Genomic DNA, 115,343 nt, shown 5'->3' with positions numbered 1-115,343 from the left:
GTCTACGGCGACCGGAACAACTGGTGGGCCGCGTACGCGCTGTGGGTCTTCTCCCTGTTCGGGCACCCCGACGTGCGACTGCTCGACGGCGGGCGCTCGAAGTGGATCGCCGAGGGGCGCGAGACGACCACCGAGACCCCCACCCCGGCGCGGGCCGACTACCCGGTCGTCGAGCGGGACGACACCGGGATCCGCGCGTTCAAGGAGGACGTGCTGGCCCATCTCGGCAAGCCGATGGTCGACGTCCGTTCCCCGCAGGAGTACACCGGCGAGAAGCTGCACATGCCCGACTACCCGCAGGAGGGGGCGGTCCGCGGCGGTCACATCCCGGGTGCGGCGAGCGTGCCGTGGGCCCGGGCCGCCGCCGAGGACGGCTCGTTCCGCTCGCGCGCCGAGCTGGCCGCGATCTACGAGCAGGAGCAGGGCCTGAAGGCCTCCGACGACGTCATCGCCTACTGCCGGATCGGCGAGCGCTCCAGCCACACCTGGTTCGTCCTGACCTACCTGCTGGGCTTCGACCGGGTCCGCAACTACGACGGCAGCTGGACCGAGTGGGGCAACGCCGTGCGCGTGCCGATCGTCCAGGGCGAGGAGCGCGGGTGAGCCTCCCACCGGCGCTCGCCGAGCTGGTCGACGACTTCGCCGCGCTCGGCCCCAAGGACCGGCTGCAGCTGCTGCTGGAGCTCTCCCGGGAGCTGCCCGAGCTGCCCGACCGGTACGCCGACGCCGCGGACTCGATGGAGCAGGTGCACGAGTGCCAGTCACCGCTGTTCCTGGCCGTCGAGGTCGGCGACGGCGGTGACCGTCCGGTGCACCTCTACTTCTCGGCGCCGCCGGAGGCGCCGACCACCCGCGGGTTCGCGTCGATCATGCACACCGGGCTGGACGGCGAGCCGGCCGAGGCCGTGCTGGCCGTGCCGGACGACTTCTACACCGATCTCGGCCTGGCCGATGCGGTGAGCCCGCTACGGCTGCGCGGGATCGCGGCGATGCTCGCCCGGATCAAGCGGCAGGTACGAGCAGCGACAGCCTGACGCATTTCCGGTCTGGTCCGAACGGCGGAGCCCGGCCGGGCGGGGCTGCGCCGTTCGCTCCGGCGAACCTCAAGTCTCTGTGAAATCCGGCGAGCCACCTCGTGAGCGGGCGCACACTGCTTCGAACGACGAAGCGCGCGGACCTGCACGGGGAGGTCGGAATGGGTACGAACCTGACCGGCGAGACCTGGGGTGTCAGCGCCGCCACCTTCCTCGTGGTCTACCTGCTGCTGGCCGTCGTCGTGACGGTGCTGGCCTGCTGGTACCGCGCCCGCATCGTCGCCGGTGACCCGGCCGGGGTCCGGGCGGTCGAGGGCCGCCCGGAGGACGTCGCCCATCTCCACGGCGGTCCGCGCCTCGCGGTCTACGCGGCGCTGTCGGCGATGCACGTCGACGGCACCGTCGTCACGTCCTGCCGCACCCCGGGCCAGGTCCGGGCGGGCGGCCCGCTGACCCGATCGGCGACCGGGCTGCAGCGGGCGATCCATCGCTGCGCCCATCGGCTCATCCCGTGCCGCAGCCTGGGCACGCACGCCGCGGTCGCCGCCGAGCTGCACCGGATCGCCCGGCGGCTCGAAGCGGCCGGCCTGGTGCTGGGCCCGTCCGACCGGGACCGGTTGCGCTCGGCGGCGGTCCTGCCCGGGCTGGTGGCCGCCCTCGGGCTGGTCCGGGTCCTGGCCGGTGCGGCGTACGCACGTCCGGTCGGCGCGCTGCTGGTCGTGACCCTGGCCATGATCGCGGTGACCGTCCTGCTCGGCACGCGGGTGCCGGTGCGCACCCGGGCCGGCGACGAGGCGCTGCGCCGGGTACGGGAGCAGAACCCTGAGCTGTCGCCGTCGATGCACCCGGACTGGGCGGTGATCGGCCCCGCCGCGGCGGCGCTGAGCGTCGGCGCGTTCGGGCTCGGCGCGATGTTCGCCGCGGAACCGGCGTTCGCCGAGGAACTGGCCGCACAGCGGGTCGTCGCCCTCGGGCGCGGCTGACCGCGGCATCGAACTGCCCCGGGGGTCGGGGTTCGACGGTCCCCGCAACTCCACCACTGGGGGGTGTGGAGTTGCGGGGACGGTCCTGGTTCCCGACCGCACACGGACGGAGCAGTGCGTGGTCCCACTCACCTCTGGACCGATCACGACGAGGTCAGGGACGACCCCCGCCCGGGGCGAGTTGCCTTCGCCACAGCCCTCACAGGGAACGATCCGGTGTCGGGCTCTTACACTCGCCGGTAACCCAGCGCCGGAGCACCGGGACGGCGCCTGCGACCGGAGGAGTTCGAACCGTGCCCGCACTGCGCAAGGTGCTCGTCGCCAATCGGGGCGAGATCGCCGTTCGTGTGATCCGAGCCGCGAAGGACGCGGGTCTGGCGAGCGTCGCCGTCTACGCCGACCCGGACCGGGACGCCATGTTCGTCCGGCTCGCCGACGAGGCCTTCGCACTGGGTGGGTCGACCGCCGCCGAGTCCTACCTCGACATCGACAAGGTGATCGGTGCCGCGAAGCAGGCCGGTGCGGACGCCATCCACCCCGGCTACGGCTTCCTCTCCGAGAACGCCGACTTCGCCCAGGCCGTGATCGACGCCGGCATCACCTGGATCGGGCCGTCCCCGCAGTCGATCCGCGACCTCGGTGACAAGGTCACCGCCCGGCACATCGCCACCCGTGCCGGGGCGCCGCTGGTCCCCGGCACCAAGGACCCGGTCGCGAACGCCGACGAGGTGCTCGCCTTCGCCGACGAGCACGGCCTCCCGGTCGCGATCAAGGCCGCGTTCGGCGGCGGCGGCCGCGGGATGAAGGTGGCCCGTGAGCGCTCCGAGGTCGCCGAGCTCTACGAGTCCGCGGTCCGCGAGGCGACGTCGGCGTTCGGGCGCGGTGAGTGCTTCGTCGAGCGCTACCTGGACCGGCCCCGGCACGTGGAGACCCAGGTGCTGGCCGACCAGCACGGCAACGTGGTCGTTGTCGGCACCCGCGACTGCTCGTTGCAGCGCCGGTTCCAGAAGCTCGTGGAGGAGGCCCCCGCGCCGTTCCTCACCGACGAGCAGCGCCGGACGCTCTACGACGCGTCCAAGGCCATCTGCAAGGAGGCCGGTTACTACGGCGCGGGCACCGTCGAGTTCCTGATCGGTGAGGACGGGATGATCACCTTCCTGGAGGTGAACACCCGGCTGCAGGTCGAGCACCCGGTCTCCGAGGAGACCACCGGGATCGACCTGGTCCGGCAGATGTTCCGGATCGCCGAGGGCAAGGAGCTGGAGATCACCGACGACCCGGCGCCGCGCGGGCACGCGATCGAGTTCCGGATCAACGGCGAGGACGCCGGGCGCAACTTCCTCCCGGCCCCGGGCACCGTCGAGCGGATCTGGTACCCGGCGGGCCCCGGCGTGCGGGTGGACGCGGGCGTGGAGGACGGCTCGGTGATCGGCGGGCAGTTCGACTCGCTGCTGGCGAAGCTGATCGTCACCGGCACCGACCGCAGGCAGGCCCTGGAGCGGGCCCGCCGCGCGCTGGACGAGTTCCGGGTCGAGGGCATGGCGACCGTGCTGGAGTTCCACCGGCTGGTCGCCGCCGATCCCGCCTTCACCGCCGAGTCCGCCGAGGACTTCGCCGTGCACACCCGCTGGATCGAGACCGAGTGGAACAACACGGTGCCCCCCTTCGAGGGCGGCGCCGGGGCCGACGAGGACGGTGCCGAGCGGCAGAAGGTCGTCGTCGAGGTCGGCGGCCGCCGGCTGGAGGTCTCGCTGCCCGGTGATCTCGCACTCGGCGGTGGCGGCGGGCCCGCCGGGCGCAAGGCGGCGCCGCGCAAGCGGGTGGGCAAGGGCGGCGGTGCGAAGGGCTCCGGTGACGCCGTCACCGCGCCGATGCAGGGCACGATCATCAAGGTCGCGGTCTCCGACGGTGACACCGTCTCCGCGGGTGACCTGATCGTCGTGCTGGAGGCGATGAAGATGGAGAACCCGGTCACCGCCACGAAGGACGGCACGGTCACCGGACTCACCGCCGAACAGGGTGCCTCGGTGTCCCAGGGGACCGTGATCTGCGAGATCAAGGACTGAGAGAAGCTTGCGGAACGAAGAATCGGCGCTGAGAGAAGCCTGCGGAACGAAGATCGGCGCTGAGAGAAGCGTGCGGAACGAAGAATCGGCCCTGAGAAGCGTGCGGAACGAAGATTGGGACTGACGCCGTTGTCGCTCGATCCGGTCGAGATCAACGCCGGGTCCTGGTATCTGCGCGGCCTGCGGCACGACGACCGGGTGGACGACCGCCCGGCCGTCGCCGCGTCCGCGCGGGACCCGGAGATCCGGCGCTGGCGCAACCGCCCCGACCCGGCGTCCCCGGGCTTCGACGACGCCGTGACCGCGCACGTCGCGGACCGGATCGACGGCTGGGCCCGCGGTTCGCGCTACGCCTGGGCCGTCGCCGAGCCGACCACCGGTGAGATGCTCGGCGAGGTCACGCTGGAGCAGCTCGACCCGGTGCACGGCACCGCCGAGGTGCGCTGCTGGACGCTGCCCGCCGCCCGCGGGCGGGGACTGGCCCGCACGGCCGTCGGTGCGGTCGTCCGGTTCGGGTTCGGCGGACTCGGCCTGCACCGGGTCACCTACCTCCACGCCGAGCCGAACCGCGCCTCCGCCGCCCTCGCCGCCGCGCTGGGCTTCGTCCACGAGGGACGGATGCGCGAGGCGTGGGAGGTCGACGGCGCCCGGGTCGACGTGATCGTCCTGGGCCGGCTGCGCACCGATCCCGCTCCCTGGGACACGCATTGACCGGACGCCCGACGCAGCCCTAGCGTCGTTGCGCCGCGCACACCGGACAGGTGCCCGCGGTTCGACCGAACACCGTCCAACTGCATACCGCACAACTCCACAGCCGAACCCGTGTGCCCGATCCACGGGGCCCGGACACCCCGCCACGCGGAGTACCGCGCCGCGGATCCGCTCACCACGCAGGCCTGTGCCGCGCCGTGAGCCGTCACCAGCTCCAACGACGCACAGGATCCGTCATGCCCCTCGCATCATCGGCGTCGCCACACGTGACGACGCACGTCCACACCGACGGCCCGATCCCGGGCCCGCACTCCCTGCTCACCCTGACCTCGACCGCGTACGGCGCGGGCGGGGTCGTGGTCGGCACCTTCTCCGCGAACCTCCGCGAACTGCCGGGGGCCACCCTGCACCCGGTCGCGTTGGAGAACTGGCGCAGCCGGGCCGAGGACTGGCTCCTCACCCGCCGGGCCGCCCGCCCGCCGGGGCAGGTCGCGAACGCGTACGCCGCCTGGGTGGACGACCTCGGCGGTTCTCCGCAGTTCGTCGTCGACCCGGCGGAGCCGGACCACCTGTTCGTGTTCTGGTACCTCCAGAGGTTCGCCGGCCGCTGGCCGTTCGCGGGGCTCGCCCCCGCGTCCGCCACGACCTCCTGGGCTCCGGCACCGTGCCCGCTCAGCGGGTGCCGACCCGCCGACACCGGCGACCGCGACGCGGTCGCCGCGGCATAGCGACAGACGCACACCCCCGTACGTACCGGATCGCGACCGGTACGTGCGGGGGTGTCGTCGTGCGCGACCGGAGCGGCGGTCATCCCCGTCGCACGTGCACCCGCTCGCCCTGGCGTCCGACCAGGCTCAGGTACTCCACGGGGCCGCTCGAGGTCGCGCCGAACCAGTGCGGTGTGCGCGTGTCGAACTCCACCGCCTCCCCCGCCTGCAGGAGCAGGTCCTGGTCGCCGAGCACCAGGCGCAGGGTGCCGTTGAGGACGTAGGCCCAGTCGTGGCCCTCGTGCGAGCGCGGATCGGGCAGCGTGTCGTCGCTGCCGGTGGGGAGCACGAACTTGTAGGCCTGGACACCTCGGGGGCGGCGGGTCAGCCCGATGACGACCGCCCCGTCTCGCCGCACGCCGTCGGGCGCAGGTCGACCCGCGGGTCGGCGGTGCGGGGGGCGTCGACCAGGGAGTCGATGGTGACGCCGTAGTAGCGGGCCAGCGGCAGCAGCTGCTCCAGTGTCGGGCGGCGGATCCCGGCCTCCAACCGGGACAGGGTGCTGGCCGAGATCCCGGTCTCCCCGGCGAGCCGGGTGAGGGTGACCTCGCGGTGCAGCCGCAGCTGCTTCAGACGCGGGCCGACGGTGTCGAGGGTCTGCCGGGGAGACTCGTTCACCCGGCGAGTTTGCCATTCGGCAAGAAGGTTTGCCGATCTCGCGGGGCGGTGCCGATCCTGGCCCCGGCGCCGAGGGCGCGCCACGGGACCGGAGGATGCGCGATGCACACGTTCGACAAGGCCTACTGGGAGCGGCACTGGACGCCGTCCGCCGACGGCGGCGGGCGCGACCTGCCGGTGAACCCCTACCTCCCGGCCGAGACCACCCACCTGCGTACCGGCACCGCGCTGGACGCCGGGTGCGGCACCGGGGCCGAGGCGATCTGGCTGGCCTCCCGGGGCTGGCAGGTCACCGGTGCCGACATCTCGTCCGCGGCGCTGTCCGCCGCCGCCGGCCGGGCCGGCCTGGCCGACCGGGTGGACTGGGTCGAGGCCGATCTGACCGGCTGGGAGCCGGGCCGGACCTGGGATCTGGTGGTCACCAGCTACGCCCACACCGAGACCGGACAGTACGCGCTCTACCGCAGGATCGGCTCCTGGGTCGCCCCCGGAGGCACCCTGCTCGTCGTCGGGCACCTGCACGGCGGCCACGACGACCACCCCGAGCGGGCCACCGCCGACCGGACCCGGATCGCGGCGCTGTTCACCGCACCGGAGTGGCGGATCGACGCCGCCTACGAGACGACCCGGACCGTCCGCCCCCGTGGGCGGGCGGTGGAGCTGCACGACGTGGTCGTGCGTGCCCGCCGCACCGGCTGACACCGGCCGCACCGGTGGGAACGCGCGGGCCCGGCGACGGGATCGCCCGTTCGCGATGGTGACCGGCCGAGCGCGGATCCGGCGTGCCCGTCGACGGCGGTGGCTAGCGTGCCGCCGTCACCGCCCCAGCCGCCCGGAGGTCAACCGTGCCCGCCCCCCGCCCGGATCTGCGGATCGACCCGTCGACGCCGCCCACCGTGGTCGCGGCGCTGGACCGCGCTGCGGACCGGCTCGCGACCGTCCTCGACCGGCTCGACGCCGACGCCCGCCGCGTCCGGCCCTGGCTGGGTGACCCGGTGAGCGCGCAGGCCGCCGCCCGGTACGCCGGGCACGCCGCGGACGGGGCCGACGCGGCCATCGAACGGATCCGTGCGCTGCGCACCGAGCTCGTCCGCGCCCGGGACGCCGTCGCGCGCTCCGGTCGGGCGTACACCGCTACCGAGGCCGCCGTCGCCGGGACACTGCGGTGACCGCTCCGCGTTGGGCCGGGATGAGCCACGCCGAGCTGCACGCGATGGTCACCTCGGGTCCCGGCCCCGAGGCCTCGGCGGCAGCCGAGCAGGCGTGGCGGGCCACCGGTGAGGCCCTCGACGAGGTGCACCGCGAGCTCGCGGAGCGGGTCCGGGCGCTCCCGGGCGGTTGGGCCGGCGGTGCCGCGGACGCTGCCGCCGCGGCGCTCGACGCCCTCGCCGGCTGGGCCGGCGCCGCGGTCGGCGAGGTGGTACGGACCGCCGACGCGCTCGCCGCGCAGGCCGCACTGGCCGCCGAACTGCGCAGCCGGATGTCCGCACCGCCCGCCGGCTCCCCGCCGGAGATCGCACCGGCCGGCGCGGCGGTCCTGACCGACTGGGCCGCAGCGGACGCCGAGGCCGGGAACGCGGCGGCACGCGCCGCCGAGCTGATGCAGCGCTACGCCGACGACAGCCGGGCAGTCGGGACCGGCTGGAGCGGTTGGTCCGCTCCGCCCGCCGTGACGGCGGGCGACGAGCCCTCCGGCGGGCCCGGCCGCACCGGGGGCGCGTCCACCGACTCGGCGGGTGTGGTCGTGTCGGACGGCCCCGGAGCCGGTGGCCTCTCCTCGATCGCCTCGGGGGCCGGCGGCCCGGTGGCGGCCGATCCGGGATCCGGGCTGGGCGGTGGCCCGGGATCCGGCGGTCCCGGGAGGGACCATCCCGGGACCGGCGGCCCCGGGGCTGGTGGTTCCGGGCCGGGCGGTTCCGGGGCGGGCGGCTCCGGGGCGGGCGGCTCCGGGGCGGGCGGCTCCACGGGGGTCGTCGCACCGGGGTCGGCGGGCGGTGGTGGGCCGGGGGCGGGTCCGGCGTGGGCGGCGGGTGGCGGGGCCGTCCTCGCCGCGGGTGCGGCGGTGGCCGGGTCAGCCGGCCGGGCGGTCCCTGCGGCGGGGCCCGGTACGGGTGCCGGGTGGCGGGCGCCCTCCGGTGGCGCACCGAGCCGTGTCCGGGCCTCCGGCCCGGCGGAGGGGCGAGCCCCCGGTGGTCTCCGGCCGGCTCCTCCCGTGCCGGGCGGGCCGGTGGTCGTGCCGCCGGCCGGCTCCGTCCCGGTGGGGGCGGACGTCGCGGCACGGGGCGGTTCCGCGCTCACCGGGCCGAACGACACCGCGCCGGCCGGACCGGTGCCCCCGGGCCCGCCCGTCACGACACCGGGCCCGCCCGTCACGACACCGGGCCCGCCCGTCGCGGCACCGGGCCCGCCCGTCGCGGCACCGGGCGGAGCCACACCTGCCGGGCTGCCGGGCAGCGTCGCACCGGGGGTGCCGGCGCCGACCGGGCCGCTGTCCGGCCCCGGGCCCGTCGACGCACCGGCCGCCGCGCGTCCGCAGGCCTGGCGCCTGCTCATCGACCGGCACGATCCCGGTGACCCCGGCCACCGGTCACCCGGCGTACCGGACGACGACGCGGTACTGCAGCCCGAGCAGCGCTGGCGGGATCGTGGCTGAACAGAGCCGGCCGCACCGGTTCGTCCTCACCGCCGCCGAGTTCGACGTCGTCTGGGAGCAGCTCGGCCTCGGCACCACGCCGGTTGCCCTGTGGGTGGCCTCCCCCGGCCGGAGCACCGACGAGCGGATCCGGGGCGTCACGGCCGTCCTGTCCGCCCTGCGCGGGCGCGGCCTGGCCGGGGCACGCGGCCTCGCGCCCGGACTGGTCCACCTGCTCACCCTGCTCGCCCGGCCCGAGCGGCAGCTGGAGGTCCGCGCACGGTTCGGCTCACCGCTGCGCGCCGTCACCGCCGAGAACGACGACGGTGGCGTGGTCGCGGTCCACAGCGGCGGCAGCGTGACGATCGCCGCGGCCGGTCCCCCGGCGCACGCGGCGGTGTCGGTGCTTCCGCCCGCCCCTCCGGGCCCCGGCCCCGCGACCGGGATCCCGACGGCCGAGCTGGCCCGCCTGCTCGGCGCCGACGGCGGCACCCGGCCCGGCCGGGACGTGACACCCACCGGTCCGGTGACCCGGCTGGAGTCGGTGCTGCGCGGCCCGGCCCGGTACGCGCAGGTGTGCGCGGTCCGCTTCGACCGCTGGGGCAACCCGGACCGGCCGCCCGGCCATGTCACCGTCGTCGACACGGCCCGCGGCCGCTACCGGCTGACCCGCGACACGGAACCAGCCGCCGGACCGGAGTGGGTCACCCTCGCCCCGGTCTCCGCTCGGGCGTTGCGGGCGCTGCTCGACGGGCTGTTCGGGAGTCAGTCCAGGTCGGAGTGCTGCATCAGCTGACGGCTCGCCTCGGTGATCGACCCGGAGAGCGACGGGTACACCGAGAAGGTGTGCGCCAGGTCGTCGACACCCAGGCCGTTCTGCACGGCCATCGCGATCGGCAGGATCAGCTCGCTGGCGACCGGGGCCACCACCACCCCGCCGATGACCACCCCGGACGCCGGGCGGCAGAACAGCTTCACGAAACCACGGCGCAGGCCGCGCATCTTCGCCCGCGGGTTCGTCGCCAGCGGCAGCATCACCGTGCGGGCCGGGACCTCGCCGGAGTCGATCGCGTTCTGGCTGATGCCGACGGTCGCGATCTCGGGCCTGGTGAACACGTTGGCCGCGACGGTCCGCAGCCGGATCGGGGCGACGCCCTCGCCGAGCGCGTGCCACATCGCGATCCGGCCCTGCATCGCCGCCACCGACGCGAGCATGAGCACCCCGGTGCAGTCACCGGCCGCGTAGACACCGGGCTCCGCCGTCCGGGAGACCTTGTCGACCGGGATGAACCCGCCGCGGTCGGTCTCGACCCCGATCTTCTCCAGGCCGAGTTCGGCCGTGTTCGGCACCGAGCCGACCGTCATCAGCGCGTGCGAACCCTCGACCGTGCGGCCGTCGGACAGCGTCACCAGCACCCCGGCACCGGTGTTCTCGACCTTCTCGGCACGGGCGTTCGCGAGGATCTCCACGCCGCGGTCGGCGAAGACCTCCTCCAACACCGCGGCGGCGTCGGCGTCCTCGTGCGGCAGCACCCGGTCCCGGCTGGACACCAGCGTGACCCGGCAACCCAGCTCGACGTACGCGGAACAGAACTCGGCCCCGGTGACACCGGAGCCGACCACGACGAGGTGCTCGGGCAGCTCGTCGAGGTCGTAGAGCTGGCGCCAGTCCAGTACCCGGTCACCGTCCGGACGGGCGGAGTCGAGCACCCGCGGGGTCGCGCCGGTCGCGATGAGCACGATGTCGGCGACCAGCTGCTCGGTGGAGCCGTCGGCGTGGGTGACGGTCACGTCGTGGGTCGCACGGCCCGCGCCGGGACCGTCGAAATGCGCGGTGCCCGCGACGATCCGCACGCCCTCGTTCTCCAGCCGGGCGCGGATGTCCGCGGACTGCGCCAGCGCCAGCGACTTGACCCGCTCGTTGACGGCGGGCAGATCGACCGCGGAGCTGCCCCGGTCGACGAGCACGCCCAGGTCCTCGGCCCGGTGCAGGTCCACGCGTACGGCGGCCGAGGAGATGAACGTCTTCGACGGGACGCAGTCGTAGACGACGCACGCGCCACCCATCCCGTCCCGCTCGACGACGGTCACCTCGCTGCCGTGCTGCGCCGCGACCAGCGCGGCCTCGTATCCGGCAGGTCCGCCGCCCATGATGACGATGCGGGTCACGGGTAGTCCCCCTGAGACGTCGGTGGTGGGCCGGCGGCCTCGCGCCTCCGGCGTCGACAGGGTTTCACAGTACGCGTGTCCTGTTCGGCGGGCCGGACCGGGCGGGGACCGCCCGACCGGCCTCCGACCCCGAGCCACTACGCTGCCCCCGTGCCTCTGTATGCCGCATACGGGTCGAACATGGACCCCGAGCAGATGAAGGAGCGCGCCCCGCACTCGCCGATGGCCGGGACCGGGTGGCTCCAGGGCTGGCGGTTGACGTTCGGCGGTGAGGACTACACCTGGGAGGGCGCGCTCTCCACCGTGGTGGAGGAGCCGGGCTCCCAGGTGTTCGTCGTGCTCTACGACGTCCCCGAGCACGACGAGGCGCAGCTCGACCGCTGGGAGGGCGGTGAACTCGGCCTGCACAAGAAGCTGCGGTTGCGGGTCGCCACGCTGGACGGCAGCGTGCTCGCCTGGATCTACGTGCTCAACGCCTACGAGGGCGGCGAGCCGTCGGCCCGGTACCTCGGGGTGATCGCCGACGCCGCCGAGATGGCCGGCGCCCCCGCCGACTACGTCAACGACCTGCGCAGCCGCCCGAGCCGGAAGTCCTCCGCGGGCGGCTGAACGGGCCGGTCAGGCGGCGTTCGCCAGCGCCGCGAGGGCGGCGTGCACGAGCACCCGGGACCCGAACGGCAGCGCCCGCTCGTCCAGGTCGAACGTCGGCTGGTGGATGTCCCGCTGGGGGCCGGTGCCCGGCCACACGCCGAGCCGGGCCATCGCGCCCGGGGAGTGCTCCAGGTACCAGGCGAAGTCCTCACCGCCGGAGGACTGCTCGGTGCTCGCGTCGGCCGGCTCCCCGCCGACGGTCACCGCCGCGTCGCGCAGCAGCTCGGTGGAGATCTCGTCGTTGACCACCGGCGGGACCCCGCGCACATGGTCCAGGACGTACCCGACACCGGTCGGAGCCAGCACCGCGGCGACCAGCGCGCGCAGCGTGTCCTCCAGCTCCGTCCAGGTCGCGTGGTCGGCGGTGCGCAGCGTGCCGCGGACCATCCCGGACTGCGGGATCGCGTTGGCCGCATCGCCCGCCTGCACAGCGCCCCAGGTGAGCACGGTGCCCGAGCGCGGATCGACGTGCCGGGTGAGCAGCAACGGGACCTGGGTGGCCAACAGGCCGAGCGCCTGGATCAGGTCGGCGGTCAGGTGCGGGCGCGAGGTGTGCCCGCCGGGCGAGGTCAGCCGGACCTCGATCAGGTCGCAGGCCGAGGTGATCGGCCCGACCCGGGTGCCCAGCCGTCCGACCTCCAGGCGCGGGTCGCAGTGCAGCGCGAAGATCCGCGCCACGTCCGACATCACGCCCTGGGCGATGACGTCCAGCGCGCCACCGGGCTGCACCTCCTCGGCCGGCTGGAACACGACCCGGACCCGGCCCGGCAGCGACGGCGCCGAGTTCAGCGCCAGCGCCGCGCCGAGCAGCATCGCGGTGTGCCCGTCGTGCCCGCAGGCGTGCATCACACCGGGCGCCGTCGAGGCGAACGGCAGGCCGCTCTGCTCCTGCAGCGGAAGTGCGTCCATGTCGGCGCGCAGCGCCACGAGCGGGCCGCCGTGGCCGATGTCGCAGACGACACCGGTTCCCCCGGCCAGCGTGCGCGGCTCGAGGCCCGCGCGCAGCAACGTCTCGGAGACGCGCGCCGTCGTGCGGTGCTCGCGGCGGGCCAGCTCCGGCTGGGCGTGGATGGCGCGGCGCCATCCGACGATCTCACCCTTGTGCGCCCGCATCCACGATTCCAGCCAGGCCGGACCCGTGCCGACACCGAGGTCGTCGACCGGGAGGTCGCCCACCTCGGGAAGCTCGGTGCGGGTCTGCAGCGCAGTCACCTTGTCCTCCTCGTCCGGGATGTCGGGAGTCCACACGTCGTCCTGTCACGGCGCCGCGTCGTGCCCGACCACGACTCATGGTGCTCACCCGTCCGGCGGTGTTCCAGTCGAAATCGGCTGTTCGCGGGTCGGCGCGGCGAGGGGTCGGCGAGCTGCTGCCAACGGGTTCGCCCACTGTGACGAGCGGGCGGGCGGGGACACGACGAACGGCCGTTTCCGCCGTTCACCGGTGGTCCCCGACCGCGTTGCGCCGGTGCGCGGCCGCACCCCGACCGCGCACCGGCCACATCGCAGCCACATCGCGGCCACACCGTCACCGGGCCGTGACGGTGCGGCGCCCGCCCCTCGGGTTGCGCCGTCCGGCGACCGGGACCACCCCCGTTGGTGACACACCGTCACTGCCCGGAACCAGCTGTCACGGCCGGTGTCCAGGCGGAGCGCCCGCGGGTCGATGGAACAATCGCGGGCGTGACCGTTCCCGAGGGCGATGTCCAGCGCCGCCAGATCGCCGGGCGGTACCGCGTCGACGGACCGCTCGGCAGCGGCGCGATGGGCACCGTGTGGTCCGGTTTCGACGACGTGCTGCAGCGCCGGGTGGCGCTCAAGGAACTGAAGATCCCGGACGGGATCCCGGACGCCGAGAAGCTCGAGCTGCGTGAGCGGATCATGCGGGAGGCCAGGGCGCTGGCCGGTCTCTCGCACCCGAACGTCGTCACCGTGTTCGACGTACTGGACTCCGGCGGCGACGAGCCGTTGGTGATCATGGAGCTGGTGCCGTCGAAGAACCTCGCGGCGGCGATCTCCGAGGCCGGGCGGCTCGACCGGGCCCAGGCCGGGGTCGTCGGGTACGGCACCGCCGCCGCGCTGCGGGCGGCGCACCGGGCCGGGATCACGCACCGCGACGTCAAGCCCGGCAACGTACTGATCTCCGACGACGGGCGGATCAAGCTCACCGACTTCGGCATCGCCCGCAACGAGTCCGACGCCCCGATGACCTCGGCCGGCCTCGTGCTGGGCTCCCCCGCCTACATCGCGCCGGAGGTCGCGGCAGGCCAGCCGGTCACACCGGCCGCGGACCTGTGGGGGCTGGGCGCCACGCTGTTCGCCGCCGTCGAGGGCAGGCCGCCCTACGACGTCGACGGCGACCCCGTGCGCACCATCACCGAGGTCGTCGACGGGCCGGTGCCGGTGCCGACCGTGGGCGGCCCGGTCGCCGAGGTGATCTCCGGGCTGATGGTCAAGGAGCCGGCCGCGCGGATGCCGCTGGACGAGGTCCGGGCACGGCTGCGACCGTTGCTCGCCGATCCGGAGGACCCGATCTTCCCGGGTTCGCCGGACGTCCCGACCGTGATGGCCCGGGTCCCGGCGCCGACCGGTTCGCCCGCGTCGGGCCCCCAGGTTCCGCACCGCGCCCCGGCACCGGCCGCCACCGGCACGCACGTCCGGGGCGGTGCCCCCGTGGCCGGCCCGGCCGCACCGCCCGTACCTGTGCCTGCGCCGGCCCCGGCGCCCGAGCCCCGGTCCGCGCCCCGCCCGTCGCGCCCGGCCGGGCGGGCCGGTGCGGCCCCGGCCGCCCGGGCGGCGACCGGTGGCGCCGGGTTCGCCGGCGTCCTCGGGGGGCTCCCGCTGGTGCTCGGCGGCGCGCTGCTGGTGCTGCTGGGTGCGTTCGCCGGCTTCACCGGGGTCAGGACACTGGCCGGACAGGAACCGCTGAGCACGATCACCGTCGCCACCGAGCGCACCCCGCGGATCGCGCACCCGGACCCGCTCGGGTTCTCGGTGGCCGTCCCGCAGGACTGGACCCAGTACCGCTCACCGGCCGGGGACGGTTCGGCGGTGGTCCGGTTCGTCAGCCCGGACGGCAGGCAGGAGCTGTCCGTGCGGGCCGCGTCCTCGACCGCCGCGGTGGCCGAGGCGCTCACCCCGGAGGCGCTCGGCGTGGACGACGTCGACGCGGGCCCGGTGGTGCCGCAGCCGGACGGGACCGACCAGATCGAGATGACCACCACCAGCGGCCCGCAGCAGCGCAGCACGCTGCTGCGGATCATCCCCGGCCGCGGGCCGGACGGGGTGTGGGTGCTGCAGCTGACCTCGCCCGCGGGCCAGGCCGAGGACGCCGCCGCCGGGTTGTTCGACGCGGTCGCCGCCGGCTTCCGCAGCACCGGGGGCTGATCCGGCCCGGAGTCTAGGGTGACGCGCATGTCCGCCCCCGCGAACGCCGCCCAGCAGGCCGCCGTCGAGCTGGCCCGCCGCACCGGAACCGATCGACACGACGTCGCGGTCGTGCTCGGCTCCGGTTGGCGACCGGCCGCCGACGTGCTCGGCACCACCGGCGTGGAGCTGTCGATGGCCGAGCTGCCCGGGTTCGCCCTGCCCTCCGCGGTCGGACACGGCGGCACCGTGCGTTCGCTGAGCATCGGGGACCGCCGGGTCCTCGTGCTGCTCGGTCGCACCCACCTCTACGAGGGCCACGGCGTCGAGGCGGTGGTGCACGGGGTGCGGACGGCGGCCGCGGCCGGCGTGTCGGCGGTGGTGCTCACCAACGCCGCGGGCGGGATCACCGAGGGGCTCTCGGTCGGGCAGCCGGTGCTGATCTCCGACCATCTCAACCTGCTCGCCCGTTCGCCGTTGGTCGGCGCCGACTTCGTCGACCTCACCGACGCCTACTCGCCGCGGCTGCGCGCCGCCGCCCGCGAGCTCGATCCCTCGCTGGTCGAGGGTGTGTACGCCGGGCTCCCCGGCCCGCACTTCGAGACCCCCGCCGAGATCCGGATGCTGCGCGGCCTCGGTGCCGACCTGGTCGGGATGTCCACGGTGCTCGAGACGATCGCGGCCCGCGCCGTCGGCCTGGAGGTCTGCGGCGTCTCGCTGGTCACCAACCTGGCCGCCGGATTGTCCGGGCAACCGCTGGACCACCGGGAGGTGCTCGCGGCCGGAGCGGCCGCGGCGACCCGGATGGGCGAGCTGCTGGGCGAGCTCGTCACCCGCGTCTGATGGGGCTCGCGCCGCAGCTGCGGGACGGTGCGCTGCGCTGGATCGCCGACGATCCCGATCCCGGCACCCGGGCCGAGCTGGCGCAGCTGCTGGTGACCGCGCTGGCCGGCGGTCCCCCGGCGGCCGACGCCGTCGCCGGGATCACCGACCGGATGTCCGGTCCGTTGCGGTTCGGCACGGCGGGCCTGCGCGGGCCGGTCCGGGCCGGACCGGCCGGGATGAACGTCGCCGTGGTCACCCGCACGACGGCCGGGCTCGCCGCCTGGCTGCGCGCCGGCGGCCGCAACGGCACCGTCGTGGTGGGACGCGACGCCCGGCACGGTTCGGCCGCGTTCGCCGAGGCGGCGGCCAGGGTGCTGACCGGTGCCGGGTTCACGGTGGCCCTGCTCGACCCCCCGGTACCGACCCCGCTGGTGGCGTTCGCCGTGCGGCGGCTCGGTGCGGTCGCCGGGATCGCGGTCACCGCCTCGCACAATCCGCCCACCGACAACGGCTACAAGGTGTACCTCGGGGACGGCGCCCAGCTCGTCCCGCCCGACGACGTCGCCATCGAGGCCGCCGTGACCGCCGCCCCCGCCGCGATCACGGTCCCGCTGGGGCCGCTGCCCGCCGTCACCGACGTCACCGAGGACTACCTCGACCGGGTGGCGACGCTGCCCCGCACCCCGCGCGGCGCCGCGCCGCGGATCGCGCTGACCCCGATGCACGGCGTCGGCGGGCCGCTCGCGACGGCGGCGCTCGCCCGTACCGGTGTGCACGACGTCCGCGTCGTCGCCGCCCAGGCGCGGCCCGATCCGGACTTCCCGACGGTGGCGTTCCCCAACCCGGAGGAGCCGGGGGCCACCGACCTGCTGCTGGAACTGGCGGCGGCGAGCCGTGCGGCCCTGGCGATCGCGCTGGACCCGGACGCCGACCGGTGCGCGATCGGCGTCCCGTTCGACGCCGGCTGGCGGATGCTCTCCGGCGACGAGACCGGTGTGCTGCTGGCCGACCACCTGCTGCGGGCCCGGGGCGCACCGGGCTCACCGGGACCGGAGGGACCGGAGAGCGCGACACCGCTGGTCGCGACGACCCTGGTGTCGTCGTCGATGCTGGCGCGGGTCGCGGCCGGGCACGGCGCCCGGTTCGCCGAGACCCTGACCGGGTTCAAGTGGATCGTCCGGGCAGGCGAGGGGCTGGTCTTCGGGTACGAGGAGGCGATCGGGCTGTGCGTCGACCCGGACGCGGTCCGGGACAAGGACGGCATCTCCGCCGCGGTGCTGGCGGCCGACCTGGTGCGCGGGCTGGCCGCGGCCGGGTCGTCGGTGCCGGAGCGCCTCGACGAGCTGGCCGCCGCGTTCGGCGTGCACCTGACCTCGGGTGTCTCGATCCGGATGGCCCCCGCCGAGCGGGACCTGGCGGTGCAGCGGCTGCGCGACGCGCCGCCGCCGGACTGGGCCGCCGACCGGCCGGCGGCCGACGTGCTGCGGCTGCGCCGCGACGACGCCCGTGTGGTGGTCCGGCCGTCCGGGACCGAACCGAAGCTCAAGGCCTACCTGGAGGTCGTCGAACCGGCGACCGGTGACCCGGCGCTGGTCCCGGCCTCCCGGGAGCGGGCGCAGCGGCGGCTCGCCGCGCTGCGGACCGAGGTGGACGGGATGCTGGGCCGATGAGCGCGGCCCGGCTGCTGATCGTGCACCACACACCGTCCCCGGCGACCGCGGAGCTGCTCGCGCAGGTGCGCGCGGGCGCCGCCGACCCGGAGATCGCCGGGGTGCGGACCGTCGCCAGGGCGGCGCTCGCGGCGACCGCCTCGGACCTGCTGGCCGCGGACGCCGTGCTGCTGGGCACCCCGGCCAACATCGGTTACATGTCGGGGGCGCTCAAGCACTTCTTCGACCAGGTCTACTACGTGTGCGGCGAGGACACCCGCGGCCTGCCGTACGGGCTGTGGGTGCACGGCGGGTCGGACACCTCCGGTGCGACGCGATCGGTCACCACGATCGCCGAGGGTATGGGCTGGGTCGCCGCCGCCGCTCCGGTCCAGGTGACCGGGCCCCCGGACACCGCCGCCCGCGGGGCCTGCCGCGAGCTGGGCGCCGTGCTGGCCGCCGGGGTGATGCCGGACTAGCCCGGCCCACCCGCGGGTGCAGGCGCCACCGCTCAGACCGATCCGAACTGGCGGTCCCCCGCGTCACCGAGCCCCGGGACGATGAACGCGGAGTCGTTGAGCCGCTCGTCGATGCTCGCGGTGACCATCCGCAGCGGCAGGCCCGACTCGCGCAGCCGCTGCACTCCCTCCGGGGCGGCCAGCGCGCAGACCACGGTCACGTCGTCGGCACCGCGCCGGGTCAGCAGCTCGACGGTGTGCAGCATCGATCCGCCGGTGGCGAGCATCGGGTCGAGCACGAAGACCGGCCGCCCGACCAGCGAGTCGGGCAGCGACTCCATGTAGGGCACCGGATCGTGGGTCCGCTCGTCCCGCGCCATTCCCACGAAGCCCATCTGGGCCTCCGGGATCAGGTTCAGCGCCGCCTCGGCCATCCCCAGGCCGGCCCGGAGCACCGGCACCAGCACCGGGGGCGCCGCGAGCCGGTGGCCGACGGTGCGCGAGACCGGGGTGTGGATCTGCTCCTCGGCCAGCGGGGCGCCGCGGGTCGCCTCGTAGACGAGCATGAGGGTCAGCTCGCGCAGGGCTGCCCGGAAGGTCGCGTTGTCGTTGCGGGCGTCCCGCATGTTGCTGAGCCGGGCCCGCGCCAGCGGGTGGTCGACGACGATCGTGTCCACGGCCGGAGAGCCTACGTGCCGCGGCGCCACCGTGGCCGGCACGGACGGTTCCGCTGCGGCACAGCAGGACCGGCCACGACGTCGACACGGACGCGTGTCATGGTTCACGAAGAGTGAACGGGTTCGATCCACCGACGGGTGATATCAACTCGCTTGCTGCTCTGGTCGTCGTCCGCCCGGGTGAGGTCCGCGACACGGCCACAGACCTTGCGTGACAGTCGATCCCCGAACGGTCCGGCAGTGACCATCAGTGCTCGCGGCGACACGCCGGGCTCCCCTCATCGCGTGATCGCGCGCGCTGAGTGCCACTATCGGCACACGCCGTCGCCGATCTCGGGAATCACCTGACCCGAACGGGTGGTATGGCCGAAACGGTGTCACACCGGAGCCCCCGCCGACGCTGTACTAGATGACGAGGAGGTGATCCGATGCCGGAGAACACGACTTCCGAAGAGCAGACGTTGATCGCTGCTGCGGAAAAGCTCACGCAGTGCGACGGATACGTCGTTCTGGCGGTGGACCCGCAGACCGGGGAGGTGGACGCGCACGGCCCGTTCGACGGGATGACGGCGACCATCAAGGCGGACCAGCTGAGGCGCGACTTCGACCGGGGTGGTCTCGAGGACGTGTCCATCGGCGTGGTCCGTCTGCACAGCCAGGCCTGACCCGCCGGGGCCTCCCGACGGCCCTGACGTCCCGACGGCGCTGACGTCCCGACGGCGCTGACGCTCCATCCACCGTGCGGACACCGGGCGCGACACCCCGCCGGTCGGCCCGGCGTCGCGGCCGACCCGAGATAGGGTCGGCAGCGTGGCAAGCGACATCGTCCCGATCCGGCTCGCTCTCACCCGGGGCGACGTGGTCACCCTCTGGGCTCCCCCCTGGCGGGAGGACGGCGAGGAGTGGGAGGCCTTCCTCGGCGACGACGAGCACGTGTTCGTCTTCGACGAGGTCGCGGGCCTCGCCGCCTTCGTCCGGACCGCGTCCGGGCACGATCTCGAGGACCACCCCGCCTGGTCGGTGGTCCCCGGCCTGTCCGTCGGCGAGCTGACGCCCGACGATGCGCACCGGTACGACCTGGTCGGGCTGCCCGAGCTCGCCGCGGAGGACCCGGACGCCTGGACCGTCCAGGAGCTGCACGAAACCGTCTCGATGGTGCGCTCGCTCGCCGACGTCTGCGACCTGGAGAACGTCGTGGCCGCGCTGGACGGCGAGCCCACCTTCGCGCTGCTCCGTGACGGGGCCACCGCGTTCGCCGGCCGGGACGGCGCCAGGCGCTGGACCGCCCTGTCCGAGGCCATCGCCCGGCACTGGGACGAGATCGTCGACACCGTCGACGATCTGGTCGCCACGCCCGGCATCGACTCCGGGGCGCTGGAGAAGGCCCGCGCCGAGGCGTCCGAGTGGGAGGCCGCCCGGGCCACGGTGCTCGCCGGCAGCACCGGTGAGGACACCGAGCACACCGAGGACACCACCGGGGTGGCCGACGACGAGGAGACCCCCGACGACGTCGACGAGGCGCCGGCCGGCTTCTGGGCGGAGGTCGGCATCGACCCGATCCGGATCCAGAGCGGCGACACCTCCGTGGTGACGCTGCGCTGCTACCTCGACGACAAGCCGGTCTTCCTCGGCTCGGAGGGGTGGATCGACGTGTTCGGCTCGGAGCAGGAACTGGTCTCGGCGCTGGCCGACCCCGAACATCCCGCCGTGGTGGACACCGACCTCGCGGCGGCGGTCACCTTCACCGAGGTCCTCGACGCCGCGAAGGCCGGCGACCTCGACGCCACGGTCGAGGACATGAACACCTACGTGCTCACCGGCATCGGCCCGGACCTGGCCGACGGCGTCCTCGACCTGGACCCGGTCCAGCTCGACCTCGCCTCCGAGCTGCTGACCGACGTCGGCGAGTGGGCGGGCGACCCCGAGCCCGCGGAGTCCCTCGCCGAGTCGAGCAGCCTGGGCTGGCTGGTGTCGTTCGTGGTCCGGCCGGACCCGACCCGGATGGCGCCGAGCCCCCCGTTCACCCGGGAGGCGCAGGCCTGGAGCGAGCTGGTCGCCGGGCTGGAGGCCCGGCTGCGCCGCCGGTGAGCGCCTCGTAGCCGGGCCGGATGACGTCCCGGATGAGCGCCACCCGCTCGTCGAACCCGATGAACGACGACTTCATCGCGTTCACGGTGAACCACTCCAGGGTGTCCCAGCCGTAGCCGAACACCTCGGCCAGGTCGGAGAGTTCGCTGGTCATCGTGCAGCCCGACATCAGCCGGTTGTCGGTGTTGACGGTGACCCGGAACCGCAGCGCGGTCAGCAGCCCGATCGGGTGCTCCGCCAGCGAGGCCGCGGCGCCGGTGTGCACGTTCGACGTCGGGCACATCTCCAGCGGGATCCGCATGTCCCGGATGTAGGCGGCGAGCCTGCCGATGTGGTGCTCCGGCCCATCGGCGCCGGGGGTCGTGGTGATGTCGTCGACGATCCGCACGCCGTGCCCGAGCCGGTCCGCCCCGCACCACTGGATGGCCTCCCAGATCGACGGGAGCCCGAACGCCTCACCGGCGTGGATGGTGACGTGCGCGTTCTGCTGCCGGACGTAGTCGAAGGCGTCCAGGTGCCGGGTCGGCGGGAACCCCTTCTCGGCCCCGGCGATGTCGAAACCGACCACGCCCGCGTCCCGGTGCCGGACGGCGAGCTCCGCGATCTCGCGCGAGCGGGCGGCGTGCCGCATCGCGGTCAGCAGGGCGCCGATCCGGATGGTGCGCCCGCGGGCCGCGGCCCGCTCGGTGCCGATCCGGAACCCGTCCAGGACGGCGGCGATCACGGCGTCGACGTCCAGCCCGCCCTCGACGTGCAGCTCCGGCGCGAACCGGACCTCGGCGTAGACGACACCGTCGGCGGCGAGGTCCTCGGCCGCCTCGGCGGCGACCCTGGCGAGTGCCTCCCGGCTCTGCATGACGGCGACCGTGTGCCCGAAGGTCTCCAGGTAGCGGACCAGTGAGCCGGAGTGCGCCGCGCCGAGGAACCAGGCGGCGAGCTCGTCCGGATCGGTCGTCGGGAGCCGGTCGTAGCCGGTCTCGCGGGCCAGCTCGATGACCGTCCCGACGCGCAGGCCGCCGTCGAGATGGTCGTGCAGCAGCACCTTCGGGGCGCGCCGCACGGTGTCACGGGAGACCGGAACGGCCACGGGGTCGTCTGCCACCCGCGCACGGTACCGATCCGGATCGCCGGTTCGGCGTGGCGTGCGGCGCCGGGCGTCGCGGGCTGCAATGATCATGGCGATCCGGGTGCCTCGAAAAGCCCCCGGACGGCTCAACGCAACACCGTCCGTCGACCCACGAACGGCGGTCGCTACCCTCTGGGCACTCCCCACTTGGCTCAGAGGAAGCGCAGCAGGTGCCATGAGCGACACTTCGAACCTCTCGTTCGACCGGATGCGCGGCATGCTCATGCGGGCGGCCGAGATCCGCGACAGCGAACAGCAGCAGATCTTCGACTCCCTCGACGAGATCCACGCCCGGCTCGCCGCACTGGACGCCATCGGCACCGTGCGCAAGAAGCTCACCGAGATCCCCGATCGGACCGAGCTCAACGTCCTGGCCGAGCGTCTCGACGAGACCGTGACCAAGCTGGACAACCAGGAGGTCATCCTCGGCGCGATCACCCGCGCCATCGAGTCCCTCCCGGACAAGCTGGCCAAGCCGATCGCCCAGCTCGACGGCCGCCTGGACGGCATGGGAGGCCGTCTCGAGGGGGTCTCCGGCCGGATGGACGGGCTGGACGACCGGCTCGGCGGGCTGCACAAGCGCCTCGACGACCTGGACAACCGGCTCGACCGGCACGAGATGCGCCTGGACGCGATGCCCAATGCCGTCTCCTCCCCCATCAAGGAGCGCATCGAGGGCGTCGAGCGGCAGGTCCGCGAGCAGATCGACGCGGCCGTCGGTTCCTTCGAGGAGACCGGTGAGGGGCTGCGCAACCTGCTCGGTGACACCTCGGTCGGTCTGCACCGCAGGCTGGAGGAGCTGGCCCAGCGCCCGGCCGTCGACCCGACCCCCGGTTTCGAGGCGCTGACCGAGCGGCTCGAGGCGCTGTCGGCCCGCCTGGAGGAGGTCGGCAGCAGGCTGGACACCGTCGAGTCCGGTCTGGACGGCAAGCTCAGCGACCTCGACGGTTCGGTGAAGGAGCGCGTCGGCAAGCTCGGCGGCTCCCTCAAGGACCGTATCGGCGAGCTCGACGGGGCGGTCTCGGAGCGGCTCGGTGAGCTCGACGGGTCCGTGCAGAGCCGCATCGGTGAGCTCGCGTCCGGTGTCGAGGAGAAGCTCGACGGTTTCGACACCCGGCTCGAGAAGCTCTCCGGTGATGTCGACGGCCGGTTCGACAGCCTCTCCGAGGGGGTCGACGCCCGCCTGGCGAAGCTGACCGAGAGCGTCGACACCCGGTTCGACAAGCTCTCCGGCGACGTCGACGACCGGCTGTCCGGTCTCGACGCGGTGCTGCGGGACCGGCCGGACACCAGCTCGGTGACCGAGCTGGTGACCCGTGCCAACGCGGACTCGGAGCGGCGCAACGCCAGCCAGCTCGACGAGGCGATGGCGACCTTCGCGGAGCTCATCATGGGGCGGGGCGGGCAGTACGCCCAGCAGACCCCGCCGCCCCCGCCGCGGCCCGCGCAGCGCCGGTCCCGGTCGAAGGTGGCGGTGAAGAGCCAGAACGGCGCCTCGGCCGCCGACCTGGTCTCCGACGACCCGGACGACTGAACCGGGCCCGGGACGGAGGGCCGTCGCGTTCAGCGCAGCGCGACGGCCATCCGGTGCACCGCCTCGCCGATCACGTCCGGGCCGGTCGCCAGGTTCAGCCGCACGTGCCCGGCACCACCGGTCCCGAAGGGTTCACCGGCGTTGAGCGCCACCCGGCCCCGTTCCAGGAACGTCGCCGCGGGATCGGGGCCCAGCCCCAGTTCACGGCAGTCCAGCCAGGCGAGGAAGGTCGCCGGGGCGGGGCGGTAGCGGACCGGTGGCAGGTGCACCGACAGCAGCTCCGCGAGCAGCTCCCGGTTCCGGGCGACCGCGGCGACGAAACGGTCCAGCCACCGCCGGTCGGTCTCCAGCGCGGCGACGTGCGCGTGCACGGCGACGTGGCTGGCCCCCACCTCCAGCATCTCGGCCGGTAGCCGGTCCAGCGGTGCCTCCGGCCCGCCGATCGCGACCGCGGCCTTCAGCCCGGCCAGGTTCCAGCCCTTCGACGCCGACATCAGGCTGAACCCGGTCTCCGCGCCGGGCACGCTCAGCCAGGGCGTGAACGGCGACCCCGGGTCGACCAGCGGTGCGTGGATCTCGTCGGCGACGACGGTGACGTCGGTGCTGCGGGCCAGCCCGGCGACCGTCGCGAGCTCCTCGGCGGTGTGCACGGTCCCGGTCGGGTTGTGCGGTGAGCAGAGCAGGAACGCCCGCACCCGCCGCAGCCGGAACACCCGCTGCAGTGCCTCCGGGTCGAGCCGCCCGTCGGAGGTCAGCGGGGCGGCCACCGGTTCCCATCCGGCGTGCCGGAGGAACGTGAAGAACGGCGGGTACACCGGCGGTGTGACGGCGACGGCGGCGCCTGCCGGGAGCACCGTCCGCAGCACCTCCACGATCCCCTGCATCACATCCGGTACGAGCCGGGCGCGGTCGGTGTCCAGGCCGTCCCAGTCCCAGCGGTCGGCGGCGAACGCGGCGAGCGCGCGGGCGTAGGCGTCGCCCGCCGGGTAGCCGGTGTCGCCCGCCGCGACGACCCGGGTGACCGCCTCGACGACACCCGGCGGTGCCGCGACGTCGGCCTCGGCGACCCACAGCGGGAGCACGTCGGCGTCGTGGGTCCGCCACTTCATGCTGGTGCGGCGGCGCAGCTCGGTCAGCGAGCAGAACTCCAGCGGATCCGGCACGCAGCCGATCCTGACACGGATCCGCTCAGCGCCGGGCGAACCGCCGGAACACCGCGTCCAGCTCGGCGACCTTCAGCAGCCGCATCCCGGCGACGGCCAGCGGCAGCGCGACCAGGGTGCCGCCGAGCAGCAGTGTCCAGGCCTGCCCGACGACCGGCCAGCCGGCGATCGCCGGCTCCACGAGCAGCGTCAGGCCCCACGCGATCGCCGCGGCCGCACCGGACGCGAGCGTCACCTTCGCCAGGCAGCGCAGCACCTCGACGCTGCGGACCCGGCCGAGCCTGCGGCGCAGCAGCCACTGGCCGATCAGCGCGCCGCCGACGAACGACATCGAGTTCGCAGCGGCCAGCCCCAGCACCACCTGGTGCGGGGGCAGCAGCAGCGGGCACAGCAGCAGCAGCGGGATCTTCACCCCGACCATGCCGAGTTGGATCAGCGTCGGCGTCCGCGAGTCGGTCATCGCGTAGAAGACCCGCATCTGCAGCATCGTCACCGCGTAGGGCAGCAGCCCGAACGCCGACCAGGCGACGGTCTCGCCGAGCCGGGCGGCGCCCTCCCCGCTGCCCGCGCCGACCGAGAACAGCGCGGTGCCCAGCGCCGGGCCGAACGCCGTCATGACGGCCGCGATCGGGACCAGCCCGACCGTGGACAGCCGCGCGCCCAGCGACAGGTCCGTCACGACCTGGTCGGTGTCGCCGGCCGCGGCGGCCCGGCTCATCCGCGGCATCAGCGCGGTCAGCAGGGACACCCCGAGCACGCCGTAGGGGACCTGCAGGAGCAGCCAGGCGTTCATGTAGGTGGCGACCGAACCGCCGTCGGCGCCGGCCGCGACCCGGGTGGTGACGATGTAACCGGCCTGCCCGACGAGCACGTAGCCGACGATCCACACCGCCATCCCGCCGGCGAGCGAGAGCCGCGGGTCCCATCCCCACACCGGCCGGTAGGAGAACCCGATCCGCCGCATGAAGGGGATCAGCACCGCCGCCTGCACGACGATGCCCAGCGTCGTGCCCAGGCCCAGTACCAGCAGCTTCGGGTCGCCCATCCGCACCGGATCGGCCGAGATCTCACCCGGCACCAGGGCGTAGACGGCGAGCACGCCGAGCACCACGACGTTGTTGAGCACCGGTGCCCAGGCGAACGGCCCGAACACCTGCTTGGAGTTGAGGATCGCGCCGAGCAGCGCCCCGATGCCGTAGAAGAAGATCTGGGGCAGCAGCAGCCAGGCGAACGCCGTCGCCAGCTCCGGGTTGGCCTCCCCGCCGTCGCCCGAGCCGAGGTAGAGGCGGGTGAGCAGCGGGGCGGCGGCCATCGCGAGCAACGTCGCGATCAGCAGCGCCACGCCGACCACGGTCAGCAGCCTGCGGGTGAACCGCTCCCCGCCGTCGGCGTCCTCGGCCTGGGCGCGCACCAGCACGGGGATCATCACGCTGGTCAGCACGCCGCCGAGGAGCAGCTCGTAGACGATGTTGGGCAGCGTGTTGGAGACCGTGTAGGAGTCGTTGACGACCGCGAACCCGAGCACCGCGACGATCGCGAGGTTGCGCAGGAAGCCGGTCACCCGGCTCACGAGACTGGCGATCGCGATCATCCCGGAGGAACGGACCAGCGAGCCCGTGTTCTCGGTGCCGCCTCCCGAGGAGCCCCCGGCCTCCGGGACCGGCGCGATCGGGGTGGTGGGCGGGCCGTCGTCCGGCGGGCCGGGAGTTCGCCCGACCGGGCGGGTGACCTCCTCCGCGGACTCCGCGGGTGCGCGTCCGGCCCGTCCCGGCATCACCGGACGGGGTATCGGAGCCCGCCGGGGCGGTCGGTCCTCACGCATCGCGCCCATCGTGCCGGATCGGCCGCAGACGGTACGCACGACCCGGTCGTCCCCAGGCGGACGGGGCAGGGCATGATCACCGTCCCGGTGCGTCCGGCCCCGCGGCTCGCGGTCCCCGGCACCACGACGGCGATCACCCGCGCCGGACGTCCAGGATCAGGTCGCGTTCCGGCGGCGGGTCGGCGGTGATCAGCAGGGCGGCCCCGGCGAGCAGCCGCCGGGCGTCGTCGATCCGCTCCGGGGTGTCGGTGTGCAGCTCCAGCAGCGGCGTCCCGGCCCGTACCTCGTCCCCCGGGGCGACGAGCAGGCGCACGCCGGCGCCGGCCTGGACCGGGTCCTCCTTGCGTGCCCGCCCGGCACCGAGCCGCCAGGCGGCGGTCCCCACGGCGAGCGCGTCGGCCCCGGCGAAGATCCCGGACCGGTCCGCGGTGACCGTCTCGACGTGGCCCGCGACCGGCAGCGGCGCCGACGGGGCCCCGCCCTGGGCGGCGATCATCCGCTCCCACACGTCGTACGCGGCACCCGAGGACAGCACCGCGGCCGGGTCCACACCGGTGATCCCGGCGAGCGCGAGCATCTCGGTGGCGAGCGCCACGGTCAGCGCGACCACGTCGGCCGGGCCGCCGCCGCGCAACACCTCGACCGACTCGGCGACCTCCAGCGCGTTGCCCACGCACCGGCCCAGCGGGCGGGACATGTCGGTGAGCAGCGCCGTGGTCGGCAGGCCGTGGGCGGCGCCGATCGCGGTCATCGCGTCGGCGAGCTCAGCGGCCCGGGCGGTGGTCTTCATGAACGCGCCGGAGCCGACCTTGACGTCGAGCACCAGCCCGCCGGTCCCCTCCGCGAGCTTCTTGCTCATGATCGAGCTGGCGATCAGCGGGACCGACTCGACCGTCCCCGTGACGTCGCGCAGCGCGTAGAGCCGCCGGTCCGCGGGGGCGAGGGTGGGTGTCGTCGCACAGATCACCGCACCGACGTCGGCGAGCTGGGCGGCGATCTCGTCGGTGGAGCGCGACGCCCGCCAGCCGGGGATCGCCTCCAGCTTGTCCAGGGTGCCGCCGGTGTGCCCGAGCCCGCGCCCGGACAGCTGCGGGACGGCCGCGCCGCAGGCCGCGACCAGCGGCGCCAGCGGCAGCGTGATCTTGTCCCCGACGCCACCGGTGGAGTGCTTGTCGACCAGCGGCCGCCCGACGTCGCCGAAGTCCAGCACCTCGCCGGAGTCGATCATCGCCTGGGTCCAGTGCGCGGTCTCGGCCGCGTCCATGCCGTTGAGCAGGATCGCCATGGCGAGCGCGGCCATCTGCTCGTCGGCGACCTCACCGCGGGTGTAGGCGGCGACCACCCAGTCGATCTGGTCGCGGCGCAGCTCCCGGCAGTCCCGCTTGGCCGCGATGATCTCCACCGCGGTGAACGCCCGGCCGCTCACCGCGGGCTCCCGGGCAGGTCCGCCGGGCCGAACGCGTCCGGCAGCACCTCGGTGAACGGGCGCACGCCGCGCGGGGTGTCGCACAGCAGCTCCGGCCCGCCGAACTCGTACAACACCTGGCGGCAGCGCCCGCACGGCATCAGCAGCTCACCCGTCCCGGAGCGGCAGGCGACCGCGAGCAGCCGACCGCCGCCGGACAGGCGCAGCTGCCCGGCGAGGGTCACCTCGGCGCAGACACCGAGGCCGTAGGACGCGTTCTCCACGTTGCAGCCGGTCACCACGCGGCCGTCGTCGACCAGCGCCGCGGCGCCGACCCGCAACCCGGAGTAGGGCGCGTACGCCCAGGCCGCCGCGGCGACGGCGGCCGCGCGCAGCGCCTCCCAGTCGGGGACGGGCGGATCGGGTGCCGTCATGTCCGCACCGGCTCCGGACGGTCCGCCGCCTGCCATCTAGCCGCCCTCCCCCCGGCGGTACTCGTCGCCGAGCCGCGCCGGTGGTCGTAGTCGTTGGGACGCCGCGGCGAGCACGATCAGCGTGACCAGCTGCGGCGCGTAGGACGCGAACTCGCTCGGCACCGTGTCGAACGTCCAGTACAGCGCGTAGACGGCCGCTCCGGCGCCGAGCGCGACCGCGGCGGCGGTCCACATCCGGCGGATCGCCCACAGCACCGCGACGACGACGGCGACCAGTGTCGCGCCGTAGAGCAGCGCGTGCACCGCCTCGCCGCCGGCCCGCAGCTGCAGCCCGTCGACGTAGCCGAACAGCGCCGACCCGACCAGCAGCCCGGCGGGCCGCCAGTTGCCGAAGATCATCGCGGCCAGGCCGATGTAACCGCGGCCGCCGACCTGGTTCTCCAGGTAGCCGAGCTGGCCGGGGTTGAGCACCAGCGCCGCACCGCCGAGACCGGCCAGCCCGCCGGAGACCACGACCGCGACGTACTTGTGCGCGATCACGTTCACGCCCAGCGACTCGGCCGCCACCGGGGACTCACCGGAGCTGCGCAGCCGCAGCCCGAACGCGGTCCGCCAGAGGATCCAGTAGCTGACCGGCACCAGCACGAACCCCAGCACGACGATCGGGGTCAGCCCGGTGACCAGCCCGGACAGCAGTCCGGCGAGATCGGAGACGAACACCCGCTGCTGGGCCTCCAGCGCCTGCAGGCCGGGTGACAGGCCGGGCACCGAGAACTGCTCGAAGCCCTCCAGCCGCGGGGACTGGCGCGGGTTCTGCGAGACCGGGGTGAACAGCAACGTCGCCAGGTACTTGGTGAGGCCGGTGCCGAGCAGGGTGATCGCGACACCGGAGACGATGTGGTTGACGTTGAACGTGACGGTCGCGATCGCGTGCACCAGCCCGCCGAGCGCCCCGAACGCCAGGCCGCCCAGCACCGCGGCCCACGGGCCCCACTGGTAACCGACCCACGCGGCACCCCAGGTGCCGAGCACCATCATGCCCTCGAGCCCGATGTTGATGATCCCGGCGCGTTCGGCCCACAACCCGCCGAGCGCGGCGAACAGGATCGGCAGCCCGAGCCGCACGGCGGCCTCGGACGTCCCGGACGAGGCGAGCTGGGTCTGCCCGGTCAGCGTCACGGTGATCGACAGGATCAGCACCAGCCCGGCGGCGATCAGCGCGGACCGGGCCCAGCCGGGCAGCGTGCCGGCACGCTGCAGTACTGCGGTGACGGTCATACCTGCGCCCCCACCGGTTGCTGCGCCACCTCGGCGGCGACCCGGCGTTGCTCGGCGCGCCGCTCGATCCGGCGCACCACCTCGTAGGCGACGACGACCGAGAGCACGATCAGGCCCTGCATGATCAGCACGATCTCCCGGGGTATGCCGACGACGTCGAGGGCCACCGCGGACTTGTCCAGGAACGCCCAGAGCAGCGCCCCCAGGGCGATGCCGACCGGGTGGTTGCGGCCCAGCAGCGCGATCGCGATGCCGGTGAAGCCGTAGCCCTGCGGCGAGCTGAGGGTGTAGGCGTGGTCGCGCCCCAGCAGCTCGGGCAGCCCCACCAGCCCGGCGACCGCACCGGACAGCAGCAAGGCGACCAGGATCGTCCGGCGCGCGTTCACCCCGCCCGCCGCCGCGGCGGTCGTCGACTCGCCGGACGCACGGAGCTCGAAGCCGAAGCGGGTGCGGCCGAGCAGGAACCAGTAGCCGACGCCCAGCACCGCCGCGACGACGACCATCCCGAAGATCGTTCCGTTGCCCACCGGGATGCCGGGGAACCAGCCGGACTCCGGGATCGGCGGCGTGGTGATGTTGTTGCCGCGCAGCTCGCCGAAGGTCTCGGCGCGGATCAGGTAGGCGATCAGGCCGGTCGCGATCGCGTTCAGCATGATCGTCGAGATGACCTCGGAGACACCCCGGTAGGCCTTGAGCAGCGCCGGGATCGCGATCCACGCGGCCCCCGTCAGCATCGCCACCAGCATGATCAGCGCGGTGTGCAGCACCGGCGGCAGGATCACCGTGCCGCCGACGATCGCGGCGACGCAGGCGGCGACCCGGAACTGGCCCTCGACGCCGATGTTGAACAGCCGCATCTGGAAACCGATCGCGACCGCGAGGGCCGCGATGTAGTAGACGGCCGCCGAGTTGACCGTGTCCACCGCGACGGTGCCGGAGCCGAGCTGGGACACGATCGTGGTGAGCGCCGTCCACGGGGACGCACCGCTGACCAGCAGGGCGACCGCGCACAGCAGCGCGGCGACGCCGATCGCCAGCGCCGGTGCGACGACGGCGCCGCCGAGGCGCCTCACGTCCGGGCTCCGGTCATCGTCGTTCCCAGCTCCTCCGGGGTGACGGTCGCCGGATCGGCGGTGCCGACCAGCCGCCCGCCGAGGATGACGGCGAGGGTGTCCGAGAGCCCGATCAGCTCGTCGAGGTCGGCGGAGATCAGCAGCACCGCGAGACCGGCCGCGCGGGCCCGGCGCAGCTCCGCCCAGATACCGGCCTGCGCGCCCACGTCGACACCGCGGGTCGGGTGCGCCGCGATCAGCAGCACCGGGTCGCCGGAGAGCTCCCGTCCGACGACGAGCTTCTGCTGGTTCCCGCCGGACAACGCGGCGGCCGTGACGTCGATGCCGGGCGTGCGGACGTCGAACGCGTCCACGATCCGCTCGGTGTCGGCCCGGGCCGCGGCCCGGTCGATCAGGCCGCGCCGCCCGATCGGCGGGCGGGACTGGAAACCGAGGATCCGGTTCGCCCACAGCGGCTGCTCGCCGAGCAGCGCGTGCCGGGAGCGGTCCTCCGGGATGTAGCCGACGCCGCGCTCGCGGCGGGCCATCGTGGACGTCCCGGACACGTCGACACCGGAGAGCAGCACCCGGCCGCGAGCGTGCGCCCGCATACCCATGATCGTCTCGACCAGCTCGGTCTGACCGTTGCCCTCGACGCCGGCCACGCCCAGCACCTCACCGGCGTGCACGACGAGATCGACGCCGTCGAGCAGGTCCCGGCCACCTGCCGGGTCGGGCAACCCGAGGCCTTCGACGCGCAGCACCTCCCGGTCGGTGACCGTCGAGTCACCGGTCTGCGGTGAGGGCAGCTCGGAGCCGACCATCATCTCGGCCAGCTGCGCGTTCGTGACCGATCCCGGATCGGCGGTGCCGACGGTGCGGCCGCGCCGGATCACGGTGATCCGGTCGGCGATCGCCCGCACCTCGTCGAGCTTGTGCGAGATGAACAGGAAGGTGTAGCCGTCGGCCTGCATGGAGCGGACGGTCGCGAACAGCTCGTCGACCTCCTGCGGCACGAGCACCGCGGTCGGCTCGTCCAGGATCACCGTGCGGGCGCCCCGGTAGAGCACCTTGAGGATCTCGATCCGCTGCCGGTCGGCGACACCGAGGTGCTCGACGAGCTGCTCGGGCCCCGCCGACAGTCCGACGGTGCGGGACAGCTCGGCGATCCGGGCACGGGCCGCCGTGCCCATGCCGTGCCGCCGCTCCGCACCGAGCAGGATGTTCTCGGCGACGGTGAGGTTGTCGGCCAGCATGAAGTGCTGGTGCACCATGCCGATCCCGGCGGCGATCGCGTCCGCCGGGGTCCGGAAGTCCACCGGCTCCCCGCCGACGGCGATCGTGCCCTCGTCGGGTGCCTGCATCCCGTAGAGGATCTTCATCAGGGTCGACTTCCCGGCGCCGTTCTCACCGCAGAGCGCGTGTACCTCGCCGGTGCGCACGGCGAGGTCCACCCGGTCGTTGGCGACGACGCCGGGGAACCGCTTGGTGATCCCGCGCAGTTCGACCGCGTGCAGCTGCTCGGTCACTTGGTGGACTGGACCTCGATCTCACCGGCGATGATCGCGGCCCGGTACGCCTCGAGCTGCGGCACGATGTCGTCCACGAAACCGCCGGAGGTGGAGTAGCCCACGCCGTCGTTGGCGAGGTCGAACCGCTCGGGGAGCGCGTCGACGGTGTTCCCGGCGACCGCGTTGACGTAGTCGAACACCGCCACGTCCACCCGTTTGATCATCGACGTCATGATCACGTCGCGGACGGCGGCCAGCTGCGGCGAGTTGTACTGGTCGGAGTCGACCCCGATCGCCCGCTGCCCGGCGGTCTGCGCGGCGGCGAACACGCCCTGGTTCGACTGGCCCGCGGCGGCGAAGGCGATGTCGGCACCGCCGTCGTACTGCCCGGCGGCGATCTCGGTGCCACGGGTGGCGTCGTTGAACCCGGTGAAGTCGCCGGCCGGGGAGATGTAGGCGGAGTCGATCTGGATGTCCGGTGCGACGGTGGTGGCGCCCTGCTCGTAGCCGGCGTCGAACTTCTGGATCAGCGGGCTGTCCACGCCGCCGACGAAACCGACCCGGCAGGTCTCGGTCTTCAGCGCGGCCGCGACGCCGACCAGGAACGAGCCCTGCTCCTCGGCGAACACCAGCGGGGTGACGTTCGGCAGGTCGACGGTGTCGTCGTCGACGATGGCGAACCGGGTCTCGGGGAACTCGGTGGCGACGGTCCGCACACCGTTGGCGTAGTTGAAGCCGACCGCGATCACCGGGTCGAACCCGCCCTGGGCGAGCTGGCGCAGCCGGGTCGTCCCGGCGTCCTCGCTCTCGCCCGGCTGGGCGGTGGCCTCCCGGGTGTTCTCCCGGACCAGGCCGAGCTCGGCCACGGCGCGGTCCAGACCGGCGGCGGCGGCGTCGTTGAACGACGCGTCGCCGCGCCCGCCGATGTCGTAGGCCAGGCCGACCCGCAGTGCGCTCGCGTCGGCGGGTGCCGCCTCGGGTGCCGGCTGCGCGCTCGCCGCGGGGACCGACGGTGGCGCGACCCGCTCGCACTCACCCTGCGCGGCTCCCCCGCCGCCGGTGTCCCTGGCACAGCCCGACAGGGCGAGTGCCGCGACGGCTCCGACGGCGATCGCGGTCGCGAACCTGCCCCGCCGTCCGATGCGCTGGTTGTTCCGCACGAACGTCCCCCCGTTCCCGCGCCACCGGACGGGCGGCGCACGTTGCGCGGGACGGTACCGCTCACCGCGCCGGACGGCAGGGGTCGCAACAGCGCTGTGACCGGACGGTCGACGGGCGGTCGGGAAGCGGGCGGGCGGTAGTCTCCGCGCGCCCGGAGCGATCTCCCCGGGCCGGTCGTGTCGAGGGAGGCGGTGGCTGTGGATCGAGCCGAACTGACCGTGCAGGCCCCACCGGAGCGGGTGTGGGCCCTGGTCTCCGACATCACCCGGGCCGGCGAGTGGAGCCCGGAGGCCACCGGCGGCCGCTGGCGGGGTGGCGCCACCGGGCCCGCCGTGGGTGCGCGGTTCGTCGGGTTCAACCGTCGCGGCGTGATCCGCTGGGCGACCCACTGCCGGGTCACCGAGTGCGAACCGGGCCACCGGTTCACCTTCGTGGTGTCCGAGTCGAGGACCGCATGGGGCTGGGTGCTCACCCCCGTCGACGACGGCGCGGGCACCCACCTCGTCGCCTGGCGAGAAGGGGTGGGCACCCCCGCTCTGCCGGTCCGGCTGCTCCAGCGCAGCGGGCTGCTGGGCAAGGGCCGGGAGGCCCTGATGCGCGACGGGCTGGCCCGGAGCCTGCAGCGGGTGCGGACGATCGTGGAGGGCACGGACCGGTAGGGCATGCTTCCCGGGTGCCCAGCGCCCCGGGACTGCTCGTGCTGCTGTCGGTCTCGCTGATGCTCGTCGGTGGGGCGGCGGCTCCGGCTGCGGGGATCGCCGCCGCCCGGCAGCCGGTCGCCGGCCCCGCTGCGGCCCCACCGCTCGTCGGCGGCTCCGCCTCGGCCCCGCCGCCGGTCGCCGGTCCCGCCGCGGCCTCGTCGCCGGTGTCCGGGGTCTGCCCGGGCCAGGAGATTCCACCCGGGCCGCCCGCCGCCGAGGAGACGGAGCCGGTGACGCCGCTGGCGGTGCCCGATCCGCCGGTCGGCGGGCTCGCCGGGTGCGCCGACGAGCACGCCGGGCCGGTCCCGCCGCCGCTGGTGGGCACCGCGTCGTACCTGGTCGCCGACCTGGACTCGGGTGCGGTGCTCGCCGCCAGGGCGCCGCACGCCCGGCACCGCCCCGCGTCGACGGTCAAGCTGCTGCTCGCGCTCGTCGTCGACGACATCCTGCCGCCGGACCGGGTCGTCACCGGCACCGTCGAGGACGCGAACATCGAGGGCAGCCGGGCCGGGATCGGCCCCGGGGGCCGCTACACCGTGGAGCAACTGCTGCACGGCCTGCTGCTGGCCTCGGGCAACGACGCCGCGAACGCGCTGTCCCGGGAGCTCGGGGGCACCCCCGCGACACTGGCCGCGATGCGCGACACCGCCCGCGGTCTCGGCGCGCTGGACACCCGGCCCGCCACGCCGTCCGGCCTGGACGGCCCGGGCATGTCCTCGTCGGCCTACGATCTCGCGCTGATCCTGCGCGAGGCGCTGGACCGGCCGCGGATCGCGGCGGTGCTGAGAGCGCCGGGCATCCCGTTCCCCGGGTTCGCCGACCGGCCGGGCTTCGAGCTGGGCAACCGCGACCGCTTGTTCGGCACACCCGGTTTCCTGGGTGGCAAGAACGGGTTCACCGACGCGGCGCGGCACACCTACGTCGGCGCCGTCGAGCGGGACGGGCGCAGGCTGGTGGTGGCGCTGGTGCGCGGTGAGCCGCAACCGATGCGGATGGTCGACCAGGCCCGCGCGCTGCTCGACTGGGGGTTCGGGGTGACCGCGGACGGGATCGGGACACTGGTGGCGGCTGCCCCCGCCGCACCGGAGGGCGCCGGGTCACCGGAGGGCGCCGGGTCACCGGAGGGCGCCGGGCCGTCCGGCGAGCACGGGCCGTCCGGGGGTGCACCCGAAGCCGATTCCGCTGGGGTCGACCCGGCCGCGGCGATCGTCGTCGGAGGGGCGGCGGCCGTGGTCGGCGTGGTCGCGGCGGCGGTGGCAGTGCTGCGGCGCCGGCAGCGGGGCTGAGCCCGGATCCGCCCCGATGGTCCGGTAGGCGTCGTCGCTCCCGTCACCGCTGACCAGCAGGCGTGGCGGTCGGGCACGGGCTTCGGTTGCCCGGCGGAACGAGGTCGGGCCGGACCTCGATCGTCCCGCGGATCGCGGGCGCCACCTCGCTGTGCCCCATATGGATCTCGCTGGACTCGCTTCTAGAGAGCGCGGCCCGCGCTCCGGTAGACTCGAACACATGTTCGATATAGATGGTGCGTTGCTCAGCCCGGAGGCGGTCGCGGCCGATCCGTGCCCGCACGGCATGACCCGCGAGCTGTGCGGGCTGCTGTGCGGGGATGGGGATCCGGTCGCGGTGGTCGATCCGGGGCGGCCGGTGGGTTTCGCGTTGGCGCTGGACTGTCAGCTCGCCGGTGACAGCGCGGAGCTGCTCGGCGATGCCCAGCTGCTGGATGTGGTCGAGGGCGCCGAGCGGTTGGAGCGGTGGGCCTCGGCGTTGCGTACCCGGATGCTGGCGGCGTTCGCCGATCGGCATCCGCCGGGTGGCAGCGCGCCGGCGCCGGGTGCGGATCCGGGTGCGGCGGCGCCGGTGGGGCGGTGGTTGCCCGATGAGGTGGCGCTGACGTTGCGGGTGTCGTTGGAGGAGGCCCGGTGCATGCTGGCGGGTGCGGTGCGGTTCGCGCAGGTACTTCCGGCGACGTTGGCGGAGTGGGAGGCGGGCCGGATCGACGAGCGCAAGGCCGAGGCGATCGCGCACGCCACGAGCGTCCTGACCGATGAGCTGGCTCGCGAGGTCGAGGCACGGGTGTTGCCCGGCGCGGCCACGGCATCCCGCAGGCTGCTGCAGGATCGGCTGCGTCGCGCGGTGGCACGGGTGGATCCGCAGGGGGCGGCGCGGCGGCACGAGCGGGCGAGGGCCGACCGGCGGATGTCGATCAGCCGGTCCGATGACGGGATGGCCTCGTTGTGGTTCTCGGCTGCTGCGGATCAGACCGAGGCGTCGTGGCGATCGGTGGACCGGTTGGCCAGGTCGCTCGGTGCTGATGATCCGCGGACGCTGGATCAGCGGCGGGTCGACCTGGCGCATCAGTTGTTGCAGGGCACAGTGTCGATCACCGATCTCGCGGCGGTCCGGGACGCCGTCTGCCGGGTCCTCGCAGCCGATGCAGGGGCCGCAGGTGGCGGGGGCGGCGCGGCCGGGCCGGCCGGTGCCGGACTGGTCGATCGTGCCGGATCGGTTGACGGTGCGGCCGCCTTCGGGGCTCGCGAGGCCGCCGATACTGCTGCGTCAGCAGGCTCGTCAGCGAGTCTGTCGGCGAGTCTGTCGGCGGAGGTGCTGGCCGAGGTGGTGGCCCAGGTGCTGGCGGCCAGGGCGGATCCGGTGCCGGCGATCGGGCGTAAGCCGCTGGTCCAGGTCGTGGTCTCGCTCGACACGCTGCTCGGCGGTGACCGTCCGGGCGAGCTGGTCGGGCACGGGCCGGTCCCGGCGACGACGGCGCGGGCGTTGGCCGCGGGTGGGGTGTGGAAGAGGTTGGTGGTCGATCCGCTCTCGGGGGAGGTGCGTGATCGTGGGCGCAGTACCTACGTTCCGCCCGAGGAGATGGCCGATCTGGTGCGGGCGCGTGACGGTGTGTGCCGGGGGCCGTTGTGCAGCAGGCCGATCCGCGATCTGGATCATCTCGTTCCGTGGGCTGAGGGGGGCACCACCGATGTCGCGAACCTGCACGGCCTGTGCGTGCACCATCACAAGCTCAAGGACGCACCGGGCTGGCAGGTCCTTGCCGGGGTGGACGGTGCGCTGACCTGGATCAGCCCGTGCGGGCGGCGGGAGACCACCCGGCCGCACGACTACCGACCCCACCTCGGGTGCCCGGACGCACCTCCACCCTCCGGCAACTCGGCGGCTGCGACCACGGATCGAGGCGACGACGACGCCCCGCCGTTCTGACCGGCCGGGGAGGGAGATGGCTCCGGGCTCAGCGGCGGCGGCGGCCGAGTGCCCGCACTCCGAGCGCACCGCCGATCAGCCCGGCGGCGACCAGGCCGGCCGAGGCGAGCGGACCGGGGCCCTCCCGCACCACGTAGTGCGGGCGGATCACGGCCGGGCCGGGGATGTCCCGCGGCCCCTGGTCGTTCTCCTCGGCGCTCGCGGCCCAGGCCGTCACGAACAGCAGGAACCGGGAGGTGAAGAAGATGAAGATCAGCAGACCGAGGATGGAGCCGAACGCCGCCCCGGCCGGCGACTGGCCGATCGTGCCCAGGTACACGACCATCACCCGCTGCAGGATCGCGAACCCGACGGCGCCGATCAGCGCCGCCTTCGCCGCGCTGGCGAAGGTGACCGGCTCGCGGGGCAGCCGGGCGATCACCCAGAGGAACACCAGCCAGTTGCCGAGCAGGCCGACCAGGAACCCGACGACGTTCAGCAGCACGATCGCCCAGCCCACCTCACCGAGCCCGACCAGTCCGAGCAGGGTGCGGCCGAGCGAACCGGTGACCGAGGCGATCGCGAACGACAGCACCAGCGCGAGGCCGAGGCCGACCAGTGCCAGCAGGTCGAACGCCAACCGCTTGATCATCGGCGGGGCCTCGTCGCGCTGCCCCCACTGCTCGGTGAGCGCCTCGCGCAGGTTGCTCATCCAGCCGATCCCGGAGTAGAGCGCGCCGATCAGACCGATCAGCCCGATGGCCCCCGCCCGGTTGATGGCCGTGTCGACCACGCCGTCGAGGGTCTGCCCGAGGTCACCGGGCACCGCCGAGGTGATGCCCTCACGCAGCTGGTCGACCAGGTCGGGATTGCCCCGCAGCACGAACCCCGCGACGGCGAACGCGACCATCAGCAGCGGCACCAACGCCAGGATCGAGAAGTAGGTGATCGCCGCGGCGTAGTGGTCGCCGTGGTTCTCGGTGTAGCGCCCCCCGGCCCGGACCAGGTGGTCGAGCCAGGGGTACTTCTCGCGCTGACGCTCGAGGAAGGTCGGACCCTCCTCCTCGTCGTCGTCGAACCGGTGCGCCGTCGTCGTCGGACGGTTGTCGGCCATCGTTCCCCCGGGGTCGGTCGTGCTCGCCCCGCCCGGGGGCCCGTCAGCCTGCGGGCGGGAGGAAGCCGATCCTCTCGTGAACGGCGGCCAGTGTCTCGCCGGACACCTCGCGCGCCCGGGTGGCGCCCGCCGCCAGTACCCGGTCCAGCTCCGCCGGGTCGGCGAGGTAGCCGCGGACCCGCTCGGCGAACGGCTCCGCGAAGGCCGCGACGATCTCGCCGAGATCCTTCTTGAGGTCGCCGTAACCCCGCCCCTGGTACTCGGCCTCGACCTCGGAGACCTTCCGGTCGGTCATCGCGGCGTTGATCGTCAGGAGGTTCGCGATGCCCGGCTTGGCCTCCGGGTCGTAGCGGATCTCCCGCTCGTTGTCGGTGACCGCCGAGCGGATCTTCTTCGCCGACGTCGTCGGCGGGTCCAGCAACTCCACGATCCCGGACGGCGACGACGCCGACTTGCTCATCTTCGCCGTCGGGTCCTGCAGGTCGAAGATCTTCGCCGTGGCCTGCGGGATGTGCGGCTCCGGCACCCGGAACGTCGCGCCGAAGCGGTGGTTGAACCGCTGCGCCAGGTTGCGGGTCAGCTCCAGGTGCTGGCGCTGGTCCTCGCCGACGGGAACCTGGTCGGCCTGGTAGAGCAGGATGTCGGCGGCCTGCAGCACCGGGTAGGTGAACAGCCCGACGGTGGTGCGGTCCGCGCCGTGCCGGGCGGACTTGTCCTTGAACTGGGTCATCCGGCCGGCCTCGCCGAATCCGGTGATGCACTCCAGCACCCAGCTCAGCCGGGCGTGCTCGGGCACGTGCGACTGGACGAACAGCGTGCACCGCTGCGGGTCCAGCCCGAGGCCGAGCAGCTGCGCCGCGGCCACCCGCGTCCGTTGCGCCAGCTCCGCCGGGTCGTGCTCGACGGTGATCGCGTGCAGGTCGACCACGCAGTAGAAGGCCTCGTGGCTGTCCTGCAGGGCCACCCACTGCCGCAGCGCGCCCAGGTAGTTGCCGAGGTGGAACGAGTCGGCGGTGGGCTGGATCCCGGAGAGCACGCGGGGACGGCGGTCGGTCATGGTCGGCATCTTCGCAGCCCCGCACGGGCGCGGTCAGCTCGGTTCCACCGGCGAGACCGATCCCCGGGCGAACGCCACCCCGCACCGGTCGCAGACCAGCCGGACCCGCAGCGCCGCGCCGCAGGCCCGGTGCCGGATCGTGAGATCGACCGGCGCACCGTCGACCTCGGCGTGCCAGCGGTGCGACCAGTCGACCAGGCAGGCGAAGATCGGGAACGCGGCGATCCCCTTCGCGGTGAGCCGGTAGGCCCGGTCGCCGTCCCGCCGCAGCACCCCCAGTTCGACGAACCGGCGCAACCGGTCGGAGAGCACCTCGGGTGAGATGCCCAGTGCGCCGGTGATCGCGTTGAACGAGCAGAGCCCGGTCAGCACGGCACCGAGCACGGTGGCCCCCCATCGGTCGCCGATGATCTCCATGGCGCCCGGGAGCAGCGACATCGGGTCCTCCGGGAGCCGGCCGCGGGTGCGCCTCGGGTGCTGGCGGGCGAGCTGTTCCAGTCCGGGCGAACCGGGCGTCCGGTGCACCTCGGTGTCCCGTGGCCCGACCCCTCCACCGCAGGCCGCACAGCAGGTCAGCACCCCGGCAGGGGCGCCGCAGTCCCGGTGCACGATCTCGGGCAGCGGCACCTCACGCGGCACCCAGGTCTTCTCCCAGTGCCAGGTGGTGATCAGCAGCTTCCAGACGTCGGCGCCGCGATCGGTCAGCGCGTACTCGCGCCGCTCCCGGCCCCCTTCCCGGTAGGGCCTGGTCTGCAGCAGCCCGGCGTCGACCAGGGACCGCAACCGCGCGGACAGCGTCGCGTCGGAGATGTTGAGGGTGTCCCGCCATCCGGCGTACCGGCGGACACCGAGCGCCGCCCGCTGCAGGATCAACAGCGTCCAGGTGTCCGCGAGCAGGCCGAGGCCGCGCCCGACGGCGCCCAGCTTCTGCGGCCGCACCTGTCCGCCTCCCTTGACCTGCCCCGATCATGATCGTACTGTGGAGCCCTGACTCTGCCGATCGAAGCTGGCTGTGCACCCCGGGGAGCGCCGGCGGACGAGGTGGGGTGTGGATCGGGCTCGGGGGGTCCGATCCACCCGGACGGCCGGTCCGGGCCCGCGGCGGCGCTGAGGGGGAGGTCGCCACGGTCCGGCCGGTCGTGCGTGCGGCCTCCGAGGAGGGACGGCGCGCTGGTCAGTCGCCGTCCGGCTCCGCCGCCCCGCTCCCGGGACCGGCGGCCGGTTCCATCGTCACGACGCCCTTGTCCAGGTCGATCGGACCCAGCCGCCACTGCTCCCCGCCCTGCGCGGCGTCCGAGTCCTCGTGGATCCGCTTCCGCGGGAACATCTCTCCGAGCACGCTCATGCCACCACCGTACGGCGCTCGCGCCGCACGGTGGTGGCTGTTCAGGCCGGGGTGAGCGGCAGCATGGTCGGGCCCGGGCGTGCGGCCGGGACCAGCCGCGCCGGCTCGCCGCGGTAGGTGGTGGTCCGCTGCCGCACCGGACGCCCGGCCGAGCGGGCGATCGCGGTCAGCTCCTCCACCGAGCGCTCCGATCCGTTCTCCGAACCGGCCATCCGGGAGATCGTCTCCTCCATCAAGGTGCCGCCCATGTCGTCCGCGCCACCGGCGAGCACCTCCGCGGCGAGGTCGTCGCCCAGCTTCACCCAGGACACCTGGACGTGGTCGATCCGCCCGTGCAGCGCGAGCCGGGCGAAGGCGTGCACCGCCCGGTTGTCCCGTTCGGTCGGGCCCGGCCGGGCCAGACCCGCCAGGTAGATCGGCGCGTTGTGGTGCACGAAGGGCAACGGCACGAACTCGGTGAACGCCGCGGCACCCGCCGCCAGGGACCGGTCCTGGACCGAGGCCAGCGTCCGCAGGTGCCCGAGCCAGTGCCGGGGCTCGTCGACGTGGCCGTACATCATCGTCGACGACGACGCGATCCCCAGCTCGTGCGCGGTCGACACCACCTCGATCCACTGCGCCGCCGGGAGCTTGCCCTTGGTCAGCACCCAACGGACCTCGTCGTCGAGGATCTCCGCGGCGGTGCCGGGGATCGAGCCCAGCCCGGCGGCCTTGAGCTCGGTCAGCCACTCCCGGATCGAGACCCCTGCCTTCGCCGCAGCCGACACGATCTCCATCGGGGAGAACGCGTGCACGTGCATCCCCGGCACCGCCGCACGCACCGCGCGCACCAGGTCGGCGTAGAACGAGACCGGCAGCTGCGGGTCGATCCCACCCTGCACGCACACCTCGGTCGCACCGTCCCGTGCGGCCTCCACCGCCCGCGACGCCACCTCGTCCAGCGAGAGCCGGAACGCGTCGGCGTCGCGCTCCCGCTGCGCGAACGCGCAGAACCGGCAGCCCACGTAGCACACATTCGAGAAGTTGATGTTGCGGTTGACCACGTAGGTGACCTCGTCACCGTTCACCGACCGCCGCACGTCGTCGGCCAGCCGCACCAGGGTCTGCAGAGCCGGGCCGTCGGCGGTGAGCACCGCCATCGCGGCCGCCGCGTGTGCCGGGTCGAGCAGCGCCGCCGGGTCCGAGGCGGCCAGGTCCAGGCCCGCCCGCACGTCGCCGTCGAGCCGCTCGGGCGCCCGGGAACGCTGTTCGGCGAGCTCGGCGGCGATCTCGTCCCAGTCGCCGTAGACCGAACCGAAGTCACCACGCCGATCCTCGGTGCGCCCGCTCGTGTCGATCGTCGAGTTCAGGTCGGTGCGCCCGCTGGAGACGAACCCGCCGTCGGGCTCCTGCCAGGGCCGCCCCTGCACCACCGCGTCCGGATCGGCGAGCCCGTCCGGGGTCGCCAGCGCGGCCACGTGGGCGTGCAGACGGGTGTCGATCCACGGTGAACCGGCGCGTACGTACTTCGGGTACGCGGTCAAGCGCTCGGCCAGCACGAACCCCTCCGCCGCCGTGACCCGGGCCAGCTCCTCGACCGCCGGCCACGGCCGCTCCGGCGACACGTGATCCACCGTCACCGGCGACACACCGCCCCAGTCGTCGATGCCGGCCCGCACCATCAGCCCGAACTCCTCACCCACCAGGTTCGGCGGGGCCTGCAGCCGGATCTTCGGCCCGAGCACGACCCGGGCGACCGCGATCGTCGCGGCCAGGTCCTCGAGATCGGCGTCCGGGTCGTTCGCCATCGCGGTGTCCGGCTTGGCCCGGAAGTTCTGCACGATCACCTCCTGCACGTGGCCGTGCGCCCGGGCCGCGGCGCGGATCGCGAACAGCGACTCGGCCCGCTCGGTGCGGTCCTCCCCGATCCCGATCAGGATGCCGGTGGTGAACGGGATGCCGACCCGGCCGGCGTCGGTGAGCGCGCGGAGCCGGACCGCGGGCTCCTTGTCGGGGCTGCCGAAGTGCGGGCCGCCCTTGGCGAACAGCCGCTGCGAGGTGGTCTCCAGCATCATCCCCATGCTGGCCGCGACCGGCTTGAGCCGGGTCGCCTCCTCCCAGGACATGACACCGGGATTGAGGTGCGGCAGCAACCCGGTCTCCTCCAGCACCGCGATCGCACACGCCCGCACGTAGTCCAGTGTGGAGTCGTAGCCGCGGGCCTCCAGCCACTCCCGGGCCTGCGGCCAACGGTCCTCCGGCCGGTCACCGAGGGTGAACAGCGCCTCCTTGCACCCCTGCTCGGCGCCCTGGCGGGCGATCTCCACCACCTCGTCGCGCTCCAGGAACATCGACTCCAGCCGATGCGGCACCGTCGCGAACGTGCAGTAGTGACACCGGTCCCGGCACAACCGGGTCAACGGGATGAACACGTTGCGGGAGTAGGTCACCACGCCCGGGCGCCCTTCCTCCACCAACCCCGCGTCCCGCACCCGGCCCGCGTGGGTGAGCAGCTCGTCGAGATCCGCGCCACGCGCGGCGAGCAGCACCGCGGCCTCGGTGACGTCCAGCGTCGCCCCGTCACGCACGCGCCGTAACGCCCGCCGGATCGCGGAGGCGGACGGGGCGGCCTGGGCCGGAACGGAATCGGCAGGTGTGTCGGCCATGGACCCACACTAGGTTTCCGGGATCACCACAGCGACCATCGAGCTTCATCAGGTGCTCGACACGTGGCGTGGGTCACTCTCCGACCCGGGCCGCCGTCCCTCCGGTGACGGTGAGGAGCTCGGCGAACGTCGTCGGGAACACCGACCGCGCGATCCCGCCGGCCGCCCAGACCCGGTCGTAGTCGTCGAGCGCGACGTCGACCAGCGTGCGCAACGGCGCCGGGTGCCCGACCGGTGCCACCCCTCCGATGACCTGGCCGGTGGCCGCCCGCACCGCCTCCCGGTCGGCCCGCCCGACGCGCTGCGCCCCGACGAGCGCCGCGACCCGGCCGGTGTCCACCCGGTGCCGCCCCGAGGTGAGGACGAGCAGCGGCTCACCGTCGGCGTCGAACACCAGCGAGTTCGCGATCTGGCCGACCTCCACGTCGAGCGCGGCGGCCGCCGCCGCTGCGGTGGTCACCGCGTCCGGGAGCAGGACCAGCCCGGCGATCGAGGCCGGGTCCGCGCCCGCGGTGCGCAGCGCCTCCTTCACCGCGGCGACCCGTGGGTGGTCGGCGGGATGCTCGGCGGGGACGGTGGTGTCGGTCATGACCCCATCCTGCTGGCCGGCTCCACCGGTTTCTAGCGGGTCGCCCAGAGCAGCATCGCGACCACGGCGACCAGCAGCAACCCGGCCACCGCCAGCAGCACCCAGCGGCTCGCCCCCAGGTCGGCGCCGGCCGGGCCGGGGCGTGCGGCCCGCTCCAGCAGCGCCTGTGCACCGTCGGGGTCGATCCGTTCGGCCGGCTCGGCGGCGGTCAGGCCGGCGATCGCCCGATCCAGAGGGCCGCCGGCCGCGATCCGCGGTCCGGCCGCGTACCGCAGCACGGCACCGAGGCTCCACAGGTCGGCGGCCGGGGTGTCCCCGGCTCCGTCGCGACGCTCGGGCGGAGCGAACATCCCCGGCTCCCGGCACGCGGCACGGGCCAGACCGAGGTCGGTGACCAGCGCGGAGCCGTCCGGCGCGAGCAGCACGCAGTCCGGGTCGAGGCCGCCGTGGGTCCCGCCGCCGGCATGCACGGTGCGCAGCGCCGCGAGCACGTCCCGGCCGATCGCGGCCGTGCGCTGCGCGGTCAGCGGTACCCCGTCGACGAGCCTGCTCAGCGGCCGGGCGTCCGGGTGCTCGGTGACCAGGTACTCGCGCAGGGCACCGTCCGGGGCCCGGTCGGTGATCAGGTCGAGGACACCCACCACCCCGGGATGCTGCAGCCGCCCCGCGGCGCGCACCTCGGCGAGCAGACGTTCCCGCAGCCCGCCACCGTCCGCCGGCACGGCGATCTCGGTGATGGCCACCGTCCGCCCGGTGATCCGGTCCTCGGCCCGGCGGACCGGACCGAAACCGCGCCGGTCCAGCTCGTCGAGCAGCACGTAACGGCCGCCGAGGACACCGGCCCCGGTCACCCGGCGTCCCCCAGCCGGACCGTCACCGGCGCGTGGTCGGACCAGCGACGCTCGTGCGAGGGCGCCCGTTCGACGACGGTCCCGGTCGCGGCGGCCGCGACACCCGGCGTGCCGAGCAGGTGGTCGATCCGCCAGCCGACGTCGTTGTCGAAGGCCCGCCCTCGGTAGCTCCACCACGAGTACGGCCCGTCCACGTCGGGATGCAGCTCACGCACCAGGTCCGCCCAGCCGTGCTCCAGCAGCCCCGCGAACCACGCCCGCTCGTGCGGCAGGAAACCGGAGTTGTTGCGGTTGCCCCGCCAGTTCCGCAGGTCCAGCTCGGTCGGCGCGATGTTCCAGTCACCGGCCACGACCATCGAACGGCCGGTGGCGACGCACCGGCCGAAGGCGGCGCGCAGGTGGTCGCCGAAGCTCCTGCAGAACGCGTCCTTGGCGTCCTGCTTGTCGGTCCCGGCGAGCCCCTTGGGCAGGTACAGCGACCCGACGGTGAGGCCACCGGGCAGGTCGACCTCCAGGTAGCGGCCGTCGAGGTCGGTGGCCGGGTCACCGAACCCGATCCGCACCGCCTCCGGTTCGGCCCGGCTCAGCACGGCGACGCCGTTGCGGCCCTTCGCGGTCGCCGAGGGCGCCATCCGCAGGTGCCAGCCGTGCTCGTCGAGGGCGGCCCGGAAGGCGTCGGGCAGCTCCTCGGGGCGGGCCCGGACCTCCTGCAGGCAGACGACGTCGGCTGCGGTGCCCGCCAGCCACTCGAGCAGTCCCTTGCCGGAAGCGGCCCGGACGCCGTTGACGTTCACGGTACTCAGGACACGGACGGCAACCACGCGACTACTCTGCCGCACCGGCCGGTGCGGCCCGGAACGGGCTCAGCACACGCTCCCGGCCGTCGCGGCGACGCTGTCGGAGGGAACCCACCGCTCACCGCCGGTGAGCTTGCGGAAGCCGGTGTCGACGATCGCCTCGGCCGGGACCTCCTGTCCGCGGCGCAGGGTCTCCACCGCCTGCGCGGACGGGCTCGGTGCCGCCCGGACGGTGACCTCGGCCGCCTGGACGGTCACGGTGCACGCGTTCTCCAGGTTGCCGGTCGCGCCGCCGTAACCCAGCGCGATCGCGGTCAGCCCGACCGCGATCAGGCCGACCAGCGGCCATCCGGTCAGCAGCGACTTCCGGGAGAGCCCGAGCTTCACCTTCGCCACGCGTGTGCTCCCCTTCCCACGACCGCCGTCGCACGTACGGTAACGGCTCCGCCACGGACCGGGGAGACCACCGACCGGGGTGTCGGACGGGTTACTCCTGCGGGCGTCGCGGGGCGGGCGCGGGATAGCGTGGGCACGCAGATGCGGGTCGCCGCGCCGGGGACCCGCCCGGTCACCCCGGGCTCGTCCCCCCGCGCCACCCGTCGCAGGAGATCCGACGAGGCGAGGCAGGCCATACACGCGATGAAGCTCATCTACACGTACACCGACGAGGCGCCTGCGCTGGCGACCCATTCGTTCCTGCCGGTCATCGAGGCGTTCGCCGGGCAGGCCGGGGTCGACGTGGAGACCCGCGACATCTCGCTGGCCGGCCGGATCCTGGCCAAGTTCCCGGACCGGCTGACCGACGCCCAGCGGGTCCCGGACGCGCTGGCCGAGCTGGGCCGGCTGGCGACCACACCGGACGCCAACATCATCAAGCTGCCCAACATCAGCGCCTCGATCCCCCAGCTCAAGGCGGCCATCCGGGAACTGCAGGCCGGCGGGTACGACATCCCCGACTACCCGGACAACCCGCAGAACGACGCCGAACACGCCGCGCGGGCGGCGTACGACTCGGTCAAGGGCTCCGCGGTGAACCCGGTGCTGCGCGAGGGCAACTCCGACCGGCGCGCACCGCTGTCGGTGAAGAACTTCGCCCGCAAGCACCCGCACTCGATGGGCGCCTGGAGCCCCGACTCGAAGAGCCACGTCGCGACCATGTCCGGTGACGACTTCCGGCACACCGAGCTGTCGTTCACCGCACCGGCCGACGGTGTCCTGCGCATCGAGCACGTCGGCACCGACGGCACCGTCACCGTGCTCAAGGACGAGCTGAAGGTCCTGGCCGGTGAGGTGATCGACGGCGCGGTACTGCGCCGGGCGGCGCTGCAGGAGTTCCTCGCCGAGCAGATCGCGGACGCCAAGGAGAAGGGCGTCCTGTTCTCGGTGCACCTGAAGGCCACCATGATGAAGGTGTCCGACCCGATCATCTTCGGGCACGCGGTCCGCGCCTTCTTCGCCGACGTCTTCGCCACCTACGGCGACGATCTCGCCTCGGTCGGCGCCGACCCGGACGACGGACTCGCCTCGGTGCTGTCCGCGATCGAGAAGCTGCCCGCCGACAAGCGGGCCGCGATCGAGAAGGCGATCGACGACGCCTACGCGACCGGCCCGGCGCTGGCCCAGGTCGACTCCGCGCGCGGGATCACCAACCTGCACGTGCCGAGCGACGTCATCATCGACGCCTCGATGCCGGCCGCGATCCGCTCGTCGGGCCAGATGTGGAACGCCGAGGACAAGACCCAGGACACCAAGTTCGTCATCCCGGACTCGTCCTACGCCGAGCTCTACGACGAGACCGTCAAGCACTGCATCGCCAACGGCGCCTTCGACCCGACGACGATGGGCACCGTCCCGAACGTCGGCCTGATGGCGCAGAAGGCCGAGGAGTACGGCAGCCACGACAAGACGTTCGAGATCGCCTCGCCCGGCACCGTCCGGGTGGTCGACGCCGGTACCGGTGAGGTGCGGCTCGAGCACGAGGTCGACGAGGGCGACATCTGGCGGGCCTGCCAGACCAAGGACGCCCCGATCCGCAACTGGGTCGGCCTCGCCGTCGAGCGGGCCCGGGCGACCGGCATGCCCGCCGTGTTCTGGCTGGACGAGACCCGGGCGCACGACGCCCAGCTGATCGCCAAGGTCGAGAAGTACCTGGGCGAGCACGACACCGACGGTCTGACCATCGAGATCCGCGATGTCGCCGAGGCGACCCGCTACACCCTGGAGCGGGCCCGCAAGGGCGAGGACACCATCTCGGTCACCGGCAACGTGCTGCGCGACTACCTGACCGACCTGTTCCCCATCCTCGAGCTGGGCACCTCGGCGAAGATGCTCTCCATCGTCCCGCTGATGAACGGCGGCGGCCTGTTCGAGACCGGTGCGGGCGGCTCGGCCCCCAAGCACGTCCAGCAGCTGCAGAAGGAGAACCACCTGCGGTGGGACTCGCTCGGCGAGTTCCTGGCACTGGCCGTGTCGCTGGAGATGCTGGCGTCGAAGTCGCCGGACCCGCTGCGCGCGAAGCTGCTCGGGCAGACCCTGGACGAGGCCACCGGGAAGCTGCTGGAGAACGGGCGTACCCCCTCGCGCAAGGTCGGTGAGCTGGACAACCGGGGCAGCCACTTCTACATCGCGCTGTACTGGGCGCAGGCGCTCGCCGCGCAGACCGAGGACCCGGAGCTGGCGGCGGTGTTCGCCCCGCTCGCCGCCACCCTCGCCGAGCAGGAGGAGACGATCGTCGCCGAGCTGAACGCGGTGCAGGGCGAGCCGGTCGACCTGGGCGGCTACTACCACGTGGACCGTGCCCGGGCCGACGAGGTGATGCGCCCGAGCGCCACCTTCAACGCCGCGATCGACGGTTTCGCCGGCAAGGCCTGACCGCATCGCACGAGGGCCCGTCCTCCGGGGCGGGCCCTCGTGGCGAGCGGGTCACGCCGCGGGCGGCTCGGTCGGCACCGTCGTCGCCGCGGCCTCCGGCCGGCGGACCTCGGCCCACACCTCGTCCAGCGACAGCCCCAGCACGTCGGCGATCGCGGCGATCGTCGGGAAGGCGGGGGTGGCGACCCGGCCGGACTCGATCTTGCGGAGGGTCTCCGGCGAGACGCCGGCGGCCAGCGCGGTGTCGAGCATCGACCGTGGCCCCCTGGCCCTGCGGAGGAGACAGCCGAGGCGCCGACCGCGCTCGACCTCGGCGGGAGTGAGCGGCAGCCTGACCATGGCGCCGATGATAGTGCCGGTATAGTTTTGCCGGTATTGTTATTCGACGCCGTCGGAGGCCAACCGTGATCGAGATCCTGAACCCCGCAGAGGTCGCCCGCGCACGGTCCGCCGGCGCCCTGGTCGCCGACGTCCTGCAGCAGCTCCGCGCGCGCAGCACACCCGGCACGAACCTGCTCGACCTCGACCGGGCGGCCGCGACGCTGATCGCCGAGGGCGGCGGGAGATCCTGCTACGTCGACTACGCGCCCTCGTTCGGACGCGGGCCGTTCGGCCATCACGTCTGCACGGCCGTCAACGACGCGGTGCTGCACGGACGCCCGCACGACCGGCTGCTCGCCGACGGTGACCTGCTCACCCTCGATCTCGCCCTCACCGTCGACGGGATCGCCGCGGACTCCGCGATCAGCTTCGTGGTCGGCGAGACGGCCCCCGCGGAGAGTCTCGCCCTGATCGCCGCGACCGAACGTGCCCTGGCGGCAGGGATCGCGGCCGCCCGCCCGGGGGCGCGCACCGGTGACATCTCGCACGCCATCGGCACCGAGCTGGGCCGCGCGGGATACGCGATCAACACCCAGTTCGGCGGGCACGGCATCGGGTCGACGATGCACCAGGACCCGCACATCTCGAACACCGGACGCCCGGGGCGCGGCTACCGCCTGCGCCCCGGGTTGCTGCTGGCCCTCGAACCGTGGGCAATGGCGGACACCGCCGAGCTCGTCGTCGACGACGGTGACGGATGGACGCTGCGCAGCGCGACCGGCTGCCGGACCGCGCACAGCGAGCACACGATCGCCATCACCGACGACGGAGCCGAGATCCTCACCCTGCCGAGGCCTCCCCGCCCGTGACGTCCCCGCCCGGCAACGGATTCGCGAGCCGGTCTCCGCACGGGGGCACCACGACCCTCGACCGACCGCCTCCGTCGATCTCCACTGCGATCATCGGGTGATCACGCGGCCCCCGCAGGACGATCAACGACCCGTCCGGACGATCCCCCGTCACCGAGCGTGCGCACCCGCCGGTAGAATCGCGATAGCGATGATCATTATCAAGCCGTCGACGACCGCGCCGCCCCGGGCCTCCCGGCCGGTCCAGCCGAGCGGCACCAGCACCGGCCCCGGTCGCCCCGGCAGCAAGCGGCCCGCCGGCCCGCGGCGGCCACCGACCCGGCGCCCGGCCAGTCCCGCCACCCCGGGCGACACCCGGCGCTGAGCGGCGCCGCGACATCAGGCCCGGCCGAGGCCGGCATCCCTGGCCCGGACGATCGCCTCGGCGCGATCCGCCACGTGCAGCTTCGCGAAAATGTTCGAGACGTTGTTGCGCACGGTCTTCGGCGACAGGTACAGCGCGCCCGCGATCTGCTGGTTCGACCGCCCTGCCGCGAGCAGATCGAGCACCTCCCGCTCCCGGGCCGTGAGCTCCGGGAACACCCCGATGGCCCCCGGAGCCCCCGGAACCCCCGGAACCCCCGGAGCACTGAAGAACTCGGCGATCCGGCGGGCCAGCGCCGGGCCGAACACCACGTCCCCGCGCGCCACGCCGGTGACCGCCCGGACGATCTCCGCCTGGTTCGCCCCCTTGAGCAGGTACCCGCGGGCACCGGCCCGCATCGCGGCGAAGACGGTGGTGTCCTCCTCGCTCATCGTCAGTACGACGACCCCGATCGACGGTGACGCCGAGACGATCTCGCGGGTCGCGGCGATGCCGTCCGGGCCGGGCATCCGGACGTCCATCACGACCACGTCCGGCTGCAGGTCCGCGGCCAGCGCGATGACCTCGGTGCCGTCCCCGGCGACCCCGACGACATCGATCCCCGGCACCGAGCGCAACAGCATCGCCAGCCCGTCGCGGTAGACCGGATGGTCGTCCGCCAGCAGCACCCGGACCGGCTCCTCGCCGTCCTCGTTCGCCACGACTCACCCCTCTCCCCACGGCAGGCGGGCCCGCACCACCGTGCCGCCCCCGGCCGGTGCCAGCACCTCGCAGGTGCCGCCCAGCTCGGCGGCCCGCTCCCTGACCGACAACGTGCCGACACCGGCGGCGACGTCCGCGGCGATCCCGCACCCGTCATCGGCCACCTCCACCACCAGCCTCCCCTGCTCCCGTACCAGCTCGATCCGGACGGACCGCGCATCCGCGTGCCGCACGACGTTCGTCAGCGCCTCGGCCGCGATCCGGTAGGCGGCGACCTCGACCGCCGCAGGCAACGCCGACCCCGTACCCCGCTCGCGGACCTCGACGGCCAGCCCCGGCGGTGCAGTCCGCCGGGCCAGCTCGCGCAACGCCCCGGCCGGGCCGAGCTCGTCCAGCGCCGGTGGGCGCAGGTCGTGCACCAGGCGCCGCATGTCGGCCAGCACGGCCGCGACCTCCTCGATCGCCGCCTCCAGCATCCGGTCCGACCCCGCCGGGTCGGTGACCGCCAGGTTGCGGGCCGTCTCGATCCGCAGCGTGACCGCGCCGAGCGCGGGACCGAGCCCGTCGTGCAGGTCACGCCGCAACCGCCGGCGCTCCTCCTCGCGAGCGGTGACCAGCGCGACCCGGTGCTGCTGCAACCGGGCCGACAGCTCGTCGGCCCGGACCGCCGTCGCGGTCTGCCGGACCAGGTCCCCGAGCAGCCGCTGGTCCCGTTCGGACAGTGTCGCGGGGCACAACTCCACCCGGCCGATCTGTTCACCGCGCCACGCCACCGGCAGCGACGTGACCGGTCCCGACGGTGTGCCGTACCCGGCCGCCGCCGCCCCACCACCCGGGCGAGTCGTGACGACCCGGACGTAGGGCAACCGGAACGCCTCCGCCACCGACCGGGCGACCGTGGCGAGCTGCTGGTCGCCCTCGGCCTGCTCCAACCGCGCCGCCAGCGTGGCCAGCGCGCCGTACGGATCGTCCCGGCCGCCGCGGACCAGCCGACGGGCCGCACCCCACAACCGGGTGCGCAGCGGCGTGTACAACACGGCGACGACAGCCACCGCGAGGAAGGCCGCGTCCCGCCCGCCCAGCAGGTTCCCCGCCAGCGCCAGCACCACCAGGTCGACCAGACCGACCGACCCGAGCAGCAACACCGACACCACCGTCCCGGACAGCAAGCGGTCGATGTCGTAGAGCCGGTGCCGGGTGACCGCGACGACCACCGCACCGGCCGTGACCGCGATCGCCGACGCCAGCAGCACCGACGGGCCGGGTGGCGGGAACACCCACATCAACGACACCGCGACCGCGCTCACCAGACCGGCCCACATCAGCCAGCGCAGCTGCAGCCGCCGCTCGCCGTCCGCCGCCCGGTAGCGCGACACCACCACCGCCGCGGGGACCAGCAGGCTCAACGGGACCAGGGGGTAGGCCAGCGCCAGCACCGGCTGCCAGAACGGCATCGGCACGCTGAGCAGGTCCCGGTCCAGCAACAGCTCCGGTGCCGGCGGGGTCAGACCGCTGTAGGCCTCCACCTCCGCCGCCGGTACCAGCACCAAGGTCAGCGGGAGCACCGCTGTGGAGGCCAGGCTCACCAACGACAGCGGCCGCCACACGCGGCCGGAGGGCAACCGCCCGTCCGGGAAGAGCAGGAGCAGCAGCGGCAGGCCGAGCAGCAGCGTGGCCCCGAAACGGGTCCAGAACCACCAGGCCACCGACAGCAACGGAAGGTCCGGGTCCGCGGCCACGAACAGGCCGTACCGGGTCCAGGCACCCGCGGCGGCGTCCAGCGCCCACAGCACGCCCGACCCGGCGAGCACCCACGCCACCGGATGCCGGGGCAGCCGCGCCACGAGCAGCAGGCCGGTCACGAGCAGCACCGCGGCGACCGACACCGTCGTCCACACGGGTTCGGAACCGGCCGTCGGCGGGACCGCTCCGGCCGGCACCCGGAGCTCGATCACCGTCGCGGCCACCAGGGCGAGCAGCGCCGGTGCGCCGGCCAGCACGACCGGGAGCAGAGCCGGGCCGGGCCGGGCCGACTGCGGCGCCGGCGGAGCGGGCCGTGCAGTGGTCGCGGTCATGGCACCTCCCCTCCGCTGCGGCGCACACCTGCGTACTCGCCCGCGGAGCCATCGTCGCAACACCCGGCGTCCCCGGTCACGGGACCGCGGTCCCGACCCGGGCGGGACACCACGACGGGACCTCGACGGGGCGCAGCACCCGGGCGGCCCGGGACGCGGGCGCCGGATCGTCTCCGGCAGCACGGCAGGAGCACCCGCTCGAGCACGCCGAGCACCCACCGAGAACCCCAGGAGCACACCGTGAACGACCTGACCCACAGCCCCGCCCGGACCGACGTCGACGGGCTCGCCCCGGTCGACACCCGCCGTCCCGCGCTCCCCGTCGCCACCGCCCGCCGGATCGGCCTCGGTCTGGCGCTCGGTGCGGCCGCCTTCGGCGTCACCTTCCTCCTCGGCGATCCCCAGAGCAGCGGCACCGCGGGCGACATCACCGACGCCGGTGGCCTGGTCTTCCAGCTCGGACTGTTCGGGTTGCTGTACGCGATGCTGCGTTCCCGCGCCACCGGTGACGGCCGCTTCGGCCGCGGTCTGCTGTGGACCGTCACCGCGCTGCTGGTCCCGGCGACCGTCTGGTCGGCGCTGGCCGTGGTGGTGCCCCCGGAGAACCAGGGCACCTGGTTCTTCCTGCTCGACCTGAGCTGGCCGTTGTCGATGCTCGGGATGGCGGTGATCGGCGTGACCGTCGCGGTGGTCGGCCGCTACCGCGGCCTGCTGCGCTGGTGGCCCGCCGTCGCCGAGACCTGGGCGCTGGTCACCGTTCCCGCGCTCGGGATCCTCGGCCCGGCCGTCGGCAACCTCGTCGGTGCGGTGCACCTGTTTGCCGGCTACACCGTGCTCGGGCTGCTCATCGCGGCCCGGCCGGACCGGATCGGCGCACGCTGAACCTCCCGACGGGATCGGTACGGCCCGCGGCACCGGCCGCGGGCCGTCCGCGTTCAGCTCACCGTGAGCGAACTGCTGGTGATCGTCAGGGCGAGCAGCAGGACCGCGATGCCGAACCCGCCGTAGACCAGCGCGTCGGTGTACCGGCCGCGGATCGCGAGCAGACCCACCCGGTCCTGCGGCAGCGCGACCCGCAGGCCGGTGGCGACCAGCAACGCGACCGCGAACAGCGCGGAGCCCTCCCGCCAGTGCTCGGTCACCACCCGCTGCAGACCGACGAGGGCGATCAGGAGGACCACGAGCAGCGGCCAGTGCGTCCGCAACCGGGCCCGCAACCCGTGCCCGGTCCGACTCGTGGTCTCCACCGCGACCTCCGTGTGGCTCAGGGGATGCTCGCTCCCGACGAGCTGCGTGCCGTACCGATGCTCGCTCCCGACACGCTTCGTGCCGTACCGATGCTCACTCCCACAAGCTTCGTGCCGTACCGATGCTCACTCCGACACGCTTCGTGCCGGACCGATGCTCACTCCGACACGCTTCGTGCCGTACCGATGCTCACTCCGACAAGCTTCGTTCGGCTGCCTCGACGACGTTCGTCAGCAGCATCCCCCGCGTCATCGGCCCCACGCCACCGGGCATCGGGGCCAGCTTGCCCGCCACCTCGGCCACCTCGGGCGAGACGTCCCCGACCAGACCGAGATCGGTCCGGGTGACACCGACGTCCAGCACCGCGGCACCCGGCCTGATCTGGTCGGCGGTGATCAGCCCGGCCCTCCCGGCGGCCGCGACGACCACGTCGGCCTCCCGCAGGTGCGCCGACAGGTCCCGGGTCCCGGTGTGGCAGAGGGTGACCGTGGCGTTCTCGCTGCGGCGGGTCAGCAGCAGCCCCAGCGGACGCCCGACCGTCACACCGCGCCCGACGACGACGACCCGGGCACCGTCGAGCTCCACGTCGAACCGCCGGCACAGCTCCACGATCCCGCGCGGGGTGCACGGCAGCGGGCCCGGCTCGCCGAGCACCAGACGCCCCAGGTTGACCGGGTGCAGGCCGTCGGCGTCCTTGGCCGGGTCGATCCGCTCCAGCGCGGCACCCGCATCGAGCCCGTCGGGCAACGGCAGCTGCACGATGAACCCGGTGCACGACGGGTCGGCGTTCAGCTCGTCGATCACGTCCTCGACCTGCGCCTGACTCGCGTCGGCCGGCAGCTCGCGCTGCAGTGAGGTGATCCCCACCGTGGCGCAGTCGCGGTGCTTGCCCCGGACGTAGGCGTGCGAGCCCGGGTCGTCCCCGACCAGGACGGTACCCAGTCCCGGGACCGCCCCTGCCGCCGCGAGCTTCTCCACCCGCGCCCGCAGGTCCTCCAGCAGCTCCGCCAGCGTCGCCTTGCCGTCCATCACCCGTGCGCTCACCCGGCCATCCTCGCAGGTACCCGTACAGGTCGCCGATCCTGATCGAACGGGGTGCGCGTGCCGTGGAAGTAGTGGGGCCCCGAGCCGTGACCTGCGAGAACGTCCGCGGAACGTGCTATCGGAGAAGGGGGCGCGGTCTGGTCGTCCGGAGGGGCCGGAGACGATCTCGACGAGAGCAGAATCACACAGCCGGTGCTTGACCGGCCACAACTCGACGAGGAGTTCCCATGAGCGTGGAGAGCGAGACCGCTCCTGCGACCACCGCGGCACCACCCGCGGCGGCCGCTCCGCCGACCGCCAACCCCGCACTGCTGGGCCTGATCTGCTTCCTTCCCGCGGGAATCACACTCGGCCTGTGGTTCGTCGGCTACCTCGACACCACCGCCCTGCCCGGTGGGATGATCCCCGCCCTCACCTTCTCGGCCGGCCTGTTCATGATGATCGCCGCCATCTTCGCGCTGCGGGTCGGTGACAGCGTCTCGGCCGCGATCTTCGGGGTGTTCTCCGCGTTCTGGACCAGTTTCGGCGTGCTGCTCATGGCACTGAACAACGGCTGGATCGTCGACGCGGGCACCGGCGAGGCGCTGTCGGCCGCCCAGATCGGCTCCATCCAGTCGACCTACCTGCTGTCGTTCAGCCTGGTCTTCATCCTGCTGACGCTCGCCACCCTGCGCCTGCCGTTGATGTTCACCGTGGGGTTCGTGCTGGTCGACATCACGTTCGTGCTCGCCTACCTGGGGGTGACCGCGGGCAACGCCGGACTGTTCCCGATCGCCGGGATCACCACGTTCGCGTTCTGCGCGGTGTTCGCCTACATCCTGTTCGACGCGTTCGGGCAGACCCTCGGTGGACGTGCGATGGCGATGGGCAACCCGCTCGTCCGGGCCTGATCGGCACCGGGGCGCCCGCCCTGCACGGGCGGGCGCCTCAGCGGAAGTCACGGGACCGCACCGTGACCGCCAGCGGCATCCGCTGCAACCGGTCGGCCAGCAGGTTCAGCACCCCCTCCGGGCTGCGTTCCAGCCGGCCGCGCACCAGCAACGCGGCACTGCCCAGCGCCACCGACCGGTACCGCGCCCACAGGCCCTCCGAACAGGTCACGTTGAGCATCCCGGACTCGTCCTCCAGGTTCACGAACGTCACCCCGCCCGCCGTCGCCGGACGCTGCCGGTGTGTGACCAGACCACCGACCAGCACCCGGGGCGGCGGCGCGTCCGCCCCGTCCCGGTGCTGGTGTTCTCGGCGCCCGACGGCGTCGAGCCGGTCGATCCGGATCGCGCCGAGCGCGTCCAGCTCGGCCCGCAGGTGCTGCACCGGATGGCTGTCCGGGGACACACCGGTGGCCCAGACGTCGGAGACGGTCAGCTCGGCCTCGGTCATCCCGGGCAGCGCGGGCGCCGTCAGGCCGACCGCGGTGCCCGGCAGGTGCTCCGGGCGCACCCCTGCGACGACGCCGGCGGCCCACAGTGCCTCCCTCCGGTCCACCCCGAAGCAGCCGAACGCGCCCGCGGTCGCCAACGCCTCGGCCTGCGGACCGGTCAGCCGGACCCGGCGGGCGAGGTCCGCGAGATCGGCGAACGGTCCCGCCGCGTCCCGTTCGGCGTCGATCGCCCCGGCGAGCTCGGAGCCGACGGTGCGGATCCCGGCCAGGCCGAGCCGGACCGCCCAGCCACCCGCACTGCCCTCGTCGGGCTGGAGGATCGCGTCGGCCCGCCCCTCCCCGACGTCCGGCCGCCGGACCAGGACCCCGTGTCTGCGCGCGTCGGCGACCAGCGACTGCGGCGAGTAGAAACCCATCGGCTGGGCGTTGAGCAGCGCCGCGCAGAAGGCGGCCGGGTGGTAGCGCTTGAACCAGGCCGAGTAGTAGACGAGCGCCGCGAAACTGATCGAGTGGCTCTCCGGGAACCCGAAGTTCGCGAACGCCAGCATCTTGGCGAAGATCTTCTCGGCCAGCTCACCGGTGATCCCGTTCGCCGCCATCCCGTCGAAGAACCGGCCGCGCAACCGCTCCATCCTCTCGGTGGAGCGCTTGGCCCCCATCGCCCGGCGCAGCTCGTCGGCCTCGGCGGCGGAGAATCCGGCGACGTCGACCGCGATCTGCATCATCTGTTCCTGGAACAGCGGGATGCCCAGGGTCTTGTCCAGCGCCGGTCGCAGCAGCTCGTGGTCGTGTTCCCACTCCTCCAGGCCGTTACGGCGCCGGATGTAGGGATGCACCGAGCCGCCCTGGATCGGACCGGGGCGGATCAGCGCGACCTCGACGACCAGGTCGTAGAACTCGCGCGGACGCAACCTCGGCAGCGTCGCCATCTGGGCCCGGGACTCGACCTGGAACACCCCGACCGAGTCGGCCCGCGACAGCATCGCGTAGACCTCCGGATCGGACTCGCCGATCTCGTGCAGCTCGATCCGGACGCCCTCGTGCGCGGCCACCAGGTCCACCATCAGGTGCAGCGCGGTGAGCATCCCCAGGCCGAGCAGGTCGAACTTGACCAGACCGGCGGCGGCGCAGTCCTCCTTGTCCCACTGCACGACCGTCCGGTCCGCCATCCGCGCCCACTCCACCGGGACGACCTCGGAGACCGGGCGGTCGCAGATGACCATCCCTCCGGAGTGGATGCCCAGATGCCGCGGCGCCCCCATCAGCTGCCCGGCCAGTTCGACGAGAGGGCCCGGCATGTCCTGCGGCAGCGCCTCCGCCTCCAGTGCGTGCCAGCGCTCCACCCGTTTGCTCCACGCGTCCTGCTGACCGGGTGAGAAACCGAGCGCGCGGGCGGTGTCACGGACCGCCGAGCGCGGCCGGTAGGTGATCACGTTCGCGACCTGCGCGGCGAACAACCGGCCGTAGCGGCGGTAGACGTACTGGATGGCCTCCTCCCGGCGGCCGGACTCGATGTCCAGGTCGATGTCGGGGTAACCGTCCCGGTCCGGGGACAGGAACCGCTCGAAGAGCAGACCGTGGCGCACCGCGTCGACGTTCGTGATGCCCAGCGCGTAGCAGACCGCCGAGTTCGCCGCCGAACCCCGGCCCTGGCAGAAGATGCCCGAACGGCGGCAGAAGTCCACGATGTCGTGGACGATCAGGAAGTAGCCGGGGAAGTTCTTCCGCTCGATGATCGCCAGCTCGCGCTGCACGGTGTGCGCGGCGAACGGGTGCTCGGTCTCGCTGCCGTACCGGGTCATGACGCCGATCCGGGTCAGCTTCCGCAGCCAGGTCGCCTCGGTCTCCCCCGGCGGCACGTCGAACGGTGGAAGGTCCGGGGCCACCAGGTGCAGCTCGAACGCCAGCTCCCGGCCCAGCTCCGCGGCCCGGGCGACCGCGCCCGGGTACCGGCCCTCGAACCGCAGCGCCATCTCCGCCCCCGAGCGCAGGTGCGCGGTGCCCGCGACCGGCAGCCACGGGTCGATCTCGTCCAGGCTGCGGCGGGCCCGCACCGCGGCGACCGTGGCGGCCAGTGGTGCCCGCTCCGGCGTCGCGTAGTGCGCGGCGGTGGTCGCGACGGTGCCGACGCCGGCCGCAGCGGCCAGCGCGGCCAGTGCGTCGTTCCGCTCGGTGTCGCACGGGTCGCCGTGCGCGGTCAGCTCGACCCGGACGTGCTCCCGCCCGAACCGCTGCACCAGGCGCTCCAGCGCGGCCGCGGCGGCCTCCGGGCCGCCCCGGTCGAGTGCCCGGCGCACCGCCCCCTTGCGGCAGCCGGTGAGCGCGACGACCTCACCGGCGGTGTCGGCGACCACCTCGTCGATGTCGTAGACCGGGCGCCCCTTCTCCCCGCCGCGCATCTGGGCGGTGGAGATCGTGCGGCACAGCGCCCGGTACCCGGAGGGACCGCGGGCCAGCAGGAGCAGGTGCTCCCCCTCCGGGTCCGCGACGCCGGCCTGCGGGCCGGGCAGGCCCAGGCTCAGCTCGGCCCCGAACACCGTCCGCATGCCCAGCACCCGGGCGGCCTCGGCGAACCGGACCACGCCGTACATGCCGTCGTGGTCGGTGAGCGCGACCGCCTCCAGCCCCAGCTCGGCGGCCCGCTCGACCAGCTCCTCCGGGGAGCTCGCGCCGTCGAGGAAGCTGAAGTGCGAGTGGCAGTGCAGCTCGGCGTACGGGACCGCGCCGGGCGCGGCCGGGTGCAGCCCCTCCGGCGGCTCGTAGGGGCCGCGGTGCGCGGACCAGGCCGGGGAGTCGCCCCCGTCGCCCTCCTCCGGACCGCCGCGCAAGGACGAACCCGTGACCGTGCGCCCGGAGAGCGCGCCCTCCAGCTCGGACCACGGGACGTCCGGATTCTGCCAGCCCACCCTGCCACTGTAGTCGAACTGATGTTCGATCGCGAGAGGCCGGTGCTCACGCCCGTCTCACGGTCGTCAGCCGTCGGTCCCCGTGGCGCGGCGCCGGAACAGGACGAGGACCACCCCGGCCACCACGCTCACCAGGACCGCCCCGGTCACCGCGGCGGCCTGCAGACCGCGGGCGAAGGCGTCCCGGGCGGCCTCGGCGAGCTGCCACCCGACCTCGGGCAGCGTGCCGGCCACGGCGAGGGCACCGGCGACGCCCTCGCCCGCCGCGTCCGCGGCCTCCGCCGGCACGGCGGCCGGCAGCGTGCCCGCCAGTGCCGCTCGGTAGCCGAGGACGCCCACGGTGCCGCCGACCGCCACCCCCAGGGCCGACCCCAGCTCCCCGCCGACCTCCTGCACCGCCGCGGCGGACCCCGCACGCTCGGCCGGCGGTGTCGAGATGATCAGGTCGCTGGCCAGTGCGATCGCCAGGCCGTGTCCGAGGCCGACGAGAGCCACCGCGGCGACGACGACGGCCGCCGGTGCGCCGGTGACCAGGATCGCGACCAGCCACATCCCGGCCGCCGCGACGGCCAGGCCACCCGCGATCACCGTCACCTGCCCGAACCGGGGCACCAGTGACGGAGCGAGCAGCGCACCCGCGACGTTCACCGCGACGTAGGGGATCGTCCACAGACCGGCCTGGAGCGGCCCCAGACCGAGCACCCACTGCAGGTACTGGGTGAACAGGTAGAACACGCCGACCACCGCGACACCGGTCAGCAACACCGCCCCCACCGACGCACTGAACCGGCGGTCGGCGAACAGCGCCAGGTCCAGCAGCGGGTCCCGCTGCGTCCGCTGACGACGGACGAACGCAGCCAGCAACGCCGACCCGGCCGCCACGGCGGCCAGGTACGGAAGCACGTCGGCCGGGCCGGTGGTCTCCGCCGTCGCGGCGAGCTCCTGCAGGCCGTACACGATCAGCAGCACGGCCCCGACCGAGAGACCGGCGCCGACCAGGTCCAGCCGCCGCCCGCCGGCCTCCCGGTGCTCGGGCAGCAGTCGTCGCCCCACCGCGAGCAGGAGCAGCAGCGGTGGGACGTTGACCAGGAACACCGAACCCCACCGGAAGTGCTCCAGCAGGACGCCACCGAGGAGCGGCCCGAGCGCTCCCCCCGCGGAGAACGCGCTGAACAACACGGCGATGGCGAGGCGGCGCTGCGCCTCGTCGACGAACATGGTGCGCAACAGCGCGAAGGCCGGTGGCATCAGGGCGGCCCCGGCGACGCCGAGCAGCGCGCGCACCACGACGAGCATCTCCGGACCGGTCGAGAACGCCGCCACCACCGACAGCACGCCGAACGCCGCCGCGCCGACCAGCAGCAGCCTGCGACGGCCGATCCGATCGGCGAGCCGGCCCATCGTGATCAGGAACCCCCCGACCAGGAATCCGTACACGTGCAGGATCCACAGCATCTGCGAGGCACTGGGCTGCAGGTCGGCGGCGATCGAGGGCATCGCCAGGAACAGCACGGTCAGGTCGGAGGCCAGCACGAGCACGGGCAGCAGCAGCACGCCCAGGCCCAGCCACTCGCGGCGGGTCGCCAGGCCCTCCGGGCCTCCCGACGTCGGATGCGCGGTCACCGGCCGCCGCCTCCGCCCGCGTCCGGGTTCCCGCGCATCCGTGTCCCCTCCACCTGTGTCCCCCTCACCTGCGGATCTCTCACCTGCGGATCTCTCATCTGCAGCTCTCTTCTCTGCGGCTCTCGTCTGCGGCTCTCTCGTCCGGGACGCGGCCGGTCAGGCCGACAGCGCGTAGGGCGAGCGGTCGCGGTGGCTCCGCAGCGCCTCGGCCCACCAGCCCAGCCGGTCGAGCAGTCCGGTCATCGCCCGGCTCGCCCCGGCATCGGCGGGGTCGAACTGGAAGGGCCAGTCCTGGAAGTGGAAGCTGACGACGTCACGCACCGTCGTCGCGTGCAGCTCGGCGAACACCAGCCGCAGCGCCTCGACCGCGCGCAGCCCGCCGCCCGTCCCGCCGTAGGACACGAACCCGACCGGTTTGGCCGCCCACTCGTCGAAGAACCAGTCGACGGCGGTCTTCAGCGCGGCCGGAAAGCTGTGGTTGTACTCGGGGGTCACCACGACGAACGCGTCGGCGGCCGCCAGCCGCGGTGCCAGCGCGGCGACCGCGGGCGGGGTGGGCTCGTGCTCGTCGCCGAGGGTCTCGGGCAGCGCGGCCCGCGCCAGGTCGACGACGTCGACCTCGACGCCGCCGTGGGCGCGGGCCCGGTCGACGACCCAGTCGGCCACCGTGGGCGCGAACCGACCCCGCCGGGTGCTCCCGACGAGGACCACGAGTCGGATCGGACGCTGTCGCTGTGCCATGTCCACCTCACAGGTTTCGTTACGTATAGCCTCGTAACGTAATAGGGAGGCAGTGTCGTGTCCACCACCGGCTCGGACACGAACTGCCTCGCGGAGCCCGCTGCGCGAGCCCCCTCCCCCTCGGTGACCAGCGATTTTCCTGCCGATCGTTACAATGTGGCTCGGAACGAAAACGGAGGAGCTCCGGCATGCCCCCGAGAAGCCCGGCCACGACATGAGGGCCGCACCCAGGTCCGGCGGACGGCCCCGCGACCCGCACATCGACAGCGCCGTGCTGGAGGCGACCGTCGCGCTGCTCGACGAGTCCGGGTACACCGGGTTGTCGCTCGAGGAGGTCGCCCGCCGGGCCGGCACCACGCGCCCGGCCATCTACCGGCGCTGGAGCGGCCGGGCCCGGCTCGCCCTGGCCGCCATCGCCGCCCGCCTCGACGTGCCGGCGTCACCGGACACCGGATGCACGCTGTGCGACTTCGGCGAGGGCCTGCTGGTGTTCCTCGCCGAGTTCCGGGCCATCCGGCCCGACGTGCTCGGCTCGCTGTTCGCCGACTGTGCGGGCGACCCCGAGCTGCGCGCGCAGTACATGCAGATCGTGTTCGCCCCGCCCCGGGCGGCCGTCGGCGCCATGCTCGACCGCGCGATCGCCCGCGGGGACCTGCGTGCCGACACCGACCGGGACCAGATCCTCGACCTGCTCGGATCCCTGGTCTACTACCGCGCACTGTTCCAGGACACGCATCTCAGCGACGACGACGCCGAGAAGCTCGTCGAGACACTGCTCCGCGGCGCGGCGGTCGACTACGACGCCCTCGTCGCCCACAGCGAGGCCATGGAGACGCACGCGACGGCGGGCGGCAGCGGGACCCACGTCGCACACTGATCGCCGCACGCCGGCCGCCGCGCGGACTCGGCACGAGCCGGTGCCGGGCTGCCGTGCGGGGGCCGGCCGGCTGCTCCCCAGCGCCGGCCGGCCCCGCACGGCGGTTCCGAGCTCCTCCATGGCACCGGCCGCTCCCCAGCGCCGGGCCACAGGGCCACTCGGACGTCCTCGTCGGGCGTCGGCGGCCCGCTCTCGCGATCGCCGCCGATGGGCCAGAGTCCACCAGCCGAACCTGTGGAACGACTGAGATCCGGCCGTGGACAGCCCGTGGATCGCCGCCCGTGCCCGGCGGTCGCCGGCCGGGCCGGGCGCCGGGATCACGGCTACCGTGTGATGATCGCCGTTTCACGGTGTGCGTATACGCGATGCCGGCCCGTCGCCCACGACAGGTGAGCCAGGTCGGCCGTCGCGGACGGCGCGACGGGAACCGGCACCGGGCCGGACAGCGGGGGTGAGGGCCATGTGGTCGGGAGCGACGGGGTTCACAGCGACGACGGAGGCAGCCGGAGGGAGCGGGCCGCGCGCCCGGCGCAGGCTCGTCCGGCTGCTGGGCACGGGGATCGCCGTGGCCGCTCTGACGGCCTGCGCGAACGCACCTGCCGGCCCGGCAGCGGTGACCGCACTGGACCCGGGGGCACCGGAGGGCCCGGGTGCCGGGCAGGCCGATCCCGGCCTGCCGGAGCGGCTCGCCGGCGCCGTCAGCGGTGACGCCGCCTACGCCCACCTGCAGGAGCTGGAGCGGATCGCCGACGCCAACGACGGCAACCGCGCGGTCGGCACACCGGGTTACGACGCGAGCCTCGACTACGTCGTGAGCACGCTCCGCGAGGCCGGGTACGAGGTGCGGACCCCGTCGTTCGACGTCCGGACCTTCACCTCGAACGCCGCCCGGCTGACGGTCGCGGACGCACCCGTCCCGACCGAGGTGCTCAGCTTCTCCCCGGCCACACCGCCCGGCGGGCTGACCGCCCCGCTGTCCGTGCGGGCACGCACCCCGCAGGACCCGACCCCGGGCTGCGAGGCGGAGGACTACACCGGCATGCCGGCCGGTGCGATCGCCGTCGTCGAGCGGGGGGTCTGCCCGTTCGGGCAGAAGTCCCAGCTGGCCGGGGCGGCCGGAGCCGGCGCGGTGATCATCGTGAACACCGAGGACGCGGCGCTGCCCGCCACGCTCGGGGACACCCCGGAGGTGGTCCCGACGGCCTCGGTGACCAGGTCCGCGGGAGAGGACCTGCAGGACGGGCAGCAGGCCACCCTGCTGCTGGACACGACCATCGCACAGCAGACCTCGCGCAACGTGATCGCCGAGACGACCACCGGCGACCCGGACCGGGTGCTGGTGGCGGGTGCGCACCTGGACTCGGCACCGGAGGGGGCCGGGATCAACGACAACGGCAGCGGCAGCGCAGCGCTGCTGGAGGTCGCGCAGAAGCTCGGCCCGGCCCCGCCCGCCGCACAGAAGGTGCGTTTCGCCTGGTGGGGCGCCGAGGAGATCGGCCTGGTCGGCGCGACGAAGTACGTCGAGGGACTCTCCGAACAGGACCGCGCCCGGATCGGGCTCTATCTGAACTTCGACATGGTCGCCTCTCCCAACCCCGCCTACTTCGTCTACGACGGCGACGACTCCGACGGTCTCGGCGGGGAGCCCGGGCCGCCCGGTTCGGAGACCGCCGAGCGGGTCCTGACCGACGCACTCGTCGCCGCCGGGGCCCCCGGCCCGGAGGGCACCGCCTTCGACGGGCGCTCGGACTACGGGCCCTTCATCGATGCCGGGATCCCGGCGGGCGGCCTGTTCACCGGCGCCGAGGAACAGAAGACGCCGGAGCAGGCGCAGAAGTGGGGCGGCACGGCGGGCCAGTCGTTCGATCCCTGCTACCACACCCCCTGCGACCGGCTGACCAACATCGACCGCACGGCGCTGGACCGCAACCTCACCGCGATGGGGTCGGCGATCGGCAGGTTCGCGGTGGATCTGACCGGCGTCCCGATGCGGTGAGCAACCGGGCGCCGGCTCAGTCGTAGACACCGGCCACCGCCCAGCCACCGGGCCGGTGCACCAGCAACAGTGCCGCCCCGTCGGCGAGGACGACCTGCACCCGCACCACCGGCCCGGGTTCGCCGGGCACCCACCACCGGGCCCCCACCGGCCAGGGGCCGGCCCACCCGGTGATCTCCCGGTCCGGCCCGCCGCCACCGGAGATCCGGTGCGGGACACCGTCGAGCAGGTCCGGGGCGGCCGGGTGCACCTCGGCGCCGTCGGCCGCGAGCACCCGGACCGGCACCGGCTCCGGCGGCACGGTCGCCGGGGACGGTGCCGGCAACCGCCCCGGCCAGGACGGCGGTGGGTCCCTCGGGGACCTCACCGCGACGTCGCAGGCCCGTTCCTCACCCCAGGGCACCAGCCGGACCCGCTCACCGGGGTCCCGACCGCCGATCGGGACCGCGGTGAGCACCGCTTCCGGCCCGAGCAGCGCCTGCGCCCGGACCAGTGCCCGGCCGGCCCGCTCGTCGGCCTCGCCGACGTCGCCCCACAACCCGCGCTGCAAGGCCCCGGCCTGCACCGTGTCCTCCGGGGTCAGGCGCAGCGCGACCAGCGTGCCGGAGCCACCGCGACCGAGCCACGAGTCGAGCTGCCAGCGCACCCGGTCGACCGTGCCGCCCGGGGTCAGCGGCTCGGCGCACCGCCAGATCCGCAGCAGCTCCTCCCCACCGTCGGTGCGCGCGTGCACCCCGAGCCGGGTGCACGCCAGACCGTGCCCGGCGAGGGCCTCGTGCAGCCGGGTCGCCAGCCCACGAGCGGCGAACGCGGCCGCGTCCACCCGGTCCACCGGCGGGTCCAGCTCGATCGCCGCAGCCAGTTCCTCGGGCGGCACCCGGCGTGCCGGGGGCCGCGGATCGATGCCCCGGGCCAGCCGGTGCGCGATCACCGCGTCGGCTCCGAACCGGGAGGCGACGTCGGCCTCGGCCAGCGCCGCGAACGCCCCCAGCGACCGCAGGCCGAGCCTGCGCAGGAGGTCCACCAGCGCAGACCGGTCGACATCCGGATCCCGGTCCAGCTCGGCGACCTCCAGCGGGGCCAGGAACTCCGCCGACCGGCCCGCCGGGACCCCGCGCCCGCGGCGGGCCGCGAGCTCGGCGGCGAACATCCCGTCCGCGATCCCGATCTGGCACTCGGTGGCGGCCCGCAGCGCCACCTGGTCGATCAGCCGCTCCACCGCGGCCCGCTCCCCGCCGAACCAGCCGACCGGGCCGCGCGCGGGCAGCACCAGGAGCCCGGGGCGCACCACCTCGACACCGGGGGCGAGCTCCTCGACGGCAGCGACGACCGGCTCGAACAACCGTGCGTCCCGCCCGGGATCCGGTGCGAGCACCGCGAGCCCGGGGCACCGGGCCTGCGCCTCCCGCCGACGCAGGCCGCGGCGCACCCCGTGCCTGCGGGCCGTCGCCGAGCAGGCCAGCACCCGGTTGGCGTGGAACACCGCCGCCGGACGGTGCGCCGGCACGTGCGCGGCCCGGGCTGCCGCGGTGACCGGCCAGTCGGGTGACCAGACCGCGAGCACCCGGGCCGCGGCGCTCATCCGGCCACCCGCACCGCGGCGGCCGGCCCGGGCGGTGTGGCCGGTGCCGGCGGCCCGGCCGGTGCGACGGCGGTTCCGGGATCGGCCGGGGCCTCGACGACGGTCCCGCCCGGCCCCGGCAGCAGCACCTCGACACCCCGCCCCGCGGGCCCGATCCCGCGACCGTGCGCGCGCACCTCCACCCGGCGCGCCCGCAGCCGGCCCGTCCCGCGGCCGGCCCCCTCCCAGCGCGGCCGCTCGCAGTGCAACCGCAGATCCGCGCCCGGCCAGGTGCCCAGTGCCAGCAGCACCGCCCCGCGCTGCCGGGCGCGGGCCGCCAGGCGCTGCCGGTCCGCCGCGCGCAGCCCGGCCCGCTCCGGGCCCGCCACCACCACCAGGTCCAGCCCGTCGAGCAGGGCCGCGGTGACCGGCACCACGTCGACACCGGGATCCGGGACCAGCGCCAGCCGGTCCAGCCGGACACCGCTCTCGGCCGCCGCCGTGACCCCCAGGCCCGGCCGGCCGACCACCCCTGCCCAGGCCCCCTCCGCGGACGCCGCGGCCAGCAGCGCGAACAGCAGCGACCCGGCGCCCGCCCCGGCGCCGACCGCGACCGTGGATCCCCGGCGCAACCCGCCGCCGGGCAGCAGCCCGGACAGCGGGCCGGGCACCGGCAGCACCGGGCCCCCCGGCGCCTCCCCGGTGTCGGGGGACCCGGCCGGGCGCACGAACCCCGCGCAGGGACCCCCGCGCGCCCGGGACCCCTCGGGATCCGCCCGGTTCTCCATCCGGTGCAGCACCTGACGGGCGGTGGCCAACCGGTCCGCGGCCGGCGCCCCGCCCCCGGCCGAGCTCCGGGCCACCACCCGGTGCGCGGGGGCGGGCTCCCCGTCCGCCCCTGCGCACCGCGTGCCGGCACCGATCACCGGACCCGACACCTCCGCCGGATCGAACGCCGGCTCCAGGCCCCTGCCCGCACCGGCGGCCACGGCGGCCGCAGCAGCACCCGCGGCATCCCCAGCAGCACCCACGGCCCTCACCACACGACCTCCCCGCTTCCCACGCACCGTGACCGACCTGCTGACCGACACGCTGACCGGCCGGAACCCGCCCGGTACGCCGCGGGGAAGACGGCGCAGATCGAACTTACGTTCGAATCATAGGTTCCGGCCCGGCCCTTCGCAGCCCCCGGACGGGGGATGCGGCGGGCCGATGCGGAGCACCGTCGCACGGCACACCGACAATCCGCCGCCGAGCAGGCACCCGGACGCGATCCGGCCCGGGCCTCGTGGGCGACCCGGGCCGGAGACCGTGGGGAGACGGGTCAGTGGGCGAAGTGCCGGGTCCCGGTCAGGTACATCGGGACGCCCGCCTTCGCGCAGGCCGCGACGACCTGCTCGTCGCGCACCGATCCACCGGGCTGCACGACCGCGGCCACGCCGGCGTCGAGCAGTACCTCCAGCCCGTCCGGGAACGGGAAGAACGCGTCCGAGGCCGCGACCGAACCACGTGCCCGGTCACCGGCCCGCTGCACCGCGAGCCCGGCCGCGTCCACCCGGTTGACCTGCCCCATGCCGACGCCGACCGCGGCGCCGTCGCGGGCGAGCAGGATCGCGTTCGACTTCACCGCACGGCAGGCCCGCCAGGCGAACGCCAGATCGGCGAGCGTCTCCGCGTCGACCGGGTCACCGGTGACGAGCTTCCAGGACGCCGGGTCGTCGCCGTCGGCGTCGATCAGGTCGCGCTGCTGGACGAGCACCCCGCCGGAGATCGGGCGCAGCTCCACGCCGGGCCCGCCGGCCTCGCCCGGGATGCGCAGCAGTCGAACGTTCTTCTTGCCCTGCAATACCTCCAGCGCGCCGTCGGCGTACGACGGGGCGACCACCACCTCGGTGAAGACCTCCGCGATCTGTTCGGCCAGCTCGACCGTGACCTCACGGTTGACCGCGATCACACCACCGAAGGCCGAGACCGGGTCGGTGGCGTTCGCCTTGCGGTGCGCCTGTGCGACGTCGTCACCGACAGCGATGCCGCACGGGTTCGCGTGCTTGATCACCGCGGCCGTCGGCCGGTCGCCGTGGTCGTGCGCGGCCCGCCAGGCGGCGTCGGCATCGACGAAGTTGTTGTAGGACATCTCCTTGCCGTGCAGCTGCTCGGCGCCGGCCAGGCCGGCGACGCCGTCGGTGTAGAGCGCGGCGGCCTGGTGCGGGTTCTCCCCGTAGCGCAGCGACCGTGCGCGGTTCCAGGTGGCACCGATCCAGGCCGGGAACGGCCCGGCGTCCAGCTCGGGAGCCAGGTCGGCCCCCATCCAGGACGCCACCGCGACGTCGTACCCCGCGGTGTGCCGGAACGCCTCGGCCGCCAGCGCGCGCCGGTCCTCGATCACGAACCCGCCCGCACGGACCTGCTCCAGCACCCACCCGTAGCGGTCCGGGTCGACCACGACGGCGACGCTGTCGTGGTTCTTCGCCGACGCCCGCACCATCGCCGGGCCGCCGATGTCGATCTGCTCGACGATCTCGTCCCGGCTCGCGCCGGACGCCACCGTCTCCCGGAACGGGTACAGATTGGACACCAGCAGGTCGAACGGCGCGATCCCCAGGTGCTCCAACTGGTCGAGGTGCTCGGGCTTGCGGGTGTCGGCGAGCAGTCCGGCGTGCACCCGCGGGTGCAGGGTCTTCACCCGGCCGTCGAAGCACTCGGGGAACCCGGTGACCTCCTCGACCGCGGTGACCGGCACCCCGGCGTCGGCGATCCGCGCCGCGGTCGACCCGGTCGAGACGATCTCCACACCCGCGGCGTGCAGCCCGGTCGCCAGGTCCAGCAATCCGGCCTTGTCGTAGACGCTGATCAGGGCCCGGCGGACCGGCCTGCGCTCACTCATGTTCACCTCGTGGGTTCGGAGGCGGCGGTCCGGCGATGCGGCCAGCCGCCGCACCGTTCCGACCAGCAGCCGTCGTTCCTCGGTCTTGATCCGCTCGTGCAGCGCGGCCTCGTCGTCACCGGGGCGTACCGGCACCTCCGCCTGCGCGAGAACCGGTCCCGTGTCCATCCCCGCGTCGACCCGGTGCACGGTCGCACCGGTGACGGACACCCCGGCGGCCAGTGCGTCGCGGACCGCGTGCGCACCGGGGAACGCCGGCAGCAGGGCCGGGTGCGTGTTCAGCATCGGGCATCCGAGTGCGTCCAGGAAAGCCGGTGCGACCAGCTTCATGAAGCCCGCACCGACGACGAGGTCCGGCCGGTGCGCCGTCACGGCCGCGGCGAGCGCCAGGTTCCACGCCGTCCGGTCCGGGTGATCGGCGATCCGTTCGACGAACGTCGGCAGGCCCGCCGCGCGGGCCCGGTCCAGTCCGGCGGCACCCGGCCGGTCCGCCCCGACGGCGACCACCTGGTACTCCGGGCCCGCAGCGTCGAGCAACGCCTGGAGAAGGGTCCCGCCACCCGAGATCAGGACGACGATCCGGAACCGGCCGGTCACCGGCTGTTCGTCCGCACCCACCGCGCTCCCTCGACGTCACCCCAGCAGGCCGTCCTGCTGCACGATCAGGGTAGGCCGGGGCCCACCGGGCGGTGCCGGTGCCCTGCCGGGCCGGGATGGTCAGCGGCCCGGATCGTCGTCCGCCCGTCCCGTCGCGTCGGCGGTCTCCGTGGCACCGGGAGCGGTGTCCGCTGCGGGCTCGGTGCCGGTGCTGCGGTCGGTGCTGCGGTCGGTGCTGCGGTCGGTGCTACCGCGCCCGTCGGCGGCGTCCGGCTCACCGGGGCCCTGCTCCTCCCGGGCCACCGACCCGTCCGCGGTGGCGGTCTCCGGTCGGCGGGCGCCCGGCCCGGGCATAGGGGATCCCGAGGTGCGGTGCCGTTCGACCAGCTGGCCGACCGTGGCCGGGCGGCCCCGCCGCGCACCGCGGGAGCGAACGGGTGCGGATCGCGGGTCCGGGCGCCCACCGGGGAGGCGTCCCACCGGGACGTGCCGGGAGAGCTCCGGCCCGGCACAGGTGAGCAGCGCCGGCAGGCCGACCAGGAGCAGCACCGCCCCGAGGACCGCGCCGCCGTGGAAGGAGACCGGGTCGTACGGGCCGTGACCGAGCGGGCCCCCGGCCACGGTGGCGAGCACCGCCGCCCCGACCGCGGCGACGGCCGCCGCCGTCACCGGGGCCGCGATCCGGTCCACGGTGGGCGCACCGGCGGGCAGCGCGCGCCGGCAGGCGAGCCCGGTCAGCACACCGACCAGCACCGGGAGCAGCAGCACCAGCGGTGCGGCCGGCGGGACGGCGGTCACCGGGAGGATCGCGGTGAGCGGGAGCGGTGGCATCGGCCCCGGCTCGGCGGCCAGCGGGCCGGACGCGGCGACACCGATCGACACGCCCGGCCCGACCGCCCACGACAGCGCACCGGCCAGCGCGTTCGGCAGATAACCCACGGTCAGCACGAGGACTCCGGTGGCGGCCCCGGCCCCCGGACCGAGCCGGGCCGCGACGTCAGTCACCTCCGGCGCGCCGAGCGCCAGTGCGACGGTCAGGACGAGCGCGGCGGTGAGGAGCAGGCCGGCGGCCGCCACCCGGAGCCCGGCCAGCGCCGCTCCCGGCCACCCGGCCAGCACCCGGCGCCAGGCCTGCGGTGTCCCGCAGGCCTGCACGACGCCGATCCCGGCCGCCGTGCCACCGATCAGTCCCGCACCGACCAGTGACGCCCACGGCGCGGTCACCGCCATCTCACGCGGCAACAGCGCACCGGCCAGCACCGCGACCGCGGCGGCGGCACCCGCCTGAGCGGCGACGACGGCACCCGCGTCGTGCCGGACCCGCCCGCCCAACCGGAGCACCGCCCAGCGGGAGAAGTACCCGACCATCACGACGACCACGATCGTCGGCAGCAACGGCAGCACGCCGAGCGGCCGGCCGTCCAGCGCGATCGGGATCTGGTGCGCCGCCAGCCACATCGGGACGGCGGCGGCGAGCACCCCGTCCGCGGTCACCGGGACCCCACCGGTCCCGGTGAGCAGCGCGGCGACCGGCACCAGCAGCGTGTAGCCGGCCAGCACCGCGCCCATCGTCGAGGCGAGCAACACCCGCAACCGGTCCAGGCCGTTCCCCGCGCCACCGTGCTCCGTGCGCCCGCCGGGGACGCCTCGACGCGGCCGGTCACGCGGTCGTACCCGGTCGGCGACGGCCGCCTCACCGGCGCCGCCACGGGACCGGGCCGCCTCGGCGCCGGGCGTCCGGGAACGGGGAGCGGGGCGGCCGCGGGACGACCGGGACGGGGTGCTCACCCGGTCAGGGTCGCAGCGCCGGGACCTCACCGACGGCAGGCACGCCGGGAACGCCGGTCACCGGTGGTGACCGGCACCCGGGATCAGTGCGACGAGGAGCCGCCCTCGGCGCGCAGGGCACGGGTCGCGTCGGCGTCGGGGGCGCCGTCGGGGATCTCCTCGCCGCTGTAGGGGCGGGTCCCCGGGGGTGCCTCCACCGGTGCCTCCGGCTGCCCGGCCACGGACCCGCCGGATCCCCGCTCGTGTCCCGCCGGCTGCTGGGCCGACGGGGCCGACGGGGACGCCGCCGGGGCCTCCGGTGGCTGTCCGGTGGCGTACGGGGCCGACGCCGGGAAGCCCGGGTAGTGCACGGCCGGGGACTGTCCCTCGGGCGACTGGGCCGGCGCCTGGGGCACCGAGGGCTGCTGGGCCGAGGCCGGTTGCTGGGCTGCCGCCGGCACGGCGGGGGCGTACTGCGCGGGCTGCGATCCCGGGTTCTGCGCGCTCACGGCCGGTGCTCCCGGGGCCTGGGGCGTGCCGGCGTCGTACTGCGGGGCCCAGCCCTGCTGGGCAGCGGCCGCGTGCCCGCCGCCGTGCTGGACCCCCTCGACCGGCCCCTGGCCGTATCCACCGGGTTCCGGCGGCGCGGCCGGGCGCTCACCGTAGGCGACCCCGGAGAACGCGCCCCCGGACGGGGCGGCCGCCGCGTGCGCCCCGGCGCCGTGCGCTCCCGGCTGCGGCAGCGCGTGCGCGGGCTGGCCGTACTGGCTCGGATAGGGCCCGCCGGGCTGGAGGTGCTGGCCGTGGCCGGGCGCCCCCATGTGCCCCCCGCCGTACTGGGCGGCCCCGTACTGGCCGAACGCCGGCTGGTGCTGCCCGGGGCCGCCCTGACCGGGATAGCCGGTCTGCGGCAGCCCGGGTGTGCCCCACGGCTGCTCCGCGACGTGCGACGGCCGGGCCGGACGTGGAGCGGGCGCGGACAGCACCCCGGACAGCAGGAGCTGCCCGTAGAGCAACGCGGCCGCGGACAGCAGCGACAACGCCAGCGTGATCCAGCCGGCCACACCCGCGGACACCGGGCTTCCGCTCGCGGTGAACAGGAACAGCATGGTCAGGAACCCGGTCCCGCTCAGCACCACCCCGGCGACCAGGGTGCGGCCGGTCCCGGGCAACAGGGACAGGCTGCCGGCGATCCCGCCACCGACGACCAGTGTCAGCGGGAGCAGGCTGCCCGCCCCCGCATCGAAGAACGCCGCGATCAGGGCCAGCAGGGCGAGCACCCCACCGCCCAGCACCGCGAGCCGGGCCGGACTCGCCTGGAGCAGGCCGGGATCGCCGGCCGCCGCGGGCCGGGCAGGGGGTGCGGCGCCCGGAGAGGCGGGCTGGTGGCTCGTCATGACGGCTACTCCAGCGGGCCGCGACGGGCGCGGCGTCGGCGACAGGACTACTCGCTCGCACGCTAGCCGATCGGGTCCCACGGTCGGGTGAGGGCACCACGCGAACGCGCGGGCCCCGGGAAGCGATCCCGGGGCCCGCGCGTGCGTGGAGGATGCCGACCTACTTCGAGGAGAGGATCTCCTTCATCAGGGCGGCGGTCTCCGACGGCGTCTTGCCGACCTTCACCCCGGCCGCCTCGAGGGCCTCCTTCTTCGCCTGCGCGGTGCCGGCCGAACCGGAGACGATGGCGCCGGCGTGGCCCATCGTCTTGCCCTCCGGGGCGGTGAAGCCCGCCACGTAGCCGGCGACCGGCTTCGTGACGTTGGCCTTGATGAAGTCGGCGGCGCGCTCCTCGGCGTCCCCGCCGATCTCACCGATCATCACGATGGCCTCGGTCTCCGGGTCCGCCTCGAACGCCTCGAGGGCGTCGATGTGCGTGGTCCCGATGACCGGGTCGCCGCCGATGCCGATGGCGGTCGAGAAGCCGAACTCGCGCAGCTCGAACATCATCTGGTAGGTCAGCGTGCCGGACTTCGACACCAGACCGATCTTGCCCGGGCCCGCGATGTTGGCCGGGATGATGCCCGCGTTCGACTTGCCGGGCGAGATGATGCCGGGGCAGTTCGGGCCGATGATCCGGGTCCTGTTGCCCTTCGCGACCGCGTGCGCCCAGAAGTACGCCGAGTCGTGCACCGGGATGCCCTCGGTGATGACGACCGCGAGCGGGATCTCCGCGTCGATCGCCTCGATGACAGCGTCCTTGGCGAACTTCGGCGGGACGAACAGGACCGACACGTCGGCGCCGGTCTCCTTGATCGCCTCCTCGACCGTGCCGAACACGTGGACGTCCTTGTCGCCCACCGTGTGCGTGGTCCCGGCCTTGCGGGCGTTCACGCCGCCCACGATGTTCGTGCCGGAGGCCAGCATCTTGGTGGCGTGCTTGGTGCCCTCACCGCCGGTGATGCCCTGGACGATGACCTTGCTGTTCTCGTTGAGGAAGATCGACATGTCTCAGGCTCCAGCGTTCGCGAGCTCGGCGGCCTTGGCTGCCGCATCGTCCATCGTGCCCACCACGGTCACGAGCGGGTGGTTCGCGTCGGCGAGGATCTGGCGGCCCTCGTCGACGTTGTTGCCGTCCAGGCGGACGACCAGCGGCTTGGTGGCCTCGTCGCCGAGGATCTTCAGCGCCTCGACGATGCCGTTGGCGACCGCGTCACAGGCGGTGATGCCGCCGAAGACGTTGACGAAGACACTCTTGACCTCGTCGTCGCCCAGGATGACGTCCAGACCGTCGGCCATGACCTGCGCCGAGGCGCCGCCGCCGATGTCGAGGAAGTTGGCGGGCTTCACCCCGCCGTGCGCCTCGCCGGCGTAGGCGACGACGTCCAGGGTGCTCATGACCAGACCCGCGCCGTTGCCGATGATGCCGACCTGGCCGCCCTCGAGCTTGACGTAGTTAAGGCCCTTGGCCTTCGCCTTCGCCTCCAGCGGGTTCTCGGTGCGCTCGTCGACCAGCTCGGCGTGTGCCGGGTGCCGGAAGTCGGCGTTCTCGTCGAGGGTGACCTTGCCGTCGAGGGCGATCACCCGGTCCTGCGGGTCCCGGACCAGCGGGTTGACCTCGACCAGCGTCGCGTCCTCGGAGACGAAGGTCTCCCACAGCTTCACGATGACGTTCGCGGCCTCGTCGGCCACCGCGGCCGGGATCTTGCCCGCGGCGACGATCTCGTCGGCCTTGGCCTTGTCGACCCCGGCGATCGGGTCGATCGGGATCCGGGCCAGCGCGTCCGGCCGCTCGACGGCCAGCTGCTCGATCTCCATGCCGCCCTCGGCCGAGCACATGGCCAGGAAGGTGCGGTTCGACCGGTCCAGCAGGAACGAGAAGTAGTACTCCTCGGCGATGTCGCTGGCCTCGGTCACCAGCACCTGGTGCACGGTGTGACCCTTGATGTCGAGGCCCAGGATGGCCTCGGCCTTCTCCTTGGCCTCGTCCGGGTTCTCGGCGAGCTTGACGCCGCCGGCCTTGCCCCGGCCACCGGTCTTGACCTGAGCCTTCACCACGACCGCGGTGCCCAGCTCGGCCGCCGCGGCCGCCGCGTCGGCGGCGTTGTCCACGGTCCTGCCCGGCAGCACCGGGACTCCGTGCGCGGCGAAGAGATCCTTCGCCTGGTACTCGTACAGGTCCACTCGGCTCTCCCGCTCCACTTCGCTCTCGTCGCGACCGGCGCGACCCGGATTCCCGGATGCGCCCCGCACTGGGAGGCGGCAGCGGTCGCGGACGTCGGTCGTGCTGCGTCGGGGAGCCTAACCAGACCGGCCGCACCCGTCCTGACCTGGGGCTGGTGACAGCTGTCACCCCGCAAGAGCAGTCACCCGTGACCGCGGGCGAGCGGATCGCGGTCAGTTCTGACCGTTCTGCGGCTGGTGAGACACACGCCACTGACCTATCGTTCGATCATGGCGATGGCGCTACCCGGTCGGCGGCGCCTGCGCGCGTTGGCCGCCCGGGTCCCGGCCCTGGCCTCCGACCTCACGCAGGCAGCCGGGTACGCGCTGCGCACCTTCACCTCACCGGCCGGCCTGCGCGGACTCGCCGTGGAGTGGGCCTGGCTCACCGCGCACATCGCCCTCTACCCGGTCGGGCTGGTGGAGGAGACGGTCCGCCCGCACGGCCACTACCGCACCGACAGTCTCCCCCCGGTCAAGCGCAGCCTGGTGGTCGCCGACCCGACCGCGGCGGGCACGCCCATCCTGCTGATCCACGGCATCATGGACAACCGGTCGGTGTTCACCGTCTTCGCGCACGAGCTGCGCCGCCGCGGGTTCGGTGTGGTGAACGCCATCAACTACAGCCTGCTCACCGGGGACCTGCGCACTGCGGCGCACGAGCTGCACCACCATGTCGAACGACTGCGCGCGGCGACCGGCTCGGACAAGGTGCACGTCGTCGGGCATTCGCTGGGCGGCGTCATCGCCCGCTACTACGTGCAGCGGATGGGCGGCGACGCCGTCGTCGACACCGTGGTGACGCTGGGCAGCCCGCACTCCGGCAGCAACCTCGCCCTGCTCGCGCCGACCGCGCTGTGCCGCCAGCTGCGGCCCGGCTCGGACGTGCTGCGCGAGCTGGCCGAGCCGGCACCCGGCTGCCGGACCCGCTTCCTCGTGGTGTGGTCACGGATGGACGAGATCATCCTCCCGCAGCGCAACTCCCGGTTGCGCCATCCCGATCTCGACGTGCAGGAGCTGGGGCTCGACGACGTCGGGCACCTCTCGCTGCCGATCGACCGGCGCACGGTGCACTGGGTGGCGAGCACGCTGGCCCGCGGCGAACGGGAGCGGCGCGAGCACGACCGGGTACGCGACCGCCGCCTGCGCGGGTCGCTGCGCCCGGCCGGGCGGTGGGCTCCCCAGTCGTCGGACACGGGGCTGTCCGACCGGCGCGGCGCACCCGCCTCCTGACGGCGCGGGGCGCGGTTCCCCGCACCCGCCCGACCGGTCGCCGATGATCTCCGACCGTCCGCGACCGGCTGGTCGCGCGCCGTTGCCACGCCGCGATCCGCGGGTTACCGTCTCGTCGTCCACGTCACGGACCGATCACGATGGTCGGCGCCCACCCCCGAACGGCGCCACCCCCGCGGAGTCCCCACTCCGACGACCACCGGCGAGCGGCCCGTGGCGCCCTGAACACCAGAAGGGCAGGTCTTGGCGCGCCACCGCTCCCCCAGCGGCGCCATCCGACCGGAGCTCCGGCCCGGCACGCTCCCCCGTGTGCCGGTCACCGCGGGCGGTCACCGGCTCCCGGCGCCACCGCCGACGATCTCGCGCACCCGGGTCACGGTCGCCGCCGCAGCGGGCGGCGCTCTGGTCGCCGCCGGCCAGACCGTCGCGGGCACCCTCGGCATCCCCGCACTGGCGGGCGCACCCTCGGTGGAGGAGTCCTACGAGCGGATCGCCGCCTCGGCGATGCTCCCGGTGACCGCCGAGCCCGCCGACACCGCCGCCCCCGCGATCACCTCGGCGATCGGCGGTGAGCAGCTGGCCGCTCCCTCGTCGCTGCCCGACCTCGCGCAGGCCGCCGCGGTCGACGTGGAGAACCTCACCAAGGCGGCCCGGCTCGGCGAGCAGGCCGCCCAGGTCGAGCGCGCGCTGTCCACCGCGATGTCGCAGGGTGCGCCCAAGGCGGTCGTGTACGACGGCGATCCGTTCGTGATGCCGACCTCGGGCCGGTTCACCTCCGGTTTCGGCGCCCGCTGGGGTGTCCAGCACTACGGTGTCGACCTGGCCGCCCCGATCGGTACGCCGATCTTCGCGCTCACCGACGGCGTCGTCGAGGAGTCCGGCCCGGCCAGCGGGTTCGGACTGTGGGTCGTGCTCCGGCACTACGACGGGACCGCCACCGTCTACGGGCACATCAACCGCTCGATGGTGGAGATCGGCCAGCAGGTCCGGGCGGGCGAGGAGATCGCCGAGGTCGGCAACCGTGGCCAGTCCACCGGACCGCACCTGCACCTGGAGGTGTGGGAAGCGGACGGCACCAAGACCGACCCGCTGCCCTGGCTCGCCGAGCGCGGGATCGACATCAGCGGTGCCACCCGCAGCCGGGACGCCTGAGCTCGGCGCCCACTCCGTCGCAGGCCCCGGCTTCTCATCGCCGCGCCGGACCCGACAGGATGTCGGGGGTGGGGGACGACTACCGGATCGGTGACGCCGAACGGCGGGCGGTCGACGACCGCCTGCAACGTGCACACGGTGAGGGACGCCTGACGCTCCAGGAGTACGAGGAGCGGTCGGCCCGGGCGTGGGCGGCGCGGCTGCACTCCGAACTCAGCGGCCTGACCGAGGACCTCCCAGCGGATCGGGCGCCCGCCCGGGGCGCAGGCGCGGAACCCACCACGTCGCGCGCCCGCGAGATCGGCCTGGAATGGGCGCGTGCAGCAGGCGGAACGCTCACCACGATCGCGCTGGTCGCTGCCGCGCTGTGGGGCGGCTCACACCTGTTGGGCGGAGAGGACGGCACCGTCGTCTTCGGCAGCCGCACGGTCGGCGTCGCCGAGGACCGCGACCGGGTCGAGATGGGGGTGCTGTTCGGCTCGGTCCGGGTCGTCGTGCCCGACGACGCGCAGGTCACGGTGGGCGGCTGGAAGGTGTTCGGCTCGGTGGACTGCGAGTCGGCGTGCGCGAACACCGGCGGGCAGACCGTCCAGGTCGACGTGACCGGCGCGTTCGGCAGCACCGAGGTCCTCACCCGTAGCGAGGCCGCAGCCGATCCGGACGACGACGACTGATCCGGCGGCTACAGCTTCTGCATCGGCACGCCGCCGATCAACATCAGTCGGACCGTGCCGCCGCTGCCGAAGTCGATCGTCACGGTCGCCCGCGGGCCCGACCCGTCGGAGGCGACCACCGTGCCCAGGCCGTACTTGTCGTGATTGACCCGGTCGCCGACGTCGAGCTGCAAGGACTGGTTGTTCAGGCTGCGCTCGGGCACCTTCCAGTCGCCGCGGTCGGAGCCGGAGCGGCGACCGAACCCGAACCGGCCCACCGGGGCGGCGGGTCGCTCCGACACCAGCTGCTCCTCGGTGCGCCGCCAGTCGACGAGCTCCGGCGGGATCTCGTCCAGGAACCGGGAGGCGGGATTGGTGCTCGGCTGCCCGAACGCCGACCGGACGATCGCCCGCGAGAGGTAGAGCCGTTGCTCGGCCCGGGTGATGCCGACGTAGGCGAGCCGGCGCTCCTCGGCGAGCTCCTTCGGGTCGCCGAGGGTGCGCAGGTGCGGGAAGATCCCGTCCTCCCAGCCGGTCAGGAACACGACCGGGAACTCCAGCCCCTTCGCGGTGTGCAGGGTCATCAGGGTGACCAGGCCGGAGTCGTCGTCCGGGATGGAGTCGGCGTCGGCGACCAGCGCGACCCGCTCCAGGAACCCCGCGAGGGAACCCGGCCGGGGGAGGCCGGTCTCGTCCCCGTCGTCCGGGCCGTCCGGGACGTCACCCGCCTCGGCCAGGTCGGCGACGGCGGCGTCGCCGGCGAACTCACGGGCCACCGTGACCAGCTCGGCGAGGTTGTCCATCCGGGTGCCGTCCTGCGGGTCCTCGGAGGCCTGCAGCTCGTCGGTGTACCCGGTGCGCCCGTAGACGGCCTCCAGGATCTCGGCGGTGCCGTCACCGCGCTCGACCAGCTCACCCAGCTCGTCGAGCATCCGGACGAACCCGGCGATGCTGCGCTGCGACCGGGTGGCCAGCGCCGGCAACCGCCCCGGCTCCTCGGCCGCGATGCGCAGGGCACGGGCGAACGAGGTGCGCTCCCGCTCGGCGAACTCCGCCACGACCGCCTCGGCCCGGTCACCGATACCGCGCTTGGGCACGTTGAGGATGCGGCGCAGACTGACCGTGTCCTCCGGGTTGGACAGCACCCGCAGGTAGGCCAGCGCGTCCCGGATCTCGCGGCGCTCGTAGAAGCGCACGCCGCCGACGACCCGGTAGGGCAGCCCGACCCGCAGGAAGACGTCCTCGAAGACCCGGGACTGGTTGTTGGTCCGGTAGAACACGGCGATGTCGGAGTTGCGGTACGCGCCGGAGTCGACCAGCCGGTCGATCTCCCTGGCCACGAACGACGCCTCGTCGTGCTCGTTGTCGGCGACGTAGCCGACCAGCTTCTCACCGTCGCCCGCGTCGGACCACAACCGCTTGTCACGACGATCGGGGTTCCGGGCGATGACCCGGTTGGCTGCGGTGAGGATGGTCTGGGTGGAGCGGTAGTTCTGCTCCAGCAGGATGGTGCGCGCGTCCGGGAAGTCCTGCTCGAACTCGACGATGTTGCGGATGTTCGCGCCGCGGAAGGCGTAGATCGACTGGTCCGAGTCGCCGACCACGCACAGCTCGGCGGGGGACGCGTTCGCCGTCGCGGGCAGCACCAGCTGGCGGACCAGCTCGTACTGCGCGTGGTTGGTGTCCTGGTACTCGTCGACCAGCACGTGCCGGAACCGGCGCCGGTAGTACTCCGCGACGGCGGGCATCCGGTCCAGCAGCGAGACCGTCTCCATGATCAGGTCGTCGAAGTCGAACGCGTTCGCCTGGCGGAGCCGGGCCTGGTAGACGCCGTAGACCTCGGCGATCCGGCGCTCGTGGTCGTTCGCCGCGCGCTCGGCCGCATCGTCCGGCGAGAGCAGCTCGTTCTTCAGGTTCGAGATCTGCGCGGCCAGGGCGCGGGGGGCGAACTTCTTCGGGTCGAGCTCCAGGTCCCGGCCGACGATCCCGACCAGGCGGCGGGTGTCGTCGGCGTCGTAGACCGAGAAGGCGCTGCGCACCCCCAGGTGCTTGGCCTCCCGGCGCAGGATCCGCACGCACATCGAGTGGAACGTCGACACCCACATCGGGCCGGAGCGGCGCCCGACCAGCGCGTCGACCCGCTCCTTCATCTCGGCCGCGGCCTTGTTGGTGAAGGTGATCGACATGATCTCGCCGGGGTGCACGCCGCGCTCGGCGAGCAGCCAGCCGATCCGGTGGGTGAGGACCCGGGTCTTGCCCGAACCCGCACCGGCGACGATGAGCAGCGGCGAGCCCGCGTGGGTCACCGCCTCCCGCTGCCGGTCGTTGAGACCCTCCAGCAGCTGAGCGCCACGCGAGGTCTTCGGCTCGGCGGGGGACCCGCCCTGGCTCGTTCCGGGGAGTTCGAACAGCGCACTCATCGTGTCGAACACGGTACGCCGGGGGCCCGACAACCCCGAACCCGCGGCCGGAGTGCCCGCCGGTGGTCTACACTCCCGCCCGTGCACGGCGAGTACGGCGGTGGGCGATTTCGCCACGGGTCCCGGACCCGGGTACCCGCTGCGTCCCCTGTGCCCGCCGGCTGAGCACAGAGCCACCAGCACCGCCCCGGAGTCCGCGGACCCGGGGCGTTCACGCGTCCTCGGTCCCGGGCCCGACCACCGAACCGACCGAGACGAGGAGCCCATGCCCGCCGTCGACCCCAACCCGCACGGGTCCCGCACCGACTCCGCGCCGACCGAGTCCGGGCGCCCGGACTCCACGCGCACCGGCTCCGGGCCGACCCACACCGGGCCCACCGACACCGCGCCCACCGACACCGGGCCCACCCACACCGGGCCCACCGACTTCGTGCCCACCGCGGCCGACGACGAGATCGACGCGCTGCGCGCCGAGATCGACCGCCTCGACGCCGAGATCCTGGACGCGATCCTGCGACGCACCGAGGTCTCGAAGCGGATCGGGGCCGCCCGGATGGCGGCGGGCGGGCCGCGGATCGTGTACAGCCGCGAGATGGCAGTGCTCGACCGGTTCGACGCGCTCGGTGCCGAGGGCCGGGAACTCGCGATGATGCTGCTGCGCCTCGGGCGCGGACGGCTCGGCGGGCGCTGAACGCTCCCCGGCGCCCGTCGGGCGTCCCGCCCCCGGCGTGTCGACGGGCCAGATCACAACCGCTCGCAGATTCACCCGGCGTACCCGCTCCGTGACCGATTCCGAACGCGCCGGGTGACCGACCTGGGACTTCCGACCCTAGCCCGTCACACACAGGTTGCCTGCGACCTCAACGAGCAGGACGAGCGGTTGGATACGCCCGATGAACGGGAATCACCCTAACGAGCTACCTGCGACGAACGGAGGGTCACCACTTGGGACACGGCCTCTCTTCCGGTACATCTTCCCTGGTCGACAAGACCGAAGGAGGACGTGCGGCCGTGACCGACACCCCCGCCGGTGCTCCGCTCCCCAGCGCCCCTGGCGCCACCGGGCACCGTGAGGTAGTGAGCGTCGCCGAACTGCTGGCCAGGCACAGCGCAGGTGCGCGCGAACACCGCCACGAGGCAGGCCCGCTGACCGGTCCCGTGCTCTCCGTGGGCGACCTGCTGCGCCGGGAGGGCCGGTCCCCGGCCGCCGGTGCGCTCGCCGACGTCCCCGCCACCGGTGCACCCGGCGGCTGGCCCGACATCGACCTGCCGCAGCCGCTCCCGGCGTCCGCGGCGGCCCAGGAGTGGGCCGAGCGCCCCGCGGCCGGGCGCAGGCGCGCTGGCGCCGTCGCCGGTGCCCTGATCGCCGCCGGCTCGGTGCTCGGCGCCGCGATCTACAACGGCGCCGCGTCGCACCCGTCGGACGCGCAGGCCGCCGCGGACGGGTTGTTCCCCGGGGTCGGGCTCCCGTCGAGCGCGCAGACCGAGGCGTTGCCCGGCCAGTACCTTCCCGCGAACGTGGCGTTGCAGTCGCCGCTGGAGAACCTCCCGTCGACGGCGCCCGGTGCGACCGACTGGATGGAGGTCGCGTTCCCCCAGCAGGCCGGTGTGTCCACCGCCGCGGGCACGGTGCGCCAGGTCTCCACCGGCTCCGGCCCGAGCGCCGCCGCGGCGGTGCCCGTGCAGCGCACCCCCGAACCGGCCGGCCGGGGCGCCGGGCTGTTGCCGGGGGTCCTGTCGCCGGCGTCGCCCTCCACGAGCACCGCTGACCCGGGGACCGGCTCCACCGCCACCGGTTCGCCGATCGGCGCGGTTCCGCTCGTCGCGGCGCTCAACAACCCGTCTCGGCCGCCCGCGACGAACCTGATCGAGCCGCTCACCGCGCCCGGTCCGGGCCAGGGCGGCACCAGCACCGGCCCGGTGCAGGACGTCACCGAGGTCGCCCGCCCGGTCGGATCGACGGTGGGCGGCGTGGTCGCCCCGGTCGCGCAGGCCGCGGCACCGGTCGGCGAGACCCTCGGGAGCACCCTGAGCCCGGTCACCGCTGCCGTCACCCCGGTGACCGAGGCGGTCCAGCCGGTGACGAGGCCGCTCACCGACACCCTGGAGCCGGTCACCACCCCGGTCCTGGGCGCGCTCTCCCCGATCACCGAGCCGGTGCTGAGCGCCACCGAGCCGCTCACCGGGCCGGTGCTCGAGGCCGCCGCCCCGGTGACCAGCCTGCTGGACACCTCCGCGAAGCAGGGTTCCGGCGACGGCTCCGACCGCTCCCGTGGAGCACGTGACGGCTCCGACGGGGGCTCGGCCCGCGCGGGTTCGGGCAGCGAGGCCACTCAGCCGCTGCAGGCCGTCACGAAGCCGGTCGGTGCGACCCTGGGCGCGGTCACCGAGCCGGTCGGCAGTGTGCTCTCCGGAGTCACCGAACCGGTCGGTGGCGCGCTCGGCGGTGTGACCGAGGGCGTCGGCTCGCTGCTCGGCGGCTGAGCACGACCCGTACCCCGAACGGCCCCGGACCAGCTGGTCCGGGGCCGTCGGTGTCACGACGGCCCGCTCACACCAGCCTGCGGTCGGTCGCCCAACGCGACAGCTCGTGCCGGTTCGACGTCTGGGTCTTGCGCAGCACGCTGGACACGTGCGTCTCGACCGTCTTCACCGAGATGAAGAGCTCACCGGCGATCTCCTTGTACGCATATCCCCTGGCCAGCAGCCGTAGCACGTCCCGCTCCCGCCTGGTGAGCTGATCCACCTCCGGATCGACCGGCGGCGCGGCGCCGGGGCGGTCGGAGAAGGCGTCCAGCACGAAACCGGCGAGCCGCGGTGAGAAGACCGCGTCCCCGGCCCGCACCCGGCGCACCGCGTCCGACAGGTCGTGGCCGGAGATGGTCTTGGTGACGTAACCGCGGGCACCGGCCCGGATCACGCTGATGACGTCCTCGGCCGCGTCGGACACCGACAGCGCCAGGAACACCGACTCGGTACCCGCCGCCCGGGCCCGGCGCAGGATCTCCGCTCCACCACCACCCGGCATGTGCACGTCGAGCAGCACGACGTCCGGGGTCAGGTGCCCGATACCGGCGACCGCCTCGTCCACCGAGCCCGCCTCGCCGACCACCTCGACCACCGGCGCCCGGCCGTCGCCGCGCTCCAGCTCGGCGCGCACCCCGGACCGGAACAGGGCGTGGTCGTCGACCAGGTAGACCCGGACCGGACCGCCGTCGTCGCTCATGCCGTCTCCCTCTCCCCCAGCGGCATCGACAGCCGCACCTCCGTACCCTCACCCGCACCGGTACGGATCCGGACCGTACCGCCGTGCCGTCGCATCCGTTCGTGCACCGAGTCGGCGAGGCCGTGCCGGTCACCGTCCACCGCGTCCGGGTCGAAGCCGCGCCCGCGGTCCCGGACGAACACCTCCGCGGTCCCCGGCTGGTCGTCCTCGCCCGGCTCCACCTCGACGTAGACGTCGACCTCCGAGCAGCCCGAGTGCTTCGCCGCGTTCACCATCGCCTCGCGGGCCGCGAGCACCAGCGCTCGCAGGTCGCCGTTCAGCTCGGCGTCGCCGACCAGGACCGGCCCGACCGTCACGGCGTAGGTGTCCTCGACCTCGCCCGCTGCGCGGGCGATCGCCGCGGACAGCGTCGTGTCGATCGCCGCCGCACTGCCGTCTCCACCCCGGGCCCGGCCGCCCGGCCCGTACAGCCAGGCCCGCAGCTCCCGCTCCTGGCCGCGGGCCAGCCGCTGCACCTCACGGGAGTCACCGGCCTGCCGCTGGATCAGGGCGAGCGTCTGCAGGACCGAGTCGTGCAGGTGCGCTGCGATCTCCACCCGCTCCGCCTCGACCGCCCGGGCACGACGTTCCTCGCCCAGGTCACGGACCAGCCGCACCCACCAGGGCACGGTCAGCACCGCGACACCCAGCAGCGTGGCGACCGCGGCCAGGATCCCGAACCGGACCTGACCGAGATCGAGGTTCCCGACCAGGAACACCGCCAGACCGGTCAGCACCAGGCTCGCCCCGAGCAGCGTGCGCAGCAGTGCGGCCCGCCCGCCGACGACCCGGGTGCGGGCGTCGCGGGCCCACCGCCTGCGCTGTGCCTCGTCGGCCTCCCGCCAGACGACGGCGGCACCCACCGTCGCGAGCCCGAGCGGTCCGGCGATCCAGCCGAGCACCGACGACCCGGAGGTCGCTGCGACCAGCGACAGCCCGAGACCGAGGGTGAGCAACCCGGCCGCCTGCAGCCGTTCGGAGCGGGTCACCGTGCGCTCGACCGGGTCGTCCTCCTGCCGGACGAACACCCAGAGCAGGCCGTAGGCCAGCACCCCGGCCCAGCCCAGGAAGGTCAGGACCACGAACGCCGCCCGCACCCATCGCACGTCGACGCCCACGTGGTCGGCCACCCCGCCCGCGACGCCGCCGAGCAGCCGCCCGGTGCGCCGCCGGGTGAGCGGGACCGCGGACCGGGCGGTCGGCCCCGGGGCGGCACCACTCGGACCGGTTCCGGACGCGGCCGCGCCGGTCGGGGCCGCGCCGATCGGGCCGGGGCCATCCGGACCGGTCCCGGGCGGAGCCGCTGCGGTCGACGCAGTGTCCGTGAACGCAGTGCCGGTCGACGCAGTGCCGGTCGACGCAGTGCCGGTCGACGCAGTGCCGGTCGACGCAGTGCCACCGGTGGGGGTGGCCGTGTCCGCCGGGGCGGTCCGGAGCCCGGCCGGCTCCGAGGGCTGCTCCGGGGACGGCTCCGGTTGCCTCCCGGTCGCCGCGTCCGGTGCGCGCGCGACCGTCGCGGGCGGGCTCCCGGTGCGCGGGTTCGGGCTGTTCACCCGTCCATCGTCACATGCCCGGGGCGCCCCGCCCTCCGGTCCGGTTCCGGGGTCGCCTCGGGGTTGTCCCGGAGACACCGGGGTCCCCCGAACGGGCAGAGTGACGGTCATGACCGGATCGGGGGCCCCGGGGACGGGGTTGCAGGGCACCGACACCCTGCGAGACATGTGGGAGTCACGGCCGCTCCGGCCGCGCGACGACCGGAAACTGGCCGGGGTCGCCGCGGCGCTGGCCCGCCGCTACGAGCTCGATCCGACGCTGGTACGGGTCGGTTTCGTCGTCGCGGCGATCACCGGACCGGGGTTGCCGCTCTACCTCGCCGGGTGCGCGGTGCTCCCGGACGCGGGGCGGCCGGGGGGTCCGCCACCGCAACGCGGATCGACATCGGCGCTGGCCGCGGTACTGCTGGGGCTCGCGGCGCTGCTGGCGATCCCGCTGGTGATGCCGGTGGACCGGTTGATCGCCACGATCGTCACGGTGGGTCTGCTGGTCGCGGTGCACGTGACCCGCGGGGCGCGCCCCGGCGGCCGTGCCGCCGCGCTCACCCCGACGCCACCGGTGCCCTGGGTGGGCCCGGCGGGCGCAACGACCGTGCAGCTCGCCGGGCACGCTCCCGACCGGTCCGCCGTCCCGGGCGGGCCCGCCGGACCGGTGCGCACGCCACCGGCGTGGGACCCGCTCGGCGTCGCGCCGTTCGCCTGGGACCTGCCCGAGCCCGGCCCCGAGCCCGCTCCGCCACCGCGGCCGCGTTCCAAGCTGACCCCGGTGACCCTCGCGGTCGCGCTGGTCGCCGCGGGCATGGTCGGTGTCGTCGTGCTGGCCGCACCCGGTGCGCTGCCGCCGTCCGCCGTACCCGGGGCCGCGCTGGCCGTCGTCGGCATCGGGCTGCTGGTGGGCGCGTTCCGCAGGGCCGGGCGCTGGCTCGTGCCGTTCGCGGTGCTGCTCGCGATCGCCACCTGGCTGGCGACCCTGCTGAACGGTGCACTCGGCCCGGACGGCTGGGCGGTCCGCGGCGGGATGGGGCCGATCGTGGACGCCCCGGTGACCGCCGCCCAGCTCGCACCGGAGTACCGGCGCGGCACCGGCAGCATCGACCTGGACCTGACCGGGCTCGATCTCACCGCCGCACCCGGCGCCGAGGACCCGGTGCGGACCCGGGCCGAGGTGGGGGCCGGAGCGGTGACGGTCCGCGTCCCCGACGACGCCGATCTCGTCGTCCGCGGTTCCGCGGGCTGGGGCGATGTGACGATCGACGGGCAGTCCCGGACCGGGCAGGACGCCCGGCTCGAGGTCATCGATCCCGGGCCGGACGGCCCCGGCGGGCGGGTACTGGAGCTCGACCTGCGGGCCGAGATGGGAGCGGTGGAGGTGCAGCGTGGCTGACCGGAGCGGTACCTGCCAGGACGGCCGCAGGCGGACCCGGCCCGACGCGGTCGCCCTGGTCGCGGGCCTGCTGTCGCTGCTGGTCGCGGCCGCCGGGCTCACCGGGACCGGCCCGTGGGAGGTCGTGGACGTCCGCTGGCTGCTCGCCGGGACCGCCGTCGTCGCCGGGATCGCGTTCCTGGTCGCGAGTGTGCGTAACTCCCGGGGCGCCACGGACGACTAAGGGGAGACGACGGGTGTCGGCGGGCTGGGGAGCGCCGCCGACGTCCGTTCCGCCCGCGAGGTCGCGGCTCCGACGGGGGTCGAGCGCCGCTGGACCCGGGCGGGCCGGGGCGGGGCCGGGTGACCGGCCCCGCCCCGCATCACGTCACTCCCACTCGATGGTGCCCGGGGGCTTGCTCGTCACATCGAGCACCACCCGGTTCACCTCGGGCACCTCGTTGGTGATCCGGGTGGAGATCCGCTCCAGCACCTCGTAGGGCAGCCGGGTCCAGTCCGCGGTCATCGCGTCCTCCGAGCTGACCGGGCGGAGCACGATCGGGTGCCCGTAGGTGCGGCCGTCGCCCTGCACCCCGACGCTGCGGACGTCGGCGAGCAGCACCACCGGGCACTGCCAGATCTCGTGGTCCAGGCCGGCCGCGGTGAGCTCGTCGCGGACGATCGCGTCGGCGGCGCGCAGGACCTCCAAGCGGTCCCGGGTGACCTCGCCGAGGATCCGGATGCCCAGGCCCGGCCCGGGGAACGGCTGGCGCCCCACGATCACCTCGGGCAGGCCCAGTTCGGCGCCGACCGAGCGGACCTCGTCCTTGAACAGCGCGCGCAGCGGCTCGACCAGGGAGAACTCGATGTCGTCGGGCAGGCCGCCGACGTTGTGGTGGCTCTTGATCACCGCCGTCCCGTCGCCCCCGCCCGACTCCACGACGTCGGGGTAGAGCGTGCCCTGGACCAGGAAGTCGACCTTCTCCTGCGCCAGCACCTCGGCCGTGGCGGTCTCGAAGACCCGGATGAACTCCCGGCCGATGATCTTGCGCTTCTCCTCCGGGTCGGTGACCCCGGCCAGCGCGGACAGGAACCGGTCGGCGGCCTCCGCGATGTGCAGCTTCGCCCCGGTCGCGGCGACGAAGTCGGACTCGACCTGTTCGCGCTCGCCGGACCGCATCAATCCGTGGTCGACGAACACACAGGTCAGCCGGTCGCCGATGGCCCGCTGGACGAGCGCGGCGGCGACCGCGGAGTCGACCCCGCCGGAGAGCCCGCAGATGGCGCGGCCGTCACCGATCCGCTCCCGGATCGCCTCGACGGTCTCGTCGATGATCGAGGCCGTCGTCCAGGTCGGGGTGATGCCCGCGACGTCGTGCAGGAACCGGCGCAGCACCTGCTGCCCGTGCGGCGAGTGGCCGACCTCCGGGTGGTACTGGACACCGGCCAGCCTGCGCCCGGTGTCCTCGAACGCGGCGACGGCGACCCGGTCCGAGGACGCGGTCACGGTGAAACCCGCAGGCGCGGCGGTCACCGAGTCACCGTGGCTCATCCAGACCGGGTGCCGGGCCGGCAGGCCCTCGTGCAGCACACCGGCCGTGCCGGACAGTGTGATCTCGGTGCGGCCGTACTCACGGGTGCCGTCGTGCGCGACCTCGCCACCGAGCGCGCGGGCCATCGCCTGGAAGCCGTAGCACATGCCGAACACCGGGATGCCGGTGTCGAACAGCGCCGGATCGAGCGTGGGGGCACCCTCGGCGTACACGCTCGCCGGGCCGCCGGAGAGGATCACCGCGGCCGGCTCGCGGGCCACGATCTCGGAGACCGGCGTGGACGCCGGGACGATCTCGGAGTACACGTCGGCCTCCCGCACCCGGCGGGCGATGAGCTGCGCGTACTGGGCGCCGTAGTCCACGACGAGGACGGTCGGGGTCTGCACCCGACCAGGGTAACGACGCGACACGGGCCACCCGGCGGCCGTACCGTCCGGTCCCGTGACGATCACGCCGGAGCAGTTGCTCGCAGGCCCCCGCGGGCGCCTGCTCTGCGCGGAGCACACGCGGCGCTGCGCCGCCGACGCGGGCCCCGCGGGGCTCGCGTACATCCGGGCGGCGTCCGACGCCTCGTTCCACCTGAGCCGGGAGGCCGGGTTCGGGGTGGCGCGACGACCACCAGCGCTGGGCACCGGGCTGAGCCTCAGCCCCGCACCCCGTCCGCGAGCCGCTCGATGCCGTCCAGGATCAGGGCCAGGCCGAACTCCCAGTCCCCGTCCGGGTTCTCGGCGTCGAACCCGCCCGCGTTCCACAACGTCAACATGCTGGGGAACCGTTCCTCGCTGAAGTAGGTGCCCCAGAAACCGGCCCGGGCCGCGTAGTAGTCGTCCTGGGTGACGCCGGTCCGGGCGGCGACCGAGGTGTCGGTGATCTTCGCGCGGGCCGCGCCGAACACGTGCGACTCGACCAGGCCTGCCGAGCGCACCACGGTCACCGCGTCCAGCCCGGTCAGCAGGACCGCACGGTAGAGGTCCTCCTGGACGTCGAGGACGTGCGGGCCCAGCGGCATCCGCCACAGGTTCGAGCTGATCAGCCACGGGTGCTCGCGGTACATACGCCACGCCTCGTGGGCGTGGAACTCGGCCTGCGCCCGCCACGGCAGGTCGCGCTCCGGGAACTTGCGCATCCCCCACGCCCGGTCGACCATCAGCTCGAACAGCTCGTCGCGGCCGGGCACGTAGGTGTAGAGGCTCATCGTGCCGACACCCAGCTCCTGGGCGACCTTGCGCATGGACAGCTCGTCGACCGAGCGGGCGGCGACGGCCATGCCCGCGTCGACGACCTGACCGAGCGTCAGCCGCTGGCGGGGTCCGCGGCGCGGGGGCGGCGGCGGGTCCCAGAGCAGCTCGATCATCGCCTGCCCCTCGGGCGTGCCCCACTGGTCCGGCTCGGTCACGACATCTCCCTGGCATGGAATCCCCGTACGGCGTACTCTAGCCCCCGCTAACTCAGTACGCCGTACGACGAAAGGCTACCGGTGATCCACACCGAATCGCTGACCCGGCACTTCCGGGTCGGTCAGGAGACCGTCGAGGCGGTCCGCGGCATCGATCTCGACGTCGGCGAGGGCGAGCTGGTCGCCTTCCTCGGCCCGAACGGCGCCGGCAAGTCGACGACGCTGCGGATGCTCACCAGCCTGCTGCCACCTACCTCCGGGCGCGCCGAGGTCGCCGGTGCGGACGTCACGACCCACCCCGCCGAGGTCCGGCGGCGGATCGGTTACATCGGGCAGAAGGCCGGTGCCGGCTACAACTACCGGGTCCGCGACGAACTGCTCCTGCAGGGGCGCTTCTACGGCATGACCAGGGCCGAGTCCGCCGCGAGCACCGAACGCCTGCTGCACACCCTCGACCTCGCGAAGCTGGGGATGCGCAAGGCCGGTTCGCTCTCCGGCGGGCAGAAACGCCGCCTGGACATCGCGCTCGGCCTGGTCCACTCCCCCCGGCTGCTGTTCCTCGACGAGCCCTCCACCGGGATGGACCCGCAGAACCGGGCGAACCTGTGGGAGCACATCCTGCGGATCCGCGCCGAGCACGGCACCACGATCGTGCTGACCACGCACTACCTCGACGAGGCCGACGCGATGGCCGAGCGCGTCGTCGTCATCGACCACGGCCGGATCATCGCCGACGACACCGCGGAACGGCTGAAGAGCGAGCAGGCGGGTGACCGGCTGACGGTCACCGTCGCCCCCGAGGACCGCCCCGCCGCGCGCACCGTGCTCACCCGGGCGCTCGCCCCGGTGCTCACCGGCGCCCCCGGAGCACCGGCTCCCGAACCGCAGATCGAGGAACGGGTCGTGCCCGACGGGTGCGCGCTGACCGTCGGCGTCCCGGCCGCCGCGCACGCCCTGCCGGTCCTGCTCGCACACCTGCGCGACGCCGGGATCGACGTCACCGCCGCGGAGTCCCGCCGCCCCACCCTCGACGACGTCTTCCTGCACCTGACCGGTCGCAGCCTGCGTGAAGGAGAGTCCTGACGATGACCGTCGCCACGGCCGGTCCCCGCTCCACCGGTGTGCTCACCGACATCGGCAACGTCTGGTGGCGGGAGACGCTGACCATCGTGCGGGACCCGTTCTCGCTGATCTTCTCGCTGCTGCAGCCACTGGTCTTCCTCGGGCTGTTCGGCCCGCTGCTCTCCGGGATCGCCGGGGACACCGGTGCGTTCGGCGGCTCGTCGCTGCAGTGGTTCCTGCCCGGCGTGGTCGTGATGATCACAATGTTCGGGACCTCGATGACCGGCTCGAACCTGCAGTTCGAGATCATGACCGGCGCCTTCGAGCGGATGCTGGCGACACCGCTGAGCCGGGCGTCGCTGATGGTCGGCCGGGCGCTCAAGGAGCTGACCCCGCTGGTCGTGCAGGCCGCCATCGTCGTGCTGGTCGCGGTGCCGTTCGGGTTCGTGCTGTACCCGTTGCACGTGCTCGGCGGCCTGGTGATCCTGGGGATCTTCGGGGTCGGCGTCGGCGCGCTGTCCTACGCGCTGGCGATCGCCGCCCGCCGGACGGAGTGGATCTTCTGGGCGGTGCAGCAGTCGCTGCTGTTCCCGCTGCTGATCCTCTCCGGGATGATGCTCCCCCTGGAGACCGGCCCGGAGTGGATGCAGGTCGCGTCCCGGCTCAACCCGCTCACCTACATCGTGGAGGCGGAGCGGACCCTGTTCGCCGGGACCGTCACCGACGTCTCGGTGCTCTGGGGTCTGCTCGCGGCGATCGCGACGGCCGCGGTCGGCCTGGTCGTCGGCGTCCGCTCCGTCCGGGGCGCCACCGCCTGAGCAGCGAGCGCGCCGGTCAGTCCTCGTGCCGCCCGCGGGAGCGGTGCGGCGGCGGGCTGACCGGCCCCAGCAGGGCACGCAGGTCGGCGGCGGTGGCGGCGCGGCGGGCCAGGTCGACCGCGACGACCGGTGCGGCCCGGCGCAACCGCCCCAGCACGGCGGGATCGGCGAGATCGTGCCGGCCGTCGCGCAGTCCGGTGACGATCGCGTCCGGCCGCAGTGCGGAGACGGCCTGCGGATCGGGCGCGCGTTCGGCGCCGACGGGCTCGACGCCCTCGAGCGGCCCGGCGCAGCCGACCACCCGGGCGCCCAGTTCGACCAGCAGCGCACCGACCTCCGGATCGGTCGCCACGACCCGCTGCACCGGCCCGCGCAGCGGCACCGGGGTGCCGGTGGCGTCGACGAACGCGCGGCCGCCGCCCATGGCAGCTCCGGCGGTGGGTCGGCTCATCGGGTCCTCCTCGACCTGGGTGACGGCTCGTCGACCATCATGCACCCACCGACCGGCCGGGCCGTGGGATCAGGTCCGCAGGTTCAGCTACGCGAAGGACCTGGAGCATGCGGCGAACCCGCCGTCCGGGCGCGAGTGCGGCGGCCCGGCGTACACGCCGCCCACCGGCAGCGACGTCGATGTGTACGTCGACGGCGGTGACGACGTCACCATGCCCGACGGAGCGCTGACCGGCGGCTACTGTGCCCGCACGTGGTGGTGCTGATCTACTCGCTGTCGTGGACGAGCAACTGGTAGCGGTCGCCGTGGTCCGCGGCACGCGCGGCGTCCTGGTCGGCCGCCGCGCCGACGGCGTCCCACCGTGGGTGTTCGTCGGCGGGAAGGTCGAGCGGGGCGAGACCGCGGCCGACACCGCGGTGCGGGAGACCGCCGAGGAGACCGGTATCGCCGTCGATGTCGTCGCCGAGATCGGGCGACGCCGGCACCCACGGACCGGACGGCTGTTGATCTACGTAGCCTGCCGCCCGGTAGACGACCAGGACCCGGTCGCGGCGCCGGACGAGCTGGTCGAGGTGCGGTGGGTCTCGCCGGTCGAGCTGGACGAGCTGATGCCTGACCTGTTCGGTCCGGTCCGCGATCACCTCGGTGCGGGCTGAGAAGGGCACGATCAACATCGTCAACAGCGGCCCGTCGGCGGGCGGTGACTCGTCGGCGACGCTCGAGCCCGCGGTCGCCGACGAGGCGAAGGGCTTCTGGGCGCGATGGCGGAAGCGAGGGATCATCGAGGCCGGGGTGCGGGCAGCGACCACCGGCTCAGCGGGGCGACGCGTCACGTGGACACGTCGCGAGACCTGACACGTCCGACCAACGTGTCAAGTTCATCGGAGATTCTTAACGCGTGACGCGGATGAGTTGAAGGTGGAGCCGATCAGGGACCGGCCGCTCACGTCTGTGACTGCTGCTCGAATATGCTCCGAGCTGCAGGGCCGGGAGATGGCCGTTCGTGCGGTGCCCGGCACACGCATCGCCAACCCGGCCACACGGGAGATCGTGTGCGCACCGCCCGAGGGCGCGGACGTCATTCGCGACAAGCTCTCGGCCTGGGAGCGTTTCGTCCACGCTGACGACGATCTCGATCCGCTGGTGCGTATGGCGGTGTGCCACTACCAGTTCGGGGCCATCCACCCGCCATCTCTCACGCGCCGTCATCGCCCGCAAGAACGACTACTACCGGCTCCTGCGAGCCGTGACAGCGGACGGCGCCTGGATCGAGTGGGTGCTCTACATGCTCGACGTCGTCCGCGAGTCCGCAGTGTCGACGACACGAAAGATCGGAGCCATCCGCACGTGTCAGGAGGACATCGCCGAGCGTGCTCGTGCTGCCACCCCGGGGGACGGGACGCGCAGTTCCTGGCCGTGCTGTCCGAGCAGCCCTACTGTCGCATCAACGTTGTCGCAGTCCGGTGCGACGTCTCGCGCCAGACCGCCTCCTCCTGGCTGCACGCCCTGGTCGAGGCGGGCCTTCTCCGCGACGTGAAGGTCGGCCGAGAGGTCCTCTTCGTCAACCACCAGTTCCTGAGTGCAGTGACTCGCCCCGAGTGACCGCCGGGCCGAGACCCACGACGTACTCCTGCACGGCACGGTGGAGAGCCGCGAGCCTCCTCACGCCGCCGACCAAGGCTGGCGGTGATCTGCCCAGCCCGTCCCCGGCCGGATCGCTGGCCGCCCGTCGCGCCGATCCAGCGCCCATCCGCTACTGCGACCACACGACCGCGACAGCGGCCACGTGACCGGCACCGGCGGGCTCGTCGGCGCAGTTCAGGGCGGGTCGACTACGTCCGCAGGTTCAGCCCGACCCGCTGGAACTCCTTGAGGTCGGAGTAGCCGGTCTTGGCCATCGCCCGGCGCAGCGCACCGAACAGGTTCGTCGTGCCGTACGGGCTGTCGGTCGGCCCGAACAGGACCTGCTCCAGCGTCCGCCCGGACCGGCCGAGGCCGGTCACCTCCGAACGCGGCAACGACGGGTGCGCCGCCGACGAGGTCCAGTAGAGGCCGCCGGCCGGGGCCTCGGCGGACTCCGCCAGCTGCTCGCCGAGCATCACCGCGTCGGCCCCGCAGGCGACCGCACGGGCGATGTCGCCGGAGGTGCCGATGCCGCCGTCGGCGATCACGTGCACGTACCGGCCGCCGGTCTCGTCCAGGTAGTCGCGGCGGGCGGCGGCGGCGTCGACGATCGCGGTCGCCATCGGCACGCCCACCCCCAGCACCTCGTCGGTGGTGGTCCCGGTGGACTGGCCGTACCCGACGATGACGCCGGCCGCACCGGTGCGCATCAGGTGCAGCGCGGTGCGGTAGTCGCCGACCCCGCCGGCGACGACCGGCACGTCCAGGTCGGCGATGAAGTCCTTCAGGTTCAGCGGCTCACCGTCGGAGACGTGCTCGGCCGAGACGATGGTGCCCTGCACCACGAGCACCTCGACCCCTGCGGCGAGCAGCGCGGGGGTGAGCTCGCGGGCCCGTTGCGGGCTGACCCGGGCGGCCACCGTGTGCGCGCCGTCGCGCAGGGGCCGCAGCGCCTCCGCGATCAGGTCCTCCCGGATCGGCGCCTGGTGCAGCTCCTGCAGCAGCGCCTGAGCCGTCTCGGGCTCGTCCCCGGTGGCGGCCTCCACCACCTTGGCCAGCGCGCCGTCGGCGTCGCCGTGCCGGGCCCAGAGGCCCTCGGCGTTCAGTACCGCCAGCCCGCCCAGCTCGCTGACCCGCACCGCCGACGACGGCGAGACCACCGCGTCGGTCGGGTGGGTCACCAGCGGGATGTCGAACCGGTAGGCGTCCAGCTGCCAGGCCGTCGACACCGCCTTGGAGCTGCGGGTCCGCCGCGACGGCACGATCTCGATCTGGCCGAGGTCGTACGCACGACGGGCCTCCCGGCCCATCCCGATCTCCACGAGGTCACGCACGGACACACCCTAAGCGGCGCCCGGGCGCCGCGGACTAGCGGGCGGCGTAGTTCGGCGCCTCGACGGTCATCGTGATGTCGTGCGGGTGGCTCTCCTTCAGCCCGGCCGCGGTGATCCGGACCAGCCTCGCCTGCTGCAGCTCCGGGATCGTCTGCGCGCCGACGTAGCCCATGCCCGAGCGCAGACCGCCGCCCAGCTGGTGCACCACCGACGACAGCGGCCCGCGGAACGGGATCCGGCCCTCGATGCCCTCCGGGACCAGCTTGTCCTCGCTGAGCACGTCGTCCTGCGCGTAGCGGTCCTTGGAGTAGCTGCGCCCGGCCGCACCCGCCCGGCCCTGCATGGCACCCAGCGAGCCCATGCCGCGGTAGGTCTTGAACTGCTTGCCGCCCACCAGGACGACCTCGCCCGGCGACTCCGCGGTGCCCGCGAGCAGCGAACCCAGCATCACCGTCGACGCACCGGCCGCGATCGCCTTGGCGACGTCACCGGAGTACTGGATGCCGCCGTCGCCGATCACCGGGATCCCCGCCGGGGCGCACGCCCTGGTGGCCTCGTAGATCGCGGTGATCTGCGGCGCACCGACCCCGGCGACGACCCGCGTGGTGCAGATCGAGCCCGGCCCCACCCCGACCTTCACCGCGTCGGCGCCGGCCTCGACGAGCGCCCGCGCACCCTCGTAGGTGGCGACGTTCCCGCCGACGACGTCGACCTGCTCGCCGACCTCGGCGCGCAGTTTCGCGACGGTCTCCAGCACGCGGCGGGAGTGTCCGTGCGCGGTGTCGACCATCAGCACGTCCACACCGGCCTCGACGAGCAGCATGGCGCGCGCGTAGGCGTCGTCACCGACACCGACCGCGGCGGCGACGACGAGCCGCCCGTCCGGGTCCTTGGTGGCCAGCGGGTACTGCTCGGTCTTGTTGAAGTCCTTGATCGTGATGAGACCGCGCAGCACGTCGTCACCGTCGACGATCGGCAGCTTCTCCAGCTTGTGCCGGCGCAGCAGCCCCAGCGCCGCCTCCGCGGTCACCCCGACCTTCGCCGTCACCAGCGGCGCCCTGGTCATCACCTCGGCGACCGAGCGGCCCTGGTCGACCTCGTAGCGCATGTCCCGGTTGGTGATGATGCCGACGAGCTTGCCGCCCTCATCGGTCACCGGAACCCCGGAGATCCGGAACTTGGCGCACAACGCGTCGACGTCGGCCAGCGTCGCGTCCGGTGAGCAGGTCACCGGGTCGGTCACCATGCCGGCCTCGGACCGCTTGACCACCTCGGCCTGGGCGGCCTGGGCCTCCGGGGAGAGGTTGCGGTGCAGTACACCCAGCCCACCGGCCCGGGCCATGGCGATCGCCATCCGGGACTCGGTGACGGTGTCCATCGGCGACGACACCAGCGGAACCTGGACCCGGACCCGCCGGGTGACCTGGCTCGAGGTGTCGGCGGCACTGGGCACCACGTCCGACTCGGCGGGGAGCAGCAGGACGTCGTCGAACGTCAGGCCGAGCATCGCGAACTTGTCGGGCAGGCCGCCGATCTCGCTCGTCATCTCCAGGAGGCTCCTTGCAGTCACGGCTACCGCGGCGGGCGCCCACCGCGCCGACGCCATCGTACGTCCACCATTGCGGGGTGGGCCGGGACCCGGCCCCCTGCCCCGGTACCGTGTACAGCGTGTCACCAGAGGCGCTGCCACCGGACCCGTTCGCCGGAGACCCGGATGACCCTGCGCGCTCCATGGGTGCGCTGGACGATCACGCCGAGATCACCGGGGCGCTGTCCGGTGACCCGGGCGATCCACCACTGACCGAGGTCGACCGCGGCGAGATCCTGGCCGACCTGGCCGACCTGGCCGTCTACCAGACATTGCTGTCGGGGCGCGGCGTGCGGGGCATCGTCGTCGACTGCGCCGACTGCGGTGAGCAGCACTTCCACGAGTGGAACCTGCTGCGCGCGAGTCTCCAGCAGTTGCTCGACGAGGGCCGGATGCGCCCGCACGAGCCGGCCTACGATCCCGACCCCGCGCACTACGTCACATGGGAGTACTGCCGCGGGTACGCCGACGCGACGTTGGCCGACGACTGAGCCCACCGGACCGAGACACAGATCTCACAGCGACACAGACCCACAGCGACACAGACCTCACAGCGATCTGCCCCACAGTCGAAGGGCGGGCCCCGACGGTGCCCGCCCTTCGCTCGTTCCTGCGCGGCTCAGTTGGGGCTGCTGCTGACCGCCCCGGTCGCCGTGGACGACGCCGGCTCGTCCCGGTCCGCACTGCCCTCGCCGGAGGCCGTCGGCCGGGTCGACGACGTGGTGGCCGTCGGGTCGGCCGCGCCCTCGGTCGTCGGCGAGGTCTGTGACGGGTCCGGACTCGTCGTGGCCGACGGGTCGGACGTGCCGGGGCCCGGGTCGGACAGCACCCGCGGGTCCGCAGAGCCACTGGGATCGGACGGGCCGGGGCTCCCCTCGCCGCCGCCGGTGGTGCCGCTCTCCGGGCTCATGGAGCCCGGCGGCGGCGCCGGCGGCTGGTCGGGCTGGTCCGGCTGGTCCTCCGGGGTCCCCTCGGTGACCGGGGGCGGGGGCGCGGGCGTGCCGTCGCGCAGCGGCGACCGCGGGTCCGTCGGGGTACCGGGCGGCGTCTCCGCGACCTTCGCGGTCAGGAAGCGGTTCTGCTGCTCGAAGTAGGTCTGTTCCTCCGGGCCGACCTTCTCGACGAGCGGCCCGAGCGAGGCGAGGTCCTGCTGCGCCCCGACGGTGTCGCCCACGGCGAGCTTGGCGTTCACCCGCTCGATGCCCTGGCGCAGATCGGTCGCGGCCTGGACCTGCTCGGCGCGCTCGCTGTAGAGCACCTTCGAGACACCCCAGAGCGTGTCGCCCGGGACGGCCTCGTGTGCACTGATCGAGACGACGGCGAGCGCGCAGGCTGCCACCGCCGCAGCGGCGACCAGCGGCCGCAGGAACGAGACCTTCCGCGTCGTCCGCGCCGGCTGCAGCATCTCGACGGCCTCGTCGGTGCCGACGAGCTCGGGGACGGGCTCGCGATCGACCTCGTCCTTCCAGGACGAGAGCATCGCGACCAGCCGGTCGTCGACGTCGTAACCCTGCCGGCCGGGCTCGGAGAGGCCGAGCCCGGAGGACAGCGCGTTGATCAGCTCGTCGTCGGCCTGGAGCTCGACCAGGTCGACCGGGCCCTCGTCGTCGATCTCGGCGAAGCGCCTGCCGATGGGCTGCGGGGCCGAATGCCCGTTGCGCCCGGGCGGGTGGGTGTAGTCGACACCGTTCGGGCCGTTCGGGCCGCTGCCGTGGCGCCCCGGACGGGGCTCACCGAAACGGCCCCGGGTCACCGGTGCCGGCGGTCGCTCCCAGCCGTCCCCGGACGGCGGAGGGAAGCCCGGACCGACCGGACCCTGGTCGTCACGCATCCCGGACCACCTCCTCACTCATGATCTTCCGCAGCCGGGTCAACGCCCGGTGCTGTGCCACCCGGACCGCGCCCGGTGTGGAGTCGACGGCCGCTGCGGTCTCCTCCGCGGACAACCCCACGACCACCCGCAACACGATGATCTCCCGATGCTTCTCCGGGAGGACCTCCAGCAGCCTGGACATCTCCGCGGACAGTTCCACCTGAAGGGCTCGGCTCTCCGGGCCGTCGGCGATCTCGATCCGGTCCGGTACGTCCGCGACGGGCTCGGAGCGGTTCCGCGATGCGGCGCGGTGCGCGTCGATCACCTTGTGCGACGCGATGCCGTAGACGAAAGCGAGGAACGGGCGGCCCTGCACCCGGTACCCCGGCAACGCCGTCAGCACTGCAACACACACCTCCTGAGCGACGTCGTCCGCCGAGACGGACCCTCGGTCGGTCCCCAGCCGGGCGCGGCAGTAGCGCACGACGAGGGGCCGAATCATGGTGAGAACGCGCTCGACCGCGGAGCGATCACCGGCCATGGCCGCTTCGATCCACTCGTCGGGTACGTCTCTTGATTCACTCATCGTGGGGAACCGCCCAGGCGTTACGAGACTCCGTCAGTGTCATCCGATCGTGGAGGCAACCCGCCTCAGAACATGCAGGGGCCACAGCCCGACCACCGTATCCGAGCGCGGTACGCCCGCGGGAGTTGCTCCACACCGACTCAGACGATCGTGCGGAGTGTCGGGTTGCGCGGCGTGTCGGGTGCACGCGGTCACCAGCCGGGCACGGTCGGCGAACGGTCCGTGGCGGCCGCGTGCCCGCGTTCCGCGTCGTCCCAGGCGTTCTCAAGGGCCCTGGGACCGGGAACGGACCGTCCGGCGCCGGCGGCGACCGGCTCGGCGCGGCCGCGGACGACGGTCCGGGCGAAGCGGTGTAACGCCGGAGGCGCGAGTGACGAGAGTGATACAGGAGCAGCGAGGTGACGGGTCCCGGCACGGGAACGACCGCTCACCCGGGGAGGCGGCCCGCGCCGGCCGGGCACAGCTGCGGGTCCGGTCGTGGGGAGCGCGACCGGCATCGCGGACCCGGCCCGGAAGGCGGGCGGCACCGTCGCCGGACCGCGGGGGTCGGCCCGGCTCGGCAGGACTCGGCCGATGTCGCACCGGTGGTGCGGCACCGCTCGGACACCGCGAACGGACCGGACTCGGGGTTCCGGGCGCTCGCGCGACGGCGGGCGGAGTGAGCCCGCGCCCGGGAGACCTAGGAGACCAGGCCGCGACGGAAGCCGTGAGCCACGGCCTGTGCCCGGTCCCGCACGCCCAGCTTGCGGAACAACCGGCGCGCGTGGGTCTTGACGGTGTCCTCGGACAGGTAGAGCTCGCGCCCGATCTGACCGTTGCTCTTGCCCTGGCTCATCCCGCGCAGCACCTGCAGCTCGCGCTCGGTGAGCTGGACGCCCGGGTCGGTCGGCACCCGCGGGGTCGGCACCGAGGTGCTGGCCAGCGTGTGCGCCAGCGCGGCGACCAGCTCCGGCCGGGAAGCGTCCCAGCGCAGGTAGCCGCGGGCCCCGCCGGCGATCGCGGCGGCGATGCTGCCCGCGTCGTCCGGAGCGCCGAACACGATGACGTTCGCCTGCGGGTGTGCCGCGACGAGGCGCCGGGTGGCCTCCACGCCGGTGGGGACCGCGCGCTGCGTCCCGACCAGGACGACGTCGACGGACTGGCGGGCATAGCGGGCGAGAAGCTCGTCACCGTGGGCCACGCAGTCGATGCGCTGGACCCCTGGGACCGCGGACATGACGCGAGTCAGTCCCTCGCGGACGCTGCGACGATCGTCGCAGATGAGTACCGTCGTCACGACGATTCCTTCCTGCAGCTTCCTGCAGCCGGGTGATATTCACCCTCCGAATCGGCGGGTGACGCTCTCACCTTGACACGGTCGGGGCGAGTTCGTTGCCTCCGTTCGGAACCCTGCCCCGCCTGGCTCAGCGTCATGTGGGTGAAGGATCGCCGAATGGAGTAGTCCATACGGTACATCCTCCGAGCCCCCCTGCGGGCACTACTCCCGCAGCAGGTCCCGCCCGGCGCCGTCACTTCGGGTATATAGAGCGCTCACCGTGCGCAACACCGCACTTCGGCGACCCTCCGCATCCGCTTGGCGACTACGCGTATCCAAACGTGACGCTACGGCGTGTCGCACCTCGGCGTCCGGATCACGGCGGCCCCCGGGTGTCGCCCGATCGGCCGCCGCATGTCCGGACCGTGTACGGCCCGGTCCTGCAGACGGGGCAGCGACCTCTCCGGACGGCCGCCGGAGGTCCGTGCGGTCCGCGAGATCGGCCGCGGCGAGCAGCGCGGGCCGGTGCAGCGGCAGCAGGCCGGACCCCCAGGCGTCCGCTGCGACGTCGTCCAGCTCGGCGAGCACCGCGACCGGGTCCTCACCCGCCACCCCGGCGGCCACCGCACGCACCAGCCTGCTCTTGAGGACGTGCCGAGGCGAACCGAGCAACCGGGCCCCGGACAGCGCCCGCCCGGCCGCGGCCACCGCCACGGCGGGCCGGCCCGCGACCAGCGCGGTCTCGGCCAGCACCCACTCGTACCGGACGCGGGTCCGATGACCGGGCCCACCGCACCACGGGTCGGCACGGTCGAGCAGCCTCCCGGCGGTCCGCGCGTCGAACCGGCCCAGTGCGTCGGCCGCGAGCCCGGTGAGCGCGTCGGCCACGGCGGCCCGGGCACCGGCCCCCCACCGGTCAGGCAGGCCGCCGGTGGCGCCGCCGCCAGCGGCCGCGGCAGCGCCGAGTGCGTCCGCGGTGGTCGCGGGGGCCCTGTACTCACTCGTGCCCTGACCGGTGCCGGTCCCGGTGCCGGTGCCGGTGCCGGTGCCGATGCCGGTGCCGGTGCCGATGCCGGTGCCGGTGCCGGTGACGAGGGTTCGCAGTGCCCGGCCGTCGAGCACCGCCGCGGCCGCGTGCCCGCCGAGCTGCCGCAGATGTGAGGCCCTCGCCAGCACGGCACGCGCCCGACCCACCGGTCCGGCTTCCGGCGAGCGGGACAGCGGTTCGAGGACCGCCGCGGCGGCCGCGTACCGACCGAGCCCACCCAGTGCGACGCCCGCCGCCCAGCGCCGCAGCGGATCGGACCGGCGGGCCGCGGCCGCGGCCTCGCCGGGGCTCGCCGGGCCGGCGAGCAGGAGCTCCACCTGCGGCAGCCCCTCATCCGGAGGTGACTTCCGGACGTGCACGATCGTTCACCTCGAATCAGGTTTGCGCCCGGCTGACCTCGGGAATCTGGACCTCGACAGGTCCGAGGTCGAAGGGCAGGTGACGAAATGGCGGACATCCGGAGGCTTCCCGGCCCGGTCGCCGACATCTACGACTGGCAGATGGAGGGAGCCTGCCGGGGGATGGACAGCGCATTCTTCTTCCATCCCGAGGGCGAGCGCGGACCCGCGCGCGCCCGGCGCGAGGCTCGCGCCAAGCAGGTCTGCCAGGAGTGCCCGGTACTCGTCCAGTGCCGGGAGCACGCGCTCAAGGTGCACGAGCCGTACGGCATCTGGGGCGGCTTGTCCGAGTCCGAACGCGAGACGATCATCCGTGGCCCGCGCCGGACGCTCAAGGTCGCCGACCCGCAGCCGGTCGAGAAGGCGCTCGGCTCCGCCTGAGCGCCACCGGACCGGCCCCCGCCGGGGGGCGTGTCCCGGCGCCACCGCGTGACCGGACGGACGAGGGCGGGTGGTCGTGATCGACCACCCGCCCTCGTCGTGTGTTGCGCGGACCGGGGCTAGTGCCCGTGCCCGTGGCCGTGGCCACCGGCGGCGGCCGGCGGTTCCTCGGCGGGCTTGTCCACCACTGCGCTCTCGGTGGTCAGCACCATGCGCGCGATGGAGGACGCGTTCTCCACCGCCGACCGGACGACCTTGACCGGGTCGATGACCCCGTCGGCGATCAGGTCGCTGTAGCCGCGGGTGGCCGAGTTGTAGCCGGCACCCCAGCCCTTCTCCGCGACCCGCGAGACCACGATGGCGCCCTCGTCGCCGCCGTTCTCGGCGATCCAGTACAGCGGTGCCGACAGGGCCTTGCGGACGATCGCGACACCGGTCGCGGCGTCACCGGTCAGGCCCAGGCCGCCGTCGAGCTCCGCCGCGACGTGCACCAGTGCGGACCCGCCGCCGGGGACGATGCCCTCCTCGACCGCCGCCCGGGTCGCCGCGACGGCGTCCTCGATGCGGTGCTTGCGCTCCTTGAGCGCGGTCTCGGTGGCCGCGCCGGCGCGGATGACCGCGACACCGCCGGAGAGCTTGGCCAGGCGCTCCTGGAGCTTCTCCCGGTCCCAGTCCGAGTCGGACTCCTCGATCTCGCGCTTGAGCTGCGCGACCCGGCCCTCGACGTCGGCCTTCGCACCGGCGCCCTCGACGATCGTGGTGTTGTCCTTGGTGACCACGACGCGCCGGGCCCGGCCCAGCAGCTCCAGGCCCGCCTCGTTCAGCTTCAGGCCGACCTCGGGGTTGATGACCTGGCCACCGGTGGCGATCGCCAGGTCGTCCATGAACGCCTTGCGCCGGTCGCCGAAGAACGGCGACTTCACCGCGGCGACCTTGACGGTCTTGCGGATCGAGTTCACGACCAGGGTCGAGAGCGCCTCGCCCTCGACGTCCTCGGCGACGATCAGCAGCGGCTTGCCCTCGCCGAGCACCTTCTCCAGCAGCGGCAGCAGGTCCTGGATGGAGCTGATCTTGTCGCGGTGCAGCAGGATGTACGGGTCGTCGAGCGCCGCCTCCATCGACTCGGAGTCGGTCACGAAGTAGGGCGACAGGTACCCCTTGTCGAACTGCAGACCCTCGGTGATCTCCAGCTCGGTCGAGAGGGTGGAGCCCTCCTCGACGGTGATGACGCCGTCGTTGCCGACGGTCTGGATCGCCTGGGCGATCAGGTCGCCGATCTCCTGCTCCCGGGAGGCGATGGCACCGACCTGGGCGATGTGGCTGCCCGCGTCGACCGGCGTGGCCTTGGCGAGCAGGGCCTCGGACACCTTCTGCGCAGCGGCCGCGATGCCCTGGCCGAGCGCGAACGGCGCGGCGCCCGCGGCGACGTTGCGCAGGCCCTCCTTCACCAGGGCCTGCGCCAGCACGGTGGCGGTGGTGGTGCCGTCACCCGCGACGTCGTTGGTCTTGGTCGCGACGGTCTTGGCCAGCTGCGCGCCGAGGTTCTCGAACGGGTCCTCGAGATCGATCTCACGGGCGATGGTCACGCCGTCGTTGGTGACGGTCGGGCCACCGAACTTCTTGTCGATGACGACGTGCCGGCCGCGCGGGCCGAGCGTCACCTTCACCGCATCGGCGAGCTGGTTCACGCCGCGCTCGAGCGCGCGACGGGTCTCCTCGTCGAAGCTGATCTGCTTCGCCATGTCTTCTTCTCGCTGCCTCTCGTCTTGCCGGATGCTCGGGGGAAACGACACCGCCCCGACCGGACCACCGTCCGGTGGGCCCGCCGGGGCGGTGCGCTAAGCCTTGCGGGGCAACGTCAGTTGACGACGGCCAGCACGTCGCGGGCGGAGAGGATCAGGTACTCCTCGCCGTTGTACTTGACCTCGGTGCCGCCGTACTTCGAGTAGATGACGACGTCGCCGACCGCCACGTCGAGCGGCACGCGGTTCCCGTTGTCGTCCACCCGGCCCGGACCGACAGCCAGGACCTTGCCCTCCTGGGGCTTCTCCTTGGCGGTGTCCGGGATGACGATGCCGGAGGCGGTGGTGGTCTCCGCCTCGCTGGCCTGGACGACGATCTTGTCCTCGAGCGGCTTGATGTTCGCCACGACGAATGACCTCCCCTTCCTGGGGTGAATCCGGTGTCACGGGTTCTCTTGCGGTGTCAGCAGCGCCCGCGTACGCCCTCCCGCCCCGCCGTCGCGGGTGCCGGGGCGACAGGTGTCCGTCGCGCGCATTGGCACTCTACTCACGAGAGTGCCAGAACCGCGACGGGGGCTCAACCGGTACTTCCGCCCGTTCGTGGCGGACCGCACCGCGCGTCGGTGCCGAACCGGCGCCGAACCGGTGCCCGGGGCGTCGAGGGTAGCGTCAACGACCGTGGCTGACCTGGTTCTCGGAGCGAACGTGTTCGGCTGGACGGCCGACCGGGAGACCTCCTTCGCGGTACTGGACGCGTTCGTCGACGCCGGCGGGACGATGATCGACACGGCGGACTCCTACACCTGGCGCGCACCGGGGAACTCCGGTGGCGAGTCCGAGACGATCCTCGGCGAGTGGATGCGGGCCCGCGGCAACCGCGACTCGCTGTCCATCGCGACGAAGGTCGGGTCGCTGCCCGGCCGTGAAGGGCTCGGCGCGGAGAACGTCACCGCGGCCGCCAGGGAGTCGCTGCGGCGCCTGGGCACCGACCGGATCGACCTCTACTACGCCCACCGCGACGACCCGGGCACCGCGCAGGAAGAGACCCTCGACGCGTTTGACGCGCTCGTGCGGGAGGGCGCGGTGCGCGAGATCGGTGCGTCGAACTTCAGCCCGGAACGGTTGCGTTCGGCGCTGGAGATCTCGGCCCGGGACGGATTGACCGCCTTCACCGCCGTCCAGCCGCACTACAACCTGATGGAACGCGACGCGGTCGAGGCGGCGCTGGTGCCGCTGGCGGAGTCCGAGCAGCTGGCCATGTACCCCTACTTCGGCCTGGCCAAGGGCTTCCTGACCGGCAAGTACCGGCCGGACTCCCCGCTGCCCGGCGGGCCCCGCGCCGAGGGTGCCGCCGCCTACCTCGACTCCCGCGGCCGTGCGGTGCTGGCCGGGCTCGACGAGATCGCCGCCGGGCACGGGGTGCCGGTCCCGGCCGTCGCGCTGGCCTGGCTGGCGTCCCGGCCCGCGGTCACCGCGCCGATCGCCAGCGCCCGCACCCCCGAGCAGCTGGCCCAGCTGCTGCCGATGCGGACCCTGGAGCTCACCGACGACGAGCTGCGGCTGCTGTCGTACCTGTCGGCCCGGTGAGCAGGGCGAGGTAGATCCCGGCGAGCACGGACGGGTCACGCAGGTCCCCGACCAGCGCCGTGACCCGGCCGAGCCGGTTCCGGACACTGTTCTGGTGCACCCGCAGTGCCCGCGCCGTCGCGGGCACATCCTGACCGTGGGCGAGCCAGACCCGAAGTGTGTCCAGCACCGTCGGACCGAGCGGGTCCAGCAGTCCGTCGGTCAGCTCGGCGACCCGCTGCGGGCCCACCTCCAGCACCATCCGGTCCAGCACACCCAGCTCACCGGCCCGCACCGGCCCGCCACCGGTGAGCGCCGAGCGGGCGGCGGCCAACCGGGCGTCCCGGTACGCGGGGCCCGGCGCCGCGCCGGCGGTGACCTCGGCGATCCCGGTGACCGGGAGCCCACCCGGCGTCACGTCCTCCCCGACCAGCGCCACCAGCGCACCGTCGAGCTCACCGAGCAGGTACGGGCGGCGCAGGTCGTCGAGGACCCGCTCGACCTCGACCAGGTCGGCCGTCCCGGCCAGCACCAGCAGCGTCCGGGGCCGGTCGGCCGGTGGCCCGCCGGCCACCTCCTGCCCGGCCACCAGCCGGCGCAGTGCCTCGGCGCGCTCCTGCCTGCGGCGGGTCGCGTCCTCGTCGGCGGCCGCGGCGATCCCGGCCAGCAACCGCGCCACCAGAGCCACCGCCCGCACGATCAGCGGCACCGGCACCGACCCACGGGACACCCCCACGACCAGCCAGGCCCGCGGCCGACCACCCGGGCGGACCGCAGCGGCGAACAACCCGTCGGCGTCGACCACCTCGACCGGTGGCGCGGTGACGGCGAGCCCGCGGAACCGGTCCCACCGTTCCCGCGCGCCCGCGGCGCCGGAACCGGGGTCGGCGTCCAGTACCGCGCCGTCCGGCCGGTGCAGGGACACCCCGCAGTGCAGGACCCTGGCCAGGCCCTGCACCAGCGCCTGCTGCGGAGCGGGTCCACCGAGCAACCCGGTGAGGCTGTCGGTGATGGCCGCCGAGCGGCGGAACGCGTCCAGGTCCCGGTCGAGCACGGCCGCGTCGACGGCCCGCACGATCTCCCGGAACGGTGTCGCCTCGGGCACCTCGAACAGCGGCAGGTCCCGCTCGGCGGCCTCGTCGACCAGCGCCTCGGGCACTGCGTCGTGCACGACCCCGGTGCCGAACCCGAGCGCCGCCACCCCGCCCGCGGACAGTTCCGCGACCAGCTCCCGGCAGTCCCGCGGGCCGGTCAGCCGCAGCCCGGTGGTCAGCAGCACCCATCCGGGGGGCACCCAGCGGGTGGGGTGCGGGATCTCCACGACGTGCGCACCGAGCACCGGCCGTCTGCGCCCGGGCACCACGGGCTGCAGACCGAGCTCACCGCGCAGCAACAGCTCGTCCAGCTCCACCGGGTGTGGATAACACACCAGATCTGTTCACAGCTGTGGAATCACCACGGCCCGGCGCGCACCGGCGGGGGCTAGCGTCGTCCGGCGAGCCGCCACCGCCCCGGGAGGAACCGCCGATGTCCGCGTTCTGGCATCCGTTCGCCGCCATGCACTCCGTCCGGGCGCACGCCGTGACGATCGCCCGCGGCGAGGACGTCTGGGTCTACGACGACGCCGGCAACCGCTACCTCGACGCCACCGCCAGCCTCTGGTACGCCAACGTCGGGCACGGCAGGCGGGAGATCGTCGACGCGGTCGCCGCCCAGCTCGCGACCCTGGAGGCGTACTCCACGTTCACCGACTTCACCAACGAGCCCGCCGAACGGCTCGCCGCCGAGATCGCCGAGCGCGCCCCGCTCGACGGCGGCAAGGTGTTCTTCACCAGCGGCGGCGGTGACTCGATCGAGACCGCGGGCAAGCTCGCCCGGGAGTACTTCGCCGCGGTCGGCGAACCGCAGCGCACCGTGCTGTTGCACCGCGAGCACAGCTATCACGGCACCCACGGGCTGGGTACCTCGCTGGCCGGGATCCCCGGCAACCGGCTGGCCGGACCGTTCGTGCCGGACGTCGTGCAGGTCCCGTGGGACGACGACGCCGGGCTGGAGAAGGCGATCGTCGACCTCGGCCCGGAGCGGGTCGCCGCGTTCTTCTGCGAACCGGTGATCGGTGCCGGCGGCGTCCTGCCCCCGCCGGAAGGGTATCTCGAGGCGGCCGCCGAGGTGTGCGCAGGCACGGCGTGCTGTTCGTCGCCGACGCCGTCATCTGCGGTTTCGGCAGGCTCGGCGACTGGTTCGGGGTGGAGCGGTTCGGCATCCGCCCGGACATCGCCGTCTTCGCGAAGGGCGTCACGTCGGGATACCAGCCGCTCGGCGGGATCGTCGCCTCCGAGCGGGTGGCCGCGCCGTTCTGGGAGACACCGGGCCGGGTGTTCCGGCACGGCCAGACCTACGCCGGGCATCCCGCGGCGTGCGCGGCGGGCAGCGCGACGATCGCGCTGATGGAGCGTGACGGGTTGCTCGCCGCCGCGGACGCGCTGGAGCCGCAGCTGCTGGAGCGACTGCGCCGGATCGCCGACCATCCGCTGGTCGACCACGCCCGCGGCGGGGTCGGGGTGCTCGGTGCGCTGGCGTTCGACGCCGCCCGGCTCGCCGGGGCGCCCGACCTGCCGCAGCGGGTGTTCCGTGCCGCCCGCGACCGCGGCGTGCTGATCCGCCCGACGGGATCGGCGATCGCCTTCTCCCCGCCCCTCACCACGACCACCGACCATCTCGACCTGCTCGCCGAGGTGACCGCGGCCGCCCTGGACGACGTCGCCGCCGGCCGTTGACCGCACGGGGGCGCCTCGTTCGCACGGGAGCCGGCACGCCGAACCCCGTGCGGGCGGTCGGCTCAGCCCCGGCGCGGGCGATCGGCTCAGCCCCGGTACGGGCGATCGGCTCAGCCCCGGTACGGGCGATCGGCTCAGCCCCGGTACGGGCGGTCGGCTCAGCCTCCGTGCGATGCGGCGCGGCGCATGGTGTGGGCGTCGGCGCCGGAGGGGCGGTAGTAGCGCCTGCGGAGACCGACGATCTCGAAGCCGTGCCGCTCGTACAGCGTGCGGGCGGGCTCGTTGTCGGTGCGGACCTCCAGGAAGACCGTGGCGCGGAGCTCGTCGGCGACCTCCAGCAGCTTCCCCAGCAGGGCCCGGCCGATCCCGCGCCGCTGCCACACCGGGTCGACCCCGATCGTGTGCACCTCCGCCTCGGCCTGTGGCGGACCGGCGATGACGGCGAGCCCGCCGTAGCCGACGAGCTCACCGTCGGCCCGGGCCGCGAGATAGACCTGCCCGGAGGAGACGGCGTCCCGGAACGCCTGCGCGCTCCACGGCGCGTCACCGGGGAACAGCAGCCGCTCCAGCTCCGCGCAACGCTCGGCGTCGGCCCGGTAGAGCGGGCCGATCGTCACGGTCGTGCTCATGCGGTGACGCGCTTGCGCCCGGTGGGTTCCACGGCGTCCGGGCGCCGCAGGTAGAGCGGCTCGATCGGCGCCGGGCACCGCCCGGCGCGCAGGGCGGCCGCTGCCACCCCGACCAGGCCCTCCGGGGTGGGCGCACCGGGGCCGCCGACGGCGACGCCGAGCCGGTCGGCGAACGCCCGGTCCCCGACGACGGTCCCGACCGCCAGCTCGCCGAGCCGGCCGGCGAGCGTCTCCGGTGGTTCGACGGCCGGGCCGCTGAGCCGGCGGGCCGCCGGGTCGTAGGCCGCCCAGTACACCTCGCGCCGGCGCGCGTCGGTGACGACGAGCAGATTGCCCGGCCCGGCCTGCGGGTGTTCCGCGCCCGGCTCGTCGATCCCGGCCGCAGCGAGGGCGAGCGCGTCGTGCGAGCAGACGCCGTGCACGGCGACGCCGAGTGCGTGCCCCAACGCGGCCGCCGAGGCGATCCCGACCCGCAACCCGGTGAACGGGCCCGGCCCGGCCCCGACGACGACGGCACCGACCTCGGACAGCGCCCGCCCGGTCTCCGCGCACAGCGCACGGACGGCGGGCATCAGCAGCTCACCGTGCCTGCGGCCGTCGTGGGCGCGCACCGCGAGGGCCCGCGGGGTGTCCGTGAGCGAGACCAGGCCGGCGGTGACGACCGGTGTCGCGGTGTCCAGGGCCAGTACCAGCACGGTCGGCCAGCCTACGGGCGTGCGGTGCGGCGCAGCGTGGCGACCCGGGTCTCGTCGTCCCGGCGTTCCAGCACGACCTCCACGGCGCTGTCGGTGAGCCGGTCGGCGACCCCGATCCCCCACTCCACGGCGACGACGGCCCGGCCCAGCTCGGTGTCCAGGTCGAGATCGTCGAGCTCGTCGACGACCGCTGCGGCGTCCGCCGTGCCGTCGGCCCCGCCGAGGCGGTAGGCGTCGACGTGCACCAGCGCCGGCCCGTCCCCGGACGGCGGGTGCTCGCGGGCGATCACGAAGGTCGGCGACGCGACCTGCCCGGTCACCCCGAGCCCGCGGGCGAGGCCGCGCACCAGCGCGGTCTTGCCCGCCCCGAGCGGGCCGGCCAGCAGCAGGACGTCCCCGGCCACCAGTTCGCGGCCCAGCTCCTCGCCGAAACCCTCGGTGTCGGTGACGGTCGGCAGCTCCCGGCGTACCGCGGGGGCACCCGCCGCGGGGATCATGTGCGCTCCGTGCGCTTCGGGCGGCCCGCGCCGCGCAGGACACCGGTGCGCCGCCGGGCCCGGCGTGTCGCGTCCCCCGGCCCGGGGAGGCGGTCCGGCCCCTGCGCGGGACGCCTGCGCCGGAACCCGCCGTCGCGGGTACGTTCCATGCTCCGTTCGATCAGCGCGCCCAGCTCCGCGTCGACCTTCCCCGGCTGTTCGAGCATGGGCATGTGCCCGACGCCGGGCAGCCGCACCAGCCGGGCGGTCGGGATCGCGTCGGCGATGACCTCGCTGTGCCGGTACGGGATGATCCGGTCGCCGTCGCCGGCGAGCACCAGCACCTCGGCGCAGCTGAGGCCGGGCAGTGCGGCGAGCCGGTCGTGCGTGCCGAGGGTGTCGACGAAGTCGGTGAGTGCGCCCACCGCGTTCGAGTCGATCATCGTGTCGACCAGGTCGACCATCCGCGGATCGACCTGCCGGTCGCCGTAGGCGAACCGCTTGGTGATCGCCCAGATGATGTCGCCGAGCGCACGGCGGCCGGTCTCGACCAGCCCGGGCTGCCAGGCGGCGAGCCCACCGAGCGCACGGATGACCGGGTTGCGGCGGGACAGGAACGTACCCGGCAGCCCGGACGCCGCCATCTCCCCCGCCGACGTCGACACCAGCGCGACGGCGGCGACCCGGTCGTGGAACAGTTCCGGGTGCTGCTCGGCGAGCGCCATCACCGCCATACCGCCCATCGAGTGCGACACCAGCACCAGCGGCCCCTCCGGGGCCAGCGCACGGATCACCGCGTCGAGATCGCGGCCGAGCTGGTCGATGGTGCAGGAGTCCTGCGGGGCGCGCTCGGAACGGCCGTGGCTGCGCTGGTCGTAGAGCACCATCCGCACCGACGGGTCGGTCATCCCGGCCAGGAACGGGCGCTGCTCCTGCCAGGTCCGCCGGTCCAGCGCGAAACCGTGCACGAGGACGACGGTCACGGCCGGCTCGGAACCGTCCGCGGGCGCGACCTCCTCGCAGGCCAGCCGGATCCCGTCGTCCGCGGTCACCGAGCTCTCCTCCCCGGCGCGGCCGGGCGAGGGCGCCCCGCCGTGCTCGGCCATCTCGGTGGCCAGGCTCCGCCGGGCCGCGGCGATCTTGCGCCGTTGCGCGGCGACCCCGACGCCGGCGGCGGCCCCGACCGCACCCACCAGGCCGCCGGCGATCCCGGCGACCGTCCAGCCCCGGCGGCTCACTCCGCTGCTCCTTCGCGGACCGTGCGCCGCACCCGGCCCTTGATCCCGGTGACGATCTCGTAGTGGATGGTGCCGAGCTCCTCGGCCCACTCGGCGGCGGTGGGCCCGCCGTCGGTCCCGGTCCCGAACAGCTCCACCGGGTCGCCGACGGCGACACCGAGCTCACCGGGCTCACCGCAGTCGACGACGAACTGGTCCATGCACACCCGGCCGGCCACCGGGCGGATCGTGCCGCCGATCCGCACCCGCATCCGCCCGCCGTTGTTCATCCGGCGCGGCACACCGTCGGCGTAACCGAGCGGGACCAGTGCCAGCACCCGCGGCCCGGGCGACACGAACTCGTGGCCGTAGGACACGCCCTCCCCGGCCGGGACCGTCTTCACCAGCGCCACCCGCCCGCGCAGCGTCATCGCCGGGCGCAGCGGGCTGTCCGCCGGTCGCGCGACCGGATCCAGGCCGTAGGCGGCGATACCCGGCCGGACCAGGTCGAGGTGCAGGTCCGGCCGGGTCAGGGTGGCCGCGGAGTTGGCGATGTGTCGTAGCGGGGCGAACCCGCGGTCACGGACGTGCTCGGTCGCGGCGTGCAGCCGGGCCACCTGGGCGTCGATGCTGGGATCACCGAGCTCGTCGGCCCGGGCCAGGTGCGACCAGACGGCGACCGGCTCGGCGGTCCCCTCGGCCGCGGCGGCGGTGACGTCGTCCACCAGGCCGGGCCACTCACCGGGCGGACAACCGTTGCGGCTCAGCCCGGTGTCGGCCTTGAGATGCAGCCGGACCGGCCGCCCCGCGGCGCGGGCACCGGCGAGCACCGCGGCCAGGTGCTCCCGGGACGACACCGACAGCTCCACACCGGCCGCGACGGCGGCGGCGAAGTCCTCGTCGGGCAGGTGCAGCCAGCACAGCAGCGGAGCCTCGATGCCGGCCGAGCGCACCGCGAGCGCCTCGTCGAGGGTCGCGACGCCGAGCCGCGTCGCCCCCGCCGAGAGCGCGGCCCGGGCGACACCGGGCGCACCGTGGCCGTAGCCGTCGGCCTTCACCACGACCATCGTCTCGGCGCCGGAGCGCGCCGCCGAGCCGGACAGCAGTGCAACGTTGTGCCGCACCGCGTCCAGGTCGATCACGGCCTCGGCGCGGGGACCGCCGGCCGGGGGTCTGGCAGCACCCGCACCGGGTGCGGGTTCGGTGGCATGCAGCACGGTCCGATCATCGCATCCCGCATCGGCCGGGCCCGGGAAGCACCCGGGGCCGGGGGTCTCAGCCCGCCGCGGCGCGCACCCTGCTCAGCGCGGCCGGGATCGCCGCCTGCAGCGACGACGCGGGCGCCGGCACCGGCGGCAGACCGTGCCCGCGGGCGGCGAGGGTCGCGGCCCTGGCGTGCACGAGCGTCGCGCACCCGGCTGCCCACCAGGGGTCCGACCCGGCCGCGAGCAGGGCACCGATCATCCCGGTCAGGACGTCCCCGGAGCCCGCGGTCGCGGCCCAGGCGTCGGCGGCCGGGTCGACCAGCACCCGGCCGTCCGGGGCGGCGACGACGGTCGCGTTCCCCTTCAGCAGCACCGTCACCCCCAGCTCGGACGCCGCCGAACGGGCCGCCGCGACCCGGTCGCCGCCGTGCTCGCGGTACAGGTCACCGGCGATCCGGGCGAACTCCCCGGCGTGCGGGGTGAGCACCACCGGCCGGCCGTGGACGCGCTCCCGCAGGGACCGGTCGGCGGCGAGCAGGGTGATCCCGTCGGCGTCGACACAGGCCGGTACCTCCCGGTCCAGCACCGCCTCCAGCACGGCCCGGCCCGCCGAACCGGTGCCGATGCCGGGGCCGACCGCCCAGGCCTGGGTGCGCCCGGCGTCGGTGATGTCCCCGGTGGCGACGATCTCCGGCCAGTGCCTGCGCACCTCGTCCGCGGCGGATCCGGCGAACCGCACCATCCCGGAGGTGGCGAGCACGGCCGCCCCGGCGGCCAGCACGGCCGCACCCGGATAGGTCGCCGATCCGGCGGCGACCCCGACCACGCCCTGGGTGTACTTGTCGTCCTCCGGGCCGGGGACCGGCCAGCGCGCCCCGACGTCGGCGTCGTCGAGCACCCACGCCTGCGGCTCACCGAGGTACGGGGCGAGCCCGATGTCGACCAGCCGGACCGGCCCGCACAGCGGCGCGGCCAGCGCGTGCACCGGTTTGCGGCTGCCGAAGGTGACGGTGAGGTCGGCCCGCACATGGGGACCCTCGACCCGGCCGGTGTCGGTGTCGACCCCGGAGGGCAGGTCGCAGGCGACGACCGGGACACCGGCCGCGGCGTCGACCAGGGCCGGCGCCGGATCACGCAGCGGGCCGCGCCCGGAGATGCCGACGATCCCGTCCACCACGACGTCGGCACCCGCGACCAGCTCGCGCGCCGCGTCCAGGGTGCCCGCCTGCACCGGGAGCACCCGCCCGCGGGCCCGCAGCAGCGCGGCGAGCCCGGCCGGGTGGGCCCGACCCGGGTCCAGCAGCAGCGCGGTGACCGCCGCGCCACGCCGCCGCAGCTGCGCCCCGGCCCACAGCGCGTCGCCACCGTTGTCCCCGGCCCCGACGAGCAGGACCACCCGGCCTCCGTAGGTGGATCCGAGGAAGCCGCCCACGTGCGTGGCCAGCCCACCGGCCGCCCGGCGCATCAGCACCCCGTCGGCGACCGTCCCCGCCGTCGCGCCCTCGGCCGCCCTGACCTGCTCCGCGGTGTACAGCCCGTGCATGGGCCGGAGGGTAGTCCCGCTGCCCGATCGAGGGTCGGCGGAGTGCGCCGTTCGTCCCGCCTACTCGACGGTGACCGACTTCGCCAGGTTCCGCGGCTTGTCCACGTCGTAGCCGCGGGCCCTGGCGATCTCGGCGGCGATCACCTGCAACGGGATCGTCGCCACCAGCGGCTGCAGCAGCGTCGGTACGGCGGGCAGCTCGAAGAGATGGTCGGCGAAGGGCCGCACCGTCTCGTCACCGGTCTCGGCGATCACCACGGTCCGCGCCCCGCGGGCCTTGATCTCCTGGATGTTGCTCAGCAGCTTGGAGTGCAGCACCGCCCGTCCCTTGGGCGACGGCATCACGACGACGACCGGCAGGCCGTCCTCGATCAGCGCGATCGGGCCGTGCTTGAGCTCACCGGCGGCGAACGCCTCGGCGTGCATGTAGGCGAGCTCCTTCAGCTTCAGCGCCCCCTCCAGCGCCACCGGGAAACCGACGTGGCGGCCCAGGAACAGCACCGCCTTCGACGGTGCCAGCTCCTGGCCGAGCGCACGGGCCTGCCCGAGCGACTCCAGCACCTCGGCGACGGCCGACGGGATGGCCTCCAGCTGCTCGTACTCGCGGACCACCTCGTCCGGGTACTTGGTGCCGCGGGCCTGTGCCAGCGCCAGGCCGACCAGGTAGTTCGCCGCGACCTGCGCGGTGAAGGTCTTCGTGGCGGCGACGCCGATCTCCGGGCCGGCGTGGGTGTAGATCACCGCGTCGGACTCGCGCGGGATCTGCGCGCCGTTGGTGTTGCAGATCGCCAGCACCCGGGCCTTCTGGTCCTTGGCGTGCCGCAGCGCCTCCAGGGTGTCGGCCGTCTCGCCGGACTGGGAGATCGCGACCACCAGGGTGGACCGGTCGAGCACCGGGTCCCGGTAGCGGAACTCGCTCGCCAGCTCGATCTCCACCGGCAGCCGGGTCCAGTGCTCGATCGCGTACTTGGCGAGCAGCCCGGAGTGGTAGGCGGTGCCGCAGGCCACGACGAACACCTTGTCGACGTCGCGCAGGTCCTGGTCGGTGAGCCGCTGCTCGTCGAGCACGATCCGGCCGTCGACGAGGTGCCCGCGCAGGGTGTCGGCGATCGCGGTGGGCTGCTCCTCGATCTCCTTGAGCATGAAGTAGTCGTGACCGCCCTTCTCGGCGGCGGCCAGGTCCCAGGTCACCTGGAACGGGGTGGCGGTCACCGGCTCACCGTGGAAGTCGGTCACCTCGTAACCGTCCCGGGTGATGGTGACGACCTGGTCCTGGCCGAGCTCGACGGCGGAGCGGGTGTGCTCGATGAACGCCGCGACGTCGGAGGCGAGGAACGTCTCCCCCTCGCCGAGGCCGAGCACCAGCGGGGAGTTCCGGCGGGCGGCCACGATCCGGTCCGGCTCGTCGGCGTGCGTGACGACGAGGGTGAAGGCCCCCTCCAGCCGGCGGGCCACCGCGCGGACGGTCGCCGGGAGGTCCCCCGCGGTCTCCCCCTCGGCGTGGGCGATGGCGACCAGGTGCGCCGCCGTCTCGGTGTCGGTGTCGGACTCCGCCCAGATCCCGCGCGCCTCCAGCTCGGCACGCAGCTC

At 74.1% G+C, this 115,343-nt stretch carries 99 protein-coding genes and 4 pseudogenes (2 of these 103 cut by a window edge); 43 read left to right on the top strand and 60 right to left on the bottom strand.

Going from position 1 to position 115,343, the window contains the following annotated elements; translation table 11 throughout:
* The 6 genes from AB0J24_RS03770 to AB0J24_RS03745 all read left to right on the top strand — a co-directional run.
* Positions 1–603: the 3' portion of a sulfurtransferase gene (locus tag AB0J24_RS03770; RefSeq protein WP_358674933.1), read on the top strand. Its footprint begins 282 nt before the window's first position; only the last 603 of its 885 coding nucleotides appear in the window; its start codon lies off the left edge, out of view; it ends in the stop codon at positions 601–603.
* Positions 600–1,034, top strand: a complete 435-nt coding sequence (locus AB0J24_RS03765) for a SufE family protein (RefSeq protein ID WP_358674930.1) — start codon at positions 600–602, stop codon at positions 1,032–1,034. The genes AB0J24_RS03770 and AB0J24_RS03765 overlap by 4 nt, the downstream gene beginning before the upstream one ends.
* A gap of 161 nt (positions 1,035–1,195) precedes the next feature.
* Complete coding sequence (locus AB0J24_RS03760) at positions 1,196–2,017, top strand: TIGR04222 domain-containing membrane protein (protein ID WP_358674927.1); 822 nt, start codon at positions 1,196–1,198, stop codon at positions 2,015–2,017.
* A gap of 293 nt (positions 2,018–2,310) precedes the next feature.
* Positions 2,311–4,083, top strand: coding sequence for an acetyl/propionyl/methylcrotonyl-CoA carboxylase subunit alpha (locus tag AB0J24_RS03755; RefSeq protein WP_358674925.1), 1,773 nt, complete (start codon positions 2,311–2,313; stop codon positions 4,081–4,083).
* 114 nt (positions 4,084–4,197) lie between these two features.
* Positions 4,198–4,794, top strand: a complete 597-nt coding sequence (locus AB0J24_RS03750) for a GNAT family protein (protein WP_358674922.1) — start codon at positions 4,198–4,200, stop codon at positions 4,792–4,794.
* Between the two features lie 236 nt (positions 4,795–5,030).
* Positions 5,031–5,522, top strand: coding sequence for a hypothetical protein (locus tag AB0J24_RS03745; RefSeq protein WP_358674919.1), 492 nt, complete (start codon positions 5,031–5,033; stop codon positions 5,520–5,522).
* Positions 5,523–5,601: 79 nt separating this feature from the next.
* Here the strand turns inward: AB0J24_RS03745 and AB0J24_RS03740 are convergent.
* Positions 5,602–6,179, bottom strand: a pseudogene (locus tag AB0J24_RS03740) (XRE family transcriptional regulator).
* A 102-nt stretch (positions 6,180–6,281) separates the two neighbouring features.
* Here AB0J24_RS03740 and AB0J24_RS03735 point away from each other — a divergent pair.
* The 4 genes from AB0J24_RS03735 to AB0J24_RS03720 all read left to right on the top strand — a co-directional run bounded on the left by AB0J24_RS03735 (position 6,282) and on the right by AB0J24_RS03720 (position 9,607).
* On the top strand, positions 6,282–6,878 hold the full coding sequence (locus tag AB0J24_RS03735; protein WP_358674916.1) for a class I SAM-dependent methyltransferase: 597 nt from the start codon (positions 6,282–6,284) through the stop codon (positions 6,876–6,878).
* Positions 6,879–7,024: 146 nt separating this feature from the next.
* Positions 7,025–7,348: a PE domain-containing protein gene (locus tag AB0J24_RS03730; RefSeq protein WP_358674913.1), complete on the top strand. Its 324-nt coding sequence runs from the start codon at positions 7,025–7,027 to the stop codon at positions 7,346–7,348.
* Entirely contained in the window at positions 7,345–8,832 is a 1,488-nt protein-coding gene (locus AB0J24_RS03725; RefSeq protein WP_358674910.1) for a hypothetical protein, read from the top strand. The genes AB0J24_RS03730 and AB0J24_RS03725 overlap by 4 nt, the downstream gene beginning before the upstream one ends.
* Positions 8,825–9,607, top strand: coding sequence for an ESX secretion-associated protein EspG (locus AB0J24_RS03720; RefSeq protein WP_358674907.1), 783 nt, complete (start codon positions 8,825–8,827; stop codon positions 9,605–9,607). The genes AB0J24_RS03725 and AB0J24_RS03720 overlap by 8 nt, the downstream gene beginning before the upstream one ends.
* On the opposite strand, the gene AB0J24_RS03715 is transcribed toward AB0J24_RS03720, so the two are convergent.
* Positions 9,577–10,980, bottom strand: coding sequence for an NAD(P)H-quinone dehydrogenase (locus AB0J24_RS03715; protein WP_358674905.1), 1,404 nt, complete (start codon positions 10,978–10,980; stop codon positions 9,577–9,579). The genes AB0J24_RS03720 and AB0J24_RS03715 overlap by 31 nt on opposite strands.
* A gap of 150 nt (positions 10,981–11,130) precedes the next feature.
* On the opposite strand from AB0J24_RS03715, the gene AB0J24_RS03710 reads away from it, so the two are divergent.
* The gene (locus tag AB0J24_RS03710) at positions 11,131–11,589 is read left to right on the top strand and encodes a gamma-glutamylcyclotransferase (RefSeq protein WP_358674902.1); all 459 of its coding nucleotides are present in this window, start codon (positions 11,131–11,133) and stop codon (positions 11,587–11,589) included.
* Positions 11,590–11,598: 9 nt separating this feature from the next.
* Here AB0J24_RS03710 and AB0J24_RS03705 read toward each other — a convergent pair whose 3' ends face one another.
* On the bottom strand, positions 11,599–12,843 hold the full coding sequence (locus tag AB0J24_RS03705; RefSeq protein ID WP_358675415.1) for an amidohydrolase: 1,245 nt from the start codon (positions 12,841–12,843) through the stop codon (positions 11,599–11,601).
* 468 nt (positions 12,844–13,311) lie between these two features.
* Here AB0J24_RS03705 and AB0J24_RS03700 point away from each other — a divergent pair, with 468 nt between their 5' ends.
* Genes AB0J24_RS03700 through AB0J24_RS03685 form a run of 4 tightly spaced genes read left to right on the top strand, consistent with a single transcriptional unit; the run spans position 13,312 to position 17,947 of the window.
* Positions 13,312–15,015 carry a serine/threonine-protein kinase gene (locus AB0J24_RS03700; protein ID WP_358674899.1) on the top strand — a complete coding sequence of 568 codons (1,704 nt, stop codon included), beginning with the start codon at positions 13,312–13,314 and terminating at the stop codon, positions 15,013–15,015.
* Positions 15,016–15,042: 27 nt separating this feature from the next.
* Complete coding sequence (locus AB0J24_RS03695) at positions 15,043–15,837, top strand: purine-nucleoside phosphorylase (RefSeq protein WP_358674897.1); 795 nt, start codon at positions 15,043–15,045, stop codon at positions 15,835–15,837.
* Positions 15,837–17,489 carry a phospho-sugar mutase gene (locus tag AB0J24_RS03690; protein ID WP_358674894.1) on the top strand — a complete coding sequence of 551 codons (1,653 nt, stop codon included), beginning with the start codon at positions 15,837–15,839 and terminating at the stop codon, positions 17,487–17,489. Before AB0J24_RS03695 ends, AB0J24_RS03690 begins: the two co-directional genes overlap by 1 nt.
* On the top strand, positions 17,486–17,947 hold the full coding sequence (locus tag AB0J24_RS03685; protein ID WP_358674891.1) for a flavodoxin: 462 nt from the start codon (positions 17,486–17,488) through the stop codon (positions 17,945–17,947). Before AB0J24_RS03690 ends, AB0J24_RS03685 begins: the two co-directional genes overlap by 4 nt.
* Before the next feature lie 32 nt (positions 17,948–17,979).
* On the opposite strand, the gene upp is transcribed toward AB0J24_RS03685, so the two are convergent.
* Entirely contained in the window at positions 17,980–18,603 is a 624-nt protein-coding gene (gene upp, locus AB0J24_RS03680) for a uracil phosphoribosyltransferase (protein ID WP_358674888.1), read from the bottom strand.
* Between the two features lie 428 nt (positions 18,604–19,031).
* Between upp and AB0J24_RS03675 the strand changes: the two genes are divergently transcribed.
* Positions 19,032–19,268: a hypothetical protein gene (locus AB0J24_RS03675; RefSeq protein ID WP_010230125.1), complete on the top strand. Its 237-nt coding sequence runs from the start codon at positions 19,032–19,034 to the stop codon at positions 19,266–19,268.
* Between the two features lie 145 nt (positions 19,269–19,413).
* Entirely contained in the window at positions 19,414–20,691 is a 1,278-nt protein-coding gene (locus AB0J24_RS03670) for a primosomal protein (RefSeq protein ID WP_358674885.1), read from the top strand.
* Here the strand turns inward: AB0J24_RS03670 and AB0J24_RS03665 are convergent.
* Positions 20,624–21,793, bottom strand: a complete 1,170-nt coding sequence (locus tag AB0J24_RS03665) for an adenosine deaminase (RefSeq protein WP_358674882.1) — start codon at positions 21,791–21,793, stop codon at positions 20,624–20,626. The genes AB0J24_RS03670 and AB0J24_RS03665 overlap by 68 nt on opposite strands.
* Before the next feature lie 199 nt (positions 21,794–21,992).
* On the opposite strand from AB0J24_RS03665, the gene AB0J24_RS03660 reads away from it, so the two are divergent.
* On the top strand, positions 21,993–23,351 hold the full coding sequence (locus AB0J24_RS03660) for a PA containing protein (RefSeq protein WP_358674879.1): 1,359 nt from the start codon (positions 21,993–21,995) through the stop codon (positions 23,349–23,351).
* A gap of 29 nt (positions 23,352–23,380) precedes the next feature.
* Here AB0J24_RS03660 and AB0J24_RS03655 read toward each other — a convergent pair whose 3' ends face one another.
* The 8 genes from AB0J24_RS03655 to AB0J24_RS03620 form a co-directional block, all read right to left on the bottom strand.
* Positions 23,381–24,514 (bottom strand): aminotransferase class I/II-fold pyridoxal phosphate-dependent enzyme, encoded by a 1,134-nt coding sequence (locus AB0J24_RS03655; protein WP_358674876.1) that lies wholly within the window; start codon positions 24,512–24,514, stop codon positions 23,381–23,383.
* Positions 24,515–24,539: 25 nt separating this feature from the next.
* The gene (murJ, locus tag AB0J24_RS03650; protein WP_358674873.1) at positions 24,540–26,288 is read right to left on the bottom strand and encodes a murein biosynthesis integral membrane protein MurJ; all 1,749 of its coding nucleotides are present in this window, start codon (positions 26,286–26,288) and stop codon (positions 24,540–24,542) included.
* A gap of 181 nt (positions 26,289–26,469) precedes the next feature.
* A complete protein-coding gene (locus AB0J24_RS03645) occupies positions 26,470–27,762 on the bottom strand; it encodes a thymidine phosphorylase (protein WP_358674871.1) in 1,293 nt (430 codons plus the stop codon).
* Positions 27,759–28,175 (bottom strand): cytidine deaminase, encoded by a 417-nt coding sequence (locus AB0J24_RS03640; protein ID WP_358674868.1) that lies wholly within the window; start codon positions 28,173–28,175, stop codon positions 27,759–27,761. The genes AB0J24_RS03645 and AB0J24_RS03640 overlap by 4 nt, the downstream gene beginning before the upstream one ends.
* Before the next feature lie 36 nt (positions 28,176–28,211).
* Positions 28,212–29,453, bottom strand: coding sequence for an ABC transporter permease (locus AB0J24_RS03635; protein ID WP_358674865.1), 1,242 nt, complete (start codon positions 29,451–29,453; stop codon positions 28,212–28,214).
* A complete protein-coding gene (locus AB0J24_RS03630; RefSeq protein WP_358674862.1) occupies positions 29,450–30,526 on the bottom strand; it encodes an ABC transporter permease in 1,077 nt (358 codons plus the stop codon). Before AB0J24_RS03630 ends, AB0J24_RS03635 begins: the two co-directional genes overlap by 4 nt.
* On the bottom strand, positions 30,523–32,034 hold the full coding sequence (locus AB0J24_RS03625; RefSeq protein WP_358674859.1) for an ABC transporter ATP-binding protein: 1,512 nt from the start codon (positions 32,032–32,034) through the stop codon (positions 30,523–30,525). The genes AB0J24_RS03630 and AB0J24_RS03625 overlap by 4 nt, the downstream gene beginning before the upstream one ends.
* Entirely contained in the window at positions 32,031–33,176 is a 1,146-nt protein-coding gene (locus AB0J24_RS03620) for a BMP family ABC transporter substrate-binding protein (RefSeq protein ID WP_358674856.1), read from the bottom strand. The genes AB0J24_RS03625 and AB0J24_RS03620 overlap by 4 nt, the downstream gene beginning before the upstream one ends.
* Positions 33,177–33,368: 192 nt before the next feature.
* Here AB0J24_RS03620 and AB0J24_RS03615 point away from each other — a divergent pair, with 192 nt between their 5' ends.
* From AB0J24_RS03615 to AB0J24_RS03605, 3 genes are all read left to right on the top strand, one after another.
* Positions 33,369–33,836 carry an SRPBCC family protein gene (locus tag AB0J24_RS03615; protein ID WP_358674853.1) on the top strand — a complete coding sequence of 156 codons (468 nt, stop codon included), beginning with the start codon at positions 33,369–33,371 and terminating at the stop codon, positions 33,834–33,836.
* Positions 33,837–33,850: 14 nt separating this feature from the next.
* Complete coding sequence (locus tag AB0J24_RS03610) at positions 33,851–35,164, top strand: serine hydrolase (RefSeq protein ID WP_358674850.1); 1,314 nt, start codon at positions 33,851–33,853, stop codon at positions 35,162–35,164.
* 220 nt (positions 35,165–35,384) lie between these two features.
* Entirely contained in the window at positions 35,385–37,094 is a 1,710-nt protein-coding gene (locus tag AB0J24_RS03605) for a DUF222 domain-containing protein (protein WP_358674847.1), read from the top strand.
* A 28-nt stretch (positions 37,095–37,122) separates the two neighbouring features.
* Here AB0J24_RS03605 and yhjD read toward each other — a convergent pair whose 3' ends face one another.
* The 9 genes from yhjD to AB0J24_RS03560 all read right to left on the bottom strand — a co-directional run bounded on the left by yhjD (position 37,123) and on the right by AB0J24_RS03560 (position 45,867).
* Complete coding sequence (gene yhjD / locus AB0J24_RS03600) at positions 37,123–38,187, bottom strand: inner membrane protein YhjD (RefSeq protein ID WP_358674844.1); 1,065 nt, start codon at positions 38,185–38,187, stop codon at positions 37,123–37,125.
* 43 nt (positions 38,188–38,230) lie between these two features.
* The gene (gene trpS, locus AB0J24_RS03595; protein ID WP_358674841.1) at positions 38,231–39,244 is read right to left on the bottom strand and encodes a tryptophan--tRNA ligase; all 1,014 of its coding nucleotides are present in this window, start codon (positions 39,242–39,244) and stop codon (positions 38,231–38,233) included.
* A gap of 33 nt (positions 39,245–39,277) precedes the next feature.
* Positions 39,278–40,183: a helix-turn-helix domain-containing protein gene (locus tag AB0J24_RS03590; protein WP_358674839.1), complete on the bottom strand. Its 906-nt coding sequence runs from the start codon at positions 40,181–40,183 to the stop codon at positions 39,278–39,280.
* Positions 40,184–40,418: 235 nt separating this feature from the next.
* Positions 40,419–40,589 carry a hypothetical protein gene (locus AB0J24_RS03585; protein WP_358674837.1) on the bottom strand — a complete coding sequence of 57 codons (171 nt, stop codon included), beginning with the start codon at positions 40,587–40,589 and terminating at the stop codon, positions 40,419–40,421.
* A gap of 41 nt (positions 40,590–40,630) precedes the next feature.
* Positions 40,631–43,234 (bottom strand): bifunctional FO biosynthesis protein CofGH, encoded by a 2,604-nt coding sequence (locus AB0J24_RS03580; RefSeq protein WP_358674834.1) that lies wholly within the window; start codon positions 43,232–43,234, stop codon positions 40,631–40,633.
* Positions 43,235–43,307: 73 nt separating this feature from the next.
* Positions 43,308–43,823, bottom strand: a complete 516-nt coding sequence (locus tag AB0J24_RS03575; RefSeq protein ID WP_358674831.1) for a YbaK/EbsC family protein — start codon at positions 43,821–43,823, stop codon at positions 43,308–43,310.
* A gap of 32 nt (positions 43,824–43,855) precedes the next feature.
* Positions 43,856–44,674, bottom strand: a complete 819-nt coding sequence (locus AB0J24_RS03570) for a hypothetical protein (RefSeq protein ID WP_358674828.1) — start codon at positions 44,672–44,674, stop codon at positions 43,856–43,858.
* Positions 44,671–45,468 carry an exodeoxyribonuclease III gene (locus AB0J24_RS03565; RefSeq protein ID WP_358674825.1) on the bottom strand — a complete coding sequence of 266 codons (798 nt, stop codon included), beginning with the start codon at positions 45,466–45,468 and terminating at the stop codon, positions 44,671–44,673. The genes AB0J24_RS03570 and AB0J24_RS03565 overlap by 4 nt, the downstream gene beginning before the upstream one ends.
* A gap of 69 nt (positions 45,469–45,537) precedes the next feature.
* Positions 45,538–45,867 (bottom strand): hypothetical protein, encoded by a 330-nt coding sequence (locus AB0J24_RS03560; RefSeq protein ID WP_358674823.1) that lies wholly within the window; start codon positions 45,865–45,867, stop codon positions 45,538–45,540.
* A gap of 243 nt (positions 45,868–46,110) precedes the next feature.
* On the opposite strand from AB0J24_RS03560, the gene AB0J24_RS03555 reads away from it, so the two are divergent.
* Entirely contained in the window at positions 46,111–48,342 is a 2,232-nt protein-coding gene (locus tag AB0J24_RS03555; RefSeq protein ID WP_358674820.1) for an NADP-dependent isocitrate dehydrogenase, read from the top strand.
* Between the two features lie 51 nt (positions 48,343–48,393).
* Here AB0J24_RS03555 and AB0J24_RS03550 read toward each other — a convergent pair whose 3' ends face one another.
* Positions 48,394–48,681, bottom strand: coding sequence for a helix-turn-helix transcriptional regulator (locus tag AB0J24_RS03550; RefSeq protein ID WP_358674817.1), 288 nt, complete (start codon positions 48,679–48,681; stop codon positions 48,394–48,396).
* Between the two features lie 65 nt (positions 48,682–48,746).
* On the opposite strand from AB0J24_RS03550, the gene map reads away from it, so the two are divergent.
* Entirely contained in the window at positions 48,747–49,532 is a 786-nt protein-coding gene (map, locus tag AB0J24_RS03545) for a type I methionyl aminopeptidase (RefSeq protein WP_358674814.1), read from the top strand.
* A gap of 378 nt (positions 49,533–49,910) precedes the next feature.
* Here the strand turns inward: map and AB0J24_RS03540 are convergent, their stop codons facing one another.
* Positions 49,911–50,597: a response regulator transcription factor gene (locus AB0J24_RS03540; protein ID WP_358674811.1), complete on the bottom strand. Its 687-nt coding sequence runs from the start codon at positions 50,595–50,597 to the stop codon at positions 49,911–49,913.
* Positions 50,598–50,600: 3 nt separating this feature from the next.
* Positions 50,601–52,673, bottom strand: coding sequence for a sensor histidine kinase (locus tag AB0J24_RS03535; RefSeq protein ID WP_358674808.1), 2,073 nt, complete (start codon positions 52,671–52,673; stop codon positions 50,601–50,603).
* Between the two features lie 240 nt (positions 52,674–52,913).
* Here AB0J24_RS03535 and AB0J24_RS03530 point away from each other — a divergent pair, with 240 nt between their 5' ends.
* Positions 52,914–53,555, top strand: coding sequence for a hypothetical protein (locus tag AB0J24_RS03530; protein WP_358674805.1), 642 nt, complete (start codon positions 52,914–52,916; stop codon positions 53,553–53,555).
* 53 nt (positions 53,556–53,608) lie between these two features.
* Here the strand turns inward: AB0J24_RS03530 and AB0J24_RS03525 are convergent, their stop codons facing one another.
* Together AB0J24_RS03525 and AB0J24_RS03520 are read right to left on the bottom strand one after the other, a co-directional pair.
* Positions 53,609–53,920: a DUF3017 domain-containing protein gene (locus AB0J24_RS03525; RefSeq protein WP_358674802.1), complete on the bottom strand. Its 312-nt coding sequence runs from the start codon at positions 53,918–53,920 to the stop codon at positions 53,609–53,611.
* A 190-nt stretch (positions 53,921–54,110) separates the two neighbouring features.
* Entirely contained in the window at positions 54,111–54,965 is an 855-nt protein-coding gene (locus AB0J24_RS03520; protein ID WP_358674799.1) for a bifunctional methylenetetrahydrofolate dehydrogenase/methenyltetrahydrofolate cyclohydrolase, read from the bottom strand.
* Positions 54,966–55,192: 227 nt separating this feature from the next.
* Here AB0J24_RS03520 and AB0J24_RS03515 point away from each other — a divergent pair, with 227 nt between their 5' ends.
* Complete coding sequence (locus AB0J24_RS03515) at positions 55,193–55,855, top strand: GPR1/FUN34/YaaH family transporter (protein ID WP_358674796.1); 663 nt, start codon at positions 55,193–55,195, stop codon at positions 55,853–55,855.
* A gap of 37 nt (positions 55,856–55,892) precedes the next feature.
* On the opposite strand, the gene AB0J24_RS03510 is transcribed toward AB0J24_RS03515, so the two are convergent.
* The 3 genes from AB0J24_RS03510 to AB0J24_RS03500 all read right to left on the bottom strand — a co-directional run bounded on the left by AB0J24_RS03510 (position 55,893) and on the right by AB0J24_RS03500 (position 61,616).
* Complete coding sequence (locus tag AB0J24_RS03510) at positions 55,893–59,252, bottom strand: error-prone DNA polymerase (protein ID WP_358674793.1); 3,360 nt, start codon at positions 59,250–59,252, stop codon at positions 55,893–55,895.
* Positions 59,253–59,318: 66 nt separating this feature from the next.
* Positions 59,319–60,875, bottom strand: coding sequence for an MFS transporter (locus AB0J24_RS03505; protein ID WP_358674791.1), 1,557 nt, complete (start codon positions 60,873–60,875; stop codon positions 59,319–59,321).
* A 156-nt stretch (positions 60,876–61,031) separates the two neighbouring features.
* A complete protein-coding gene (locus AB0J24_RS03500; RefSeq protein WP_358674788.1) occupies positions 61,032–61,616 on the bottom strand; it encodes an NAD(P)H-dependent oxidoreductase in 585 nt (194 codons plus the stop codon).
* 214 nt (positions 61,617–61,830) lie between these two features.
* On the opposite strand from AB0J24_RS03500, the gene AB0J24_RS03495 reads away from it, so the two are divergent.
* Both AB0J24_RS03495 and AB0J24_RS03490 read left to right on the top strand, forming a co-directional pair.
* Positions 61,831–62,493, top strand: coding sequence for a TetR/AcrR family transcriptional regulator (locus tag AB0J24_RS03495; protein WP_358674786.1), 663 nt, complete (start codon positions 61,831–61,833; stop codon positions 62,491–62,493).
* A 565-nt stretch (positions 62,494–63,058) separates the two neighbouring features.
* Complete coding sequence (locus tag AB0J24_RS03490; protein ID WP_358674783.1) at positions 63,059–64,489, top strand: M28 family peptidase; 1,431 nt, start codon at positions 63,059–63,061, stop codon at positions 64,487–64,489.
* A gap of 16 nt (positions 64,490–64,505) precedes the next feature.
* Here AB0J24_RS03490 and AB0J24_RS03485 read toward each other — a convergent pair whose 3' ends face one another.
* The 8 genes and pseudogenes from AB0J24_RS03485 to sucC form a co-directional block, all read right to left on the bottom strand.
* Complete coding sequence (locus AB0J24_RS03485; RefSeq protein WP_358674780.1) at positions 64,506–66,071, bottom strand: DNA polymerase Y family protein; 1,566 nt, start codon at positions 66,069–66,071, stop codon at positions 64,506–64,508.
* On the bottom strand, positions 66,068–67,081 hold the full coding sequence (locus AB0J24_RS03480; RefSeq protein ID WP_358674777.1) for a hypothetical protein: 1,014 nt from the start codon (positions 67,079–67,081) through the stop codon (positions 66,068–66,070). The genes AB0J24_RS03485 and AB0J24_RS03480 overlap by 4 nt, the downstream gene beginning before the upstream one ends.
* 293 nt (positions 67,082–67,374) lie before the next feature.
* On the bottom strand, positions 67,375–68,934 hold the full coding sequence (gene purH, locus AB0J24_RS03475; protein WP_358675412.1) for a bifunctional phosphoribosylaminoimidazolecarboxamide formyltransferase/IMP cyclohydrolase: 1,560 nt from the start codon (positions 68,932–68,934) through the stop codon (positions 67,375–67,377).
* 42 nt (positions 68,935–68,976) lie between these two features.
* Positions 68,977–69,531 (bottom strand): annotated as a pseudogene (gene purN, locus AB0J24_RS03470) (phosphoribosylglycinamide formyltransferase); the annotation flags it as partial.
* Between the two features lie 120 nt (positions 69,532–69,651).
* On the bottom strand, positions 69,652–71,319 hold the full coding sequence (locus AB0J24_RS03465; RefSeq protein WP_358674774.1) for a DUF6350 family protein: 1,668 nt from the start codon (positions 71,317–71,319) through the stop codon (positions 69,652–69,654).
* An 83-nt stretch (positions 71,320–71,402) separates the two neighbouring features.
* On the bottom strand, positions 71,403–72,695 hold the full coding sequence (locus tag AB0J24_RS03460; RefSeq protein ID WP_358674771.1) for a DUF5336 domain-containing protein: 1,293 nt from the start codon (positions 72,693–72,695) through the stop codon (positions 71,403–71,405).
* Between the two features lie 160 nt (positions 72,696–72,855).
* Entirely contained in the window at positions 72,856–73,743 is an 888-nt protein-coding gene (sucD, locus tag AB0J24_RS03455; RefSeq protein ID WP_344029052.1) for a succinate--CoA ligase subunit alpha, read from the bottom strand.
* A gap of 3 nt (positions 73,744–73,746) precedes the next feature.
* The gene (sucC, locus tag AB0J24_RS03450; protein ID WP_358674768.1) at positions 73,747–74,937 is read right to left on the bottom strand and encodes an ADP-forming succinate--CoA ligase subunit beta; all 1,191 of its coding nucleotides are present in this window, start codon (positions 74,935–74,937) and stop codon (positions 73,747–73,749) included.
* A gap of 252 nt (positions 74,938–75,189) precedes the next feature.
* Here sucC and AB0J24_RS03445 point away from each other — a divergent pair, with 252 nt between their 5' ends.
* The 3 genes from AB0J24_RS03445 (at position 75,190) to AB0J24_RS03435 (ending at position 78,017) form a co-directional block, all read left to right on the top strand.
* A complete protein-coding gene (locus AB0J24_RS03445) occupies positions 75,190–76,191 on the top strand; it encodes an alpha/beta fold hydrolase (RefSeq protein WP_358674765.1) in 1,002 nt (333 codons plus the stop codon).
* Positions 76,192–76,500: 309 nt separating this feature from the next.
* The gene (locus tag AB0J24_RS03440; RefSeq protein ID WP_358674761.1) at positions 76,501–77,343 is read left to right on the top strand and encodes a M23 family metallopeptidase; all 843 of its coding nucleotides are present in this window, start codon (positions 76,501–76,503) and stop codon (positions 77,341–77,343) included.
* A gap of 68 nt (positions 77,344–77,411) precedes the next feature.
* Positions 77,412–78,017 (top strand): DUF1707 domain-containing protein, encoded by a 606-nt coding sequence (locus AB0J24_RS03435; RefSeq protein WP_358674758.1) that lies wholly within the window; start codon positions 77,412–77,414, stop codon positions 78,015–78,017.
* 8 nt (positions 78,018–78,025) lie between these two features.
* On the opposite strand, the gene pcrA is transcribed toward AB0J24_RS03435, so the two are convergent.
* On the bottom strand, positions 78,026–80,416 hold the full coding sequence (pcrA, locus tag AB0J24_RS03430; RefSeq protein ID WP_358674755.1) for a DNA helicase PcrA: 2,391 nt from the start codon (positions 80,414–80,416) through the stop codon (positions 78,026–78,028).
* A 391-nt stretch (positions 80,417–80,807) separates the two neighbouring features.
* Here pcrA and AB0J24_RS03425 point away from each other — a divergent pair.
* Positions 80,808–81,107 (top strand): annotated as a pseudogene (locus tag AB0J24_RS03425) (chorismate mutase); the annotation flags it as partial.
* A gap of 386 nt (positions 81,108–81,493) precedes the next feature.
* A complete protein-coding gene (locus AB0J24_RS03420; RefSeq protein ID WP_358674752.1) occupies positions 81,494–82,900 on the top strand; it encodes a hypothetical protein in 1,407 nt (468 codons plus the stop codon).
* A 67-nt stretch (positions 82,901–82,967) separates the two neighbouring features.
* On the opposite strand, the gene AB0J24_RS03415 is transcribed toward AB0J24_RS03420, so the two are convergent.
* Both AB0J24_RS03415 and AB0J24_RS03410 read right to left on the bottom strand, forming a co-directional pair.
* Positions 82,968–83,642 (bottom strand): response regulator transcription factor, encoded by a 675-nt coding sequence (locus AB0J24_RS03415; protein WP_358674748.1) that lies wholly within the window; start codon positions 83,640–83,642, stop codon positions 82,968–82,970.
* Complete coding sequence (locus AB0J24_RS03410; protein ID WP_358675409.1) at positions 83,639–84,946, bottom strand: PspC domain-containing protein; 1,308 nt, start codon at positions 84,944–84,946, stop codon at positions 83,639–83,641. The genes AB0J24_RS03415 and AB0J24_RS03410 overlap by 4 nt, the downstream gene beginning before the upstream one ends.
* Before the next feature lie 397 nt (positions 84,947–85,343).
* Here AB0J24_RS03410 and AB0J24_RS03405 point away from each other — a divergent pair, with 397 nt between their 5' ends.
* Together AB0J24_RS03405 and AB0J24_RS03400 are read left to right on the top strand one after the other, a co-directional pair.
* Positions 85,344–86,618: a PspC domain-containing protein gene (locus AB0J24_RS03405; protein WP_358674745.1), complete on the top strand. Its 1,275-nt coding sequence runs from the start codon at positions 85,344–85,346 to the stop codon at positions 86,616–86,618.
* On the top strand, positions 86,611–86,841 hold the full coding sequence (locus AB0J24_RS03400) for a hypothetical protein (protein WP_358674743.1): 231 nt from the start codon (positions 86,611–86,613) through the stop codon (positions 86,839–86,841). The genes AB0J24_RS03405 and AB0J24_RS03400 overlap by 8 nt, the downstream gene beginning before the upstream one ends.
* Before the next feature lie 144 nt (positions 86,842–86,985).
* Here the strand turns inward: AB0J24_RS03400 and guaA are convergent, their stop codons facing one another.
* Positions 86,986–88,536, bottom strand: a complete 1,551-nt coding sequence (guaA, locus tag AB0J24_RS03395) for a glutamine-hydrolyzing GMP synthase (RefSeq protein WP_358674740.1) — start codon at positions 88,534–88,536, stop codon at positions 86,986–86,988.
* 257 nt (positions 88,537–88,793) lie between these two features.
* Positions 88,794–89,546 (bottom strand): TetR/AcrR family transcriptional regulator C-terminal domain-containing protein, encoded by a 753-nt coding sequence (locus AB0J24_RS03390; protein WP_358674737.1) that lies wholly within the window; start codon positions 89,544–89,546, stop codon positions 88,794–88,796.
* 81 nt (positions 89,547–89,627) lie between these two features.
* On the opposite strand from AB0J24_RS03390, the gene AB0J24_RS03385 reads away from it, so the two are divergent.
* Complete coding sequence (locus AB0J24_RS03385) at positions 89,628–90,629, top strand: ATP-binding cassette domain-containing protein (protein WP_358674734.1); 1,002 nt, start codon at positions 89,628–89,630, stop codon at positions 90,627–90,629.
* Between the two features lie 2 nt (positions 90,630–90,631).
* Positions 90,632–91,426 carry an ABC transporter permease gene (locus AB0J24_RS03380; RefSeq protein ID WP_358674731.1) on the top strand — a complete coding sequence of 265 codons (795 nt, stop codon included), beginning with the start codon at positions 90,632–90,634 and terminating at the stop codon, positions 91,424–91,426.
* Positions 91,427–91,442: 16 nt separating this feature from the next.
* On the opposite strand, the gene AB0J24_RS03375 is transcribed toward AB0J24_RS03380, so the two are convergent.
* Positions 91,443–91,877 (bottom strand): hypothetical protein, encoded by a 435-nt coding sequence (locus AB0J24_RS03375; RefSeq protein ID WP_358674728.1) that lies wholly within the window; start codon positions 91,875–91,877, stop codon positions 91,443–91,445.
* A gap of 278 nt (positions 91,878–92,155) precedes the next feature.
* On the opposite strand from AB0J24_RS03375, the gene AB0J24_RS03370 reads away from it, so the two are divergent.
* The 3 genes from AB0J24_RS03370 (at position 92,156) to AB0J24_RS03360 (ending at position 93,479) form a co-directional block, all read left to right on the top strand.
* Positions 92,156–92,533 (top strand): NUDIX hydrolase, encoded by a 378-nt coding sequence (locus tag AB0J24_RS03370; protein WP_358674725.1) that lies wholly within the window; start codon positions 92,156–92,158, stop codon positions 92,531–92,533.
* On the top strand, positions 92,523–92,732 hold the full coding sequence (locus AB0J24_RS03365; protein ID WP_358674722.1) for a hypothetical protein: 210 nt from the start codon (positions 92,523–92,525) through the stop codon (positions 92,730–92,732). Before AB0J24_RS03370 ends, AB0J24_RS03365 begins: the two co-directional genes overlap by 11 nt.
* 138 nt (positions 92,733–92,870) lie before the next feature.
* Entirely contained in the window at positions 92,871–93,479 is a 609-nt protein-coding gene (locus tag AB0J24_RS03360; protein WP_358674719.1) for a hypothetical protein, read from the top strand.
* A 230-nt stretch (positions 93,480–93,709) separates the two neighbouring features.
* On the opposite strand, the gene AB0J24_RS03355 is transcribed toward AB0J24_RS03360, so the two are convergent.
* Together AB0J24_RS03355 and guaB are read right to left on the bottom strand one after the other, a co-directional pair.
* Positions 93,710–94,834: a GuaB3 family IMP dehydrogenase-related protein gene (locus AB0J24_RS03355; protein WP_358674716.1), complete on the bottom strand. Its 1,125-nt coding sequence runs from the start codon at positions 94,832–94,834 to the stop codon at positions 93,710–93,712.
* A 34-nt stretch (positions 94,835–94,868) separates the two neighbouring features.
* Positions 94,869–96,380 (bottom strand): IMP dehydrogenase, encoded by a 1,512-nt coding sequence (gene guaB, locus AB0J24_RS03350; protein WP_358674713.1) that lies wholly within the window; start codon positions 96,378–96,380, stop codon positions 94,869–94,871.
* A gap of 113 nt (positions 96,381–96,493) precedes the next feature.
* Here guaB and AB0J24_RS03345 point away from each other — a divergent pair, with 113 nt between their 5' ends.
* The gene (locus AB0J24_RS03345; protein ID WP_358674711.1) at positions 96,494–96,913 is read left to right on the top strand and encodes a DUF5319 domain-containing protein; all 420 of its coding nucleotides are present in this window, start codon (positions 96,494–96,496) and stop codon (positions 96,911–96,913) included.
* 128 nt (positions 96,914–97,041) lie between these two features.
* Here AB0J24_RS03345 and AB0J24_RS03340 read toward each other — a convergent pair whose 3' ends face one another.
* The 4 genes from AB0J24_RS03340 to AB0J24_RS03325 form a co-directional block, all read right to left on the bottom strand.
* Complete coding sequence (locus AB0J24_RS03340; protein WP_358674708.1) at positions 97,042–98,253, bottom strand: anti-sigma-D factor RsdA; 1,212 nt, start codon at positions 98,251–98,253, stop codon at positions 97,042–97,044.
* On the bottom strand, positions 98,246–98,821 hold the full coding sequence (locus AB0J24_RS03335) for a sigma-70 family RNA polymerase sigma factor (RefSeq protein WP_344028993.1): 576 nt from the start codon (positions 98,819–98,821) through the stop codon (positions 98,246–98,248). The genes AB0J24_RS03340 and AB0J24_RS03335 overlap by 8 nt, the downstream gene beginning before the upstream one ends.
* A gap of 679 nt (positions 98,822–99,500) precedes the next feature.
* The gene (locus AB0J24_RS03330) at positions 99,501–100,097 is read right to left on the bottom strand and encodes a response regulator transcription factor (RefSeq protein WP_010225624.1); all 597 of its coding nucleotides are present in this window, start codon (positions 100,095–100,097) and stop codon (positions 99,501–99,503) included.
* A gap of 201 nt (positions 100,098–100,298) precedes the next feature.
* Positions 100,299–101,483, bottom strand: a complete 1,185-nt coding sequence (locus tag AB0J24_RS03325) for a hypothetical protein (protein ID WP_358674706.1) — start codon at positions 101,481–101,483, stop codon at positions 100,299–100,301.
* An 87-nt stretch (positions 101,484–101,570) separates the two neighbouring features.
* Between AB0J24_RS03325 and AB0J24_RS03320 the strand changes: the two genes are divergently transcribed.
* Complete coding sequence (locus tag AB0J24_RS03320) at positions 101,571–101,903, top strand: WhiB family transcriptional regulator (RefSeq protein ID WP_358674703.1); 333 nt, start codon at positions 101,571–101,573, stop codon at positions 101,901–101,903.
* A gap of 119 nt (positions 101,904–102,022) precedes the next feature.
* On the opposite strand, the gene groL is transcribed toward AB0J24_RS03320, so the two are convergent.
* Together groL and groES are read right to left on the bottom strand one after the other, a co-directional pair.
* Positions 102,023–103,645, bottom strand: a complete 1,623-nt coding sequence (gene groL / locus AB0J24_RS03315; protein ID WP_358674701.1) for a chaperonin GroEL — start codon at positions 103,643–103,645, stop codon at positions 102,023–102,025.
* 116 nt (positions 103,646–103,761) lie between these two features.
* On the bottom strand, positions 103,762–104,052 hold the full coding sequence (gene groES, locus AB0J24_RS03310) for a co-chaperone GroES (RefSeq protein ID WP_010225616.1): 291 nt from the start codon (positions 104,050–104,052) through the stop codon (positions 103,762–103,764).
* Positions 104,053–104,323: 271 nt separating this feature from the next.
* Here groES and AB0J24_RS03305 point away from each other — a divergent pair, with 271 nt between their 5' ends.
* On the top strand, positions 104,324–105,232 hold the full coding sequence (locus AB0J24_RS03305; RefSeq protein ID WP_358674697.1) for an aldo/keto reductase: 909 nt from the start codon (positions 104,324–104,326) through the stop codon (positions 105,230–105,232).
* On the opposite strand, the gene AB0J24_RS03300 is transcribed toward AB0J24_RS03305, so the two are convergent.
* Entirely contained in the window at positions 105,186–106,622 is a 1,437-nt protein-coding gene (locus tag AB0J24_RS03300) for a PucR family transcriptional regulator (RefSeq protein WP_358674694.1), read from the bottom strand. The two genes, AB0J24_RS03305 and AB0J24_RS03300, sit on opposite strands and share 47 nt — an antisense overlap.
* A 116-nt stretch (positions 106,623–106,738) precedes the next feature.
* On the opposite strand from AB0J24_RS03300, the pseudogene AB0J24_RS03295 reads away from it, so the two are divergent.
* Positions 106,739–107,988 (top strand): annotated as a pseudogene (locus AB0J24_RS03295) (aspartate aminotransferase family protein).
* Between the two features lie 158 nt (positions 107,989–108,146).
* On the opposite strand, the gene rimI reads toward AB0J24_RS03295, so the two are convergent.
* The 7 genes from rimI to glmS form a co-directional block, all read right to left on the bottom strand.
* Complete coding sequence (gene rimI, locus AB0J24_RS03290; protein ID WP_358674691.1) at positions 108,147–108,617, bottom strand: ribosomal protein S18-alanine N-acetyltransferase; 471 nt, start codon at positions 108,615–108,617, stop codon at positions 108,147–108,149.
* Positions 108,614–109,312 carry a tRNA (adenosine(37)-N6)-threonylcarbamoyltransferase complex dimerization subunit type 1 TsaB gene (gene tsaB, locus AB0J24_RS03285; RefSeq protein ID WP_358674688.1) on the bottom strand — a complete coding sequence of 233 codons (699 nt, stop codon included), beginning with the start codon at positions 109,310–109,312 and terminating at the stop codon, positions 108,614–108,616. Before tsaB ends, rimI begins: the two co-directional genes overlap by 4 nt.
* A gap of 11 nt (positions 109,313–109,323) precedes the next feature.
* Positions 109,324–109,809, bottom strand: coding sequence for a tRNA (adenosine(37)-N6)-threonylcarbamoyltransferase complex ATPase subunit type 1 TsaE (tsaE, locus tag AB0J24_RS03280; RefSeq protein ID WP_358674685.1), 486 nt, complete (start codon positions 109,807–109,809; stop codon positions 109,324–109,326).
* Positions 109,806–111,026, bottom strand: coding sequence for an alpha/beta hydrolase (locus AB0J24_RS03275; RefSeq protein WP_358674682.1), 1,221 nt, complete (start codon positions 111,024–111,026; stop codon positions 109,806–109,808). Before AB0J24_RS03275 ends, tsaE begins: the two co-directional genes overlap by 4 nt.
* Positions 111,023–112,219 (bottom strand): alanine racemase, encoded by a 1,197-nt coding sequence (gene alr, locus AB0J24_RS03270; RefSeq protein ID WP_358675408.1) that lies wholly within the window; start codon positions 112,217–112,219, stop codon positions 111,023–111,025. Before alr ends, AB0J24_RS03275 begins: the two co-directional genes overlap by 4 nt.
* A gap of 61 nt (positions 112,220–112,280) precedes the next feature.
* The gene (locus AB0J24_RS03265; protein ID WP_358674679.1) at positions 112,281–113,753 is read right to left on the bottom strand and encodes an NAD(P)H-hydrate dehydratase; all 1,473 of its coding nucleotides are present in this window, start codon (positions 113,751–113,753) and stop codon (positions 112,281–112,283) included.
* A gap of 60 nt (positions 113,754–113,813) precedes the next feature.
* On the bottom strand, positions 113,814–115,343 hold the 3' portion of the coding sequence (glmS, locus tag AB0J24_RS03260) for a glutamine--fructose-6-phosphate transaminase (isomerizing) (protein ID WP_358674676.1). It continues 330 nt past the right edge of the window; 1,530 of the gene's 1,860 nt are visible here — the last part of the coding sequence; its start codon lies beyond the right edge, outside the window — the gene reads right to left on this strand; it ends in the stop codon at positions 113,814–113,816.

The organism is Pseudonocardia sp. NPDC049635, assembly GCF_040659795.1.
GTDB lineage: Bacteria > Actinomycetota > Actinomycetes > Mycobacteriales > Pseudonocardiaceae > Pseudonocardia.
The sequence above is the reverse complement of the archived record's forward strand: the minus strand, read 5'-3'. Positions and strand labels throughout refer to the sequence as shown.

Bases quoted from the DNA above. Each gene is read 5' to 3' on its own strand.
- AB0J24_RS03760 (WP_358674927.1), top strand. From the start codon at position 1,196: ATGGGTACGAACCTGACCGGCGAGACCTGGGGTGTCAGCGCCGCCACC.
- AB0J24_RS03745 (WP_358674919.1), top strand. From the start codon at position 5,031: ATGCCCCTCGCATCATCGGCGTCGCCACACGTGACGACGCACGTCCAC.
- AB0J24_RS03735 (WP_358674916.1), top strand. From the start codon at position 6,282: ATGCACACGTTCGACAAGGCCTACTGGGAGCGGCACTGGACGCCGTCC.
- AB0J24_RS03695 (WP_358674897.1), top strand. From the start codon at position 15,043: ATGTCCGCCCCCGCGAACGCCGCCCAGCAGGCCGCCGTCGAGCTGGCC.
- AB0J24_RS03690 (WP_358674894.1), top strand. From the start codon at position 15,837: ATGGGGCTCGCGCCGCAGCTGCGGGACGGTGCGCTGCGCTGGATCGCC.
- AB0J24_RS03685 (WP_358674891.1), top strand. From the start codon at position 17,486: ATGAGCGCGGCCCGGCTGCTGATCGTGCACCACACACCGTCCCCGGCG.
- AB0J24_RS03675 (WP_010230125.1), top strand. From the start codon at position 19,032: ATGCCGGAGAACACGACTTCCGAAGAGCAGACGTTGATCGCTGCTGCG.
- AB0J24_RS03660 (WP_358674879.1), top strand. From the start codon at position 21,993: ATGAGCGACACTTCGAACCTCTCGTTCGACCGGATGCGCGGCATGCTC.
- murJ (WP_358674873.1), bottom strand. From the start codon at position 26,288: ATGCCGGGACGGGCCGGACGCGCACCCGCGGAGTCCGCGGAGGAGGTC.
- AB0J24_RS03640 (WP_358674868.1), bottom strand. From the start codon at position 28,175: ATGACGGCACCCGATCCGCCCGTCCCCGACTGGGAGGCGCTGCGCGCG.
- AB0J24_RS03635 (WP_358674865.1), bottom strand. From the start codon at position 29,453: ATGACCGTCACCGCAGTACTGCAGCGTGCCGGCACGCTGCCCGGCTGG.
- AB0J24_RS03605 (WP_358674847.1), top strand. From the start codon at position 35,385: ATGTTCGATATAGATGGTGCGTTGCTCAGCCCGGAGGCGGTCGCGGCC.
- yhjD (WP_358674844.1), bottom strand. From the start codon at position 38,187: ATGGCCGACAACCGTCCGACGACGACGGCGCACCGGTTCGACGACGAC.
- trpS (WP_358674841.1), bottom strand. From the start codon at position 39,244: ATGACCGACCGCCGTCCCCGCGTGCTCTCCGGGATCCAGCCCACCGCC.
- AB0J24_RS03585 (WP_358674837.1), bottom strand. From the start codon at position 40,589: ATGAGCGTGCTCGGAGAGATGTTCCCGCGGAAGCGGATCCACGAGGAC.
- AB0J24_RS03580 (WP_358674834.1), bottom strand. From the start codon at position 43,234: ATGGCCGACACACCTGCCGATTCCGTTCCGGCCCAGGCCGCCCCGTCC.
- AB0J24_RS03575 (WP_358674831.1), bottom strand. From the start codon at position 43,823: ATGACCGACACCACCGTCCCCGCCGAGCATCCCGCCGACCACCCACGG.
- AB0J24_RS03555 (WP_358674820.1), top strand. From the start codon at position 46,111: ATGAAGCTCATCTACACGTACACCGACGAGGCGCCTGCGCTGGCGACC.
- AB0J24_RS03550 (WP_358674817.1), bottom strand. From the start codon at position 48,681: ATGGTCAGGCTGCCGCTCACTCCCGCCGAGGTCGAGCGCGGTCGGCGC.
- AB0J24_RS03535 (WP_358674808.1), bottom strand. From the start codon at position 52,673: ATGACCGCGACCACTGCACGGCCCGCTCCGCCGGCGCCGCAGTCGGCC.
- AB0J24_RS03515 (WP_358674796.1), top strand. From the start codon at position 55,193: ATGAGCGTGGAGAGCGAGACCGCTCCTGCGACCACCGCGGCACCACCC.
- AB0J24_RS03500 (WP_358674788.1), bottom strand. From the start codon at position 61,616: ATGGCACAGCGACAGCGTCCGATCCGACTCGTGGTCCTCGTCGGGAGC.
- AB0J24_RS03495 (WP_358674786.1), top strand. From the start codon at position 61,831: ATGAGGGCCGCACCCAGGTCCGGCGGACGGCCCCGCGACCCGCACATC.
- AB0J24_RS03485 (WP_358674780.1), bottom strand. From the start codon at position 66,071: ATGAGCGCCGCGGCCCGGGTGCTCGCGGTCTGGTCACCCGACTGGCCG.
- purH (WP_358675412.1), bottom strand. From the start codon at position 68,934: ATGAGTGAGCGCAGGCCGGTCCGCCGGGCCCTGATCAGCGTCTACGAC.
- AB0J24_RS03460 (WP_358674771.1), bottom strand. From the start codon at position 72,695: ATGACGAGCCACCAGCCCGCCTCTCCGGGCGCCGCACCCCCTGCCCGG.
- sucD (WP_344029052.1), bottom strand. From the start codon at position 73,743: ATGTCGATCTTCCTCAACGAGAACAGCAAGGTCATCGTCCAGGGCATC.
- AB0J24_RS03445 (WP_358674765.1), top strand. From the start codon at position 75,190: ATGGCGATGGCGCTACCCGGTCGGCGGCGCCTGCGCGCGTTGGCCGCC.
- pcrA (WP_358674755.1), bottom strand. From the start codon at position 80,416: ATGAGTGCGCTGTTCGAACTCCCCGGAACGAGCCAGGGCGGGTCCCCC.
- AB0J24_RS03415 (WP_358674748.1), bottom strand. From the start codon at position 83,642: ATGAGCGACGACGGCGGTCCGGTCCGGGTCTACCTGGTCGACGACCAC.
- AB0J24_RS03405 (WP_358674745.1), top strand. From the start codon at position 85,344: ATGACCGGATCGGGGGCCCCGGGGACGGGGTTGCAGGGCACCGACACC.
- AB0J24_RS03380 (WP_358674731.1), top strand. From the start codon at position 90,632: ATGACCGTCGCCACGGCCGGTCCCCGCTCCACCGGTGTGCTCACCGAC.
- AB0J24_RS03375 (WP_358674728.1), bottom strand. From the start codon at position 91,877: ATGAGCCGACCCACCGCCGGAGCTGCCATGGGCGGCGGCCGCGCGTTC.
- AB0J24_RS03360 (WP_358674719.1), top strand. From the start codon at position 92,871: ATGGCCGTTCGTGCGGTGCCCGGCACACGCATCGCCAACCCGGCCACA.
- guaB (WP_358674713.1), bottom strand. From the start codon at position 96,380: ATGACGAGCGAGATCGGCGGCCTGCCCGACAAGTTCGCGATGCTCGGC.
- AB0J24_RS03340 (WP_358674708.1), bottom strand. From the start codon at position 98,253: ATGCGTGACGACCAGGGTCCGGTCGGTCCGGGCTTCCCTCCGCCGTCC.
- AB0J24_RS03335 (WP_344028993.1), bottom strand. From the start codon at position 98,821: ATGAGTGAATCAAGAGACGTACCCGACGAGTGGATCGAAGCGGCCATG.
- AB0J24_RS03320 (WP_358674703.1), top strand. From the start codon at position 101,571: ATGGCGGACATCCGGAGGCTTCCCGGCCCGGTCGCCGACATCTACGAC.
- groL (WP_358674701.1), bottom strand. From the start codon at position 103,645: ATGGCGAAGCAGATCAGCTTCGACGAGGAGACCCGTCGCGCGCTCGAG.
- rimI (WP_358674691.1), bottom strand. From the start codon at position 108,617: ATGAGCACGACCGTGACGATCGGCCCGCTCTACCGGGCCGACGCCGAG.
- tsaE (WP_358674685.1), bottom strand. From the start codon at position 109,809: ATGATCCCCGCGGCGGGTGCCCCCGCGGTACGCCGGGAGCTGCCGACC.
- AB0J24_RS03265 (WP_358674679.1), bottom strand. From the start codon at position 113,753: ATGCACGGGCTGTACACCGCGGAGCAGGTCAGGGCGGCCGAGGGCGCG.